The following is a 115,343-nucleotide window of genomic DNA, read 5'->3' as shown; positions in this document are numbered from 1 at the left end:
AAACGTCTGGATTCGTTAAATCTTGATTATAAAGTGATCAATGCCGGCGTCAGCGGCGAAACGACCTCGGGCGGCAACAGCCGCATCGACTGGCTTTTGAAACAGCCTTTGGACATTTTTGTGCTGGAATTGGGCGGAAACGACGGATTAAGGGGCATTCCGGTTTCTGAAACGAAGAAAAATCTGCAAGCGATTTTAGATAAAGTGCGCGCCAAATATCCCGACGCTAAACTCGTGCTCGCGGGAATGCAGATTCCACCGAACATGGGTCAAAAATATGCTGCTGATTTCAAGGCGGTTTATGGCGACATTGCCAAAACCAATGACCTTACGCTCATCCCATTCTTGCTTGAAGGCGTCGGCGGCGAAGCAAAGCTTAACCTGCCTGATGGCATTCACCCAACAGAAGAAGGACACAAGATCCTTGCAGAGAATGTCTGGGTAAAAATTAAAGATTTGTTATAACGACTTCATTATCAGTATGTGCACAAATTAAAAGCCCGGAACGATGTTAAAAACATCCATTCCGGGCCTTTGCTTATCTAATAGGTATTTTCCTTACACAACCCTGTCGCCACGAATCACACGAAGAATTATTGCAACAACTGCAATCACCAAAAGAATGTGAATGATGTTACCCATTCCAAAGCTAGCGAAGCCAAAATAACCGATCAGCCATATAATGACCAGAATGACAGCTATTGTATAAAGAAGATTTCCCATTGTCTTAATATTTTGAGTTAGAGTTAATGTGACAATGACATTATATCAATTAGAATGCCAGCAAACTCTTCTCAAAATAAGGCGTCAATATTCCCCGCATTCTACAATTTTGCAATTAAATGACTAACAGCATAGCTTCAAGTTGTAGAAAAATTTCTCAAACTTTATGAAAAGAAAAGCTCTCTTACTAATGTTCTTTTGCATTGGCCTGCGCCTGATGACCCATGCCGCAACCGTGGACACAATCCAGGTTTACAGCAATGCAATGAAGAAAAATCTCAAAGCCGTTATCATCCGCCCCGACCAATATGAGGCAGGTAAGGCCTTTCCGGTCGTTTATTTGTTGCACGGCCACAGCGGCAACCACGCCGACTGGATTTCCAAAGTCCCGGGTTTTCAAAAAGCTGCCGACTTGCATAATATGATCATTGTTTGCCCGGATGGCGGTTACAGCAGCTGGTATTGGGACAGTCCGATTGATGCCAAATCACAATTCGAAACTTATGTTTCCAAAGAGCTGGTCGCGCACATTGACAGCAAATACAAAACAATTAAAGACAAAAGCGGACGTGGCATTACCGGCCTCAGCATGGGCGGACATGGCGCTTTGTATCTGGCATTCAAACATCAGGATGTTTTTGGAGCAGCCGGAAGCATGAGCGGCGGTGTGGACATTCGCCCATTTCCCAATAACTGGGGCATGGCTGAGAACTTGGGTAAATACGCTGAGCAGCCCGAGCGCTGGGAGAAAAATACGGTTGTGAACATGCTGCATTTGCTGACGCCTAATGCATTGGCGCTCATTATCGATTGCGGCACGGACGATTTCTTTTTCAAAGTGAACGAAAACCTGCACGATCAGCTCGTTTACAGAAATATCCCACACGATTATCTTGTGCGTCCGGGTGCGCACAATTGGGCTTACTGGACCAATGCAGTCCAATATCAGCTTCTTTTTATGAGTAATTATTTCAATAAAAAGAATCCGAAAACAGCAGCGATTGACTGATCGATTGGAAACAGTTTTTAATTTTCTCTAATTTACATTTGCAACAATAGAACCTACCTTACATTTAATTTTACTATTCAGATAAATGAGCAACTATTCCTCGACTGTGGAACCCACAAAAGCCCGATTCACTGAAAACCGATATCTCATCACACTCATCTTCGTCACGTCTCTTTTCATGTTCTGGGGAATTGCCATTACGATGGGCGACGTTTTGAATAAACATTTTCAACACGTTTTAAGTCTTACCAAAACGCAATCCGCGTTCGTACAATTTGCCATTTTCGGCGCTTATGGCGTGATGGGCATTCCGGCCGGGCTTTTTATGAAGCGTTTTGGCTACAAAAACGGTGTCCTTTTCGGATTGTCGCTTTTTGCATTGGGCTCATTCCTGTTTGTGCCAGCGGCTGCCGCGGCTTCGTTTCCATTTTTTGGTGGCGCATTGTTTATCCTCGGGTGCGGAATTTCAACATTGGAAACCGTTGCACACCCGTTCGTCGCGTCACTGGGCGACCAGCGCACGAGTGATATGCGCATCAACTTTGCTCAGGCTTTCAATGCATTGGGAACAATCATTGGGCCCGCAGTTGGTTCCTATTTTTTGTTAAGAAATAATGTAGAAGGCAGCACGGATCTGACATCTGTGAAGACATTATATATTGTAATCGGAAGCGTGATCGCCACAATTGCGGTCCTGTTTTCATTTGTAAAAGTCCCGGAACTTACTGATCCGCACGTGGCTGCCAATCCAGATGCGGCTAACATTGACACGCATCCGGAGAAAGGACTTTTTGAGCACAGACATTTCAAATGGGCTGTTTTTACGCAGTTTTTCAATGTGGCTGCACAAGCCGGAACGTGGGCATTTTTTATCAATTATGGCCACGAAAAAATGGGTTTCACAGACGCAGTCGCAGGAAATTACATGATCCTGTTCTTTGTGCTGATGCTAACGGGCCGTTTTGTAGGAACATTCCTGATGCGTTTTATCGCGCCGCATTCGCTTCTAGCCGTTTTTGCAGCTTGTAATATTGTCATGTGTCTGATTGTTGCGCAAAGCTGGGGCTGGCCTTCATTCATTGCTTTAATGATGCTCAACTTCTTTTTCAGCATTATGTTCCCGACCATTTTTAGTTTGGGATTGAAAAATTTGGGAGCGCATACGCAACAGGCTTCCTCTTTTATTTCAATGGGGGTCGTGGGCGGCGCATTCTTTCCATTTGCGATGGGAGCCGTTGCGGAATCTGATGTGGCGCATGCTTATTATCTGCCAATCATTTGCTACGCGGTGATTTTCTTGTTTGGATATAAATATTACAAGGTGCGTTAAGCACTTTTTGTCCATCAAAATTTAACTATTTACCAATAAAACAGCAAGCTGAAAGCCAATGCCGACAGCCTTATCATTATGAAACTCTGGGGAATTGACTTAGGAGGAACAAAAATAGAATGTGCCGTTCTGGATCCGGACCGGAACCTGGAAGTGGTCGTGCGCATGCGCCTTCCGACCGAATCGGCAAAAGGATATGAGCATATCTTATCGCAAATCAAAAAGCTCATCGATCAGGTTGCCGAGCAAGTGGGGGAGAAGCCGACGCGCCTTGGTTTCGCTACGCCGGGCGTTTTGGAGCCTGATTCTCAGCTGATGAAAAACTCCAACACGATCTGTCTCAATGGCATGCCGTTGAAAGCTGATCTTGAAAAAATATTAGGCATTCCAGTTCAGCTGGCTAATGATGCCAATTGCTTTGCTCTAGCAGAAGCATTGATCGGAGCGGGAAAGGATTATCCCAAAGCTGAGGTCGTTTTTGGTGTCATTATGGGGACGGGCGTGGGCGGTGGATTGGTCGTTAACAATAAAATCATTGCTGGTCATCACGGAATCGGCGGCGAATGGGGCCATAACATTCTGGAAGAAAACGGCGAACCTTGTTATTGCGGAAAAGCCGGTTGCGTTGAACAAGTCATTTCCGGTCCCGCGTTGGAGCGTTTTTATGAGCAGGTTAGCGGGGAAAAATTGACGATGAAAGTGATTTTGGAGCGCTATCACGAAGGCAAGGATGAGTTCGCCAAAGCAACCATTGAACGGCTGCTCGAATTTTACGGCCGCGCAATCTCAACATTAATCAATGTGCTCGATCCGGGTTTGATTGTGATTGGCGGCGGCGTAGGCAATGTGGAGCTGCTTTATACGGCAGGTTTTGAAAAGATAAAAAAATACATTTTTAACAAAGGTGTCGTGACCACGCCCATCCTGAAACCAAAACTGGGCGATAGCGCAGGGGTTTTTGGGGCCGCACTTTTGTAAAACACGCGTAGCAAGGGGATTTCGAAATGTTATCAACAGTAAACCAGCGTTTTCCGAAGCTTCTTAGTGAATAAAATCACCTTTATCGGAAAACTTTGGTTGTATGCCAACTAACGGAATCTCCTTGCGCGTAAAGTCTATTGACACGGTCCGCGGGCTTATAATGGTCATCATGGCACTGGATCATGTTCGTGATTATTTCCACATCACGGCATTCACCGCCGACCCGCTCGATCCAGCAACGACCCACGGAGCGCTGTTTTTTACGAGATGGATTACGCATTTCTGTGCGCCGTCTTTCATGCTTCTTTCCGGCATTTCCGCCTATTTATCAGGGCAAAATAAAACAACTGCTGAGACATCTTCTTTCCTGTTAAAGCGCGGTTTGTGGCTCATTGTCGTGGAACTCACATTCATGACATTTGCTTTTTCATTTGATGTAACATTCAAAACCATTTTCCTGGCCGTGCTCTGGGCGCTGGGAACCAGCATGCTTGTTTTGGGCTTGTTTGTACGTTTCTTTTCACCAAAAACCATTTTAATCGCAGGCCTTGTCCTCATTTTCGGACATAATCTTTTCGATCTTGTTAAAGCGGCGCCAGGCTCAGGACTTGATATTTTTCTCGGCATTTTTATGAAAGGAGCAGGGCTTTTTGTGCCAAGAGGCGACGGCGGCAACATTGCTTTTCTTTATGTAATCCTGCCCTGGGCGGGCATTATGATGTCCGGATATGGACTGGGCGTAATTTACAACCGCGCTTTTCCTGAGCAGAAACGCAAAAAGCTGTTATTGCAATCGGGAGCTGCGGCAATTGTGATTTTCATCACATTACGCCTGATCAATGTTTACGGAGACCAGGCTCCGTGGAGTGTGCAAATCGAAGGATTCCGGACATTTTTCTCCTTCCTGAATGCCTCAAAATATCCGCCATCACTGCTTTTCTCGCTCATGACCCTTGGGCCAATCTTGATTTTGCTGGCATTAACCGAGCACACGAACACAAAACTGACACGTTTTTTTACCGTGTATGGAAAAGTGCCATTCTTTTATTTCATGCTGCACTTTTACCTGATCCACCTGCTGACCATGGTCGCCGTCTTGTCATCGGGTTACACCTGGACGCAGGCAACGGCGCCGGAGCTTTTCTTCAAATTTCGCCCCGTTGATTTTGGATATAGTTTGGGAATGGTCTACGTGATCTGGATTTCCATTTTCCTGGCACTTTACTATCCTTGCAAGTGGTTTGGGAATTACCGTGAACGAAACAAACAATGGTGGCTGAGCTATTTATAGCATTTATAAAACTCTTTACATTAAAACCTTCCTAACCAAAGTTCATTATGACGCACATTGCACGCACGCTCATTCTCATTTTTTGTATATCAATAAAAACACTTTTTGCGCAAGCGCCCGCTGAAAACTTTCCTGTCGATCCAGCCTCAGAAGAGCAGGCCGGCGTTCCCAAAGGCGAAGTTTTGAAATTTACATTTGACCAATCCAAAATTTTCCCCGGAACTTGGCGCGAATATTGGGTCTATGTGCCCGCTCAATACAAAGCCGACAAGCCAGCTTGTGTCTATGTCAATCAGGACGGAATTCAGTGGAAAGCGCCTGTTGTGTTTGATAACCTGATCCATAAAGGTGAAATGCCCGTTACGATCGGCGTTTTTGTTATGCATGGAAAAGTGAAAGCGGCCAATGGAAACGAGGCCAATGATCGTTTTAACAGAAGTTTTGAATATGACGGTTTGGGTGATGCCTATGCCAAATTTATTTTGGAAGAAATTCTACCCGAAGTGGAGAAGCAGAAAACGAGCGACGGACGACAAATTCGGCTTTCCAAAAATGGCAACGACCGTGCAATCGGCGGGTCGAGCAGCGGAGCGGTTTGCGCATTCACTGCGGCATGGGAACGCCCGGATGCATTTACCAGAGTTTACAGTGCAATCGGAACGTATGTAGGTCTGCGTGGGGCCGACCGTTATCCGACATTGGTCAGAAAATACGAGCCGAAACCCATCCGGATTTTCTTGCAGGACGGCGCAAATGATCTGAACATTTACGCGGGCGACTGGTGGATGGCCAATCAGACCATGCTTCGTGCGCTGACATTTGCAGGTTATGAGGTGAAACATCAATGGGGTGAAGGCGGCCACAATGGCAAGCACGGAACCGCATTATTTCCCGAAGCCATGCGTTTCTTATGGAAGGATTGGCCAAAACCTGTTAAATCAGGTCCATCACAGAATCAAATGTTAAGCGCCATGCTCATACCTGGCCAGGAATGGGAGCTTGTTGCAGAAGGTTATAAGTTTACGGAAGGCATCGCGGCAAACCAGTCCGGTGAAATTTTCTTTCAGGACATTCCCAATTCCAAAACATACAAAGTCGGGCTGGATGGCCAGGTCGTGACAGTTAATGAAGACTCGGAAAATGCAAGCGGCGCGGAGTTTGACAAAGACGGAAACCGCTATGAAGTGGCGAAGAAAAGCCTTTCAATTGTTCGTTATGATGCTAAAAATCAGAGGCATGAAATCGCCAAAGACATTGCGGGAAATGACGTGACCGTTGCGCATAACGGCAATGTTTACATTACGGCCCCGGATGGAAGGGAGAAGCCGAGCACCATTTTTTTGATCAGGCCAAACGGTGAAAAAGTGGTTGCTGACAAAGGCCTGCTCTTTGCAAATGGCGCTGCACTCTCACCGGATCAAACATTGCTTTACGCCACGGAATCTGCGACACACTGGGTGTGGTCATATCAGATCCAGCCAGACGGCACATTGGCTCACAAACAAAAATTCGGCTGGCTGCACGTTCGAGACAACGATGAAAACGCCTGGGCCGATGGCGTTACTTGCGATCGCGAAGGACGCATTTATGTGGCAACACGCGCTGGAATTCAGGTTTTGGATCAAACCGGCCGAGTTAATGCCATATTACCAACGCCAAATGGTATGGCCTCCAACGTGGCATTCGGAGGCAAAGATTTCGACACGATTTACGTTACTGCCAACGAAAAAGTTTACCGCCGCAAATTGAATGTGAAGGGAGCAAATGGTTGGGACGCGCCCAATAAACCGGACGCGCCGAAGTTATAAACAGGGTATCATGCACGGACGCATTGCTCTAAAATAATGGTCTTCGCCTGTATTCAGCCAAGAAATGGCCCGCCAGGGACTCCCCAGCCCCATTTGGGCATTGGTTCTGCGGGGTTCATTGTCAGGTCGTCGACATTGGAATTGAGGACGGCGATTCTCGTGCCCCATTCAATGTATGCGATGAATGCGGAGCGGAATTCTGGGTCGTCGGGGAGGTTGATTTCGTCGGCAGTTTCCAAAAGCAGTGTTACCCAGCGTTTTCTGTGGGCTTCGGTCAGGTGTTTGGATAAATGCTTTTGGATCATTTTGAAATGGCTGCCTTCTTGCGTGCTGTACATTTTAGGCCCGCCAAAAACCTCCGCAATAAAATGCGCAACATGCAGCTGATGCTCGGTCGACATATGTTTAAAAACCGGCTCCAAAAGCGAATCTGATAAGACTTTCTTATAAAAAAGTGCAGTCAATTTCTCAAAAACCGGCATTCCACCAGCCCATTCATATAACGTTGGGATTTGCTTGTGTTCCATAGCTTGTTCTGTGTGTCTGGATTATTCGTTTTATTCTTCAAAAACAATTCGCTCGTCATCACAAAATTTGCATTTCTTACCCTTGGGCAGAGTTGCGGGGTGTATGTTTGGGATAACCTTACTTCCTGAGTACACATGGTTTTTATCATACGAGCAACTTAATTGACCGGGTAGGACTTCAAAAGTTTGCGGATCAGATCCCAGCAAAGGTTGCGCTGCAAAGTACACTTGCTTACCATCCTTGGCATATAGCTCATTTATTTTTTCAAATGTGCTTACATCGGAACCAGCTATGACGTCATACATCCAATACGCTTGCTTTTTATCAATTGCGTGATCTCCGCCTAGCAACTTGAAACTTGCGGGATCGGCACCTTCAATGATCTTTAATTCCAGCACATCAAACACATAAACATGATTTTTATCCGAACTATATAACCTAGGCAACGGCTTGAATGTTGCTGCATCGACCCCTTTCATGCGCGTTCCATTGCTTGCAAAAACTCCTTTGCTGTCTGCCAGATAAGTCATAGAATTGGAGTCTGCACGAACATTAAATTTAAGATTATCAGGCTCATCGGAAATGATAACCGTGCTCCAATAAATATGTTTTGTGTCAGTGTATAAGTCTCCAATCAAATGCTTGTAATTATCCGGGTCATCTGAAAAGGCCCGTAACTTATCGTACATGTAGTTCTTATCTCTGCTTCTTTCCATATTGTAAGCCTTGAAGGATGCCGGATCTGCGCCAGGAATAAGCAGGCCTCTCCAATAAACATGCTTCTTATCTCGCGCATGGTCCGATCTGCTCACTTTTCCAGGAATATCATCGTCAAGGCGCACCACCTCAAAAGTCGAAGCGTCAACCTCAGCCAGTTCCTGAATAGAAGCATTCATTAGACCTCCGTAGTAATAAACCCTATGATCACGAACATGATATCCCGTTGTAGTAAGAAGGCCGGGCTTGAAAACACCTTTTTTAAATGAACAGCCAACAAACTTTGCACATATCCAAATTATCGTCAATATTAAAATACTCCATAAAATGTATTTCATTGCAAAGAAGTTTAGTCGTGTTTTAACTAAGCTTCATAGATCCAAATACAAATTCCACTTTAATTATCCTTCGGCAGATGTTAATTAGTCTAAGGCGGAATTATTAAGTAATGTCAACTCAAACGTTTAATACTCCATCACAACACCATCAAAAGCATCCAGCTTGCCAATTTCTAAGTTAATGAATGCATTGGAATGCGTGAACTTGATCGATTTTCCTGTGTTCAATGAAAACACTTTTGCCGGTTTTTTATCAGACCTGATTTTGAATTTGAGATTATAAACAGGCAATGGCTCGAAGTAAGTGTTGCCGCTGAACCCGGTTAAATTGACCAAATGCAGGATCAGACCGTCACTTTTAACCTGCTCTTTATTACTGACGTTGTTCTTGACAAATTCCTTTAAAATAATTTCAATTCTTTCGGGCGCATTGGTTTGAATGTCCTTGCTAGCCTCGGGTAAAACGTAATTGATTGCGTCCAGAAGCAGATTTTTGTGCTCTTGATAACCATGCATATAATAGATCCGGCCGAGGTTAATTGGAAAAATGAGTGCTTTGCTTTTCTCGTGATTTTTGATCCCTAACGCATAATAACTGGTCGGGTCGTGGCCGCCGATGATTTCCGGCGGGCCGGGCCTTCCTTTTGATAAAATGGGAAGCAGCTTCTGATCTGTGCCGGAAAGATCATAAAGTCCGAGGTTGAACTTCCAGAACAGCATTTTTTGTCCAGGGAAACTTTTAAAGATGTTCCTGTCGTCCGGCACTAAATAATTGCCGGCTCCATCATTGTCTTTCTTATCTATTTTCGCCCCAAATAATTGCAGTAAACTTTCGGGACTGTCGAACATTGTGCGATTTGTCGCGATGAGGTTTGTGCCTGCTTTGCTTGCGTCTTTCAGCACTTGAATCGCTTCGGGTTTCAAATAAGTGATTTCGGGCAGGATAATGAGTTTGTAGCTTTTCACTTTGTCAGACAAATTCCCGATTTGGCCGTCTTCAATGATGTCGAAAGGAATGTGCGCTTCGCGAAGCATGAGCTGGATCCCGCGATATTCCTGCATGGGCTCCCCGCTGGGCCAGGCTCCGGGTGCGACGATGGCAATTTTAGCAAGTGATTGATATCGCCCAAAATATTGCTCATGCTTTTTATGAAATGCATAAACCTTCCTGATCACGCCGTAATTCCGCTCGTCTTCATAGCCGCGCATATCGCCCATCATGCTGAGATCCAGCCCCGAACCATTGGCAATGTTTTCATAAAGGCGGATCTGAACTTCCTGAGGCTCAACGGCATTATAGCGCGATTGGAACGAAATCTGCTGAATGCTGGCGTTGCTGATAATGTGATCCGGGAAGGAATTGACCGCATTGCTGACATTGTCGGAAGCCGTATAAGGCCAGTAGGGCAGGGTGGTCATGCTCTGCGATTCATGACGAATGATGTCGACAAACTTGTCCGAATAAGTGCAAATGGCGATCTGCTCATTCTTCGATTTGACCAGTTTGTGCAGCCTTTCCGACCAGTTCTCGACCGTCGATTTCTTAAATTTAAGATATTTCTGATAGAGCGTGTCGGCGTTATTTTCCTCGGTTGGGAGCACTTTTCCGTTTGAATATTCGGCGAAAGCCTTTTTGTCAAAATCATTTTGGTCAATGCCGTGATATTTGCCTTCATATGGATTATTGACCTGGTAACCGGGCATGTTCAGAAAAATGCCATCGATCGGAAACATGTCAATCGCCTCTTCAATGATCTTGAACGCCTTTTCCTGCACATAAGGCGCGTTAATGGACACGACGTACATGTCGGTGTTAATGATCCGTTCCCCTTTTGGCGAAATGTAGCACCAGTCCGGATGCGCTTTGAAAATGCTCTCGTGAACGCGGCTGAAATCGAAACGGACAATAACCTTAATGTTGTTTTCATGGCACTTCCTGATCACATCGCCCAGCACATTTTCCTTCATATAAGGATTGATGTAATGAAAATCCAGTTTGGTAGGATAAAATGCCATGATGCCGCCTGCATTGATCAATAATGTGTTAGCCGAATAAGTGATCAGGTCCGCAACAATGGAATCTGCATGGATCGTCGCGGCTTCATACGACGGCAGATTCATTTGAATCACACGCAGATTGTTCCGCTTCCACCAGAGCTGGCCGGTCGGAGATTTTTGTGCAAAAAGGTGATTTGAAAAAAATAAGAGACAAAGGAAGAGCGCGAATTTTCTCATTAGAAGACGAGGTCGTTTCAATGGGAAAGCGGGCTTGTGCTGGCGATCTACTGAATTGGATTTGGCATTTTCCAAAGGCAAACAACATTGTTGGCGCAGTTTTTATATCTTTTGGTTTGTAAATGCTTTCTCATTAAAAGTTACAAAAATTGAAGAAGATCAAAGCTTGGTTGCTTGTCTCGGTGATGTCCCTTGTGGCTAATCACTGCGTGCAAGCGCAGGATGGCTGGTTCAAACGCTTTGTCCAAAAGACGATTTCCGACACCACGGCGCCCGGTGAGTCCAGTTTCCGGATTTACCCGACATTGGGTTATTCGCCCGAAACGAGTTTCGAATTCGGACTCTCTTCCCTGCTGATTTTTCAGGCCAAAAAAGACACATTGAACCGGTTAAGTGAAATTCAGGCTTTTACATTTCTGACATTGGAAGCGCAATATGGAATCTGGCTCGATAATGCGATTTATGGAGATAAAGACAAATGGTTTTTTCTCGGCCGAACGCGTTTCCAGCGGTTTCCATTGCTTTATTATGGCATAGGACCCGAAACGGTTGACAAAGATCCGGCGTTGATCGACGCGAATTATATTTTATTCAAACAGCGCGTTTTAAGAAAATTACGACCCAATCTGTTCCTAGGACCCGAGCTTGACTATCAGCAATTATACAATACGAGCTTCGAACAGCCTGATAATCACACTTATGACAAGCCACTGGGCAGTGACGGCACGCGTAACATTGGTTTGGGAGCAGCATTGGTTTACGACAACCGGCACAATGTCCTCAACGTCAGAAAGGGCTTTTTCGGGGAAATTTCTTTTTTAAATTACGGTTCCGGTCTGGGAAGCGATTACAATTTTCACGGGGTCAATGTTGATGTGCGTTCATCGCATCCGGTGAGTGCGCGTAATGTGCTGGCGTGGCAGGTTTTAGGTAATTTTTATTCCGGGAATGTGCCTTTTAATCAGCTCGCTTTAATGGGTGGGGAAATGATTATGCGTGGTTATTATTACGGCCGTTATCGGGACAAAAACATGATCGCGGGACAAGTTGAGCACCGTTGGCTCCCTTTCGGATTTAGCAAGCGATTCGGGGCGGTGGCTTTTGCCGGAATTGCGGTCGTGGCTCCGAAGATCAATGCATTTACGTTTAAGCATATCCGTCCCTCGGGTGGCGTGGGGTTGCGTTATTTGTTGTTTCCCAAAAAGGACATCTATCTGAGGCTCGACGTCGGTTTTACAAAGGATGGACCAGGCTTTTATCTGTTTACCGGAGAAGCTTTTTAATTATTTTACCAAAAATCAATCCCTGTGCTTGTAGGTGAAAGCGACAATAAACAAGAGAACTCCGACGAAGCCCAGAGCGATGGATAACGAAGTGAATTCTGCAATAAAGCCAATCAATGCGGGTCCTGCGAGCTGTCCGGCATAACCCAGTGTGGTCACCGCCGGCAAGGAAACTGAAGGCGGAATGTTGGGGAAACGCCCGGCCGCTGTAAAGAAAATGGGAACAACATTGGCAGCTCCTAACCCAACGAGCACGAAACCCAGCAATGCGGCCGGCGCCCAAGGCAAAATAACAGCGATTAAAAAGCCCATTCCTGCGAGAAGCGTTCCATACAAAACGACTTTTGACGGCCCCAACTTATGAATAATGCCATCGCCCGTCAAACGCATCGTGGCCATTGCAACAGAAAAAGCAGCGTAACCTACGCCGGAAAGTGAAGGATCAAACCCGCGAGAAAATTGCAGAAAAACCGCACTCCAATCGAGCAAGGAGCCTTCGGCGATAAAAAGAATAAAACACATTAATCCCAAAACGAGCACCGCGCCCTTTGGAATAACAAAGCTGGCGCTGTCGATTTTCGCTTCTTCCGAATGCGGAAGTAAATGTCTGAATTGCGTAGTCGTGATTAATATAAGCAAAGCCGATATGCTTACCGCCGCAACTGTTGGCGATAATCCCAACTTAATAAGAAAACCCAAACCAATTGACCCAAGCAAGCCACCTACGCTGAACATCCCGTGAAAGGATGACATAATGTGGCTTCCATGCTTTTCCTGAACCAAAACGGCCTGCGCATTCATCGCAACATCAACCGAACCAATGCCTGCTCCGAACACAAATAAGGCGGCCCCAAGCTCGTAAGGCGTTCTTGCGAGTAAGAGCAGCGGAAGAATAAAAGCGATAATGAGTGCGGAACAAAGCGAAATTTTCCGGCTGCCGTATTTATTGATTAATACGCTTGTGAAAGGCATTGTTAAAATTGCACCTGCTCCTAAGGACAAAAGCACGACGCCCAGATCGGCCTCACTCAATCCCAATGCAAGCTTTGCGAATGGCACCATCGGTGCCCAGCAGGACAAGCCAATTCCGCAGACAAGAAAAATGAGTAAAACGGCCTTACGTGCTGCGCTGATTTTTGCTGTTTCTTGCATAAAGTGAATTGGAAGAAGAATTGATATGCAATATTATGCAATAAATCGCGAATTATGAATGCTAATTCCGCAAAAATTTGCAGATACGGATATTGATGATTCTTTATCTAGCATAAAAAAACTATCCGGGTGTAGAACCTGGATAGTTTGCTATTAATAGGAAATGCTGTCATTTGAGCGAGACTTTCCAGGTTTTGGAAACCTGGAAAGTCTATACATTAAAATTAGATATTTTTCTTCTTGGATTCTTTCACAGCGAAATCAACTGCGCGGGCTGATAGTGCCATGTAAGTTAATGACGGGTTTACACAAGATGCGGAAGTCATTGCGGCTCCGTCTGTTACAAACACATTTTTAACGGAATGCAACTGGTTGTTACCATTCAAAACCGAAGTTTTCGGATCGCGGCCCATTCTTGCCGTTCCCATTTCGTGAATCGCCATGCCCAGATATGAACCATTGTCATGCGTTTTCACGTTTTTCAAACCTGATTTTTCCAGCATTTCGGCGGCATCATTCATCATATCCACGCGCATCTTTTTCTCGTTTTCACGAAGATCTGCATCGAAGACAACCAACGGCATGCCGAATTTATCTTTCTTTTCCTTGTTCAAATACATGTAATTTTCGTGGTAAGGCAATGTTTCGCCAAAGCCACCAAAACCCATTGTCCAGTTGCCCGGAGTGGTCAGTTCTTCTTTGAAATCCGCTCCAAAAGAAAGCTCGGCAACATTGCGCTGCCATCCTTGCCGGCCGCCGCCTCCCTGGTAACCAAATCCACGCAGATAATCGCGTTTGTCAGAACCAATGTTGCGGTAACGTGGAATGTATATTCCGTTTGCACGACGTCCGAAATAATATTTATCCAAATCACCTTCCCAAACGCCGCTAGCGCCGGTTCTGAAATGGTGATCCATCAAATTGTGGCCTAATTCACCTGAATCGTTGCCCATTCCGTTTGGAAAGCGCTCGGAAGTTGAGTTAAGAAGCAATGCTGTCGATGCCAATGCACTTGCGCAGACGAAGATCAGCCCTGCGAAATATTCTTTTTCCTGCAACGTCACTGAGTCAACAACACGAACGCCGGTTGCCTTGCCCACGCCGTTTGCGCCGGATTTTGCATCATAAATGATTTCACGAACCACCGAATCAGGACGAAGTGTCAGCAAACCCGTTTTAACTGCTGGGGGCAATGTGCTCGATTGCGTGCTGAAATATGCGCCGTATGGACATCCCAATGCGCATCTGTTGCGATACTGACACGGAGAGCGCCCTCCTTCGAGTTGAATTTTCGTAGGTTGCGAAAGGTTAGCCACACGTCCGATGGTCATGTTGCGGCCTGGAAACTGCTTTTCAAGTCTTTTTCTAACCTCTTTTTCAACGAAATACATGTCCATCGGCGGAATGAAGTCGCTGTCCGGCAATTGCGGCAGACCCAATTTCTCACCCGAAATTCCCACGTGTTTTTCAACATAAGAATACCAGGGCGCAATGTCTTTGTAACGGATAGGCCAGTCAACAGCCACACCATCTTTTAAATTTGCCTCAAAATCAATGTCGCTCAGCCTGTACGACTGCCGGCCCCACATGATTGACTTTCCGCCAACAATGTTCGGACGGAACCAGTCGAATCTCTTTTTCTCTTCATATGGAGCGTCCATGTCATTCATCCAGTATTTTTCCGTCATTTCATTATACGGATAATCGCGGGACAGGAATGGATGTGTTTCTTTCTGTTTTACCGTAAGGCGGCCGTTGTATTGCGTTTCCCAGGGTGCTTTCAGCGCGTAGTCGTAACCTGTAACGTGTTCCAGGTTTTTGCCTTTTTCCAACATCAAAACTTTCAGTCCTTTTTCTGTTAGTTCCTTTGCCGCCCAGCCGCCAGATACGCCGGAACCGATCACGATTGCGTCGTAGGTGATTTCTTTTAATGCGTCAATATTTAAATTCGCCATTTTAAGGGATCTTATTTAAGAGTTTGGTCAGGGATAGTCAATTAAAGTGCCCAGCTTTTTTGTCCTTTTGGCATTGGCCAGCTTCCGTCAAATCTTCCTGGAATCGGCAGATAATCAAGTGCTTGTGTTGCCCCAATTTCAGAAGTGAAATATCCGGTGATGGTTAAGCCCTTCATTTGCAGGAAAAATGGCTTGTCAGAAACCGTTGTGCGTTTTACAATGTCGTTTTTCTGTGTCGCGTCGAGGGCAGAAAACCCTTTTCCATAAACCTCTTTGCTTTGCGCATCAATTTTATCAAGTCCTGAATAGAATTTTTTCTGATCGGCTATTTCGTAGCAATCGCGCATGATGCGGGTGATGAACTTGTCGGCTCCTGCCGCCTTAGCTCCGGGCGTTCCGGTTGTCGGGATGATCACATCGGCAACGTCCGCCAAAAGCGCCTCCTGATCTGCAGAAAGTTCGAGTGATGGACCGAAATTCAATCTTTCCCCCATGATGCCCGCCATCAAAGGAGCTGAGAGCGTGCCTCCAAGGAGGAATGTTATTTTTTGAACAGCTTCTCTACGGTTCATTAGTTAAGGATTTAAGTCGGAATGAATTTAATTAAAATAAACCTTTAAATATAACAACTGACAAAGAATTATCGCCATATGAGGCCACAATTTTCCGTAAATTAACTGAGCCCTGCCGGTGAATCAACGGTTTTGGCTCAGCTGCTCCGAACATGCCATATTTGATTAATATTCTGAACCAAGGCTTAGGCAATTCGTCAGATCTCTCCGGTCTGGCGAGCGAGTTTAAAGGTTAAGTAATAGAGGAACGTTGAGTAAATAATGCAGATATCTTCCCTGATTTTCAGGGGAGATATTTTTTTAGAAAACGAAGAATTGAAATTGAAAACGGCCAAAAAATATCAAACTATAATACGTAACATAACAAACCTGACTAAATAGAATGAGTGACCAAGCGCAGCAAATGCGTATTTAACATCTTGATTGATAAGCTTTCATTGAAGTGTGTGTTGAGAAAAGGGGCTGGAATTTTTCCAGCTCCTTTTTATTTGGCAGGCGTGATCACAATGTTGCGATATTCCACCGGTCCGTGGTCACCCTGAATGTACAGTGGTCCCGGCTCGCCTTCGTTGCTGTCCAATGCGCCGCCCGTAATGCCCGGGATTTCCTGATTGGTGATCACCGTTTTTCCGTTGGTTACAAGTGTGAGCATGCGGCCCACAAGCGTAATGTCAAATGATTGCCATTCGCCCGGATCTTTTGCCATCATTTCGCTTGGAACGAGAAAGCCGTAAACTGCACCTAGCTGATCCAGAGACGGTTCCATGCCTTTGCTATCTGTAACCTGCACTTCATAACGGCCTCTCAGATAAACCCCGCTGTTGCTCCCTTTCGGAATGCGGAACTCAACGTGCAGTTTAAAATCATTGAATTTTTGATCAGTAATAAGGTTAGCACCCGATTTCGGACTGCGTAGAATGCCGTTTTCAGCGACCCACTGGTTTTCGCCAGCTGCATGCCATCCTTTAATCTGGTTGCCATCGGTCAGTTTAATAGGCGTTCCCCAAACCGGCGCAGCGGTTCTGCGCAACGAAGGCGCACGAACGCCTGTAAATGTGTAAGTTTTGCCATCCGGCGTGCTTACGGACCCGGCAAGTTTTTCGCCGGTTAATGTGCCTTCCAATGTGAAGTTCTTATCGCCTTTTTCCCATTGCGGCGGGATTTCAAAATTAAACTTGCCATCCTTGAAATGCACTTCCGAAATTGGTCTGGCGCTGCCGGAAACGCTGGTAAATTGTCCAATGAGCGTATGGTTTCCTGAATGGCGCACTTCCAGCCATGACGGGGCCATTTTGCCAGCCATATCAACCGTAATGTCCCAGCGTCCTTCAATAGGAGCGGCAGCAGGTTGGGCAGGATGTGAGTTAAAATTGTTTGAAAAAGCGGCAGGAAAGAATGCCAGAGAAAGTAAGCAGGTCTTAAAAAATCGTTTCATATATGGATAAAGTTTAAGGAGGGTCAATTTAAAAATAAATTACTGCGCACACATGCATTTTCACAACTTTGATACGATGAGCCAGATTGCAAAGAAAAAAGCGATGGTCACCGGCTGATTTATTGCCCGGAAAACGCACCGCTTTTTCTGTTATTTTACTAATTTAATGTCAGCGAAAATCTTGAAAACCAAGAATTCGATGGCTTAGCCACCGCCAACTTTAACCTGCTCAGGGGCCTCATTATAACCGCCGGAACGATCGCCCATTCCAGACGAATCACTTGTATTCTGCGCGCTTGTGTCGCTTGTCGAACTTCCGTTTTCCAAATGGTCATTCAAACTTTGAAGTCCTTTTTCCCAGCCATCCTGATGCGGGATAATTTCTTCCTGGTTCGAAAAACCTTCTTGCAAAACGTGCAAAGTGCTGCCATTTTCCTTGGCTTCAAATCTGATAGTCAGCACATATTCCGTTTTTTCTGTTGCCGGATCTTCCAGTTCCCAGTTCCACGAATACACCAGTTTTTCATTAGGCGACACTTCTTTGTAATTCCCGGTCACACGCAGGCCAGCCTCCTTAAAATGATATTCAACTGCACCGCCTTCCTGCAATTCATTGACGACATTTACGAGCGTGTTACCCGTCGGCCGCCACCATTGTTTCAGCTGCTCTTCTTCCGTCCAAGCCTTGTAAAGCGACTGGACATCGGCCGAAAAGTCATGACTGATTTCAATAGTTTGGTTTTTTTGTTCAGTTTCCATGAAGTGTAATTGTTTTAAAAGTAAAGGAGCAAGCTTATTTTAACCCGCGCCCGGTCTTATGCTGCAATTCGTCGATCCGTTTTGAAGCTTCTGCTTTGTTCAATGTGCTATCGAATTCAACGCCTGCCTCGTCCGACAATGTTTTCAGATATGACTCCTGGGCACCGGTCATTGGTTCTTCTCCCGTCGTCCATTCGTCCGGATCTTTTACTGCATTCGACCCTTTGATTTCCTGATTTTGGCCTGAGGTTTTTGCATTCTCGTCAAGCGCGTCTTGTTCTTTATTTGCCATTTTAGTTTGAGATTTTTATTTAATTAGATAAAAAAACTGCGCCAGCCGCTTGCCTTTAAGTGAACTGCTTTCGCTTCTGGAAGGTTTGACCAAAGTCATTTTAGCCACGCATTCAAAAAACGGCTTTCCAAACGTTGCCATGTGACCGGACAATCGTGTTCGCATTTGAACAGACATTTGCTCTTAATGTTCCTTTCTGGGATTTCAGGGCGTATTTTGAGAATGGTATAATTGTTTGCAAGATCAGCTTACAATCCAGAAAACGGCTTCTCATATGCTGCAGAATTACTTCAAAATTGCCTGGCGCAACTTGATCCGAAACAAAACTTACAGTTTCCTCATTCTCATCGGCCTCGCAACGGGCATGACCTGCGCAGTTGCGCTCGGGTTGTATGTGATGGACGAGTTGAGTTTCGACCGTTATCACAGCCATTCGGACGACATTTACAGGCTCAATCTGCACGTAAAATGGGCTGATAACGATTATAAAATGAGCCAGTCCTCAGCGCCATTCGGGCCGACCTTGCAGCGCGATTATGCGGAAGTTAAAGAAACCGTCCGCATCAAGCCGCGGGATCTGACTCTGAGAGCAGGTGAAAAGTCAATTTATGTCAAGCAAATCGTTTTTTCAGACCCGACAATCTTCGATTTTTTCCACTATAATTTTCTGGATGGCAATGGGAAAACAGCGTTAGCAAGTCAAAACAGCCTGGTGCTGACAGAAAAACTGGCGCTGAAATTATTTGGGAAAACTACGGGATTGATTGGGAAAGTCGTGACGGTGAAGGACAGTATTCCAATGATGATTTCGGCCGTTATCAGCAATGCGCCTGCTAATCATCATTTGAAGTTTGATGCGATTTTGCCTTACAGCAACCAGTCTGTAAATAATACGGATTTGCTAAAATGGGACAGTTTCAACTCCTGGACTTATGTAATGCTGAATCACCAGGCGAAAGTCGCTGATCTGGAAGCGAAAATGCCCGCTTTTTATAAAAAATACATTGCAAGTGCGATTGGCGATGAAACCGGCACGAAGGTCAATTTCAACATTGTTTTGCAGCCGCTTACGGACATTCATTTAAAATCGTCACATTTATCGGGAGAAGAAAATGGCAGCTCGATGGCTTATGTCTACACTTTTTCGACCATAGCGCTCTTCATTTTGTTGATCGCCATTGTGAATTATGTGAATCTCGCAACGGCCAGATCATTGGGTCGGGCGAAGGAAATCGGTGTTCGTAAAGCGGTGGGTTCGCAAAAGTCGCAACTGGTTAAGCAGTTTTTGACGGAATCAATGCTTATGTCGTTTCTTGCGGTGTTGCTAAGCGTCATTATGGTTATTTCGCTGCTTCCCGTGTTCAATTTTATTGCTGATAAAACGCTTCGCTTTGACATCTTCGATTTAAAAACAATCGGCTTTCTCACTGGATTCGCGCTGTTGACTGGCATTTTGAGTGGCGTTTATCCGGCTTTTATCTTATCAAAATTCAAACCTGCCCTTGTGCTAAAAGGAGCGTCGAACGCCAGTGGAGGCGGGCAATTTTTGCGCAAATCGCTGGTTGTGCTGCAATTCTCTATTTCGATAATCATGATTTTGGGCACCATTGTGGTTTACAGGCAATTGCGTTATATGCGCAGTTCTGAGCTGGGTTTTAACCAGGAACAGGTGATCACATTATCACTAAAAAGTCCGGCAGCGCAAATGTCAGCCGATGTTTTGAAAAATCGGCTGCTGGAAAGTCCTTTGATCAAGCACGTGAGTCTGTCCGATGGCGTAGTAGGAGAAGGGTTGAATAACAAAACGACATTTAGTTTTTATTCAAAAGGCGCCGAGCTGCCCATTGGAACAGAATATTTTCACGTGGACGCAGATTTTCTCGACGTGATGCAAATTAAATTGAAAGAAGGCGCCGGTTTTTCGGGAAGCATTGACGGTGACTCGACGTTTTCGGTGCTTGTAAATGAGGCCATGATCAAGCGCTTGGGCTGGAAGAGCATGGACGAGGGATTAATTGAAGTAGACACCAAAAGGGTTCCGATCGCAGGCGTGATGAGCGATTTTCACTTGCGTTCGCTGCATAACCGCATTGAACCGCTGGTGATGGTTTTGAAAAAGCGCAATGCCGGAAATTTATACATTCGCTTTTCCGGGCATGATACGCGCGCAGCATTGCACTATTTGCGCAGCAGTTTTGAAAAAGTCAATCCCGGACAACCATTTGATTATGCTTTTCTTGATCAAACATTTGCCCGTCAATACAGCGCCGACGAGCGTAAAGGCAGCATGTTCCTGGCGTTTTCCGGCATTGCAATTGTGATTGCGTGCCTAGGCTTATTTGGCCTTACGACTTTCACGGCTGAGAAACGCACCAAAGAAATTGGCGTCAGAAAAGTGCTGGGAGCTTCGGTTGCCAGCGTCATTGCATTGCTTTCCACGGATTTTCTCAAACTGGTGCTCATTTCCATTGTGATCGCCGTGCCGTTGGGCGCTTACATGATGCATTCGTGGCTGCAAAACTTTGCTTATAAAACCGAAATGGAGTGGTGGATTTTCGTGCTAGGCGGATCATTGTCCATTGTCGTTGCATTGGTCACAGTCAGCTTTCAGAGCATTAAAGCCGCTCTAAAAAATCCCGTTCAAAGTTTGCGTTCAGAATAGCTTTTGCTGGTTGTAATCTGGGTTGTAGCTTTGTGATATGAAAAATATTCTCATCACCGGCGGCGCAGGACACCTGGGCAAAACTGTCGTTCAAACATTAGCGGATCAGGACTACCATCTGCATCTTGCTGTAAGGAAAAACAGTGATTCCAACAATGTCAATGTGTTTAATTATGAAGCTGATCTCGCTGATAGTGAGCAGGCTGACGCATTTTTTCAAGATGTTTTGTCATCCAATGACCGCATTCATGCAGGCGTTTTTCTGGCAGGCGGATTTGCGGCGGGCGGTTTGGAAAAGGCAGCAATGCGTGATATTACTGACATGGTGAACCTCAATTTTGCAACCGCATTTACAACAGCCAAAAATCTTATTGCACATTACAGAGCTAATGGCGGCGGCAAGCTCATTTTTATTGGTTCAAAACTAGCTATGGAGCCGCAGACGGCAAACGACAATTTTGCATATTCGTTGTCCAAACAAATGCTGTATAATTTCCACGATCTCATCAATAAAAGCGGAAAGTCAGATGGCATTTCAGCGCACATTCTATTGCCCGAAATCATCGACACCGCGCTTAACCGCAGTTTTATGCCCGACGCAGATTTTTCAAAATGGACCAGCACCGAGGCCATTGCGCAAACTATTCTGGACATCATTGAGGACAGGGAACTGCGGACGGAAATTACATTTTAATGAATGAGGCAATGTGATCTGAATGCAATGTCTCGCCATCCAAACTAGCATTTTACCAGTTATGTAACCGCATGAAATCGAATAAGTAGTTTCGCATCGGTCTGAATTTTAGTTGATTAAGTAAAGCCGCCAGCATTTGCGACGGTTGATTGTAACCTAAAAACTAATGATCATGCTAAACCGCGCGTTGTCCCGTGATTTCTATTCGTTTACGATCCTGTTCCTGGTTTTACACATTATTTCTGTCTTAATCCAGGGCGTAGTCAGTTTGCAGCTTGGTTCGAGAATCCTGACTTTCGACTCTTTTTATCCCTGGCTTTTGCTCTTCGGTTTCATTTTCGCGGTTGCGTCCGTGGCAATGCTGCGTTATTTTCTAAACAAAGGTTATCGGATCGCATTTACTGCTGGTCTGATTCATACGATCGCGACCGTTGGGCAGATTGCGCTGGTCTACAATATTTTAATGTTTCGCAATCTGCAAAGCTTCTTTGTATCCGCAAGCGCGACGACATTGGTGGTTGGCATCTTGTTTGGTTTTGCATTGGCATTTTCAAATGTTAGGGAACGACCCTGGCTTATGTGGTCGGGAATTATGTCCATTATTTCTGGCGCCATTTTGCTGGTCACCATGCTCTGGTTTCATAACACTCAGGACATAGCATTGAGATTGCTCGTGGAAAAAATCCACCGATTAACCGCTGTCGCCAGCATTTGCGTTCCCATTATGTTCTTACTCAATATGTTGCGAGAGACAAAAGCGATGGCTGTGGCGGAAGCGAAAACCACCCCGATCGTCTGGCGCGAACTGCTTAAAGTTTTGGGCATATTGGGTATTTTGTTTTTCGGGATGAGTTTTGTTGGAGAAAGCATTCGTTCGAGGTCCAGCAAGCCGTTTGTGCCGACGCCTGAAATCAGCAAATTAGCCACAGCAGTTCCACCACGAAATTTCGTGAACGCAACAGGTGACACGCTGCGTTACCGCCTGATGTTCCCGGCGAGTTACGATTCCACAAAACAATATCCGATGGTGGTTTGCCTGCATCATGGCGGCGCGCACGGAAAAGACAACATGCGACAGCTCGCCGCCGACCCGGCTCCGTTTCTTTTCAATGAGGAAAATCGGAAGAAATATCCCGCATTCATTTTTATGCCGCATTGTCCGGAAGGTGAAGGTTTTGGAGGCATTCCCAATTATCCCAACATTGATACGCTGGTCATCGACGCTATTAATACATTGAAAACTGATTATCCTGTTGATGCAAAACGGCTTTACGTGATGGGCATTTCAAGCGGCGGTTATGGTTCGTGGCATTTTATCGGCACACATCCTGAAATGTTTGCCGCTGCCATTCCCATTTGCGGAGGAGGCGATCCCAAAATGGGTAAAGTCCTGACAAACATGCCTATATGGGCTTTCCATGGAGCAAAAGACCGCCTGGCTCCGGTCAGTGGCACACGAGATATTATCGACGCAATCGAGAAAGCGGGTGGGAAGCCTAAATACACCGAGTACAAACAATCCGGCCATGATATTTGGCGAAACGTCAAGGAAGAACCGCATTTAATGGACTGGCTCTTCGCCCAAAAGAAAGATTAACCGGTGCGCCGTTGGCGCGAAGGTTCACTGTCGTTGGCGCGAAGGTCCACCTTCGTGCCTAATATTGTAAGGCCTCCGGCCGGAAGCACAATGCTAAACCGGCCGGAGGCCTTACAATAAGAAGTCCAAAGGTGGGCCTTTGAACTAGCGCGGGTGGGAAGAGAGAATCTTAGTTATGTTGGTTTGGAACATTGATCATCCAGCCGATGCCAAATTGATCATGGAAGCTGCCATAATAATCGCCCCAGAACATATCTGCAAGCGGCATTTCAATTTCTCCTCCGACGGACAAACCTGCAAAAAGGCGATCCGCTTCTTCACGGCTCTCGGCAAAGACTGAAACATAAAAATTGTTTCCGATTGTTAGTTGGTGACCCATAGAAGGCACTGTGTCAGAAGCCATTAACACATCACCGTTTCCAATGGGAAGTGCAATGTGCATCAAACGGGTTCTTTCATTTTCGGCAAGCTGCTCCGCGCCGGGCATGTCAGACATTCTTTGAATTGAAGAAAACTCTCCGCCAAAAACGGATTTGTAAAAATTGAAAGCCTCTTCCGATTTTCCATCAAAGTTGAGGTAAGCGTTTAATTTAGGCATAGCGAAAAGACTAAGTTATAGGTTGATTTGTGGATTTGATAATACAAAATTAATAAGTGAAACGCTATTCTATCGCCCGTAAAAGGGACAACAGCAGGGGGCTTATGGGACATAAATGTTGCTGCATTTTCTTTCAACCAGGCAGGGAAAAAGTTTCCTTTTTGCGGGCACTCATTCTTGCATTCTGATAAACGATAAATATTTAATATTTTTGTATTTCAAGCTTTTACAGGAATATGGCAGAAGGACAGACAGTGCACCTCGCAGACGATGACGAAGACGACAGGATGCTGATTAAAGACGCATTAGAAGAAGCCAATCCTGATGTGACCGTCATTGAAGCTGAGGATGGTAAGGAGTTGATCGCTAATGTGAAAAATGCGGATGACTTGTCGGAAACAGTCGTATTGGTGGATATGAATATGCCAAAAATGAATGGCATTGAAGCCATTAAGGAGATCCGGTCCGAGCCGGAGCTTGCCGATTTGCCGGCCGTAATGATGTCCACATCCAGTAATCCAGAACTCAAAAAGCGAGCCCTCGATGCAGGGGCCGACGATTTTATTGTCAAGCCTAATAATTTCAAAGCGCTTCTCGACATTGCCAAAAGTATTCTCTCCCGGTTTTTTGGCGCTAACTAACTGCGATTTTATCCCCGTCCGTAATCCAAATCATAAAATACAACTCACATCCTTTGAAAATTAACTTTGTATTGCAAAGTACTTTTTATAAATTTATTGTTGTGAAAAGGAATATTCAATTGAAGCGTTAAGAAAATATGACTTGGTTTGTTAAAGAAGGTTCGATTGTGCGGGAAATCTGGGGAAAGGCGGATACAATCCTCTTTATTTTTGCTGGCGCTTCTGCCGAATTTGCTGTGAACAAATCGGTCGACTGGCTTTATTTTACAGGAAAACTGCCTGCTGATCCCCTCGGAAGGCTTTTCTCAACAGTTGCCTATGCACGTAAGATCGTTTTTTCAGAACAAGAGGCGGCCATGAAAGCGATTGACCAAATCACCGCCATTCATCAGGAAGTGGAAAATAGGCGCGGAGCGAAAATTCCCGATTGGGCATATCGCGATGTTCTTTTTATGCTCATCGACTATTCCATTCGATCATATGAATTATTGGAGAAAAAGCTCACGAAGCATGAAAAGGCGGAAGTCTTCGAAACTTTTTACCAGGTTGGGGCGCGGATGCGGATAGCGGGCTTACCCGAAAATTTTGTTGAATGGGAGGAAATGCGGCGTCAGCATTTGAATAATAACCTCGCAGAAAGCGCTTTTTCAATAGATCTTTACAAACAATATCAAAAGCATCTCGGCCTTGCTAGATATCTGTTGCTCAAAGAAGTGCAGGCTGAAATTGTTCCCGGAAAAGTGCATCAAATGCTGTCATTACGCAAGGTTTCAGCCTTGACCGCAATCCTGCCTGCATACAAATTCTTGCGCGTTTTTGGAATGCATCACACCATGCGCAATGTAATTTTGCCCGAAAAATACAAGGCAGAAATTGCCGCCCTCGACATCCGATAACAAAGTAGTTTTGTTAAAAATCTTTCGGGATAGTGGCATTGAGCAAATTAAGATCTTTGATTGCTTCACCCATTGTGTTGTTGAAATAGGCAAAAACAGTCTTCCCATCCGCGATCCAATCCTGCATTTGTTCGGCAAATTCATATAAAAACGCATCTTCATATTGCCCGCGGTAATCACCATTCGGGCCGTGAAAACGAACATACTTAAAGTCTCCTTCTGATTCCAGTAAGCCAGGTGCAGAGCCAGGTTTGTCATGGATCACAATCTCAAATCCAAAATGTTCGATTAATTCAAAAACTTCATCCTCATACCAGGAGTTATGCCGGAATTCCAAAGCAACTTTCCAAAGCTTTTCCGGGTCGGCAGCTGCGATTGTGTTTAAAAGTGTTTCAAGTTGCGGAAGCAAAATCGCTTTCAGACTGGGCGGAAACTGGACGAGCAAACAGCCTTTTTTTGAGCCTATCTCATTAATGACTTGCATAAATCGGCTCACATCATCGGGATTGAAAATTAAACCCTTGTTATGCGTAATGTCGCGCCATAATTTGAAGGTAAACACAAAACTATCAGGCACTTGCGTAGCCCAATTCCTCACCGTGGAAGCCAGTGGAACTTTGTAAAATGAGCTGTTGATCTCAATGCTGTTAAACAGGGAAGCATAATATGTCAACCGGCTTTTGTCTTTGTATTCTTCCGGGTAAAACTGCTTGTTAGGCACCGGCAGAACGAGTCCGCTGGTGCCTGAGTAAAATTTAGATTCGTTATTTTCCATTCGTGCACTAATGCGCTGCAAATGCAGAACGCTGCGTGGGGACGGCAAACATCGTGCTAGCGAATGAAACCTATCATTTGGTCGCGAGCTTTTTTGAGAAGAACGGCAGCATTTTTTGCTCAATTCTTTCGCCAATGCGGTTCAGGTGATCGCCTTCATATTCTTCGTAAGTGTGCTCAATTTTGTAATTATCAAGCAATTCATGCAAGGTTTTAATATTCGCCGCAATGGGTTGATCTTTATTTCCGGCATCAAATGCAATTCCCTTCATTTGTTTCAGATTGTTGATATACTGATCAATCGTCGCCATGCCCGCATTCGCCGCCCATTTCAGTTCGACTGTTTTTTGCAGCTGACCATTTTCCACAATTTGGTCTGTGTAAAACGGCGGTTTAGTGGGATTCGGCGACCACGCGGCAGCGGAAGCAATGGCGGCTTTTGTGCCAAAATCAGCCTTGGCAAATTCTGCGGGATCTTTAATAGCTTCAATTTTCGCAAGCGATTCCGGCGAACGATTGCCTCCCGGAGCCATGCAGCAAGGGCTGAGCGCATAAATGCTGGAAAATACATCGGGAAATTTCTCGCCAATCCGCATTGTTCCATAACCGCCCATCGAATGTCCAGCGAGTCCGCGACTTGTTGCCTTAGGAATGGTCCGGTAATGCTGATCAATGTAGGAAACCAATTCTTTTGCAACAAAATCTTCCCAATTGCCTGCTGTAATGGAATTGGAATAAAAGCTTCCGCCGCTGCGCGTATATGCATTTGGGGTAACGATGATCATTTCGTTGAGCTGACCTTCTGCAAAAACCTTATCAACTATCACGGGCATATTGATCCAATGCTTCACCAATCCATACCATTGTGCGTCGTTATCAGTAAAACCATGGAGCAGATAAATAACCGGATAGCGCCGTTTCGAGTCCTTTTTGTAGCTCGGCGGCAGATAAATCGATACATCGGGATCGGCCGTGTTGCCTTCCAGATTGCCTTCAAGAGATTTCCCATGGACCTTGATGCGTTCCGTAGAACCCAGCAATTTCGCCTGGGCCGACACGAAATTTGGCATAAAAAATGCGCAAGCCAGCGCAATGAGGAGGAGTTTTTTCTTCATATGATTCAGTTCAGATACTTTTTAGGAAAAGGAGATATTGCTTGAAAAATACCGAAAGCAGAATGATGCATCCAACGACCCGTAATTGTATTTATCACATTATTACAACAACTTGTCGGGCAAAATAGGGAGCTCTCGAATCCGCTTTCCAGTTGCGTTGAAAACAGCATTAGCCACCGCGGCCGCAACGCCCACAATCCCAACTTCTCCTATTCCTTTTATCCCTAACTTGTTAGACAGCGTATCTTCTTCCTTGATAAAAATTGCATCCAGCTCACCGATGTCCAGGTTAGATGGAACGTGATATTCCGCCAAAGATCGGGTCACGAAATGTCCGTAACGGGGATCGACAATGGATTCCTCAGTCAGCGCCATGCCAATTCCCCAAACATTGCCGCCAATGATCTGCGAGCGGGCCGTTTTTGGATTAAGAATTTTCCCTGCTCCGGTCACCGCCAGAAAGCGCTCGACACGCACCATTCCAGTGGACTGGTTGACCCAGACTTCTGCAAAATTAGCATTGAAACTATGGGATGAATATTGCTCAGCCGTTTCCAGCGGTTTGGAATCAGCCCTTGCCTGAATGTCGGCGATTTTCTCGGAAATCATCAATTGAGACGCAGTAGGGCGGACAAAATATTGTTTGCCAGAGCGAGCAATCAGCTCATCGGTCACCTTATTGCAAACGTCATTCACCACATTGGCATAACTCGTCGCGCCCACAGAACCCACCGAGCCAGCAGCAGGCGGCAAGTCCGAATCTCCGATTTTCACTGTAATTTTGTTTATCGGCAAATCCAATGCATCAGCGGCAGTCTGTGCAAGAATGGTGTAAGTTCCTGTCCCCAAGTCCGCCGCAGCAAGCTCGATCGTTGCAGTTACATTGTTTCCCTCACGTTTCAATTTTACAATTGCCGAAGAATCGCGCTGATGCGCCGGGTAAGTCCCGCAAGCCACGCCATAGCCAATCAAGTAATTGTCCTGAATAAGCTGTCGCGGCTCCATCTTACGTTTTTCCCAACCAAATGCTTTGGCACCGACATTTAAACATTCCACCACTTTTCGCGAAGACCACGGTTTTCCATTGGATGGATCTTTTTCCGGCTCATTTTTAAGCCGAAATGCAATCGGGTCCATCTTTAATTTATAGGCCAATTCGTCCATCGCCGATTCCAATGCAAAGCTGCCCGTAGACTTCCCCGGTCCGCGTGTGTATGTGGGCAGGATCAGGTTCATGGGCGTCACGCGATAGGAAATGAGCGAGTTAGGCGTGTCATACATAATTTTTGAGCAGTCGCCGCAAGGCTCCACAAACTCATCCTGAATAGCAGCGTGCGTGCTCGTTTCATGCGCCAATGCAGTCAGTTTTCCATCTTTGGTCGCAGCCAAACTGACCTTCTGATAATTCCGTTGCCGAAAACCGACGGAATTGAACATTTGTTGCCGTGTTAAAGCCAGCTTTACTGGCCGGTTCACCATTTTTGCGGCTATGGCGGCTAATATCAGGTTGCCCCACTGTCCACCTTTCGAGCCAAAACCTCCGCCAATGTAAGGCGAGACAATGTGGACATTTTCAGGTTTGAGATTCAGCGTCAATGCAGCCGCATTTTGAGCTCCGTTCACGATTTGCGAGCTGTTGTAAAGCGTCAGTTTGTCGCCTTGCCATTCTGCAATCGTCGCATGTGGTTCGAGCGGATGATGGTGATAAATTGGCGTCGCGTATGTTTCTTCTATTTTGACTTCTGCATTTTCCAATGCTGCTTTTGCATCTCCGCGCTTTTCGTCTTCCTTATCTTTTGGCTTTACGCCGTCCTTATATATTTTTTCAAAATCAATTCTTGCATCGCTCTGCTCGTATTCCACTTTGATCAGATCTGCCGCATGCCGTGCTTGTTCAAAAGTCTCCGCTACAACCACGCCAATGTGTTGTCCGTAAAATAGCACATCCGCATTTTGTAACAGTGCACCACCCCGAATGCCGCCTTTGGGATTGAGCTTAGGCGCATTGTTGTGTGTAATCACAGCCAAAACGCCAGCCGATTTTTCAGCAGCAATGCTGTCAATGCGCTTGATCTTTCCAGACGCAATTGTGCTCTTAAAAATGACAGCATAAGCGGGATTCTGCACAGGATGATCCGTCGAATAATCCGCTTTTCCTGTCACTTTCAGGATGCCGTCAATGCGGTTGACAGGTTTGCCGATGGTTGTATTTTTATCTTGCATGAAGTCAGGGATTAAGGTCAGGATTTGTCGCTATTGAAAGCCATTTGTAGTGCAAGCACAATGCTGCGATTGCCAAGTTCAACTTTAAATTTGTTGTGTTCCAATGGCTTAGCCTCCGCCATCTCCGCATCTGCGGCAAGTTTAAAATTGGCCTCTGTTGGCTCTTTTCCCACGAGCATTTGCTCTGCTTTCAATGCACGCCAAGGCTTGTGAGCCACACCGCCCATCGCAAGCCGGGCTTGTTTGATCACATTGCCATTCATTTCCAATGCGGCCGCCACAGACACGAGTGCAAAAGCATAGGAAGCCCTGTCGCGCACTTTGAGATAATAAGAATGTTCGGCAAAATTGTTCTTAGGAATCTCAATCGCTGTGATCAATTCCCCGTGGCCCAGGTTTGTGTCCTTTTCTGGTGTATCGCCAGGCAACCGGTGAAAGTCTGCGAATGGAATTGATTTTTCCTGCCCGCCTGGACTCTGGATTTTTACAACCGCATCCAGCGCCGCGAGTGCAATGGCCATGTCAGACGGAAATACGGCAACGCACGTTTCGGACCAGCCGAAGATCGCGTGCATTCGGTTGATGCCTTCCAAAGCGCCGCAGCCTGATCCGGGTTCGCGTTTGTTGCAAGGCATATTGACATCGTAAAAATATGGGCAGCGCGTCCTTTGCAGCAAATTTCCTCCATTGGTCGCCATATTGCGGATCTGTCCCGAGGCGCCTGCCAGAATCGCCTGTGTAAGCAGCGGATAATTTTGACGGATCATTGGATGATTGGCCGCATCCGTATTTTTTCCGAGCCCGCCAATGGAAACGCCAGCACTTGTCGCCTTGATTTGAGTCAAAGCAATGCGTGTAATGTCAATGACTTCGTCCGGCTGCTCCACATTTTCCTTCATCAAATCCAGTAAATTGGTTCCACCGGCCAGAAACCGCGCATTTGGATTTTCAGAAACAAGCTTGACCGCCGCAGGAGCGTCTTTCGCATTGATGTATTTAAATGGTTTCATATCAGCATCCAGTTTTGTTCGACCGCTTTCCCGCTATGCACTTCCTGAATCGCCGCAACAATGTTGGGATAGGCGCCGCACCGACAAATATTTCCAGACATCCGCTCCCGGATCTCCTCATTGGACAGCTTAACCGGCGCGACTTTTTTGCGGACATTTTTGGTCACATAACTCGCATCACCGCTTTTCGCTTCGTCCATTAATGCCACCGCCGAGCAAATTTGCCCTGGTGTGCAGAAGCCGCATTGGAAACCGTCGTGTTTAATGAATGCTTCCTGAATGGGGTGCAAAGCATTTCCTTGCGCAATGCCTTCGATTGTTTTCACCGATTTTCCTTCGCAGCTGACCGCCAATGTAAGACAGCTCAAAACCCGTCGCCCATCGACAATCACCGTGCAAGCACCGCATTGGCCATGATCGCAACCCTTTTTAGAGCCGGTTAAGTCCAGTTTTTCCCGCAATGTGTCCAGCAGCGTCATCCGCGAATCGACCACCACTTTTTTGGCCGCACCATTGATTTTGAAAGCCACATCCACGCCGTTTTCAATCGTCTCAGGCGCGAGCGTGTTTGGTTGTGGAGACGTAAGTGGCCGTGTGATAACTTGTTCCGCAACGGCCGACTGCCAGGCTAGCAAGCCGCCACCCGCCAAAGTCATTAATTTCATAAAATGCCGTCTGTTGACGCCGTTGTCCATGATTTCAGCTAAGTCTTCGGGCATGAGGTCTTCAAACAGCTTCCGTTCATCGTCGGTGAGCTGCGGAGATTGATCTTCTTCGTTCATGGGATATGGGCGAGATGGATTAAGATTTCGAGGTTCAAGAGTGAGGGTAAATTGTTGATTTCAAGCAAGAAATGCAAATGCCTTCACCGGCAGATTTGCTAATGAAGGCACTTCAATAATTATACCAAGATGCAGTTTAGCTCAGCTCACCGGCAAAGTGTTATTGAGTAAATAAAATGCCGAATCCTGAAAACTAATGAATGATTTTGCCTGTTCATTGTCAATCCAACCTTTTTCCAAATGGCTCGCATCCACCAGCGCTGCTGTCTGCATTTTGCCATAAACCTCGCACACATCCGCCAAAGTTTTTAACTCAATTTCGCTGAATTGGGATGGGTCGAAAGTGTTTTTCGTTGAAATCACTTCACCATAATTCCCATTGCCAACCTCAACCTGATCAATCGATAACTTGGCGTCGTCACAAAGTTTGACATACATTTTCTGATATTGCGAAGGCACCGGCCCGAACTGGATTGCCCGGTAAGAAATGCCTGAAATTGCATAACCTGTCCGCGCATACGAAGTGAAATCGGCGTAAAAAAGCAGCTTGTTCAATTTCGTTTTGTAAAGTCCTTTGATTTTAGAATCAAAAAAGGCGATCATATTCGAAATTTTCTCCATATCGGGCCTTTTAAATCCGTTGAATGTCGACGGAGCTTGATTTTCAAAAATTTGATCAAGAAACAAAAGATCCCAGGCGTGCTTTGCATTATCCGCAATGACCTGCTCTGCTTTTGACACCAGTTTTTTAACCTCTTTTTCTGTCAAAATATGCGAGCTCGCCTGAACTTGCCGAATGAATGTCGCCGGATCTTTGACTGACAAAATCAACCGCCCATTCGAAACCGATGGAATCTCACCCGATTCATATAACCGATAAGCATTGGTGCCCAATCCCAATATTTCAGACATTTTATTGGCCGAAACATCATACATCCGTCTTATTTCCCTAATCTCCTCCGGAAACGGAATCCGGTATTTTTCGCGATATTGATTGTAAACTTGCGAGATTCCAAGATCGTCCAACTCATCTGTTGTGAACTTCTCACCCGAGTCCTCGCAAAAGTAATAATGCCAGAAAAAATCAAACTTTTCTTTTCGGAAGGTTAAAGATGACGGTTCGCAATGCAAGATCGCGTCCTTACCTGTTATTGGACTTTTCATGGCTTCTATTTAAATGGATAAATCATGGGGTGTTCGGCAACATGAAAGGAAATGCATATCACATTTGAATTGGCATTGCCAAGGGAAATCTTGATATATATTTCCTGACTCTTATAGTGTTGACCGAAGATCCAAAGACTGGCAATTTTATAAAGTATATCGTCAATGGGTCCTGCTACATAATTCGCGACTTTCAGTGACTCGATAATTTGCCTCCGTTTAGAGGCGGTCAATTCAAGCTGAGCAAAAGTGTCGAGGTTCTTAGTATTGGTCCGCTCCATAAAACGAATGTCGAAAATCCTATACTTCACAAAGAACTCTCCAAGAAACTGCTCAACTTCTGATCGTGATGCCAAAGTTACCAAATAGTTTAAGTAATTATATAAAGATTTCATAAAATCAACTTTTTCGTTGAAATCGTGTGCAATCTAAACTTTGGCGATTCAATGTTTAGCATGTAGAAGTGTGCCATCTTGCGAACGGTGGACACGAGTTATTTAAAGGAAGGGGACGACCTTAAATGGCGTGGTCGTGGTGGCATCGGACCGGCAAATGTGATGTGATATTTTCGGGTCGTTTAAGGGTAAATCAGGAATTAACCGCATGTTAAATATTCGCACTGCATCCTAGGGCTAATGTTTTATAGTACAAATTCACGATATTGAGGGAAATATTAATGATATCGTAAATCAAAAAACTATTGACATGAAGAAGACATTGATTTTGAAGGGTTTTGCTATGATGTTAGCATTCGTTTTTACAGCAACCATGAGCCAGGCACAAGATGGAGCAAAGCCAAGTCCGGCAAAAACCGCCACTGGGAAAGCGGGTGGTGCTAACATTACCATTAATTATTCAGCCCCCTCTGTAAAAGGGCGCAAAATATTTGGCGACCTCGTTCCATTCGACAAAGTGTGGCGTGCTGGTGCCAATGAGGCAACCATTTTTGAAACCGATAAGGACATTACAATTGAAGGGAAAAAGCTTCCAGCTGGAAAATACAGTCTTTACGCACTTCCTGGTGCGAGCGAATGGTCATTCATTTTTAACTCGCAAACAGGCCAATGGGGCATCAAACGCGGCGGCGAAACTTCAAAAGATGCTTCCAAAGATGTGCTGACAGTTAAAGCAAAGCCCGCAAAAAGTGCTTCAATGACCGAGGTTATGGCTTACGAAATAACGCCAAAAGGTTTCGTGTTGCGTTGGGAAAACACAGAAGTGCCCGTTGCTATCAAGTAACATTGACCATTGCCGTTTGCCAGTTTCAATGATAAACTGCTGGCGGAAATTTGAACTTCAACACTGGCATTAGCGTCGAGTGTGGAAATTCCAGGGCACTTGAAATTTAAGAAGACATTGGCCTTTCCAGAGAGGCAGCTTGTAACCAGGCTGCCTCTTTTTTTATTTCTTTTACCTGAAATGATTTGGCTTTACAAGGATTTTTTGATCAAAAACAGAGAATGGCACAACATTTGGATGTAACCGTTAGGGTTCCGGCAATTGCCGTGGCTGCAAAGGCAGATCGCTCGACTCGTTCGATGCGGATTTGTAGATCATTTAAACTTAATGTCAATCATGAAAAAATTGTTATTTGTAGTCGCATTTTTTGTTGCTGTTCAGTCAGCTTCCGCTCAGTCTTTTAGCATCGGACCCAAAGCCGGTCTGAATTTTAGTAACTACACGGGCGGTGATATTGAATCAGATGCATTGGTGGGTTACCATCTTGGTGGTGTTATCAATTATGGATTTGGAAAAGTATTTTCGATCCAGCCTGAGGTTCTTTTCTCAACACAAGGTGCCAAGGTGAACAATGCCGGAAGTAAATCGGATTTCAAAATCAGCTATGTTACCATTCCGGTAATGTTCAAATTCAAAACGGCTGGCGGATTTTACGTTGAATTTGGCCCGCAAGCAGGGTTCAGGACTTCAACCAACATTCCTGATCAAACGATCAATAATTTTGCTAAAAACCTTGATCTTGCAGCAGCAGGTGGCATTGGTTACCAGTCACCAATCGGTTTGGGCGTAGGCGTGAGATATGTTGCCGGACTTTCGAAAGTTGGTAATTTCACAGGCCAGGACATTAATCCTGATTTCAAGAACAGCGTAATTCAAGCCAGCCTTTTCTGGGCTATCCCTTTGGTTAAATAATTTTTTCGACCAAAATTTGGTTACAAAAAAAGAGGATGAACAACGTTCATCCTCTTTTTTTGTGCCTGATAAAACGACTTATTTCGTAATCAGGATCGGCAATTGTTGCTCAAAAAGTGCTGTGAATTGCTCCACAGTGAGAATGTGCCCTTGCTTCTGTGCATTGTTGGCCAGGTTATAAGCCCATTCCGCCGCTGCCAGCCTTTGCGTAGGCGTGCCGTGGTGACCGTCACTGTTAAAAGAGCAATCACCAATGTTGAAAAACACACTCAAAAACTGCTTCACCCTTTTCCACTGCATTGAAGCGCCTCGCGCGTGAGACAAATAGTAAGCCGCATAAGCATCAGCCATCAGCTCAGTTCTGCGCGTGCCTTCTGGTGATTGCGCGTCCGGAAAAAGATTGAGCTGAAACTGGATATGGTGCCCAAACTCATGCGCAAGAATAGCCTGGGGCGCAACATCCCCATATCCAATGGCTGCAAACCCTTCCATAATGCCATCGCCCATGATAATTTTGTCAGGAATGACGCCATAAGGAGGGAAGTCGAATCCAGATTGCGCAAATGCATTGAAAGTGAAAATCGGATGATCTCCTTTTCTATATTGCGGCACTTGGTTAGCAAGCTCCACAACAATGTCAGCAAACACAGCTGCGGTTGCAGCATCTAGCCCGAATGCAGCAACATAAGTGCGAATAATTCTATCCCGGTTCAGCAACATGTTGCCATGCATCGCGGCAAGGACAATCCCGTCTGAATCAATATTCCAAAACCGTTTCAGGTCTTTGAAACCTTTGGTAAGCTTCTGCGTAAATTGTCCGCTTGTGCCAAAATACTGGTTTGATGAGCTATTTTCAAACACAAGGGCATCATAAGTCGGCAAATCGAGCATGGCAAAATCCAGCACATATCCGATTACTTCCGAATTCCAGTCGCTCAGTTGCTGATCCAGCCAGATGTTAATGGGTGTGTTTCCATCACATGGCGTCGGCTCAATCACATTCAGCGCTTTCAAAACGATATTGCGATATTCCGGGTGCATTTTCAGCGTCAGCTGCGAAGTTTGCCGCATATTCTTTTTGACATCAACAGGCAAAGAAGCGTGCGCTTTACTGATTTTTTCCCTTAAAGCCGCCAGAGACGATTCTTGCGGTCCAACGGCATTGCTTTTCTCCAAGTTATCCTGGCAACTTGTGGCAAGCACCAGTGAGAAAAGGAGCAGTGTAGTAAGTAGTTTAATCTGTTTCATAAATAGTTTGTTGGTTTGTTTAGGAAACAAGATAGAAATTTCTTCTACAATTCCAGAATGCTGGCTTTAATTTTAAAAATAATACTAGCAGCTGATTCTGAGAAGGTTTTCGGTAAATGCGCCGTCTTTTTAAAGACTCTAAATTAGCTTTTGATGTGGTTCAAATGAGTTCGTTCCGATATTTTTGATATTCCAAAAAGTTTTTCAGGATTACGCTCACTATGAAACCGATTCAATACATCGTGCACCGGGATACAGTTTGGTATAATCTCAACGATTATATCAACTTCCTGCTTGCAGCTCGCATTGTGCAGCCCATATTGCCGCAGCTTCGCAAAAATCACAAACCCAACAAGACGCCATTTCAAGTTGTTTTTGACAAACTCGAAAAGTTTGAATCGGCTTATCACATTCGCTATAATAACGAGCTTTACGTGGATTGGGTCGTGTTTGAGTATTTTTTCAGGCCATTGAAGCCGTTTCTTGTAAGCCAGTCCGACTGGAGGGAGGAGGAAAGCCTGTTCAGGCAGACGCAATTTTTTATCAATGAGTCAAAAATCACATCCAACAGAAAAACGGCTCCCGGCACGGCATCTTACTTTCATCAGGTAAGCCCGAAATGGCAGCTTTCAATCCCACATTAACCCAATATTCAATAGATAAAGTCCATCGTGTAGGAGTAAGGCGGAAAACTGGTGCTTTCCACGCGAACCGTAACTTTTTTGGGATAACCGTTGGGTAAATATTCGTAAGTGTAGTTTGTGTTTGAAATGACAACATTGTCCAACGAACGTGTCTCTTTCACAGGATTGTTCGGACTCAATGACCGGATCGAAATCTCGCCGTAAGCGTCCCTTCCCAGTTTGAAAAATGGATTTGGATGGTCGTCGTACAAATATTGCGTTTCGTCTTTTATTGTTGAAGTTTGCTTATTTGTGCTGCTTTTCAGCACATTATGCTGGTCATTTCTGGTGTAGGCGAATGTCGTTTTCTCCGTTTTATTTTCGTTCCACAACTCTTGCCTCGTAATATATCCCGTTTTGTCAAAAGCATAAATCCGGAGCGTTTTTGCGCCGGACTGCAAATCTTCACGCGTAACCTCACGAAGCGAATCGCTAATTACCGGCGCGTAATTAAGTGAGAAATATGGCTTTAATGTGTCAGCAGGGTTTTGCCCGGCCGGAGTAAGCGCCCGAAGTTTTACTTCATAATTTTGAAGCACACCATTGCTCCTTTTGAAAACGCCTGTTTGTGAAAACATGGGCGACGGCGCTGCAACGAAGCGCCTTTCTTCTGCCAGCAAGTTGCCGTCGTACAGATATTCAGCCTCCAATAAACCGTTAAAAAGCACTTTATTGATCTTGACATCCACTTCTCCGCCCTCAAACGGAGCCTGTTGTTTTACTTCCTCAGCTGGTTTTGGATCCGGTTCATCCGTCTTGTCACATGCAAAAACAACAAGCATTGTAACGAAGCATATCAATTTTTTCATAGCGTTAATCTGTATAGTGTCGTTTGAAGTAAATCAGAATGTTCTTAATACGGGTCGTAACTGGAATCGCCCGAATAACCTTTCTTGACGATGTTTTCTGCGCGGTTTTTGTAGATCGCCGGGTTGCTTGGCGCAGTGGTTGCCAGGCCATCGACATAGCGATTGAACATGCAGAATGCGGCCGCAATCAGCACCGTGTCATGAATGTCGCGATCATCCGCTCCTGCAAGCTTTGCAGCGGCAACTTGTGCCTCTGACACGTTCTTTCCACCTTTTTGAACGCTGCCGGCAATGCTGAGCAATGCCTTCATTTTTTCGGATAATGTGCTTTCCTGATAATTGGTTTTCACACTATTCATAAACGACCAGTCGTCATCATCATAATAAGCGCTGGCAACTGCGCCGTGGATGGTTTGGCAGAAAAAACAATCGTTTAATGAGGACACATATGCGCCGATCAGCTCGCGCTCGCCGCGTGTAAGACCTTCGTCGCTGAGTAAGAGTGCATTAGCAAGCGCATTCAATGGCTCAGCTGTTTTTGGACTAAATTTCATGGGTCCCAGAATGCCGGGAACTCCATCTTGCAGTTTTATATGTGGCATGGGTTCGTTCGAATGCCTAAACATACTGCAAAAAATTCTATTTCATATATGTTTAGTTATTGATTTTTCTTTCCAATAATCCATTGGCAGACAAAATCCGGTTGATCAATGAAAATATTAAACTATTAAGTTTGTAGACTAAATAGTTTAACTAAATTTGCGATACAACCACCACCATGAAGGGCAGCCGCCCTTTAAGATCCATTGTTTTGAACCAGTAATCTTGACATTCATTTTTCAGTTACTCACTGCGTCTTGCGCAATGCGGCATGGAGTTACGCTATCATAACCTTTTCAGAAATGACTTACGAACAAACTATTAAGCTTGCAATAAACCGGGAAGTGAAGATTCTCGTGACGGGCGAGCGTGCCAAAAACCGCAAAGTTGTCTCCATTGCGTTGGATTTCTTTGTAAAGGACAACCACGAAAAGGATTTCAGTCCGCTTATAGGCGTCAATCATCCGCAATACTGGAAGTTCAAAACTTACTCAGCCGAAAAATCGCAGTATTTACAACTGGAATACAGCGGTGTTTCGCGCGCGCAGCTTAACCGCGTGCTTGCCGGTTTTGAAGCAATGTTTCCGCAGGACACCACATTCGAATTCAGTGCGGACATTGGTAAAAGAATCAAATATCTCAAAGGCCTCCGGGTGACTGCACTCAGCGTCAGGCAATTGGCAGTAAGTTAGTTTATGCGAAGACTTTTATCGTTACTAGTCAATTGTTTACTCATTGGCTTCCCGGCTGTTTATGCACAAACGGCAAAGCAGGAGCCCAATATCATTATCATTCTGGCCGACGACCTCGGCTTTTCGGATCTTGGCGCTTTTGGTTCCGAGATTAAAACGCCTAATCTGGACCGCCTGGCCAAAGATGGCATCAAACTCACTTCTTTTTACAACAGCGGGCGCTGCTGTCCTTCGCGCGCCGCCTTGCTTACTGGATTATATCCGCATCAGGCTGGCATCGGCGATATGGTGCAGGATAAGGGTTCGCCAGCTTATCAGGGTTATTTGAGTGAAAACAGCGCCACCATTGCGCAGCTTTTGAAAACCAAAGGTTATAACACCATTGTGTCTGGCAAATGGCACGTTGGGCTGGTGCCCTCTGCGCTGGCCCATAATCGCGGGTTTGATAAATCGTTTACCATGCTCAATAATGGCAGCAGTTATTTCAATTCGGAGCCGATTTACAATGATGGACGCACGGTGACCTTTCTTTTAAATGGTCAAAAAATAGAGCGGCAGGACACCTCACAATATCTCACCCAAACGATTACTGATTTTGCAGTGAAATCTTTGGATGAGGTTAAAAACAGTGAAAAGCCATTTTTCCTTTATGTGACTTATACGGCACCGCATTGGCCCATCCAGGCGCTGCCCGAAGACATTGCAAAATACAAAGGCAAATATCTGAAAGGCTGGGACGAGCTGCGCAAGCAGCGTTTTGCACGTCAAAAAGAGCTCGGGATCATTGATAAGGACTGGCAATTATCACCCCCATACAGCGGTGCAAAAGATTGGGAAAAATTGACTGCCGCTGCACGCGAGAACTGGGATTTGCGCATGGCCATTTACGCAGCGATGATCGACCGCATGGATCAGGGCATTGGCGAGATTTTGACCAAACTTAAAGACATTAAGCAAGATAAAAACACGCTCGTCATTTTTGTTTCAGACAACGGCGGCAGCGGCGACACAGTCAAAGATTGGGACTATGTAACGCAGAAAAACGGCACGCCGGGCACCGTCGCTTCGATTGACAGTTATTATCCAGAATGGGGCAATGCGAGCAACACACCTTTTAGTTTATTCAAAAAAAACACCCACGAGGGCGGCATTGCGTCCCCTTTTATCGCCTGGTTTCCGGGGCAGATCAAGGGAGGAAGTTCCAGCAACGAGGTTGGACATTTGATCGATCTGCTGCCCACTTGCCTGGACTGGGCAGGCGTGCAATATCCGCAGGAACTGGCGGGTAAAAAACTGACCGCATTGCCGGGAAAAAGCCTTAAATCAACATTGACAGGCAGCCACAAACCGGATAACCGAACACTTTTCTGGGAACACGAAGGCAGCAGGGCCGTGCGCAGCGGTCATTGGAAGCTCGTTGCCGAAATCCACCAGCCGTGGGAGTTGTACGACCTTCACTCCGACCGGACGGAAACGAAAAACCTTGCCGCAAAATTTCCGGACAAGGTTAAGGAGCTCGAAAAGCAATATTTGAAATGGGCCAAGAAGGTGGGCGTTGTGGATTGGGACCTCATCAAATGATGTGTGAAGAAATGTTTTTAACAACAAAAATATGAGATCAATATTTTACAAAAAATGGGCAGGAGCAGCGCTATTATCTGCACTGGTTTTTGGGACAACCTTCGCACAGCATGATCCTGTGCAGCCTTTTAAAGGGAAAGTCGGGAAGACAATCGAGGAAACCGAACAATGGTGGCAGGAGCAGCCCAAGGCGCCAAAAGGAGCGCCTAATGTCGTTTGGATTCTGCTCGATGACGTCGGTTTTGGCGCCACATCTGCATTTGGTGGCCTGATCGGAACACCGAATTTTGAAAAGCTGGCCAACAACGGTCTGCGTTATACGAACTTTCATACGACCGGCATTTGCAGTCCAACGCGGGCCGCATTGCTTACCGGTCGTAATGCACACAGCGTCGCCATGGGGCACCATGCGGAGCTCGGCATTGGTGCGCCGGGTTATAACGGCAACATTCCCTTTGAAGCCGGAACCGTGGCTGAGATTTTCAAAGAGAATGGTTACAACACGTTTGCTTTGGGCAAATGGCACGGAAACCAGCCGAAAGATCTAACCATTGCCGGCCCTTACAACCGCTATCCAACCGGTCGCGGATTCGAACACTTTTACGGATTCCTAGGCGGGGCGACGGACCAGTGGCATCCGCATTTGGTGGAGGAAACTACACCCATCAACATTGAGCCCAATACGCGCCATTTGAACGAATTAATGGCAGATAAGGCAATTTCATACATTGCAAATCAGAAATCAGCTGACCCTGAAAAGCCCTTTTTTATGTATTTTGCCACAGGCGCAGCCCATGCGCCGCATCACGTCGCAACGCAATGGAGCGACAAATACAAAGGTAAATTCGACGGAGGCTGGGACAAATATCGCGAGGAAGTGCTCAAACGCCAGCTTGCAAGTGGACTGGTTCCCAAGGACACGAAACTGGCTCCTCGGCAAACGGGCATTAAAGCCTGGGAATCGCTTTCGGCCGATGAAAGGAAGTTATATGCAAGATTTATGGAAGTTTACGCAGGCTTCCTGACTTACACAGATTACGAGATTGGGCGCATAACCAAATATCTGGAAGAAATCGGGCAGTTGGATAACACGCTGATTTTCCTGGTCGTAGGAGACAATGGTGGGAGCAAAGAAGGGACTTACACCGGAACAGTTGGCACTGCCGAAAAGGCGTCTGGTGACAACATTGGCTTTTTGCTCTCGCAATATGACAAGATAGGAACGGAATACAGTTACCCAAATTACCCGCTAGGCTGGTCGCAGGCAACGAATACGCCCTTCCGATATTGGAAAAGCGACGTGAATGCAGAAGGAGCTTCGCACACGACCCTGATCGTGCATTATCCCAAAGGCATCAAGGAAAAAGGTGGTTTGCGTCCGCAATATTCGCACGTGATCGACATATTGCCTACCACTATTGAGCTGGCCGCATTGAAAGTGCCCGACGTGATCAACGGCTATCCGCAGCGTCCGTTCCATGGCACGTCACTCACTTACTCGCTGGCCGATGCCAAAGCGCCAACCCGTCACACACAGCAATATTATGAGCTTCACGGGGGCCGTTCTATTTACAAAGATGGCTGGAAAGCAAGCGTTTATCATCCCAGAAACACATTTGGAGAAAAAACCACCGACATTAATTTCATTGCCGATTTCAGTCGCGACAAGTGGGAGCTTTATAATTTGAATGAGGATTATAACGAGATCAATGACCTTGCCGCGAAAAACCCCGAGAAGCTGGAAACATTGAAAAAGCTCTTTGACGAAGAAGCCCGTAAATATGATGTGTATCCACTGAAAAACTTCCGTGCAGGACTCGCGCCGCCGCCCATCAGTGCAAAATCGATTATTTACGAAGGCGCGAGCATTAAAACGCGTGTTTACATTGGAAAAAGCGCTGTCAACATTACGGCAACGGTTGATATCAAAGACAAAAATGCGGAAGGCGTTATTTTCTCAAATGGCGGTCTGCTTGGCGGGACGAGCCTTTTTGTTAAGGACAACAAGCTTCAATATTTGATCAATGATGGTTTAAAAGAAGTTTTGTTAACCTCATCAAAATCGCTTTTGGTGGGAAAAAATACGATTAGGGTCGAGTTTGCCGAGGATAAGAAAGTGACCCTTTTTGTAAACAGTGAAAAAGTGGCCGAGCAAGCCATTGATAATCGCAACAAATATCTCAATTCAGCAGCAACTGACGGTTTCAGCATTGGAAAAGACCTGAACTCGCCCGTTACCAAATCTTATGAAGGCACATTTGCATTCACGGGTGCCGTGAAAACTTTGGTCATCGAGCAAAATGAAGGCGAAAAAACTTCGACGGGAAAGTAAGGTTATGGGAAGAATCGAATTGTTTTTTACAAAAATATTAACTGCATTCATACTGTCTGGCTTCTGCGTCACCGTTCATGCGCAAAGCCAAAAACCCAATGTCATTTACATTTATGCCGACGACCTGGGTTATGGTGATCTCGGATCTTATGGCGCAACGAAAATCAAGACGCCGAACGCCGACCGGCTGGCGCGCGAGGGGCTCCGTTTTACCAATGCGCACACGACCTCAGGCACTTGCACGCCATCGCGTTATGCGCTCATGACGGGCGAATATCCGTGGCGCAAAAAAGGAACCGGCGTGTTGCCCGGCGATGCGAACCTGATCATTCCGACAGACAAAGCAACGCTTCCGGCCGTTTTCCGAAAAGCTGGATATCGAACCGCTGTTGTCGGGAAATGGCATTTGGGACTTGGTGAGGATGGAGAAAAAATCAACTGGAACCAGCCTGTTAAAAAAGGGCCTGACGCCGTTGGGTTCGATTATTCCTACATTTTCCCAGCCACTGGCGACCGCGTGCCAACGGTTTTTCTAGAAAATCAGCAGGTGGTCGGTTTGGAAAAATCAGATCCGATTGAGGTGAATTACCAGCATAAAATTGGCAACGAACCCACGGGAAAAGAAAATCCCGAATTGCTGAAATTGAACGCTTCTCCCGATCACGGGCACAATAACACGATCGTTAATGGCATTGGCCGCATTGGTTTTATGACGGGTGGGAAAAAGGCGCGTTGGATTGACGAGGAGCTTGGTCACGTTTTTACAGACAAGGCACTTGCATTCATAGAAGACAATCGGCAAAAGCCATTTTTCCTGTATTTTTCACTCAATGACATTCACGTGCCCCGCATGCCGAGCACGGAGTTCAAAGGGAAAAGCGGTCTGGGGCTGCGCGGTGACGCCCTTTTGCAACTTGACTGGACAGTCGGGAGGGTTTTGGACAAATTGAAAGAACTTAATCTTGAAAAAAATACGATCGTCATTTTCACCAGTGACAATGGTCCCGTTTTGGACGACGGTTATGATGATGGCGCTGTTACAGAACTGAATGGTCACAATCCGCGCGGACCGTTGCGCGGCGGCAAAGGCAGCGCTTTTGAAGCCGGAACGCGTGTGCCCTTCATTGTTCGCTGGGAGGGCGTTGTAAAACCGGGGACCGTTACGGATGCATTGGTTTGCCAAATCGACTTGCTGGCGTCATTTGCAGGATATTTCAAACAAACTTTGCAGCCCGGCGATGCGCCAGACAGTGAAAATTTGTTTGCAGCATTTATAGGGAAATCGAAAACGGGCCGCAGTGTGCTGGTGGAGCAGGGTGGGGTTATTGCCATTGTGAAAGACAACTGGAAATACATTGAAACATCCGACGGCCCGAAAACGCAGAAGAATGGCAATGAAAACGGGCGCGATCCCAAGCCGCAGCTTTATAATCTTTCTGAGGATTTGGGAGAACAAAATAATGTCGCAGCAAAGCATCCCGAGACCGTGAAAGAGATTGCCGCATTGCTCGAAAAAATCAAAATAGAAGGCCGCAGCACTGCGCGTCGCTAACTTATAATGTTTGTCTGGAATGCCTCATAATCTTTATAAACGAGCCTTAATCGCCGTTTTCCTGCTGCTTTCACTGCCAGCTTTTCACTTTGATACGAATGCGCAATCGCGGCCAAATATTGTGCTCATCCTTGCCGACGACCAGGGTTGGGGCGACCTGAGCATTAACGGAAACAAGAATGTGCGAACGCCGAACATTGACAAGATCGGAAAGGAAGGTGCACGGTTTTCGCGGTTTTACGTGGCGCCATTGTGCGCGCCCACCCGGGCCGGATTGCTAACCGGGCGCTATCATTATCGCTCCGGGGTTTGGGGCGTTTCCAATTCAAGGGAGTTTATGAATCTGGACGAAGTGACATTGGCCGATTTGTTCAAGAAGGCTGGTTATGCGACGGGCGCTTTTGGGAAATGGCACAATGGGAGCCAATATCCATATCATCCCAACGGCCGCGGATTCGATGAGTTTTATGGTTTTCTGAGCGGTCATTATGCCAATTATTTCAACACCAGGCTTGACCACAATGGCGAACGCGTGCGGAGTAAAGGTTATATCACGGACGATTTGACGGATAAGGCCATTGATTTTATTGAAAAAAACAAGGCGCAGCCGTTTGTATGCTACATTCCTTACAATGCGCCGCATTCGCCATTTCAGGTCCCGGATGCCTATTATGATCGCGTGAAGGCAAGAGGGATTAGTCAATTTAGTCGTGATAAAAGTGCGGAAGAACTTGAAGTGACCATTTCCGCCCTCGCCATGTGTGAAAATATTGATGACAATGTTGGCCGCATTCTCAGCAAGCTCGACCAGCTTAAACTTGCAGAAAACACAATCGTCATTTACCTCACCGACAACGGACCGAACTCATGGCGCTGGAATGGTGATATGAAAGGCCGTAAAAGCATGGCTGATGAAGGCGGAGTGCGCGTTCCTTTCCTGATTCGCTGGCCCGGTAAAATTCAGCCAGGCAAAATCATTGAAGGAAACGCAGCGTATATCGACCTTCTACCAACATTGACCGATCTTGCAAATGTCCCGTCGAAGGGTACGAAACCATTAGACGGCATCAGCCTGAGACCAGTGTTGACTGGCAAAGTTGCGCAAGTTCCGGAAAGGTTGCTTTTCACATCAATCAATAAAAATAGTAGCGTCAGAAAAGGCTCTTACTTGTTTTCCGGCGGCTCGTTATATGATCTTTCCAAAGATTCGACGCAGCAAAAGGATCTCTCAACGCAGAATCCTCAACTAACCAAAACGCTGTCAGCTGCATTGGAAAAGTGGCAACAGGAAATGACAGCTAGCATTGACACCGTGCGGTGGCTGCCAGTTGGCTACAAAAAGTTTCCCAAAACCGTCCTTCCGTCACAGGATGCCGTGTTGCATGGTTCCAAAAACGGCAAATTATCTTACAGCGCCACGGCTCCCAATTCCTCCTGGATCACGAATTGGAACGACACTGCATCCTACGCCGCCTGGAATGTAGCTATAAACACAACCGGGAAATATCAGGTCAATGTTCGCTACACAAGCCCGGACGCAGGCGACACATTCGCGATCGCATTCAATGACAGCCAAATCACTGGCAAGATCACCGAAACATTCGACCCGCCGCTAATTTCAAGTCCCGACCGTGTAGACCGCAAAGGCGAATCCTACGAAAAAGAGTTCAAAACGCTGCAACTAGGCACATTGCAACTTCAAAAAGGCCAGGGCAAACTAACATTAACGCCAACCCATTTACAAGGCCAAACCTTCGCAGATATCCAGGCAGTTGAGTTGATTTTGATCGAGTAATGTAACTTCTGCAAGGCGGTTTTATCATTGCTGGAACTGACTGTCGGTTGCCGACACAAGCTTGCCACCCAACTGCTGATGCATTGAAAGAAAATCGTAGCTGTTCCAGGCTTGGGCGATTTGTCCGGATTCTACTTTGACCATGCAAAGGCCTGGGATAACGACATCCTTGCCTGTGGCGGCGTGCTTGGCCGTGATGACCGTCCTGGCGGCTTCCATTTCACCCTCAGAGATAACTTCTTCGACTTCAATGTGGATATTGTGAAATTGCGTTGTGAAATCCTGAAAAAACAGCTTGAATGCAGGGGCACCCTTTGTGCCGCTTTTAGTCTCGATGCCTTGAAAATCAGCATGATCAGTCATTAAAAGTCCGATCGCATTTTCGTCGTTCTTATTCCAAACCTGATCAAACCATCTGTACAGCAGCGTTGATTCTTTTGTTCCCATGACGCAAAAGTTTAGGTGAAGAAATTTTTTATAAAAAAGCGCAGGCAAGCAGTGATATACTTTCAGGAAAAGCAAGTAATTTGCTGATATACAGGCCGTGTTTTATTAAATTTATAACCGGTCTCATTCGACTAAACAGTAGAAATAATCTTGCCGTGCTGCTAATTGAACTTCTTCTTTTTATTGTTGCCGGAGCGCTTGCGTTCATCGGCAGCATGATTGTTGAATGGATAGAAATACATTTTCCCCGCAAAGAAAAATCACCACGTCCCAGGCGCCGCCGCGAGATCAAGGCTGATCTTGATATGCTTTACCATTCTTACAGACAAGGCTTGCTCGACGAGGCGCAGTATCTTGCTGAAACCGACGAACTGATCGATCAGCTGGCTGAGCTAACCTATAAAGATCCTGTTGCAGCAGATTAGCCGGCACGATTTCAAAGCATTTTCTTTTCTAAATTGCAGCCAACCATGGCACGTTGAAATGCTATGCCCAATATTTAACCCACAACCATGCACCTTAACAAGCAGATTATCAAAGACACGGAACGTATAAAACGTTTGAATATCATTAATTCGATAACAGGGATCAAACCTGCAAATTTGGTAGGCACAATCTCAGCAGACGGGAAGACTAATCTCGCAATTTTCAGTTCGGTTATCCACTTGGGCAGCAATCCTGCGCTCATCGGTTTTATCATAAGACCGGATCGCGAAGCGGGGCAGCACACCTATGACAACATTCTGGAAACAGGTTTTTACACCATTAATCACATTCACGATTCGTTTGTCGAACAGGCACATTACACGTCCGCGAAGTTTGAGAGAGCGGAATCCGAGTTTGAAAAATGTGCATTGACAGAAGATTACATCGATGATTTCTCAGCACCATTTGTAAAGGAAAGCACATTGAAACTCGGGATGAAACTCATTCAAACCATCCCCATCGAGCTCAATGGAACCGTTCTGATCATTGGGGAAGTCGAACATGCACTCATTCCGGATGATTCAATTGATGAAAACGGACAGATTGATCTGAGCGTTGCGAACGATGTCGGCATTTCCGGGCTCAACACATATTACAAGCTTGACAAGATCGCGCAGTTTCCCTACGCGCGTCCGAAAGATCTGCCTGATTTCAAGAAGCGCAATAGGTAGGTGACATTCAGCCTTCTTTCTGGTCATCACCAACGGTGCATTCAAATCAGCGCTATAACGCCATTTCTTCACGACTGGTCCTGAATTCGCAGACCTCATGAAATATACGTCTTGGCATGGTTTTGACTGATGAACGGGTTGCAGCAACAATTGCTGTTTTCGCTAACATTAACATCATCAAAAACTATGGCCGAATTAGATGTACAACCGAAAAAGAAAAATCCCTGGTGGATCTGGCTCATTATTGCCGCTGTAATTATCGCGCTGATTCTGTTGGTAAGAGGCTGTGATAAAGCAGCAGACGGATCTGAAAATTCCCGCGACAGCACCGAAACGGGAGATACAACTGCCTCAATAACAGGCGCCGCAACACTTTCCGACTGGGATAATGTCGATTTCAATGCATCCGAAACTTCATATGATGAAGTGACTGACAAATCCATTTCTGTACGGGGAAATGCCAATTATGCAATCTATGGTCTCGGCGAAAACATTCTTTTTTCAGTGGGAGACACGTCCATCCAGGCGAGCGCCGAAAGCCAGTTAAAGCAGATTTCGGCATCATTAAACAAGCGTTTCAAAGGCGCATCTTTGGCTGTGTATGGAAGCACAGACTCAACCGGGGGCGCCAAAATGAACAAGGAAATCGGTGAGAGCCGCGCTAATGCAGTCAAGCATTGGTTGGTGGAAAATGCGGGGATTGCAGAAAGTACAATATCGGTGCATTCGCGCGGACAATCGAGCCCGGTTGCAAGCAATGCAACGCCGGAAGGACGGCAGATGAACAGGAGAGTGGACATTGTAGCCAGGATCCAGAAATAGGTTTTAAAATTCAACTAAAACATTAATTAGCAATGGACATAAATGAAAGCAATGCCAACGACCGATTGGAAAAATTGGGAAGCAGCGATTTTGAAATAGCCGATGGCCAGCCTAACATTAAAGGCTGGGATGTGAAGGATACGAACGGTAACTATCTGGGAGAAGTTGAAGAGCTGATTTTTGACAAAGAATCACGAAAAGTGCGCTATTTGGTTGTGGACCTGGACGACAACGAATTGGACATTGAAGAAAAAGTTGTGTTGGTGCCCATTGGGCTCGCAACACTTCACGAAGCGGATGACGACGTCATTTTGGGCGACCTGACGGCAACCCGCCTGAACTTGCTTCCCGCCTACGAAAAGGAGGAGATTACGGTGCAATTTGAATCAAAAATACGAAACACCTTCACTGGCCTCGCCGCCGCATTGGCCGCAGGAGCCGACACTTACCAAAGCCATCCGGAAGGCTTCTACGACCACGAACATTTCAACGAAAAGCAGTTTTACGCCAATCGTAGGAAGTTGGATTAAGATTGTCGGTGCGGCAAATTTCGTTGGCATAATTTTATAACATTGCCATCAAATTTGTCTAATAATCCGCATCAACTTAAAACCATATTATGAAAAAGTCAGTGATATTTGCTTTTGCGATTCTTTGTGGAATAGCGACGGCGTCATATGCGCAGGTTCCGGCGGCATCGAGCACCAAAGATCAATCTGTTACCGCGGGAAAACAGGCGCAGGGGAGTCAGGCGGGCGGCAAGAAGAATCCAAACGGAACCGCGCAGTCTGGCAACAGCGGGCAACTCGATACCCGAAGCCAGCAGGCTCAGAAGAGCGCTGTGGATGATGGCAGCACGCGGCCGGGTGGAGCTTCCAAAAAGAATGCGAACGATGTTGGGCGCTATTCCGATGCAGATAACGAAAAGTCAATGCTCAATTCGAAAAAAGCTTTGGCGGCTCGCAAGAAAAATATGACGGAACCGGATACGACCGTGAAAAAAGGCAGCGGGTCAGCGGCAAGGAACACCAAAAACCGCACTGGCAAAACTGGTAATTACGAAAACCAGGAGAACAAACACAACCAAAAGACACAACTCCGCAAATAACGGGTTGTAGCATTAATGTAGAAAACCTGGCTCCACGAGTCAGGTTTTCTGCGTTTTTGGTCAGGTAAAATACCCAGTGTCTCGTTTAATTTTTACTGAAAAGCTTGTCTGGAAAAAACTGTATTTTAGTGGCATTTAAAGGCTGCAAACAGGACAATCCAGATCGCTATATTTTATCGATAGATTAATGGATTGAGGTTATTACGGATCCTTCAAGTGGTAAAGTGCTCGATTTATGAAATCACAGGGTCTAAATTGAAGTATGTTCACCATAAAATTGCCTGGCGACCAGCGTTTCGGCCAACGGCGTTCGGGAAACCGGCATATCAATCCCTAATCAAGAAAATAAACAAATGGCAAATCAGAATTTACAACAAACTGCGCTGGGCGATGTAGCAGCCAGGCAGCTGGCTATTGCAACGCGGACTGTGCCGCAGATGGTCTCCATCACACCGCGCTGGCTTACGCATTTACTCAACTGGATCCCGGTTGAATCTGGCGTGTATCGTCTCAACAAAGTGAAAGATGGCAGTGTGGCAGAAGTGGATTGTTCCAGAAGAGACGAGCGGGAATTGCCGCATACATTCATTGATTACGTTGAAAATCCACGCGAATACAACCTGACCGCAGTTAACACCGTGCTGGATGTGCACACGCGTGTTTCGGATTTGTACAGCAAGCCTTACAACCAGATCAGTGAACAGCTTCGCCTCACCATTGAAAGCATTAAGGAACGTCAGGAAAGCGAATTGATCAATAATCAGGAATACGGTCTGCTGCACAGCATTGCGCCATCACAACGCATTTCGACACGCACCGGCGCGCCTACGCCGGATGATTTGGACGAATTGATTTCCAAAGTGTGGAAAGAGCCTGGATTTTTCCTTTTGCACCCAAAAGCGATTGCCGCTTTCGGTCGCGAGTGCACACGCAAAGGCGTTCCACCTCCGACAGCCTCATTTTTTGGTTCTCAGTTCCTCACGTGGAGAGGCATTCCGCTTTTCCCTTCGGATAAATTGCCAATCGAAGACGGCAAAACAAAAATCTTGTTGCTGCGCACAGGTGAAAGTCGCCAGGGCGTGGTTGGGCTTTATCAGCCAGGCTTGCCGGGTGAGCAGTCTCCCGGTTTGTCTGTCCGTTTTATGGGGATTAATGATAAGGCGATCGCCTCTTATCTGGTTTCACTTTACTGCTCGCTCGCGGTGTTGGTAGACGATGCAATTGCAGTTCTGGATGATGTCGAAATCGGAAATTACCATGAGTACAGATATTAATCTTCCGCATTCCAATGCGGATCAGATTGCGGGCTTGCCCGATGTGCATGAGATTGAGAAGCTGGCAAACGAACTTTTTGCATTGCTTCCCAATGAAGTTCCAAGCGCCAATTTTTCACCCGACCTGGACGATCATCCCAGGTTGAAAAGCTCGCTTAACCTCGTTCATGACCGCATTCCTCAGGTTTTCAATAACAGTAACAGACAGGGATTTGACGTCAATGATCCGCAGACAAGTTTGCTGGACCCGCATTTTCCACGCCAAAGCGCGCCGATAATCGGTCAGCCAGCTCACGGGACAACTCCGGTGTCGCCAACTGCAAGTGGCGTTTCGCCTTCGGTGATCTTGAATGGACCCGGATATGCGTCGTCTTTTCCATTTTCAGCAGATACGGCTTTTGAACCGGACGTTAACAAGCTTTGGGCTTCATTAACAACATTCAAAAGCACGCCTCAGCTTCCCCAGGGTGGAGGCTTGGAAAGCGCAGGTTACTATTTCCTGTCAGGAGCCGGATTTCGCGGCAATGATCCGTTTGGAGAAAACGCGGTCAAGAGTTCGCAGTTTGCAGGCAGCACTTTCCCGCATTTTGATGGCAGGACATTAAGCCAATCATTTGATGTAAATCAGGTTCGGAAAGACTTCCCGATTTTGGGTGAAAAAGTGAATGGCAAACCGCTGATTTGGCTAGACAATGCGGCTACGACACAAAAGCCGCAGTCCGTTATTGACCGCATTGCATATTTTTACCAACACGAAAATTCAAACATTCACCGCGCTGCGCACGAGCTTGCTGCACGCGCCACGGATGCCTATGAAAGTGCGCGTGAAAAAGTTCGTGCATTCTTGAATGCTCGTTCCGTAAATGAAATCATTTTTGTTCGGGGCGCAACGGAAGCAATTAACCTGGTGGCCAAAAGCTGGGGAGATGAGAACCTTTTTGCAGGCGATGAGATCATTGTCAGTAACTTGGAACATCACGCCAACATTGTTCCCTGGCAGCAGCTTGCGGACAAGAAAGGCTTGAAAATTCGGGTTATTCCTGTCGATAATGACGGTCAGATTATCCTGCATGAATACGCAAAGCTGCTCAATTCCAGAACAAAGCTGGTTTCTTTCACGCAGGTTTCGAATGCATTGGGAACGGTTACGCCCGCCAAACAGATCGTGGAAATGGCCCATGCTGCCGGAGCGAAAGTGTTGGTGGATGGCGCGCAATCCGTCTCGCATTTGCGCTCGGATGTGCAAAGCCTGAATGCTGATTGGTTTGTTTTTTCAGGACACAAGGTTTTTGGACCAACGGGCATTGGCGTGCTTTATGGAAAAGAGGACTTGCTGAATCAGACTCAGACGTGGCAGGGCGGAGGAAACATGATCGAGGATGTGACTTTCGAGCATACGCGTTTTCACAATGCGCCCAACCGTTTTGAAGCGGGAACGGGAAACATTGCCGATGCCGTTGGCCTTGGCGCTGCCATTGATTATGTCAATAAAATTGGCATTGACGCCATTCACGATTACGAACATCATTTGCTGCAATACGCAACGGGTCTGCTCAAAAACATCCCCGGCCTTCGTTTAATTGGCACGGCGCCCGACAAAGCATCGGTCATGTCGTTTGTTTTTGAAGGTTATAAAACAGAGGAAGTCGGAGAAGTGTTAAACAAGGAAGGAATTGCAGTGCGCTCGGGGCACCATTGTGCGCAGCCGATTTTGCGCCGATTTGGTGTAGAAACGACCGTTCGTCCTTCGCTTGCTTTTTACAACACAACATCCGAAGTCGATGTGCTGGTGGAAACGTTATATAGATTGAGGAAAACAGGGAAATAGCATCAGGCTGGACGGAGAAAATGAGTAATTTACGGCTATTGGAATGTTCACATACCAATAGCCTATTTTTATAACCCAATGAAGAACCTCAATACGCGTTCCTTAATAAGCCTTTTGAAGAAAACCCACATTGTAGAGTGGGAGGCAACGCCTTCGTCGGTAGACGCAATTTCGTGGCTCGATGGCTTGCTGCAATTCCTGTTTCCGAGCAACCATTTGCCCAAAAGCACATCCTATGAAGGCATATTAAAGAAGAACCAGATCGATCTGGAAAATATATTGCTGAGTTATCTCGAACCGTCCGGCATCGACATTGAAGGCGTCGTTCATGATTTTTATTCTTCCCTCGAAGGCATTTATCAAAACCTGCGGCTGGATGCCAATAAGATCAATGAATATGATCCGGCCTCGCACAGTGTCAATGAAGTAATCGTTTCTTACCCAGGATTTTACGCCATCGCCGTTTACCGCATTGCCAATCATCTCAACAAGCTAGGCATTCCTGTTTTGCCAAGGATTCTATGTGAGTATGCACATGGAAAGACAGGTGTCGACATTCATCCCAATGCTGAAATCGGTGTGCCTTTTATGATTGATCACGGAACCGGGATCGTGATTGGCGCAACAAGCATCATTGGCAAAAACGTCAGCATTTACCAGGGCGTAACGCTCGGCGCATTGCAGGTTGCGAAAAGTCTGGCCGAGACAAAACGACACCCAACCGTTGAAGACAATGTGATTATTTACGCGCGCTCCACCATTTTGGGCGGCGACACGGTGATCGGCAAGAACAGTGTGATCGGCGGAAGTGTATTTTTGACTAAAAGCGTTGAACCGAATTCGCAGGTTTTCAACACGCACCAATTGCGCATTGTGGTAAAAGAAGACGCGCCAACACTCAAATAATCTTCACTTTTATTTTCCTCGAAATCAATCAGATTTGCGCTAGTTGTCCCATCATGAAAAAGCAGGATCTTCCCGAAAAAGTATGTATCGTCTGCGGCAGGCCCTTCACCTGGCGTAAAAAGTGGGAAAAGGTTTGGGACGAAGTCAAATATTGCAGCGACGGATGCCGGAAACACAAATCCGGACGTCAGCCGAATGCTGTCACCAGCTAGTTTGCAATCATTCGAAATTGAATTACCAAAGCTTTTTCTTCACCCGCGAAGCTTACCTTTGGCACACTTCCTTTGCACAAGGGATAATCATTAGAGATCAAAAATCTTCAAACCAACTCAAACTAATAATTCATGGAAACAACTGTCGTAAAAGCATTCGGAACCGAGGCAGCCGAAGCTCCTTTAAATCAAATGGATATCAACCGCCGGAAACCTACGCCGCATGATGTGGAGATTGATATCTTGTTCTGCGGGGTCTGCCATTCCGATTTACATACTGCAAAAAGTGAATGGGGACCATCCATGTATCCATGCGTTCCCGGGCACGAAATCGTCGGCAAAGTTGTGCGTGTAGGCGACCATGTGCAAAAATTCAAGGTTGGAGATGTAGTAGGCGTGGGTTGCATGGTTGACTCCTGTCAGGAATGCCAATATTGCAATGAAGGTTTGGAGCAATATTGCGAACCGGGCATGACAGGCACTTATAACTCGCCCGACAAACACATTCCGGGCTCGCCAACCTTTGGCGGCTATTCAGAAAGCATTGTCGTAAGTGAAAACTTTGTATTGCGCATTCCCGAAAATATGGATCTGGCAGCTGCGGCACCATTGCTGTGCGCTGGAATCACCACTTATTCACCCTTGCGTCACTGGAATGTAGGTCCGGGCCAGAAAGTTGGCGTTGTAGGAATTGGCGGTCTGGGACATATGGGCATTAAAATCGCCAAAGCAATGGGGGCTGAGGTGGTTGCTTTTACAACTTCTCAAACGAAATTTGCTGAGGCGAAACGCCTTGGAGCGGATGAAGTTGTTTTGTCCAAAGACGAAGCGCAAATGTCCGCTTACACTGGAAAGCTGCATTTTATTTTGGATGCGGTTTCTGCACAGCATGACATCAATGCTTACCTGAGATTGCTTCGTGTAGACGGTTCGCTGGCACTCGTAGGCGCTCCCGAGCATCCGCTGCCGGTGGCTGCTTTCAGCCTTATTCAGGGCCGTAAGAGTTTTTCAGGTTCAATGATCGGCGGCATCGCCGAAACACAGGAAATGCTGGACTTCTGTGGCGAACATGGCATCACAGCAGACATTGAAATGATTGACATTCAATCGATTAATGAAGCTTATGAGCGGTTATTGAATGGCGACGTAAAATATCGTTTTGTCATCGATATGGCTTCGCTGAAAGCCAATTAATTTCTTAAATTTTTAGCGGCTGAACATTTTTCAGCCGCTAAAAATTTAACTTTCTGCACTTACCAGGGACAATTGGCTGGTGCTGGAAAATATTCTTCACTAAAAAACTGACCGGTCGGTCCGTTGTTTCCAATCATTGCATACTTCGCAATGCGCTGTCTCGCTTCCTCGGGTGTGCTCGTCCCTTGATGCCCTGTAAAATCTGTTTTTGTATAACCCGGGCACACTGCATTGACTTTGAATGCCGTATCACGCAGCTCATAAGCAAGATTAATGGTGTACATATTCAGCGCAGACTTTGACGATTGATAGGCAACAAACCGCGTAGGGTAACTGCTGCTTGACAAATCCGCCGCCAGTGTTAGCGAAGCCATACTCGTGCTTACATTCACAATGCGCGGCGCAGATGATTTTTGCAACAGATCGAAAAAGGCCTGTGTAACGCTGATCGCACCGAACACATTGGTTTCATAAACCGTTTTAAATGTATCGATTTTCGTTTCCAGCGCTGATTGCTGAAACCCGCCGGAGATGCCCGCATTGTTTACAAGCACATCAAGAACTTCCGTTTTTTTACCAATTGTAGCGCGGGCTGCGTCAATGGATTCCTGATTGGTCACATCCAATGTAACGGCCTCAATGTTTGAAAATCCTTCCGCTTTTAGCTTTTCAGCTGCTGATAATCCGCTTTCCAAGCTCCGGCTGCCCAGGTAAACGAAGAATCCGTTTTTAGAAAGTTGTTTAACTACTTCATACCCAATGCCTTTATTGCCTCCTGTAACTAATGCTGATTTCATTTTATAAACTGATTTAAACTGACGGAACGAAAGTAGTCAGTTGGAAAGCAGCCGGAATGGACAAATCATGTTAGTTGCTGGACAAATCGCGCAAGTCCTCCAAAAACCTGCTTATGCTCTTGCCAGTGTTCTTTTTGAATGTTCGGGAAAAGTAATCGGGATCATTGAAACCGAGCTCGTAAGCCAGTTCTTTGACTGAGACGGGCGAGTAACGCAATTTCCGCTGGGCTTCCAGCATCAGCCGGTTTGTCATCCATTCTTTTGGCGAAAGGCCCGAATATTCTTTCACAATCCCATACAGCGTGCTCGTGGTCAGGGCCAGGCTTTCAGCAATCGTGTGCACATCCGGCTGCTCGGTGAGGTGCGATTCCACAGCCAGCCTGAATTCAACATATTTCGTCATTTTTGGGTCCGAAATTAGCTCCTGATTGGCTTCTGCAAAGTATGCGCTGTTAAATTCTGTCAGCAATGTGTTCAGATGCGCCAGGATAATCTCGGCGGGTTTTTGTTTCCCTTCGGCATGGAGCAGCTGAAATAAAATGGACATAACAGACTTGACACGCTGTTTTGCGACAGGGTCAAAAGTGATCGTGTTTGTGTTTAAAGGATTGAGCAGGAATGGGTAAGTGTGTGGAAGCAACGCCAAAGTGTTTTCATCAAAACCGATTTTGTAATTCTGGTTGCTTTCCTTTTTTATTGGATTGGTAAAAATCTGATTAGGCAAACCAAAAGCCACCTGGCCATCAGAAATGCTGATTTTTTGCAAATCGACCTGATAAGTTTCCGAACCCTCATCCATGAAAATAAAGCAATAATGCGCAAGCCGGTGCGGTTGAAGCAATTTTTGCAAGACGTCCGCAGGCAAGGCGATCGAACAGTTTTCATTCACAGTAAGCCCCAATTTCTCATGATGCGAAATCCGTTCAAGCACTCCTTTCGTTTCCTGCATTTTCTTTTTTTATCGAGACAACATCAAAACGGAACACGTTTGTTCGCTGATTATGGTTCGCGCAAAGCGTTATTAATGTCGGGCAGAAATTCAATCATTGACAAGCGAAGTTTCCTTTAAAAATAGCCACCAAAAAAAAATCCAATGAACGAGCGGTTAATTGCTCATTCATTGGATCGACTTTTAAATTCCGAAACGAGAACTTAAATATTTCCGGGAATTTGGTTCATGTTATACCAGGCTTCGGTGCTCCAAAGCGTGTTGCCAGCTTGGCTCACGATGGTTTTTCTGTTCAAATGAATGTAGACCACGTGCTTGCTTTTCATGCCTGCCAATTGCAATGTGACTTTTTTCCGGTCGGCAGAGATTTTGACAGCATTAACAGCAAGATTTTCGTTATCCATTTTCGGTCCGCCGTAATCTGCGGTTGGCTTAAACCACCATTGACGAATGTCATAATCGGATGGCAACTCTCCAACGCCCTCTTTCAAAGGCTCTGTGAATTCAATTTCCACACCATTGGATTTCGCTCTCACCGCCAGCATTTCAAATGCAACCTTTTCATTGAAAGTCAGCTTTTGCAAACCATAGCTGAGCTTGCCGCTGTGTCCCCAGTTGCCCGTTGAACCCACGCCGCCAATGTATAACGAGCCGTCCGGGCTCCATGCCAGGCGGTTAACACCCGCTTCCAAACCTTGGGTAAACCGGAATGCGGCTCCCTGGTAAGCGCCATTTACTTTTTCAGCAAAAACACGCTTGATCCCGCCATGCGTCACATCGCCATGGATCATTTGATTTTGATAAGGACCCACATTCAGCTTGGCTGGCTGACTGGGTGAGTTGCCGATTTCATCCTGGGTCAACCACACAACCGGCGGCGTTTCCACTTTGTTGGCTGTTCCTTCAAAATCCACAGAACGTGAGCCATACCAGGCACCTTCCTGCAAATGAATGATCTTGTTGGCCGGAAGCCAGTCGCCCTGGTTATCGGCGATAAAAATTTCACTATCCACACCCAAACCAATGCCATTCGGCGTGCGAAGGCCGGATGCCACAAATGTAAATGAGCCGTCTTTTTTAGAGATTTTCACGACTTTGCCACGGTCCGGGATCTGGGGCTTTGTGCTGGCGCCGCCCGGGTTAATGGCAGTTGCCAATGTTCCGTAGAAATAGCCGTCTTTGTAAACCAGCCCGAATGCGAATTCATGGAAATTGGCTGAAACTTTCCAGCCGTTGCAAATGGTCTGATATTCATCGATGATCTCATCTTTGTTCAGGTCAACCAGCTTGGTCAATTCCTGCTTTTGCATGATATAAATCTCATCGTCAACCACTTTCAAACCCAGCGGTTCGGCGAGGCCATATGCAATGCGTTTTACTTTGATATCACTTGGCGAAGCAGCTTTGCGTCCGTCCACAATGTAAACCGAACCCAAGGAATCCCACGTGCTTACAACCATTCTGCCATCTGCCAGAAAATCGATTCCGCCTACTTTTGGCTGAAAATTGTCCGGCCGTGCTTGCGACAATGTGAAACTTGGGTGCACGGCAACAAGCGGCGACTGATCTCCGGGAACGTCCGTTTTCTTAACGTCAACAGGCGTTTGACCGGTCTTTTTAATGTCGGCTCCTTTGTAAGTGAAAACGCTTGGCGGCACCACTGTGAATTCTTTGCTGCCATAAGGTCTCCATTGCAGCGAAAGTCCTTTGCCAAATGCGCCTTGATAATATTCCACAGTGAAAGGATGCTTGCCCGCTTTCAAGATCATTTCGCCGTCTGTCGGTTGCAATCCGTGGTTTACGCCGTTGTCAGCAACCAGTTTGTTGTCGATAAACAGCTTGCCGCCATCGTCACAAACCAATCTGAAAACAATGTTGGTGGCCTTTTTGATGTTGATATAACCACTTGCGAAAATGGCAAAGTTGTCTTTCAAGTCGCCAAAATCCTGATCATCCAAATGCAGCGCATTGATCGATCCCGATTTAACAGGCAACATTTCATCATTGATTTCAGGAACATTGCCAATGCCGCTGGCAAACTGATAAACATTCACTGCTATGCCCGGCTTTTCAGTGGCAGCTGCAACTTGTGCAGGGTTTACAGATTTCAATGCGATAGGGTAGGCTGGCTTAGGCATTAATTTGTTTGCCGCCTGCGCTCTTTCCTTCTCTGCATCCAGGTCCAGAATGTAGGACACCATGGTTTCAGCATCTTCTTTTTTCAAATCAGGGTGGGGCGACATGGCGATTTGTCCCCAGTTGCCCGCGCCGCCTTTGATCACTTTTGCAACCAATGCATTTTTGTTCTGATCATTGTTATCGTATCGCTCAGCAATTGCCTTATAAGCCGGGCCAACCGTTTTCACGTCCTGATTGTGACAAGTGTTGCAATCGCTTTTGGCAAAAAGTCCGGCCACCATTTCAGTTTTGCTGACTTGCTGCTGCGTCTGCGCCTGCTCGGGTTTTTTAGTCAGGTTAATGGAAAAGGTCGTTTTTCCGTTGCTGTTGAGCACCAGTTTTCCGTCAATCGCTTTGAAAGACTGACTTCCGGAATGCTCGTCACGTTGCTCGGTTACGGCGAATTTTCCATCGGTTTTATAATCCGTTGCAGCTGAAAGTGAATTCAAATGCATGTTCAGTGACAGCGCAACGCCATCAGGAACATTGGAAACTGTAAATGCGCGCTCAAAGCCAGCTTTGCCGTTTCCGGCATCAAAAAACTCAGGTTTCTCCTCAACCAGAATCTTCGTTCCCTGATAATCCAGCTCATATTTCAGTGTAACCTGATTGTTCAGAATTGTGTGGCCTTTGTAGCTGATATCAGGCGTAACCTGCTTTCCATCAGCTTCAATGCGCCAGGGATTTTCATCGGGCTCTTCCATGTAAGTCGTCCCGGATGAAACGGGCTGCGGACCATGTGAAGATGTGTAAACAGGGCCGCCAAAGTTGATTTTTCCCGTCCAGGCTTTGTATAATGCAGCCGTTTTGGTGTTATATGCCAGCCAGAGATTGTCGTGCAATGCAATGCTCAGGATTCTCGGATGGACATCCAGCACCGACCGCAAAACCCAGGCCTCGCGCGGACGCTTCACGTCAGGAAGCGATTTGTTATGATCAATAAAAGTAGCAGAGCCAAGAACCGCAACCAATGTTGCGGCACTTAGCCCGGCCAAAAACTTGTGAAATTTCATTTAAAATAATTTTAGTAACCTGGATTTTGCTTCAATTGCGGTGAAGAATTCAGCACATTCTGGCCGATTGGTAAAATGTCTGTATGGTTGTCACCGTCAGGCTTTTTGTCCCACCATGTGCCGGTGCTGAACACGCCCCAACGGACCAAATCCGTTCTTCTTCTGCCTTCTGCCAAAAACTCACGCATCCATTCGTCCAGCATTTCCTGATCGGTCAGCTCAGCGCCATTGGCTTTGTAAAGACTCGGCGAGCCAGCTGGATAGTTGCGTTTGCGAACTGCATTCAGCAATGTGGCAGCCGCCGCTTTGTTTCCTGCACGATATTTACATTCAGCCAAAGAATAATAGATTTCGGCAAGACGGATTTCTGCATAAGCCGAAGTGATTTTGTTCTGATCGTCGCTTGGGTAATAAGGATATTTCACAGGGTAAAGTCCTGAGTTGTTATCCCCATTGTTCATGTTCGAAACCTTGTCGGCAATCTTGGTTCCTGGCTTGGCATCCAGGAATTTACCAACCTGATCACGCAGGAAAAGGGCATAAGGGCCTTTGAAACCTCTCACTGTGTCCGCCTTGCCCGCAGGATTTGTGTAAGGCAGATAGCCATACAGGAACATTCCCTCACGCTTGCTGTTACCCAGGTTTTTGTATTTTTTCAAACGCAGATCATCCTTGTATTTCTGAAACTTGATGAATGGCTTGCCCAATGTAAAGTTGTACTCCACACTATCCACATCGCGGCCCGGCTGCATGGCATACTTGGGGTTTGCATTGCCAAAATCGGTGAATCCAAAATAGCTTGGCGCCAGGTTCGGAAGCATCCAGAAATACATTCCGCCATCATATTGCCAGTGCGTTTGCGCAAAGCTTCCCGGAAAACCAAAGATCGTTTCTTTGGAAGTCGGGTTGGTATAATCGAAGGGCGCATCCCAGCGTGTTTCAAGCGCATAATTGCCATATTTGCCGTCAATGATTTCCTGTGCAACCGTTTCGCAGTCTTTGAAACGATCCGTTCCCGTGTAAATCTTCGCATTTAAATACAAGCGCACCAGCAGGGAAGCGGCGCCGCCTTTTGTCCAGCGTCCCACCACATTGTTGCCCAATGTTGTGTTGGTCGAAAGCTTTGGAAGCGCATCTTTCAGCTCTTGCTCAATGAAAGCAAATGATTCCTGAGGAGTCGACTGCAAGCCGCCTTCCGTTTGTCCTTTTACTTTAGTAACAATGACAATGTTGCGGTAAAAATCCAGCAAACGAATGTTCAGCCACGCGCGGAGCACTTTCAGCTCTGCGATCATGCCATCCAGTTCTTCACGCGTCATCTCGAATTTGGTAGGATCAGTAATGCCTTCCAGATCTTCCAGTGAGTTGGTCGCCAATGTTACGCCGCCGTAAAGCGCGTTCCAGGGGTCGCTGGTAAAGTTGTCCTGAGGCGTCCAGGTGTGGTAATGCACGCGCTGGAACTGCCCGCCGTCAAACCAGTCGCCCTGGCGGTTGATGGTCATCATTTCATCAGAGCTGTTCTCTTGCAGCATGAATGTGCCGCCGCCTTGAATGCTCCAATAGCTGTGTTCGAATGCGCGCAAAAAGTCGCGCGTCACGTCGTCACGTGTTTGCAGAAAGTTTTCGGAGGTGATCCGATCGTAAAGTTCTTCGTCCAGGTTGGTGCAGCCCGCCGTCACCGAAAGCAGCGCGCAGGCAGCAAACCTGAGTATGTATTTTGAAATGTTATTCCTTTTCATTTTTGGAATTTATATCAGCTTATTAAAATGTAAGTTGTAAACCCAGCAAAAGCTGCGTAGTAGAAGGATAGTAATCCAGCGTACCATTGTTGTCGCCATTGGTCCGCACGCCGGGATAGAGTCCGTTTACCTGGATCAGATCCGGATCGCCGCCGGTGAATTTGGTGAATGTGGCCAGGTTCCGGGTTGTCGCATAAACGCGCACCGACTGCATGAATTTCGTTTTCAGCGGCTGCGTGTAGCTCAGCGTCACATTGTCCACCTTCAAAAATCCGCCTGGTTCCAGGAAGTAATCGGAAAGCGACGAGTAAGTAGAAGTGCTGGTCAGCTTCGAATATTTGCTTCCATCGTAAGCCGATGTCAGCACGTTTGCATTTTCCTGTGCAGCCGGTGTGCCCAAATAGAAAGCGTAAGTATTGAACAGCTTATAGCCAAATGCTCCGCGCAGGAACACACTCAGATCCCAGTTTTTGTATTTGAAAGAGTTGGACATACCCAATGTGAACTTCGGCAGACCGTTTCCTATAAATTGCTTGTCATCGTTGTTGGCTTCGTTCGCTGGCACTATCTCGCCATTTTTCTTGTACACGAGCAATGCGCCGTTTTCATTCACACCCGCAGATTTGAGTGCATAAAAGCTTCCTATGCGCGTGTCTTCCTGCAAGCGTTGCAGCGTTCCCGGGCTTCCTGGTGCGGGCATGCCCACCACGTCAATGTAGGGCTGGCCTCTGTACAGATTGTTGGAAAATGAAACAAACTTGTTGTCATTCCAGGCGCCGGTCAAGCCAAGATCATAGCTGAAATCGCCTTTTTTGACAACTGATGCACTCACCTGCAATTCCACACCCGTATTACGCATGGTTCCTACGTTAGCAAATGTTTGCCCCTGAATGTTTGGCGGGTTCGACACATTGTAATTCCCAAGCAAATCCTTGTTTGTACGCACATAATAGTTCACGCTACCTGAAACTTTGCTGCTGAAAAGCTCGAAGTCAACGCCCGCATTGAAGTTGGCTGCCTTTTCCCAACGCAAGTTGTAGTTTGTGTTTTGGTTTGGTCCCCACACTTGATAAGAATTACCGTTGAACGGATAGTAACCGTAGCCGCCATATGTATCCAAAGATTTATAGCTGTCAAAATCCTGGTTTCCCGTTTCGCCATAATCCGCACGCACTTTCAATTCATTCAGCCAGGAAATGTTTTTTGCAAAATTCTCCTGCGTCACGCGCCATGCCAATGAAGCCGCGGGGAAAAAGCCCCATTTGTTGTCATAACCAAATTTGGAAGAACCTTCCCTGCGCAAACTTGCAGACAGGTAATATTTTTGGTCAAAATCGTAGTTCACACGTCCGAAGAAGGCAATCAGCTTCGAGGTGTTTTTGTAAGAACTAACCCCATTAATGCCTTTTTCCAGGTTCCATAATCCGGTTCCAAGGCCGTTATAGGTGAGCACGTCGGAAGGGAATTTTTCGTTTGAAGCATCAAAACCGGAGTTCGTAAATAACTGGTAAGAATAACCACCCAGCAGCTTAATTGAATGTTTGTCAAGATCCAGGAAGTAATTTCCCAACCATTCCAAACTTTTCTGATCATTCTCGTTAAGCGCTTGATATGCCGTGTTGCGTCCGTTGCCATTTATGACTGTAGTAATGTTCGATGGCGTGAATCGCTGGGCGCGTGCCGACCGGGTTACCTCACCGAAAGTCACAGTCGTGTTCAGGTTTTCGAGAATGTTCCATTTGGCTGAACCATTCACATCCAGGAATTTGATCTCCTCACCACGGATCACGCTTTTGGCGTTTTCGACCGGGTTATTGGCAAAAAATCCGGAGTTAATGTAGGCATACTTGCCAGCAGAATCCCGCACAGATTGCGTCGGGTTCAACGTCAATGCATAATTGAAACCGCTGTAATCGGCCTCACTCGTTTTGGCATAACGTGGCGCTACGCTGAAAGTCAATGCAAAAAGATCGTTTGCGGTGGTGTGATTAATGTTCACCCGGCCGCCATATTCTTTCTTTGCGGCGCGAAGATCGATCCCGTTCGCATCGCGGAAATCCACTGAACTAAAATAATTTGTCTTGCCATTTCCACCCGAAAACTGCAAAGTATGTTTCTGCGTAAACGCTGGTGTACGGCTAACTTCCTTCATCCAGTTGGTGTTACCTCCGAAGTCCACTCCGCGCTTGTTGGCTAGGAACTGGTCTTTGGAAAGCACTTTCAATTCATTGGCTAAGAAATCGAATGAAGTATAACCATCGTAAAACAACCGTGATTCGGCCGAGCCTTTTTTGGTTGTGATCACGATCACCCCGTTACTTCCGCGCGTTCCGTAAATCGCCGAAGCCGCCCCGCCTTTCAACACGTCAATGGATTCGATCTCATTTTGGTTAATGTTGTCGATGTTACCACCCGGAATTCCATTGATTACATACAATGGTCCAAGACCCGCACTGCGCGAAGAAGCGCCGCGCAGCTGAATGTTGGGCGTTGAGTTAGGGTCACCGGCGGAAGTGTTCGTTACCGAAAGTCCGGCCACTTTACCTTGAATCGACATTAGCGGACTGTTACTTCCTATTTGAAGCAAATCCTTGCTGGATAAGTGGGTGATGGCGCTGGAAACCTCTCTTTTGTTCAAAGAGCCGTAACCGATCACGACCACTTCATTAAGTGTTTTCTGATCTTCCAGCAATGTGATGTCAATCGTCGATTTGTTGGTAACGTCAACATCCTGAGCCACGTAGCCCACACTTGAAACCGTAATTGTTTTGCCTTCTGCCGAAAGCTGTAATGTAAATTTTCCTTCTGCATCGGTCGTCGTGCCGTTGCTTGTGCCTTTTTCTAACACAGAAACGCCCGGCAAAGCGCCTTGTTTGTCAGAAACTTTACCTGAAAGTGAACTGCCCGTCTGAGCCTGAGCGACTCCGGACATGGCCACGAAGATACCCAAAAGCATTGCCAGCGCAGTCTTGGCAGACCAGCGCATTTGCATCGGCTTTTTAGCAGCTTGTGCCAGTTTGTACAAATTATTTTTCATTAAAATTGTTGTTTAAGCGGGTTTTGTGCTTATGAACTTGTTATTATATGATTAATTAATAGGACTTATTTTAACTTCTGCGAAGTTCATTCTTTGTTAATTAATGGAATGATCTGTGAGTCTCAATTTTAGATCAAACTGTCTCATCATTGCTAAATGTTGTTTACCAATGATTTTGCAGGGATATATTTATAATGTGAAAAATCTGCTCGCTACATTTTGCTGTCTGCTTTTATATCTGACCTGTCCGGGCCAGGACATTCCCTATTATTTCAAAAGCTACAAGGTTTCCAACGGTCTTTCGGGCAATGCGACGGGCGACATTTTGCAGGATAAAAAGGGCTTCATCTGGATTGCCAGCCGCAACGGACTCAACCGGTTTGACGGCAATTCTTTCAAGATTTTCAGAAGCAAACAGGGTGATTCGACCAGTCTTGGCAGCAATTCCGTTTTTTCAATTTTTGAAGACGTTGACGAGAAATTGTGGATCGGCACGCATAAGGGCGTTTACCGCTATAATCCAATTTCGGATCAGTTTTCACCTTTCAATCTGGTAAAGGCCGGAGAGGTGCGCGTGATCCGTGGAGACAAGCAGGGAAACATCTGGATCATTTCAGACAACCGCCTTTTTCGTTACAATTCCAAAACCCAGAAAGTCAGCACGTTTTCATGGGACGCAAATGTCATTTCCATTCATGTTTCGGGCGAGGGGATCGTGTGGATTGCGAGCAGCAACGGCATGGTCAGGCGCTTCAATGCTGTTACCAATGACTTTACTGAATTTGACATTGCCCGCCTCGTGGGCGTGAGCGACATTTTTGGCAACATCGTCGTGCATGCTGTGTCGGATTCGGCTTTGCTGGTGGGCAGTATGCACCGCGTGCAGCTGGTCAATTATAAAAACGGTAAAGTGGAAGACATTTCCGGGCTAACGGGCAAGCAGGAAGACATTCAGATCCACGCCATTTACAAGCATAGCGACGGCAAATTTTGGCTTGGCTCCGAGTCGGGCCTTTACATTCTAGACCTGAAAAGGAAGAAATTGAACCAGATTGTGAAAGAGAAATACAACGCTTACTCGATCACTGACAACATTGTGAACGCGATTTTCAAGGATAGGGAAGGCGGAATCTGGGTGAGCACACAGTTTGGTGGGGTCAATTATTATTCTTCCGAGTTCAACCGTTTTCATAAATATTTCCCGCAGCCCGGCAACAGCATCAGCGGAAATCTGGTCCATGAAATTACCAAGGATCAATATGGCAAGCTCTGGGTCGGCACGGAGGATGCAGGATTGAACCAGCTAGATTTGCAAACGGGAACATTCAAGTCCTTTCTGCCTGATGGAAAAAAGGGCAGCATTGCTTACCGGAACCTGCACGGACTGGTGGCCGACGGCGATCATTTGTGGATCGGCACTTACGAGCACGGGCTGGATGTGATGGATTTGAAAACCAACAAAGTCGTGCGACATTACAGCACCAGTATGCCCAACACTTTCGGCAGCAATTTCATAGTCACATTGTACAAAACGCGCAGCTTGGACATTCTCGTCGGGACGTGGTCGGGGCTGTTCAAGTACAACCGAAAAACGGACGATTTCTCACCCATGGAGTTTTTCAACTCGCAGGTCCAGAGCATTCATGAAGACAAACAGGGCACACTCTGGGTGGCGAGTTATGGAGGAGGGGTTTTTTATTTTAACCCAAAAACCAACAAAAAAGGAAGAATTCAGTATGTGGAAGGAAAAGCCGACGGGCTTCCTGATAACTACATTAACAGCCTTTATCAGAGCTCAAATGGGGATTTCTGGTTCTGCACAGAGCACGGTTTATCGCGTTACAATGATCTGACAAAGAAATTCAAAAATTACCGCATTGAAGACGGTCTGCCGGATAACCAGGTTTTCAGGGTTTTGGAAGACGAGCAGGGGAATTTCTGGATCTCGACCTCACGCGGATTATCCATGCTGGATTCCAAAACGGGGAAATTCACAAATTACAACGAGGCCAACGGGCTTCCAAGCGAGCAATTCAATTACAACTCTTCGTATAAAAATGACGACGGAACGCTGTTTTTCGGCACGGTTGCGGGGCTGATCAGCTTTAAGCCCGGCACATTTGTAAAGAATGCATATGTGCCGCCGGTGTACATTACAGGCATCCAGTCGAACAATCAGGAACTGCAAATTGGCGACAAAAACTCTCCCTTAACCGAGTCACCCATTTACGCCAAAGCAATCAGGCTGCCCTATGATCGCTCGAACCTGACTTTTGATGTCGCCGCATTAAGTTATGTGATCCCCCAGATGAACCGTTACATGTATCAAATGGAAGGTCTTGACGGGCAATGGCTTACGGTAAGCAACAACAGAAAAATCTATTTTTCAAAACTCCCGCCGGGGCATTATGTGTTACGGATTAAGGGGTCGAACAACGATCAGGTCTGGAATGGCCGCGAGACGAGGCTCAGCATTGAAATTCTGCCTCCGTGGTGGGCGACGATCTGGGCTTATCTACTCTACGCGGCAATTGCAGGCGCGATTGTTACAACCCTGCTCCGTTACTATCACTGGGCGGTTGCGGAGCGAAACAAGCGTGTGATCGAAACCATTGAAATCGGCAAGGAGCGCGAGATTTACAATGCGAAAATTGACTTTTTTACCAACGTTGCCCATGAAATCAGAACCCCGCTGACGCTCATCAAAATGCCGCTCGACAAGCTGCTGGCCGATGAAAACGCCAATGCGGAAACTTTTGAAAACCTGACTATGATCAATAAAAATGCCAACCGCCTCATTGACCTGACCAACCAGCTGCTGGATTTCCGGAAAGCCGAGGCGAATAATTTTAGTCTGAATTTTACCAAAACGGATATCAATGAGCTGCTTAGCGACGTGTTTGCCACATTCAGGCCGGCGGCGGAACAGAAGAATTTAACCTATAAAATTGAGCTTCCCCGCATTACATTACACGCTTACGTGGACATTGAAGCGTGCAAGAAGATCATTAGCAACCTTATCAACAATGCGATCAAATACGCGGATAACGCGGTTAAAATCAGACTCTTGCCATTCAGCAGCGACGATCTGCTTTTTTACATTGAATTTACCAATGACGGTTTGATCATCGGAGACGATGAAAAGGACAAGATCTTCGAACCGTTTTACCGCGTTGCCGCCAGTCAGAAACAGGAGGGAACCGGCATTGGTTTGCCGCTGGCGCGTTCGCTTGCCGAGCTGCACAAAGGAAAACTCGAACTGAAACGGCAGGACAATCAGCAAAATACATTTCTGCTTTCATTGCCCATTCACCAGGATTATGAAATGGATTTGAAAGGTGAAATTGAGGAAATTCCGGCTGATTTTATACTAAATAATGTGGCTAATGAAGCGGCAGATCCGGCCAAGCCCGTGATCCTGCTTGTGGAAGATAATGTGGACATTCTCAACTATCTAAGCCGCGAGCTGAGCGCTTCATATAATGTCATGCGCGCCCTGGACGGCCAGCAGGCTGTTGAGATCTTGCAGCATGAAAACGTTCATCTGGTGATCAGCGACATTATGATGCCCGTGATGGACGGGATTGAACTGACCCGAAAAATGAAACACGACGTGCAGTTCAGCCACATTCCGATCATTTTATTGACTGCCAAAAACTCTATCAACTCCCGGATCGAAGGGCTGGAAGTAGGCGCGGACGCTTACATTGAAAAGCCGTTTTCGCTCGATCATTTGGCCGCTCAAATCACGAATCTGATCAATAACCGCAACATTATAAAGGAATATTTCGCCCGCTCGCCGCTCACGCACATCAGAGGAATTGCATCTTCAACAGCGGATAAGCAGTTTTTGGAACAGCTCAACAACATCATCAGCAAGCGCATTGCCGACAGCAACCTCGACGTAGACCTGCTTTCATCCATGATGAACATGAGCCGTCCGACTTTATATCGCAAGATCAAAGGCATTTCGGACATGACGCCTAACGAGCTTATCAACTTGTCGCGCCTCAAAAAAGCCGCAGAACTCCTTGCTGAAAACAAATACAAGATCAACGAAGTGGCCGATATGGTCGGTTACAGCATTCCAACCAACTTTTCCAGAGATTTTCAAAAGCAGTTTGGAGTGAGTCCATCCGCTTATGTGATCCGGTTACAGAATGAAGCTTTGTAAGGTTTACCAGAAATAATTTTGTTTTATATAGATTAATTTATACTATTGTTTCCTTCAAGTGTCAATCTGACACATTAGTTTGCATGGAAACAAAGTATTTATGAGACGAATTTTCTGCCTTTTGTTCATGGCAGTTGCATTGGCTGGTTATGCGCAAACGCCGCGTGTGCAAAAGCTTTGGTATAACAAACCGTCGGGCAAAACCTGGGAAAATGCATTGCCGGTTGGGAATGGCAGACTCGGCGGAATGGTGTATGGCAATGTGGTGAGTGAAACCATCCAGCTCAATGAGCATACATTGTGGTCGGGCGGGCCCAATCGGAACGATAATCCGGATGCATTGGCCGCATTGCCTGAAATTCGACAACTAATTTTTGACGGAAAACAGAAAGAAGCCGAAAAGCTGGCCAATAAAGCCATCATTACAAAAAAGTCGCACGGGCAGTTGTTTCAGCCGCTTGGCGAACTGCACTTAACATTTGACGGGCACGAAAACTACTCGAACTATTATCGCGAGTTGGACATTGAACGCGCGGTTGCTAAAACCACCTACCAAGTCGACGGCGTAAATTACACTAGGGAAGTTTTGGCCTCATTTCCGGATCGCGTGATGGTCATTCGGTTAACTGCGGACAAACCGGGCAAGCTGGCTTTCAATGCGTCCTTCTCATCTCTGCACATTAACAAGCAAATCAAAACCACAACTTCGAAGGACCTCACCATTGCAGGAACGGCTGCCGACCATGAAGGCGTGAAGGGAATGGTGCGCTTCAAGGGAATCACAAGAATAAAAACCGAAGGAGGCTCGGTAACGGCCAGCGACACGGCATTAACTGTGACAGGTGCCAATGCGGCCACGATTTTCGTTTCGATTGCAACCAATTTTAAAAACTATCAGGATGTAAGCGGGGACGAAAACGCGCTTGCGGCTTCTTATCTCGACAAAGCCTCGACTAAATCCTTCACTGCGATTTTGAATCCGCACATTGCGGCATATCAGCATTATTTCAAACGTGTAAAATTCGACCTGGGCACCACGGAACAGGGCAATTTGCCAACGGATGAAAGGCTTCAAAACTTCCGGAATGTCAATGATCCTGAGCTGGTTACGCTTTACTATCAATACGGGCGTTACTTGTTGATTTCGAGTTCACAGCCGGGTGGGCAGCCTGCCAATTTGCAGGGAATCTGGAACAATAAGATGATGCCGCCCTGGGACAGCAAATACACGATCAACATCAATGCGCAAATGAATTACTGGCCCGCAGAGCGTGCAAACCTGAGCGAGCTGCACGAGCCTTTTTTGAAAATGGTCGAAGAATTATCTCAAACCGGACAGGAAACAGCAAAAACAATGTACGGCGCCAGAGGCTGGATGGCGCATCACAACACCGACATCTGGCGTGCGACCGGCGCCATCGACGGCGCATTCTGGGGCATGTGGATTGCGGGCGGCGGCTGGACGAGCCAGCATTTGTGGCAGCATTATCTTTATCATGGCGACAAAGCTTATCTGGCCAAAATTTACCCCGTTTTAAAAGGCGCAGCCACTTTTTATGCTGACTTTCTGATCGAACATCCCAAATATCACTGGCTCGTGGTTAACCCGGGAAGTTCTCCGGAAAATGCGCCCGCCGCGCACGACGGCTCATCGCTGGATGCCGGAACGACGATGGATAACCAAATTGCATTTGACGTTTTCAGCAGCACCATTCGCGCTGCCGAAATATTGAAAAAAGATGCAGCATTCTCGGACACCCTCAGGCAAATGAGAAAGCGGCTGCCTCCAATGCATGTGGGGCAGCACGGGCAATTGCAGGAATGGCTGGACGATGTGGACGACCCGAATGACCATCACCGGCACGTTTCCCACTTGTATGGTTTGTTTCCTTCTGATCAAATCTCAGCTTACCGCACGCCCGAACTCTTTTCGGCTGCGCGCACGACATTGCTGCACCGCGGCGACGTGTCCACCGGTTGGAGCATGGGTTGGAAAGTAAATTGGTGGGCGCGGTTGCAGGATGGGAATCATGCTTTTACATTGATCAAAAGTCAGCTCTCTCCTTTGGGAACGACAAAAGATGGAGGCGGCACTTATAATAACCTGTTCGATGCGCATCCTCCGTTTCAAATTGACGGCAACTTTGGCTGCACCTCGGGCATCACCGAAATGCTGATGCAGAGTGCAGATGGCGCCGTGCATTTACTTCCGGCACTTCCCGATGTCTGGCAGACCGGCAGCATTGGCGGATTGCTGGCGCAGGGAGGTTTTGAAATTGTGAATGTGCAGTGGAAGGATGGAAAGCTGACAAAAGTCGAAGTGAAATCCAAGTTAGGCGGAAACCTCCGGCTGCGTGTGCCCAATGCGCTGAAATCTGCCGACGGTCACGCGGTGAATGTTGCGTCGGGACAAAATTCCAATGCATTTTACCAAAGCGAAGCAGTGGCCAATGCTGTATTATCTTCCAAGGCAAACTTGTCGGCACCCGACATTCGGCAAACATTCCTTTACGATGTTCCTACGGTGGCTGGGAAGTCCTATGTCTTTGTCAATCAGTAATTTGTACGCATTTATTTTTGATCAGATTTGCAAATGACCAAGCATTTTATTTCTGCAATATTAATTGTTTTTACGTTTTTCGGGCAATGCGTTTCGGCTCAAACAATCACGTTGGTCAACCCGATATTGACTGGCTTTTATCCCGATCCAAGCGTGGTTCAGGTGGGTGAAGATTATTATCTGGTCAACTCCACATTCTCCTATTTTCCCGGCATTCCGGTTTTTCATAGCAAAGACCTGAAAAACTGGAAGCAGATCGGAAACGTCATTGACCGGCCATCGCAGATGGATTTCATGGGCGAACAATTGACAAGAGGACTTTTCGCGCCTGCCATTGGCTTTCATAATGGCACATTTTACGTCACTTGCACAGACATTGATCACGACGGAAACTTCGTGGTAACAGCCAAAAATCCGGCCGGTCCGTGGAGCGATCCGATCTTGGTTCCACAGGTGCGCGGCATTGATCCGTCGCTGTTTTTTGATGATGATAACAAGGCTTACATGGTTTATAACAGTGACGCGCCTGATCATAAGCCCTTGTATTCCGGTCACCGAACCATCCGGATTTACGAGATCGATCCTGTTACATTAAAAGTTATTGGAGCTGAGAAACAGCTGGTTAACGGCGGCGTGGACCTTAGCAAAAAGCCGGTTTGGATTGAAGCGCCGCACATTATGAAGCGAAATGGCTGGTATTATTTGTATGCAGCCGAAGGCGGGACGTCGGTTAATCACACAGAAGTTGTTTTCCGCAGCAAGTCCGTTTCGGGGCCATTTGTTCCTTATGAAAACAATCCCATTCTCACACAAAAAGGATTGCCCGACGATCGTAAAGATCCGATCACTTCGGCTGGTCACGCGCAGTTTGTGGATGGGCCCGATGGCAAAACTTACGCCATTTTCCTTGCCGTAAGGCCCTATGAAGGAAATTATTACAACACAGGCCGCGAAACCTTCATCGCACCAGTGGAATGGAAAGATGATTGGCCGATCATTAATCCGGGAAGTAAGGAAATCAAATACGCGTATGAAGCCAATTTCAAGGAAGTGAAGCAAAAGGATGCGCTTCCGCAATCCGGCAATTTTGAATATACATTGACATTTGAAAAGAAGCTGGACCCGGCGCTGCTGTTTATGCGGACCATTGACAGCAGCGCATTTTCCTTATCGCCGAAAAGCGGTTTGACCATGAAATTGAAGCCTGAAACGATTATGGAATTGGGCAATCCATCATTCATCGGCAAACGTCAGCAGCATCTTTTTTGCACAGCGGAAACTTCACTTGACTTTGCGCCAAAATCGGAAAAGGAAAAAGCAGGTTTGACCATTTTTCAGGACGAATCTCACTTTTATTTCATTGGCAAATCGATTGAAAAAGGCAAACCCTTTATACAACTTTATAAAAGCGGCGCTGATAAAAAGCGCATGGAATTACTCGCTCAAACGCCCGTTAATGATGCTTCCGGTCCGGTAAAATTGCGCATTGTGGCGGCAGGAGATGCTTACAGTTTTTATTTTTCCAAAGGCAATGCCTGGGAATTGCTTAAAGACAAGGTCGACGCCAGGTTCCTGAGCACGGAGGTTGCGGGCGGCTTTATCGGGTGTTTGTTTGGCATGTATGCGACTTCTTCCGGCGAGCAAACAGCCAACTCGGCTTCCTTTAAATATTTGAAATACAGCGGTAACGATTCAATATTCAAAAACAAGTAAATAACCTATGCAAAAGTCCATTTCTAGAAGTCTATTAACCTTTTCAGCGCTGCTTTTGTGCAGTCTGGTTCATGCGCAGTCAAATTTTACAAGTAAGACAATCGGAGTCGGCGTGGTCGTTGCCGACATGGAACGCTCCTTGAATTTTTATGTCAATGGAATTGGCATGGTCAAAACGGGGAACTTCACGATCAATGCGGAATTCGGAAAACGCGGTGGATTAACAGGCGGCGAGGCCGTCGAAGTCAACATTCTCAAACTTGAAAACAGCCCGGAAGCCAGCGATTGGAAACTGATGAGTTTTGGCAAAAAGGCAACGCACCCTACGCAAAAGTTCATTCAGGACGATAACGGCCCGCAATACATTACGATTCAAGTGAAATCATTGAAACCCATTATCGAAAGATTGAAAGCGCAGAAAGTGACTTTCCTGGGAAGCACGCCAACGCCGCTGAGCAAGGATGCGCATTTCGTATTGGTGCAGGATCCGGACGGGACTTTTGTAGAGCTGATCGGGCCGATGGAATAGTCGAACAATGCATTAAGGAGAATTTTCTTTATCTAAGCAAAATCAGTTTCCTCAACCTATGAAACAAATTTTATCAATTGTAATGTGCCTCATGCTCGCTGGTTCGGTGAGTTACGCGCAGGAGATTTTAAAAGAAATGCCGAAAGGTTATGACACCGTGCAGCCAGGCGTTGCGACGGGTAAAATCGATTCGATCCAATATGATTCGAAAACGGTGGGTAACAAGCGTAAAGCACTGGTTTACACGCCACCTGGTTTTAATAAAAAGAAAAAATATCCCGTTTTCTATCTTCTGCACGGCATTGGCGGAGACGAAAAGGAATGGCTGAAAGGAGGCAATCCGCAGTTGATTCTGGACCGTCTTTATGCAGAAAAGAAAATTGAACCTATGATTGTAGTAATGCCCAACGGCCGGGCCATGAAGGACGACCGCGCAACGGGAAATATCATGGCTCCCGACAAGGTTGCTGCATTTGCCACATTTGAACAGGATTTGCTAAAAGATCTCATTCCATTTATCGAAAGCAAATATCCGGTTTTGAAAGACCGCGAGCACCGTGCCATTGCAGGGCTGTCGATGGGCGGTGGCCAGTCGCTGAACTTTGGCTTGGGAAATCTGGATCAATTTGCATGGGTAGGCGGATTTTCATCCGCACCTAACACGAAGGTTCCTGCCGAGCTCATGCCCAATCCGGAGGAGGCAAAAAAGAAACTCAAACTGCTATTCATATCCTGCGGCGACAACGACCGTTTGATCTCATTCAGCAAGCGGACGCATGATTATCTGTTCGAGCACGATGTGCCGCATATCTATTACATTGAGCCTGGCATTCATGATTTTAAAGTTTGGAAAAATGGTTTGTACATGTTCTCCCAGTTTTTATTCAAGCCGGTTGACAATGCTTCTTTAACCAAATACACCATGCTCGGTTCGCGTGCCGCTACGAACATTCGTTCCGCGCAATATCCTCAGATCCTTCCTGATAACCGGGTTGTGTTTCGCGTGAAAGCGCCCGAGGCGCAGAAAGTGCAGATTGACCTGGGCAAAAAATACGAAATGGCAAAAGACACCGGTGGTTACTGGGCCGTCACGACTGATTCCATCGGCAAAGGGTTTCACTATTATTCGTTGATCGTGGACGGCGTTGCTGTCGTTGATCCGGCGAGCGAGGCTTTTTACGGCATGGGACGAATGGCGAGCGGCATTGAAATTCCTTATCGGAATGGTGGTTACTATGCATTGCGCGATGTGCCGCACGGTGAAATCCGCATCAAAAAATATTTGTCAAAAACAATGGGTTCGTGGCGGGAAATGTATGTTTACACGCCGCCAGGCTATGACAAATCCGCTGAAAAATATCCGGTGCTTTATTTGCTGCACGGAGGCGGCGAAGATCAAAGAGGATGGGCCACGCAAGGCAAAACAGATCTCATTTTGGACAATCTGATTGCAGAAGGAAAAGCCAAACCCATGATCATTGTAATGCTGGACGGCAATATGGGCGGTGCCAGCGGAATGGCGGGCTTCAATGAAAATGTCCTCAAACAATTTGAAAACGAATTGAAAGTCAGTGCCATTCCGTTTGTTGAAAGCAACTTCAAGGCAGAGACGGACGCGAAAAACCGGGCACTTGCGGGGTTGTCTCTGGGCGGATTGCAAACTTTGTATGCGGGCATTAAAAACACGGAAATGTTCTCATCGCTGGGCGTGTTCAGTTCGGGCTGGTTTGCAAACAATACGACGCTAACCGATCCGCAATATGCATTCATGAAAAGCAATGCTGAGAAGATCAATGGCAATCTCAAAAACTTTTGGATTTCAATGGGCGGGCAGGAGGATATTGCATTTAATAACTGCAAAATAATGCTGGCGAAATTCGACGAAATGGGAATCAAATACAGTTACAGCGAGTATCCCGGCGGTCATTCATGGCCGGTGTGGCGTCACGATCTGTTCCAGTTTTCACAGCTTTTATTCAAATAACAAACATTCATTTCATCAATATAAAATCATGGTAAGATCATCAGCCTTGCGGTTTTGGGTTCAATGTGTGGCCGTTTCGGCAGCATTGTTTTCTTCGGAAAACGTTTTGGCCCAAAAATCGCTCAAAGAAGCATACAAAGATTTTTTCCCGATTGGCGTCGCGGTTGCGCCGAGAAATTTGTCTGGTCCGGAATCAGATTTGATCAAAAAGCAATTCAACAGCATTACGCCCGAAAATGCGATGAAAATGGGGCCGATCCATCCGGAACAAAACCGTTACAACTGGAAAGATGCCGACGCGATTGTTGCATTCGGACAGCAAAACGGCATCAAGGTGAGAGGCCACACGCTTTGCTGGCATAACCAGACGCCGAAATGGTTTTTCACAGACTCACTTGGCAAACAGGTCTCGCGTGAAGAATTGCTCGCCAGATTGAAGCAGCATATCACCGATGTCATGACCCGTTATAAAGGCAAAATTTACGCCTGGGACGTTGTTAATGAGGCTGTTCCGGACACAAGCAACAGCATTTACAGAGCGTCGAAATTTTACCAGATCATTGGGCCGGATTACATTGAAAAAGCATTTGAATATGCACATGCCGTAGACCCTGAGGCTAAGCTTTTTTACAATGATTACAACACCGAAAGCGTCGCTAAAAGGGAGAAGATATATCAGTTGGTAAAAAAATTGAAGGACAAAAACGTGCCTATTCACGGCGTTGGATTGCAGGCGCATTGGTCCATTTATGAGCCAACGCAGGCAGAGCTGGAAAAGTCTATCACGCAGTTTGCGAGCCTGGGCCTGGCCGTTCAAATCACCGAACTGGATGTTTCCGTGTATCCAAAAGAGCATGAACGCAGGGAAAAGAAAACGAATGACACGAGCACATTCACTGCGGAAATGGAGCAAAAACAATCGGCGCATTACAAGATGCTTTTTGACACATTCAGAAAATACAAAGGCACGGTTACTGGCGTCACATTCTGGAATGTTTCCGACAAATCGACCTGGCTAGATAATTTTCCGGTTCCGAATCGCAAGGACTATCCATTGTTATTTGACCAAAATTATCAACCGAAAAAAGCCTTTGACGGAGTAGTCAATTTCTAGCAGCTTTTGTTTTCTTGCTCGTCTGGCACGTAATTTACGGTGCAAATGCATCAATGTGCTCCCGACAATGCTCAATATAAACATCCTAAGATCCCTGGTTACGCGCCTGCTGCCCGGATTTCTGCTCATATTATTTATTCAATTGAATGTCTTTGCCCAGCTGCCCATGATGCGGTCGGATACGGCAAAGCCTGAGCGGCCCGTGTATCCGCCCGATTCTTTGGGCCGCCGCACGCCACGCGGAACGATCGATGGATTCATTAAAGCGAGTTATCAAAACGATTACCGAAAAGCCGCGCTTTACATTCGCCGTGACCCGGCGTTGAAAAAGAAGCAGAACACCATTCGCCAGGCCAAAGCATTGCAGGCCATGCTGGAAGTCAACGGACGCATTTATCCATATTCCTGGATCAGCAACGAGCCCGAGGGGAAACTGGACGATAATCTGGGTCCAAATCTAGACCGGATTGGCGCTGTAACGATCGACAACGATTCCTATGACCTGATTCTTGAAAGTGTCCAGGATAAGGAAGGCAATCCGGTATGGCTGTTTTCGACGCAGACAATCGAGCGAATTCCGTTGAACGCTGACGACATTGAAACGAGCACATTTATCAGCGACGTTTCGCCGGCATTTTTGCAGAATAGCAAGTGGGGCGGAGTGCCCGTTTCACATTGGATCGCCACGATATTACTGCTGATCGGATCTTATCTTATCACGCTTGGGCTTGCCCGGCTTGTCATTTTTCTGATCCCAAAGATTTACAGAAAAGCAGGCGAGGAACCTTACATCGGGGTTATCAAGGCATTTGCACTTCCGGCCCAGCTTTATCTTGCCATTTGGTTTTTCATGTCTTTTAGCCGGGAAGCGGGCATTTCACTCGTTGTGCGTCAGCAATTCAGCAATGTCACCCTTATTGTGGGTGTGGTGGCTATCATGCTGCTGATCTGGCAGTTGCTTGATGTGATCGGCAGGGTTACCGAGCAGCGGATGAAGCGATATCGGAACCAATCGGCGGTGTCGGCGATCCTTTTTCTTCGCAGGGCACTGAAAATTGCGTTGATAATCATCGGAGTGATCATCATCCTGGACACACTTGGTTTTGATGTAACAACGGGCATCGCGGCATTGGGAATCGGTGGAATTGCCCTTGCATTGGGCACGCAAAAAACGGTTGAAAACTTCGTCGGCAGCGTCACGATTATCGCCGATCAGCCTGTGCGTGTAGGCGACTTTTGCAAGATTGGCGACATTACCGGAACCATAGAGCGTATCGGCATGCGGGCCACGCAAGTCAGGACCAATGACCGCACGATTGTGACCGTGCCTAATGGCGAACTTTCATCACTCAAAATCGAGAACTATGCATACCGGGAGCGTTTCTGGTTTCATCCCACATTTTCACTGCGCGTTGAAACGACGCCCGACCAAATCCGGCAGCTGATTCAGGACCTTCGGAATGTTTTGCTGGCTCACCCGCGCGTAAATCCGGACCCAGCGCGGGTCCGGTTTATTGAAGTAGGGTTGAGCGGCGTCAAAATTGAAGTTTTCGCTTACATTGATACGGCCGACATGAACGTTTTTCTCGAGATTCAGGAGGAGCTGCTCTTGAAAATGATGGACGTGATCACCGGCAGCGGCACGAGTTTCGTGATTTCGTCGCAGACCGTTTCCCTGGCCCAGTAGGGGCAGCATCGCTTTAATTACTCGCCCGGCTGCAAATGTGTGCTGATGGCAATGCGGTTCCAGGCGTTGATCGTCGCGATGGCCATGATCAACTGGGCCACGTATTCGCTGCCAAGCACATTTTCCGCTTCCTGATATAATTCGTCGCTAATGCCGCCTTTGTGAATGAGCGTAACTGCTTCGGTCACAGCCAGAACGACTCTTTCTTCCGCCGTGAACAATTTGGTTTCTCTCCACGCATCCAGCAATACAATGCGCTGAATGGTTTCTCCTTGTTGCAGCGCATCCTTTGTATGCATATCAATGCAGAATGCGCAGCCGTTGATCTGCGAGGCCCTTATTTTTACCAGCTCTTTATGTGTTTTTGACAATTGAGTGGTCTCTAAATAACGTTCCAAGGCATACATAGCCTTGTAAGCCTGAGGCTGAGTCGCATTGATGTTTACCCGATTTTTCATAACTGTTTTTGTTTAAATCTTATTGACAATACAAAAATCGGGGTTGCCGGAGTGGGAAAACTTAAACTGGTTTAAGAACGGATTTTGCTTAGTTTAAAAAACAAAGATTCTGTTTCAATCCTACGAAACACATTTATAAAGGACGAAGATCAAACCAACGAGGAAGATGGCAGTGAAGAAAATCAGTTGGAATTTGAAAACGGTTTTGTTGGGTTCTTTTTCGCCGCAATGCGGGCAGAATTCAGCTGTCTCTGACACAGGCTGATTGCAAACGCGGCATGCGATTAATTTTGACATAATTCAGACTCAATCACGACGGTTGCCATTGCTGTCAAACTTTCTTTTTAAGTTGTATTCTGTAATTGGAATTACCAAAATTGAAGTTAAAGCGAGCAGAAAACTGCAAAGATAGAATGACGTTAACCCACCTATAAAAATATAAGAGCCGGCGCTAAGCACGCAAAACGCTATCGCCATCCAAAGCTGAATGCCAGCACTCTGACGATTTGCTTCCGCCCAGGTGCCTTCATTTTTCACAGACAAAGCCGTCCGATATCCAACAAGCGGATTAATTTTATCAGCTTTTAAAAACCTCATAAAAATGGCGACCCCCAAGCTAACCGCCATGAATGCTAAGTGCCCTACGAGTATGATGTTCATGTTGGGAAGTTAATTAAAACTACTCAAAAACCCGCTTCGTAATATAACCACTCGCGTTCGTGGGGACGTGGAGAATGTCGAACATTAGGATTGCGAGTTTGGTTGAAAGTCAATCCGAGCTAAGTTAAGCCCTGACCTAATTGATAGTCAATGTTACTTCGATTTCTCCTAATGCTGAATCGGAGCGCGTTAAGGTCACTTCAACTTTACCCTTTCCTTTACTCCCGTAATAATCTCTTTGAAAACTAGCTTCAACGCGTCCACCAGGGATTTGAATAACTTCGGAGCTTGTAAGTTTGTCTCTTTTTGACTCACTATCATAATAGTAAGCGTCAATTTTGATTGTATAATTTTCGTTCGAAAGTCCATCTAATCCAACTGTCAGGAAGGCGTTGCTGTCTTTGTACGGGACAAATGTAAGTTTGCGTTTCCCGACAGGTTTCGTCACAATCATTTTCGAATAGTGCCCGCTTAATAAAAACAATTTCAGCAACAGCAATCCAGCCACGATTGAAATAACAATCAAAATGTTTTTTAATGTTTTTGATTTCATCATTGCTTCGAAACCGCTTTGGCTTGGGATTGCCTCGAATTCAGTTAATGAGAAGGCTGGTTCATATTTACTATCGCCTTACTTTATTCTTTCTGTTTTGGTAAAATCGAAATATTTATAATCGCCTAATGTGGACATTTCCAGATTGAGCTTGTAAGAGCCCCATGGATATTTGGCTTCGGTCTTAATCACTTGTTTTTTAGCTTTTTTATTGTCGCCCGGTTTGTTTTGCAGATATTCGGAGAGCACACGTCCGTCCATTTCCGAAGGGACTTTCAAGCCGTAAAGTGCAAGCACAGTGGGCGCGATGTCAACGTTGGAAGTGGGTAATTCGCTCGTGAATGCATCTTTGAAATCAGGGCCATCGGCGAAAAGCGCAATGTTGATTTCGTAGGGACTTGATCCGCCGTGACCGGCAACGCCTCCTGAAAAATCCGTTCCGGCAAAGCCTTTGTCATTTTTATCATCATTCCAATTCGGCGCAACCAGAATGTCACCGGAACGCGTCGGGTGATTGTAATGAATGGCGTCGAATGACAATGTGCCAGCGACCCAGCCCGTCATATCGCCTTTCTTTTTTGGTTTGGTAAAAACAGCCCCGATAAAATCCGTTTTGTGCAATGTGGCGACAATCTTTTTGATCAAATCTTCCTGATGATCTTTCACATAAATGGCACCTTCGGCAATCACGACATCGTCGGAATCTTTATCCTTTTTCAAACCTTCCGATATGAGCAATTCGCTCAGGTTTTGCTTGCCCGTGTGTGTCACAAATCCGTGATCTGTGGAGATGAGAATGTTGAATTTCTCTCTCAAACCGCTGCTAGAAAGTGAATCCAGAATACGCCCGAATTGTGCATCCACATATTTGATGGCCGAGACAGCCTGCTCAGAACCAATGCCATAGCGGTGCGCCGCGCCATCCGGATCGGAAAACCAGACTGCACTCACTAGCGGCCCGTCGTTTTTTATTCCATAATGCAGCAATGCATCAGCCACCCATTTATGCTTGATAAAAATGTCGCCGGTTCCTTTGGGCATCGGGCCAATGTCCGACATCACCTGGGCTTTAAACGATTCCGGCAGGATCAGCTCATGGTTAATGATCGCGCCGTTGCCAACCTTATGATTTTGCAAGAATGCCTGGCCGGTCGTTCCTGAGCTGAAAACCATCATTTTCTCCCCAGCCGAATCCAAAACCTCGCCGAGCGAAACCGCCGTCAGCAACTTTCCCCCTTCCGATTCCTGCACTTTCATCAGTTCTTCATAAGTGGTGCCGATTGCCTTATTAGGACTCACTTTTGGAAAATAAATGGAATTGCCAAGTAAACCGTGCGTGCCGGGATAAGAGCCGGTTGCATACGAAGACGAGTTCACCCGGGTAACCGTCGGAAACACGCTGTGATGCTGTTTTCCGTGTGAAGCTTTTTGTTTGAATTTGTACAAATTCGGCATTTGCTCCTGCGTAATGTAATCCGGGCGAAGGCCGTCGAAGAAGACGATCAGCGTTTTGTTTTTGTTGGCAACATTGCCGGATTGCGAAGATTTTTGTCCCAATTTTTTTGCAGCCGCGTAAGTCGGAGTGACCGGCTCAATGCCAAGCTTCTTTGCCTCCGGAGTGAAGTCCGCAACATTATTGACCAGCACAAAATCAACGCCCTCGTTATAAAGCTTACTTAGCTCGTCAGGCGTTTTGGCATAGAAATAACTGATTTTTACATCGTTTTTCTTCAAAGCCTGCATTTGTGCCGTCCTGTCCTCGCCCGGTTCGTGGCGGAGCAACTGGATGAAATCTGCTTTCATGTCAATCGTGGCTTGCACGTATTTCGGCGTGTTTTTCCGGTAACTGTTTTCGCCGTTGCAGATTTTGATATTTGGAACAACTTGGCGCGCCGCCTTCGCTGCTTTTTCCGAACAAGTCAAAAAAGCCTGGTGCAGTCGCCCGGATTTTGCCAGCAATTCAGCTGCTTTCGCGCCCACGGCTTCGTCGCCTTTCAAATGGCAGTTGAGCCACACATTGTTGGGCATCATCGCAAGCGTTTCTTCAAATGTCGGAACCTGCGTTCCTTTGAACTTCTCGGACTTCTTGATCCCTGCGTCGAGTGCCCGGACTTGTGCGAAAGTCAAATCGGCAACATTGCCCGTTCCATTCGTGGTGCGATCCACGCCGTCGTCGTGCATGATCACCATGGCGCTGTCTTTCGTCAGCTGAATGTCGAACTCGATCATTTGGGCGCCTAATCTCACCGCCTCTTTGAATGCAGGCAACGTGTTTTCCGGGTGCGTATCCATGCAGCCGCGGTGTGCACACAAGCCGCGTTCGGGCATTTTAATTTGCGTTTTTTGCGCCTGAGCGCTATTTGCCGCGAGGGCAGTCCATATAAACAGGACTGCCCAGGTGGCGATTTTATTTGTAAAAATCATGTTGAAAAATTGAAATCTGAATTGAATTTTAAGATCTATTTGTCCCACCAAACCTTGATGTCGCTGTCATCACCGCCCATTGATGCCACGGCTCCGGCCAGCGCTTCGGGGTTAAGCGACTGCAAGTAAGTAGGGTAGGGCACGCGGAAAGGGAATGTATTTTCAGCCGGAATGCCCGCACCGCGAGGCAACAGTGGATAACCCGTTCTGCGCTTTTCGAACCACGACTGGTAATCCACAAAAAAGAATGCATAATATTTTTGCAGCATAATCTGCTCCAATTGTTTTTCAGACGTGGCCGCCGCATTGAATGCGATGCCTGGCTGTTTCAAAAATCCTGCTGGCATTATCGTTCCCCATTGCGTCAATGATGCCGCAATGCCCGATTCGTAATGTTGCTCGGCAGTCGCGCCGGTTTTAAATCCTTTCAATGCAAGTTCTGCTTTGATGAATTCAACTTCCGAATAGGTCATCATCACGCCTAGTTGCGGCAATGTTTTCAATGCATCCGAATAACTGGAATTGCTTCCAACTGCGTATTCCAGGGTTGTGGGATAACCACTTTCAATGCCGCGGAACACGTTTTCCGTGCCGGCTTTCACTTGGGTTGCCCAGGCTGCACGACGCGGATCGCCGAGGTCATTCATGCGGTCCATGAAAAATTTCGTGTAGTAATTTCCGTCCCGCCAGTCAACCTGTCTTGCGTTATAAAATGGATTGAAAAAAGGAAATGTGCCAGGGTATCTGAAAATTGCTTCCTCTGCATTGGCTGTGAAAACGGGATTGGCAGCCGGGTCGGCGAGGATAGCGGTGATCTGCTCCTTTACATTTACTTCACCTTCTCTTTTGGAAATGCGTAGCAACAATCTCAATCTTAGCGAGTTGCAAAACTTCTTCCATTTGGCGATCCCCGGATTTTTTCCACCCGATAATGCATTGGCGTTGTAAAGCATGTCGCCACCGTAAGTCAGCGCCTTCGTGTCGTCCAGCAGACTGTTTGCCGTTTCAAGGTTTTTCAAAAGCTGAATGTAAATGTCCTTTTGTTTGTCAAAAGTCGGCTTGAAATTTCCTTCAATGGCCTTGGTCGCCTGCGAATAGGGCACGTCGCCATAAAGATCTGTTAGAATTGAGTAGGCCCAGGTTTTGTAAATCAGCGAAATGGCTTTGTAATTGTTTTCATTCAGCTTGTCGGCAATGATGTAAATGTCCTCGATATCATTGAGATACGAATAAAAATTACTCCAAACACCACTTCCCGGACTCACAATGTAACGGTGCAGCCCGCCGCCGCCCGCGCTGGCCCGTGGCGCATCCACCTGCATCAGCTCGTGTGTAAAATTGCGGCTTGCATTCACCGTGCTGTTCACGATCTGATATTGCAATTGTCCCAACATTACACCCGGCGTGATTTCTTTCGGGCGGTTAGGGTCTGTATTGAGCTCTTCGAAGTTGTTGGTGCAGGACACCAAAACGGTCAGCAGCAGTAAAATATATGCTTTTTTAAACATGATTTTTTTGGATTAAAATTTCAGGGTAAGGTTCATGCCCATGGTCCGCGTGGAAGGAAACTGCGCGAGCTCGACACCTGGCGTAAGCGTGCCGTTGTTCAGGTTTCCGCCTTCGGGATCAAAGCCCGGGAATTTGGTAAAATTGTAAAGGTCTCTCCCGAAAACGGCCAGGCTCGTCTGACGCACGCCGATCCTCGAAAGCAATGCTTGTGGCAAATTAAACTCTATGCGCACTTCGCGAATTTTCAGGAAGGAAGCATCGAAAATGTTTGTTTCGGCATTCGCGATCTGGTAATAGTTGTCATAATAGGAGCTGGCGGGCACTTTTACCGTGTTCGGCGTAAAGCTTCCGTCCGGCTGTTTCACCACACCTTGACCAATAATCCCATCATCGCGGCCAGGCAATGTTACTTTTGTTTTGCCCAATGTATTGTTCTTGTGAGACGTTTGCGAGAACATGTCGCCGCCTTTTTGTCCGTCAAGCAAGAGACTTACGCGCACATTTTTGATGGTAAATTCATTGGAAAAACTGGCTTTCCAATCCGCGAAAGCATTGCCCCATTTCTTGGCTGTCGGGTCCAATGCAGCAGGAAGTCCTACCGACGAATAAATGATCTGACCATCCGGCGCGCGCTGGAATCCGCGGCCATACATATCGCCCATCAATCCGCCTACGCGGGCTTCAATGCTCACATTTGTGTTGTGCGCGTAAATCACCTGGTTCGTAATTCCGGAAGCCAGCTCTTTCACATAACTCCGGTTTCTTGACCAAAGCAATGTGGTATTCCAGCTGAAATTTTTGTTGGTAACAGGCTTGCCCGTCAGCTTGATTTCGACCCCGCGGCTGTTGATCAGTCCTGCATTGATCAATGCATTGGAATAACCTGAAACCGGGTCCAACGGAATGGCCAGGATCTGGTTGCGGCTGTTATTGTTATAGTATGCAACGTCGAGGCCAACGAGGTTTTTGAGCAGGCGAACATCCAATCCAAATTCATAACTCGCTGTGATCTCTGGTTTCAGGTCGGCATTAAATAGGGTGGAAGAGTTGGTGAAACTGTTTCCGTAAATGCGGTCGTAGTAACGTGCTGTTTGATAAGGTCTTGTATCGTTTCCAACCTGCGCCCATGAAGCACGAAATTTGGCAAATGAAACTGCTTTCGGAAGCGTAAAAAGTTCATTTAACAAAAAGCTGGAACTGACGGAAGGATAGAAAAACGAATTGTTCCCGTAAGGCAATGTGCTCGACCAGTCATTCCGGCCGGTGATGTCCACGAATATTTTTTCATCCCAGGAGAACTGTGTTGCGGCGTAAATGCTATTAATCGCTTTTTTGGTTTTCAAAGGATCAGCAACGGCCTGGTCTAAACTGTTGGAAATCTGATAAATGCCTGGCTGCGCAAGCTGGTCGGCATACAAGCCCGCAAAATCGTAAGACTGACGCATTGCATTTCCTCCGGCAGAAGCCGTGACGTCGATCAGGTTCGCGATCTTGTCTTTATAGTTGAGCAAAAAGTCGGTGTTGGACTCGTAAGTGAATACATTCTGCTCGCGATACATGCCGCGCGGATAACGGGTCATGCTGAAAGGACGCTGCTGCGAACGGAATTCGAATGCCATATCCAAACCTGTCCGAACAAGCAAATCGAACTTTGGCGAGATCTCATAATTGGCCGAAAGATTTCCGATAAAACCGTGCTTGTTCATCTTGTTGAGCATTTCATACATGCCCAGATAAGGGTTGTCAGGCGTTGGGTTGAAGGGACTGCGCTGCTTCACATTCTCCAATCCCGGCTCCCAGTAAGGCTTAAACCATTCCGGCTTAATGTTCGGCGTTGTTCCCAAAATCAGGAAATACATGAGCGACTGGTTGTTGTAACCCGCCATAGGAAGGTTGTCGCTTTTCTTGTTGGTATAATTGGCCTTCCCATTGATTTTTAGTCTCCTGGAAACCTTTTGACTAACCGAAAGTGCCGCATTAAGACGTTCAAAACCTGTATTTGGAATGATCCATTTGTTTTTCATATGCGTCAGAGACAGGCGCGCAGAGCCATTTTCGCCGCCGCCTTCTATGGAAACGCTGTTTGAGAATGTCGTCCCTGTTTGGAAAAATCCGGAAATGTAATCCTTATTCGCAACCCACGGCGTGCGCACAGTCGGGCGGCCGTCTGGTGCGTCCGGATTAAACTGATAATACATTTGCCCATCAAACTTTGGTCCCCAGGCTCTTCCGGCAGCCACGGTTGTGGCAGTGTTTGGACCGTCTTCGCTGTCGAGATAGGAGAAATATGCGCCGCTTCTTCCTTCGCCATATTCAAACTGGTAATCAGGATAGCGGTTTACTTGTTCAAAACTGAAATTGGAATTGACCGTTATGCCAATGCCTTTGTCCTGGCGCACGCCAGATTTGGTGGTTATAATGATCGCTCCGCCCGCGGCCCTGCTTCCGTAAAGTGCAGTCGCGCCCGGACCTTTCAAAACCGTAACTTTCTCAATATCATCGGGATTAATGTCGGATAAGCTGGAACCGTAATCGACCGGACTGTCCGCAGAAAGGTGGGAATTGAAACCCGTTCCGGTAATGCGGCTGCTAACAGGAACGCCGTCAACCACGATCAGCGCCTGGTTATTGTCCAGGTTCAATGACGATTCTCCACGCAATGTTATGCGCGCCGAACCCATTGGACCTGCGCCTGCGCCCTGAATGTTCAGACCCGCCACTTTTCCGGAAAGTGTGTTCACCCAGTTGTTGGATTTGGCATCTTTTACCGCATTTTCATTGATCGTCTGCGCAGCGAAACCGAGGGATTTCTCTTCTCTTTTGATCCCTAATGCGGTCACAACCACTTCGTTGAGGATCTTCGTGTCTTCTTTTAATGTAAGGTCAATCACACTTCTGCTGCCAACAGGTTCCTCCTGAGAAAGAAAACCAATGGCAGAGAAAATCAGGACAGATTTGCTGGAAGGCGCGGCGAGCGCGTAAGCACCGTTTGCATCCGTCGTCGTGCCGGAACTTGTGCCTTTCACGAGAATGCTGACGCCCGGGAGTGCCTCGCCGGTGAGAGCGGTAACCTTACCGCTGATGGTCATGGATTGTGCGGACAGTTGCGGTGTAATGCAACAACCGACGAGCAATGCAAGAATGGCTCGTAATAGAATTTTCTTCATTGGTCTTAGGGGTTAAGTGATGAACCAAAACGTGAGCTGGCGCCTGCCGAACGGCGCCAGCTCGTTTTTTAAAACCCCAAAGGTATCTTGCTATCAGAAGACCAATGTTAAGCGCAGATTATTGAATTGTTACGTTAGAAATTGGCTTTATGAGCCAGCGAATCGATCACTTGCTGCGTATAAACCACCGTTGCAAACTCTCCATTCAGTTGAGCCAATGCGGTTTGATGCATCATCTCGCCGTCATAATGTTGACCATTTATGCCGGTTTTCCCAAAAGTTGCAGTCGCATCCGCCACGATAAATGTCTCATAACCAAGGTTGCCCGCCATGCGGGTTGTTGTTGATACGCAATGGTCGGTCGTCAGGCCTGCAATGACCAATGTCCGAATCCCCTTTGAGTCCAACTGTTCTTTCAGGTCGGTGCCGATGAAGGCGCTGTTGACAGATTTTTGAACGATCGTTTCTCCTGGCAGCGGCTGGAAAATATCCATGAACGCATGGCCTGGGCTGTTGGCTCCATGTTTTGCATCCGGGTTAACCGAAATATGCTGAATGTGATACAATGGCAAATGATTGGCTCGCCAATGTTCAAGCAAATGTTTTGCATTCGCTTCTGCATTCGGATTATTTCTGGACCCGCCCCAAAAAGCTTCATCTTCAAAAGCCTTTTGAAAATCAATCAGAATCAATGCTGGGGAATCTTTAAAAAGTCTGTTCATTGTAATGTGCTTCTTCTAAAATATTGATCAGTCGACCGTTATATCAAACGCTCCGCTGAAAGATTTGCTTTTCGGGTTACATTCATCTTGACTGTTGGCATCGAGCAATGCGCCGGTGAATGTGCCTTTGGCGTGTTTCTCGGGCGTGTATTCCGTGATTTTTATTTCTCCTACCGTTGAGAAATAGCCTGATTTGTCAGGACAGATTTTTACAAAATAATTGTTAAACACCGTTCCGCCCGTTTTATATTCAACCTGGCCAACTTGTTTGTATTCGTTGATATCCTGTTTATAAGGATAAGTGCCAGCCTTATTGCCGAATGCAGTCAGGGAAAGATAACCCGTTTCATTTGAGCCCGCCGTGATGCCAATGCTTACGATTGACCCAAGTTTTCCTTCGGATATGCTGGCGTCAGTGTAAGTTTTGGTCTTTCCGTCAAATGTTAGTGTTAATGTGCTTTTGTGCGAGGTGGTTGCAGGTTCGCTGCTTTCCTGACAGGCAAAAAGGTTCACGAGCAGGCCAAAGCCTGCGATTGTTGTAGTTAAATTCATGGCTGGATTTTATAATAAATAATGATTCCAAAAGTCGCATGCATGCAAACGGCGGCTCATGCGATTGCTTTTTGTTTCTGCAAAAGTGGCTTTTGAGCTCTTACGAAGGAATCGGAATGTATGTCAAATGAAGCGTTGGTTCGGTGAAATGTTATTCCGGCACAGTGAACTGGCGTTTTAGAGCATTTACATTGCTGAATATTTCTTTGGCTTCATGCCGATATATTGTTCAAAAACTCTTGAAAAATGGCTGAGATTGGTAAAGCCCAGCTGATAACCCACTTCTGAAACTGTTAACCGATTTTCCCGGAGCAACTGCGCTGCTTTCTGCATCCGACCCGATTGATAATATTCAAAAACGCCTTTTCCAAATGTCTGTTTGAACAGCTTTCGAAGTTTAGGCTCACTCATTCCCGCCTCTCTGGCCAGTGCTGCAATGTTGGGCGGTTTATCAAAATGTGCCTGTAAATAAGCCTTTACGGCATAAATGGCTTTAATATCCTTGATGTGCATCGCGCTGATGGGCACGGCTTCACGCTGCATTAAAGTTGTGAAAATGTAACAAAGCAGTTCCTCACATTTCAACTTATAATAATGCCTTTCAATGCTTTGCGGAACGGGTTGATCGAGCATATCTGCCGCAGCATTGATTATTTCGGGCGAAATGCCGGTTTCAAATACAAAATTATCTTTGGCCTCCAAAACACTTGCGACAACGGGATGATCTATTTGTCCGAACAACTGATGCAAATACTGCTTGGAAACTGCGATTGTCACACTGCCAAAAACCGTGTTTGAAGGCATGGCCATGATGGTTGAAACAGCATGCCGACAGATCAAAATGTTCGCTTGCTCTGCCAACAACTGTCCTGCCGGATCTGCGAGTGACGAGAAAATCCCGTTTAGTCGGAAAATGATGTCTTCCTGACCTTCGGCAAGCTCATTGGTCCGCTCTACAAAGACATCCTCTTTGAGATGATAATTGCGGATCATCATGCGTAAATCGCTTCCCCAGGAAAAGCCCGTGAGATAGCCCGCTCCCTTATTTTCCGGAATATTAATGAACCGTCCATCCACGGTCGCACCAATCGCCTTGCCAAATTCAAGCGCAATGCCTGAGCCTTTATCAGTGATCGAGATTTTCATTTGCGACTATTTTAATAACATTAAGGGTTATTTTATCCTCAAAGGTATATCGAATTTTGTGTTCAAGAAAAAGCAGTTTAAACAAAAAACGATATGTTATTAGCGAACAAACAAGTGGCAATCATTGGTGGCGGTCCCGGCGGCTTAACCCTTGCCAGACTTTTGCAACAACAAGGTGTAAATGTCAAAGTGTACGAACGGGATGCAGATCAGTATGTCCGTCAGCAAGGCGCAACGCTTGACCTGCATTACGAATCAGGACTGAGAGCACTGGCGGAAGCGGGGCTGATGGAGGAGTTTAGGGAAAATTTCCGACCTGGTGCCGAGCGAGTTGCCATCACAGACAACAATGCGGTTGTGCATTACACCGAGCACGACAATGCACCGATTGAGGATTTGGACAACATTCATGCGCGTCCGGAAATTGACCGCGGCCCGCTGCGCGACTTGCTCATCGCTTCACTCAATGACAAGACGGTTGTTTGGGATTCAAAATTTACCGAACTGAAAGCAAATGGTGAAGGCTGGGATTTGTGTTTTGCAAACGGAACTACGGCTTATGCAGATCTGGTGATTGCATCGGACGGGGCAAACACGAAAGTCAGGAAATACATTACAGACATTGAACGCATTTATTCGGGGGTGACCATTGTTGAGGGAAATGTTTACAATGCGGCGGTGAATGCTCCTGACATGTGGCAACTTACACATGGTGGAAAGATTTTTGCACATTGGAAGGGCAAAACAATTGTGTTGAGTGCCAAAGGCGAAGGTTCGCTTTCATTTTACACGATCACAGAGGAAGCCGACGATTTTGTCAAAAAGTCCGGCATTGATTTTACAGACAGAAAGCAAGTTTTAGCCTGGTTTAAAGAGCGCTTTTCCGACTGGAGTGATGATTGGTACGAAATATTTTCGAGTGACGAATCTTATTTTGTTGCACGTCCGCAATATCATTTTCCGCTCGATCAATCTTGGAAATCACTTCCAAATTTGACGATGATCGGCGATGCAGCACATCAAACGCCGCCTTCGGGGGATGGTGTAAATCAGGCAATGCTCGACGCAGTGGAATTGTATGAGGCCTTTTGCAAAGATCATTTCGACACCATACAAGAAGCAGTCACTGCATTTGAAAACAAGATGCTTGCCAGAGCCGTGATAGCAACGGAGGAAGCGTCGCAGCTGATGGAAGCAATGCTGTCTGAAAACAGTCTCCAATTTATGCTCGATTTCTTTAATGATTTAGAAATGCGGTGATTAAGGCAGCTTGCTGGTTGTCCCCATTCATGCAATCTATTTTAATGTGAGCGCGGCTTTTTGGGGGGCAGTTTGTTTTCTGAACATTTGACTTACTGCAGGGTAAATTTTTCGCTCAACAACATAGGAGAAAATGAGGCAGACCAGCGTATAAACGATCAGCTGTAACGGCCGGTTTGGAAGAACATTGGCCAGATAATTGGCATTGGAAATCAAAAAGAAATGTGAAATGTAAATGCCGAAAGAAATGGGTGCAATGTGTTTAAATACACCGAATATTGGATAAAATCCTATCCATTTCCACGCACGCCAGAGTAATGCAGCAGGAATTATAAGGAAGGCAAAAGCAAAATGTCTGAGCTCTAATATTGGACTTACGCCGGGGCCGCTGTCGTGCAGCAATGCGCTCATTTTGTCCGCATTGAAATAGGCATTGAGCCCAAGAATGATTGTTATTGCAGTAATGCTTGACAAAGGAATAGCGAGCGTTTTCAATGTAATTGCTTCGTTTCGGACGTACAACAATGCAATGTCGGCACCTGCCCACCAAATGGTTAAATACATCATTACCCTGCCTGCAAAGGTGGGGTAAAAAAAGTATGATATAGCAGCTATAATGCTGATTGCGTGTGCATAACGCCCCGAACGACTCCCAAAGCGAGAGTATAAGGCGAAGAAAATAAAGTAAAACCACCATTCATAGGACAGGGACCATAAAGGTGAATTTCCTAAAAATGGCGCAACGAGCGTGCCTGGCTTCACCTGGCTATAATCCTGCAACATCAATATATTTCCTGCCAACTCGGCCCAGCTTACCTGAGCCAACCCTTCTGAAAAATAAACTAGCAAATAATTGGTAAAAAAAACAAGAAGCAGCGGGACGTAAATTCTCAGAAATCGGCGCAAAAAGAAGGATTGAAAAGATTTGTTTTCTGATTTGACAAAAGAATATTGAATAACAATTCCACTTAGAATAAAAAACAGGATCACTGCCTCCTGACCGAACCTGAAAAGATAGGAAAAGTTAATGTTTGCGATCATCAACGAATTTTTGACAGTATGTCCGATGGCGACATAAACGGCCGCAAATCCCCGGATCATTTCCAACTTGATCAGCTTATCAGAATGGCTCTTCATTTCAATGTTCATTTATGACGCTCACTTTCAATTTAAGATAAATTATTGCACCGGATCGGATCGTAAAGACGATCTTATTTAACGGGGAATTTAGTAGTAGCACATAGGAGCGAATTGCGTAATAAGCCTAATAAATGTAGAATTAATTAATATATTTTTTCGATACCTAGTTTGTGGTCTGCTCATTTCGTTATATTTGATAGTTGACCACTATCCTTACTCATCTACTCTCTTACTTCGTTTCAAATGATTCACTTGAATTTTGCCGATTATGCTTGTTACCGAGCATTTAAGGTGCTTCGCCTTATTTTTTCATCGCCACCCGTTCTTCAGCTCGTTGCTGTTCCTGTTTCAATCTTTCCAAAAGGGGAGTTAATCAAGCCGAAGTGGATTTGAGCTATAAGAGAGGACATGTGCGTTCTCTCGATGGAATAAGAGGTGTGGCTATTCTGCTGGTGATGGGATTTCATTGCCTTGAATACTCGAAGGTTACCCTCGTTAAATCCATCTCCGCAATCGGATGGGTAGGAGTTGATCTGTTTTTTGTGTTGTCAGGCTTTTTAATCACAGGCATTCTGCTCGACACGAAAAAGCGCGACAATTACTTTACTGCGTTTATGGCGAAACGAGCATTACGGATTTTTCCGCTTTACTATTTGTGCCTGCTGGCGGTTTTTCTGGCTATCAGCATTCCAAGTGTGGTTTCCTTCAATCCGATATTCGACAAACGTCATTTCGAGAGTGTTGGTTATTATCTGACATTTACACAAAACCTGTATTTTTCGTACACGGGCTGGGGCGTGACTGACATTCTCAACCATTTTTGGTCTCTTGCCGTAGAAGAGCAGTTCTATTTATTCTGGCCGGTTGTAATTTACTATTTCAACAAATCTCAGGTTCTGCTCATTTGTGCCGGGCTTATTGCCACAAGCCTTATCGTTCGAAATCTACACGTTAACAGCGATTTCAGCTATGTATTCACATTCGCAAGAGTAGACGCACTTTCCATTGGCGCAATCACCGCAATTTTGGTTAGAGCGTATCAATCTGTGCTAAATAGAATAGCCGTTCCAATATTCCTGGCGAGCTTAGTGACATTGATTTTAATGTCAATTGATTCGGATAGTCTGCATTTTCGCAATGCTTACTTCGTCCGGGCTGGGTATACAATATTTGCGCTGATGTTCGGCGCCATTGTAACTTTTGTATTTGATCAGGGGAAGATAGGAAGTTTTACCAATCGCGTTTTATCGCTTAGTTTCCTTACTTTTTTTGGTAAATATTCCTACGGTTTATATGTGTATCATTGGCTACTTTACAAAGGGATTTATTTGCTTTTGAAGGCTAGATATGGCTTTTCGGAGCTCTGGATCATTCCGTTTTTTATGATCGTAGTGCTTGTCAGCGTAATCAGTTTCCATACGTTCGAAGCGTTTTTCTTGCGCTTCAAGTCCCGGCTCGAACCTTTGCCTAAACCTGTATTAGTAAGTCCGACGATGATGTAAATATTTGTCAAACCGACCCGCAAGGGAAACCTGCATAGCATTATTTACCAAACCGGACAGGGTTTCTATGGAAAGACCTAATTTTTGATGGCATTGCACATACTCGTCTGTCAGTGTTGTCGAGAAAAGTGCTGGGTCATCACTGTTTAAGGTGACCAAAAGACCTTGTTCTATGAGCTGAGGTAACGGATGTTTTTCAAAACTTTCTACAACTTTGAGACAAACATTGCTGGTTGGGCAAACTTCGAGGGGAATCTGATGCTCAATAAGATAGCGAACAAGTGCCGGGTCTTCGAGACAGCGAACGCCATGGCCAATGCGGAGGCTGTGTCCCGTTTCCAATGCTTCCCAAATACTGGCTGCCCCTTCGGTTTCACCAGCGTGTAAAATACAGGTGAGATTGGCCGAATGCGCCAGCTCAAAGCTGTCGCGGTAAACTTCCACCGGATTACCAACCTCATATCCACCAAGTCCTAATGCAGCCACTCCATAGCGCTCGGCTTCTACAACGTGTTTGGTCATCGTTAAAGCTTCTTCCGGCGTTGCAAAACCGCGTGGTATATCCACAATGACCAGGCTCGTAACACCGAAGTCGAGCTCAGCCCGTGAGCATCCCTGATGGACAGCTGCAAAGAGTTCGGGGTAGGGAATTTGTCTGTTTTTATGATGAATCCATGCCGTAAATGTGAATTCGGTGTGCACAATATTTTGCTGCGCTTGCCCCTGCAAGAATTCGTAGGTCAGCAGTTCAATGTCTTCGGGCGTCTGTATGCACTCGCAGATGGTCATGTATGATTTGGCAAAATGCGGAAAATCTTTAAACCTAAACCATTCCATTAATTGCATTTCCGTCCACTTGCCTATTGGGTGATTGTACTTGCGCGCCAGTTTTAACAAAGTTGCCGGTGGAAGCGCGCCCTCCAAATGCACGTGCAGCTCAACTTTCGGCATTTGTTGCAGATAGGCGATTTCGGGTGTAGCTTCTAATAATATAGTGTCTGAGATGCTCATGGCTGGATTGTATATTCAATGAGCGGTTGCTGCATACAAGGCAGGCAAAGCTATAACACTGCACCCCGGATTTCTGGCCGAAGCCGGTGCTTTTTTTAAAGCTGAGATCGGCGAAATTGAGGTTTCATTCGGTGCGAAAAGCCAAATGAAACCGCTGGCCTATCCCAATCCATTCCGGCAGGAAACGACCGTCGAGTTTACTATTCCAGTCGCGGCGCAGACTTCACTTGCGCTTACGGATGAGTATGGGAAAGTGCTCAGGGAGGAAACGAAACTTCGCGAAGCGGGTCGCCAGCAAATAATGATCAATGCGGAGAATCTGCCGGAAGGGATATATTATTATAAGATCAGGATCAACAACGAAATCAAGACCATTCGCCTGATGAAAACGAGATAATTTTGCACGCGCAATTAACTTTCCCGATGATGCAAGTAGATCATTCCCAAGAAGTTATTTCGGAGAGATTAACTTGACCTTTTCTTCATTACTTTCTTTCAAATAAAAAGCCACAAAGGTCAATTCCTCATTTTCTGATGCATTGTCAAAATGTAAGATCGTCGCATCTTTCGGTTCATAAAATGACTCACCTGCTTTGAGAATGACGGGCTCAGCACCCGCTATCTGAAAGCGGGCACTACCCGATTTAATGTAACCCACAACCGGGCAAGGGTGCAAATGTTCCGGTGCATGCTGGCCTGCGGGAAAAGTAATTTCCTGGATTTCTACCGTCTTGACTTTCTGCTCAATTAAAGCAGTTTGCAAGTCTTTTCTTGAAATTGTTTTCTGCTGTGCAAACGCAATTGACAAAACACAAAACAGAATTAATGTGAACGTAATTTTCATTGTTAAGCCTATTATGATTTGTTTAAATAAGTAAGTGAAAAGCTATTTGATTGGAGAGTTAAGATCTCTCATTACCGATTAATATAGTCATCGTCAACGTCCCAACCAGTCTTTAAACGCATTGACCCGCTCTCGGCTGACGAACACTTCTTTGTCCGAAGCCGGGGTCAAATGTAATTTCAGTTTCCCATTGAAGTGCGTGTGAATTGCGCCGACTGAATCGATGGATAGGATAAACTGGCGCGTTGCGCGGAAGAAAACCTTCGGATTGAGCATTGCTTCCAGTTCTTCTAACGTATAATCAACTACGTGTTTCATGCCTTCCCGCGTTAAGAATACAGTAAGTCCGTCCTCAGTGCAGAAATAGGCGATCCGCTCAACGTCAATGGGCAAGAGTCGCTGACCTTGTTTGACTAAAAATCGGGTGCGGTATTCCTGGGGCTGATTCTGACGTTGCAGTTCTCCCAGTAATTGACTCAAATTCATGGGAAATGCACCTTGACGGTTAAATCTTTCATATTTCGTTAAAGCCCTGGCCAAGTCGGCCGGTTTAATGGGTTTCAGCAAGTAATCCACGCTATTGACCTGAAATGCGCGAATGGCATATTCGTCATATGAAGTCGTGAAAATGACCGGACACGGCACATCCACCCGATTGAAAATCTCAAAACTTTGGCCGTCCGAAAGTTCAATGTCCATCAGAATCAAATCGGGCATTGCATGAGATTTGAGCCACTCGACGGATGATTCGATGCCGTCTGTTTGCCCGATGATTCGGATATGCGGGCCAATTTCTTCTAACAGTTTGGTGAGTTGCTGCACAGCCAGCACTTCGTCTTCAATCAATAGAACGTTCATGATGAATGCGGTCTTAGCGAACGAAAAGACGAATTGATTAAAATTCTGACAAATAGGAAAGGAACCGACCTACGAAATCGCAGAAAACATCGACAGAATCGCGAATCAGTGTGGCGAATTGTCTAACGTCCGATTAACAAGCCATGTTCGTACGATGGCTCAACGCATTTTATGCGGTTCGGGCCGGTCCGTAGGCGGCAGGTAAATCCCAAGGTTATTTTTCGGTGGTTGGAGATGGTTTTTCGCTGGTTAAGCCTCTTTCATACTGGCATTCAGCACGTAAGCTTTCAATTTTGAGCCGTTAAAAACAAAAAGAAAATTACCTGATGTTGAATGTTAACGCAAGAAACCAATGGCTTTTAAAAACAAATTCATACGCAACGAGCTAACCGGCCAATCCTATCGCTTTCTGCAAACGAGCGCGGACACGAATGGGCGACTGCTTGAAATTGAAACAACTTACGAGCCAAATGGCGCTGAACCGCCTGCCCATTATCATCCGCGCCAAGCCGAAGACTTTACCGTTTTGAGTGGAGAGCTGACCGTTCGTATCAATGCTGAGGTTAAGCTTTTCCGTAAAGGTGACCGGTTCCAGGTGCCTGCGGGCACTGTCCATTCAATGTGGAACGCATCCAAAAATGAAACGAAGGTTAATTGGAAAGTCGAACCTGCGCTGGACACGGAGTATCTTTTTGAAACGCTTACGGGACTAGCCAATGAAGGGAAGACCAAGTCAAATGGTGCACCGTCTTTATTGCAGGCCGTGCTGTTGGTGCATCGCTTTTCGGAGGTTTGGCGGCTCGCATCTCCGCCCTCCCTGGGCATAAGGCTCTTTTTTAAAATATTAAACCCCATTGCCCGCCTCGCCGGTTACCGAGCGACTTACGACAAATATTTGAATTAATTTAATCAAACATAACACCATGGAAATCCCAAAACACAATCCATTTGCCGATCAATGGCTCTCACCTTTCAAACCAGTCAGCATCGACCTCGAATTTAAAGAAGGGCCGGGCCGCTTACATGCATTTTCCACGGGTCAGATCGCCGTCAAAAAAAATTTCAGGCAAGCGATCGGTGGAAGCTTGCGTTCCAAATTAACTTTTATGTTCCAATCCGAATTCACCGACTTTCAGCCTATTTGGGTTTGGGTACTAGAGCATCCGGAAGGAGTTTTTGTGGTTGACACCGGAGAAAACGCAGCTGTCACAGAACCCGATTATTTCAGCGGAGAAAATGCGATGTCACGCTGGTTCTGCCAGACGCAATTCAGACTTGATGTGAAGCCGGCACAGGAAGTCGGGCCGCAGCTCCATACGTTAAGCATTGATCGTGAGCGGATTAAGGCAGTAATCCTCACCCATTTGCACTTCGACCACGTCGACGGACTGCGCTATTTTGAACACAACGATATATTTGTTAACCGACTGGAATGGGCGAAGCCAGCTTCTCCGCTGGAATCATTGTATCCGCGCTGGTTCAAGGACAAGGTTCATGTGTTTGAATATGAGCGGCAGGCTTCCGATCCATTTGAGGCGCACAAGCGTTTCACTAAATCGGGGGAAATCAAGGTTGTGCCGGCGCCCGGGCATACGCTGGGGCACAGCGCTGTGTTGCTTGAAACAAGGCATTTTCACGTTATACTTGGTGCTGATGCCACTCCCAATCAGGAATTTCTCGTGAAAAATATCATCGCGGGTATCAACCAGGATTTCCGGCAGTCGTATAAAACCATCGAACGCATTAAGCATTATTGCCGCAGGCAACCTACACTTTATCTGACAACGCACGACCAGCAAGGCTCTGAGCGGATGCGGACACTCGATTTCCTGCGTTTTTAAAAATTAAGGATTTTGATAAATTTGAATGACTCATGAGCTCCAACACTCGATTCTGATGAAGCGTCCCGACGACCTTTTGCTGCGTTTGGTTTTCATTCCGGCAGTAATCTTGCTTGCAAATCTGCTGTTTTTGGAAGAGGTTAACTACAACTGGACCAAATATTTGGCGTGGTCTGCCGTCGGCATTGGCTTTGCCCTTGGCATGTGGGAGGCAGCCATGCGCTGGATGCTGTATGTGCGCCTGAAATATGCGACGCTTGAACAGACGAGAAAGCGCATTATCATTTCGTTTCTGGGGTATTTTATAATTACGGCTATTTTGAACACTGTTTTTATCGGGTTTACCAATTGGCTGACGCATACGAATAGTGGCGTTGTGGGGATGGAAACCTACTTGAAGCGGGTTGGGGTTTGGCTTGTCGGGGTGGTTTTGATGGGGCTGATTTTTGAGCTCAAATATTATCTGAAAAAATACGGCGAGGCGATTCAAGAGGTTGAGGCAGCAAAAAATGCGGGCTTGCGCAGTCAGTATGACAGCCTTAAAAATCAGGTTAATCCGCATTTCTTGTTTAATAGTCTTAACTCACTGGTGTCGCTGATTGGTCAGGCGCCGCAACGAGCCGAAGTTTTTACCCGCGAACTCAGTTCGGTTTACCGCTATGTGCTGAATGCGAATGAACCTGATCTGGTTAGCTTGCATACTGAGCTGGCGTTCATCGAATCATATTATCATCTGCTCAGGACACGCTATGGAGAAGGATTGTTGCTGACGCTATCAATAGAAGAGGGTCTGAGTAACTATCAGCTGCCGCCGCTCACCTTGCAGTTGCTAATTGAAAATGCCGTAAAGCACAATGTCGTGTCCGCAAGCAAGCCACTCCACATTCGTGTAATGGCCCAAAACCGACCTGAGCAGCGGGCACAACTGACCATTTGCAATAATGTGCAACGCAAACAGACGAGGGTGCTGAACAATGGTCTGGGACTGGTCAATATCCTGTCCAAATATCGGCTCCTTGGGCAGGAAGATCCAGGCATTGAAGAAATTGGTGGGCACTTTGCCGTCACCCTGCCGCTGATTGAGCCGCGGTCGTTAAACAATGGTTTCGAAACGACCGGCTTGGAATGAATGCAACCGCGCAAAAACCATTGATACTTAACCGGTTTCTCACTTATATTTGCTGATATGTGGGAGCCGCTGATCCGTAACCTGAGCAAATATGTGCCGCTCACTTCCGATGAAGTGAAGGTTGTTGAGTCCCTGTTTACTTTTAAAAAATACCGGAAAAGGCAATACATTCTGCAAGAAGGCGATGTAACCCGCTATGAGACCTTCATTCTTAAAGGTGTTACGCGAACATATCAGGTCGACGACAAGGGTCAGGAGCACATTGTGCAATTTGGCTTGGAAGACTGGTGGATAGGGGACCTTTTCAGTTTTCTGACCGAAACGCCTACGACGTATAATATAGACTGTTTGGAAGAAACGGAGGTGGTTCAGATCACAAAAGCCGACCTCGAAACGCTTTATGAAAAAGTCCCGAAGATGGAGCGGCACTTTCGGCTGATCATTCAAAATGCATTCATTGCTTCCACGAGGCGGCTGTCGTCCAATTTATCCAAAAGTGCGCCGGAACGTTACGAAGATTTTATCAAAAAATATCCGCAGATCGATCAGCGGGTTGCCAATCACCAAATTGCTTCTTATCTGGGCATTACGCCCCAGACATTGAGCCGCATCCGTTCCCAGGCTGCGGAAAGACAATGAAGATTTTCTTGTAAAATATGAATCTAGGTTCATGAAATTTCTTGCTTCAGGCGATTGGCCGGGCAAGCGCTGACCAGCAAAATTTGCATAAAAGTTAGCCATGAAAACAGTTATCATTTCAATCGCTTACCCAGCTGATGGGAGCGCCATTCACAAACAAATTTTTAACAATTATTAAACATTAAAGCCATGTTATTTAAGTCATCAAGTGCCAATTCTGATTATGGATCGCTTTTTCTGAGATTGATTCTCGCGACAGTTCTTTTTCCGCACGGTGCACAAAAGTTGCTCGGTTGGTTCAACGGCTTCGGGTTTGAAGGGACCATGCAATATTTTACGGGCCAGGTCGGTTTGCCCTGGATCATCGGCTTCACGGTTATTATCATTGAATTTTTTGGCCCGCTGGCGCTGGTGCTGGGTTTAGGAGTGAGGATCTGGGCGGCCGGAATTACTGCGGTCATGACCGGGATCATCGTTACGACGTTTCATGACTATTTTTTCATGGATTGGTTTGGTTCTCAAAAGCTTGAAGGAATGGAGTTTTTCCTGCTGGCGATCGGCATTGCAGTATCGCTGGTCTTCACGGGCGGCGGACGTTATTCACTGGGCCACTTGTTGTTCCGTAAGCGACAGCCTGCATTATGAAAACGCATTTGCTTGTACTCTTGCAGCTAGTGATTTTTTTGATCCTTCGGCAGGCCGACAACGTTGGTTTCGAAATGGAAAATGCATTTCTTGAACGGTCATTCCCGAACATTGAATTTCATTTTGTCGACGATTCCGAGCATTCTGTCGACGGCCAGAACAAAAAGCCAATGAGCGGCATTATGCTCACAAGAGATCCAATTATCATAACAAAATGGCAAATTTGAAATCAATACGCAGCGATTGGTTCGCTGATGAACAGCTTATCGTTACGCAAATCAGCGGCGACATAGACAGGGAGGATGTTATCCGCTGGGAACAAACATTGCAAAATGCGCTGGATCAGGTGCCTGATTCGGGGGCATTTAAAATTTTCATAAATCTGCATGGTTTCAAAGCAGTTGACCTCGATGCGCACAAACAGTTTCGCAACATTATTCCGCTCACGCTCGCCAATTACGGCTGGAAGGTCGGCTATGTGGCCATGTTCCCCGAAGATGCTGACAAAATGTTGATCACGAAAAAGCGGAATGTGCAATGCGTTGCAGCGGCGCATTGCCATCAGGATGCATCCAAAATCGAGAAATACGAATCATTATACAGCAGCAATAACGAGCATTTTTTTACCAATGTCGAGGCCGCAAATGAATGGATACGGAAGTGGGGAATGCCCTTAAACTTTGTCCACTGAATGTTGCGTTACCATTGCTGAATCACAACTCCCAGCTGCGTGTCCATGACAGCAAATTCCTGGGCTCCCCAGGGACGTAAAGTGACTTTGTTAAGATTGGGATGCAGGAATTCAGGGTGGCTTGCAGCAATTTTATTGTATACAGATTGGATATCATCTGTTACGAGCCGAAATTCAGGATGATGCTCCTCTGCATATTTCCTGTCCTGAAATAAGTTAATGCGTAAACCATCTTTTTCAATCACGCAAAATGGCTTGTGCGTTTTCAATTCGTTATGCGTAATTGTAAATTCAAGACAGTCCAACCAAAATTTGAGGGCATCGTTGATATCGGCGTAAAATACGTTGGGGACAAGTTTGCTGAATTTCATATTGGTAAGGTCGTTTGCTGCCAGGAATTGTTACTGTGCAGTGAAACATCAGGACTATTACTTATTAAAGAATTCTCCAAAATGCCATAAAATGCCGGAAGGGTCGTGGACAAAGCATTCACGGCCCCAATGCTCAACTCGAATGGGCGTGAGCCGCACATCTTTGTATTTGGCCGGAAGATTGAGCGACACGAGTTCATCCCAAGTGTTTTGTACATTTTCTACTTCCATAAAGATCATTGTGTTGTCGATCCAATCCTGGACAAACGCATCTTGCAGGTAAAAACCAATGTTCTCTGTTCTGAAAAGGGACATGTCAGATGAGATTACGACTTCTTCAAAGCCCAAATCGCGATAGAAATTTCGGGATAATTCAAAATCCCGGCAACCAATAAATGGCCGGATAGATCGTGATGATTGTTTCATATTCCTGAGTTTTAAATCAAAAATATAGCTTTGGCCTGATTTGACCTATTGATTCAAATCAAGAAATGTCCGCTTTCGAGATCGATCTCCTGACCCTGCTAAGCGTTTCGGGAGTCAGCTTGAGATAGGATGCGATCATTTTTAAAGGAAATGCCTGTATCAGCCCTGGCCGGTTATTGAGAAGGAACACATATTTTTCGGCAGGAGTCATTGACTGATCAAAGAACTTCATTCTTTCCATTGCGCCTTCCAAAACCCTGTTCAGCTGCAAAAAAGCAATAGACCGTCCAGTTAAGTAATGAACGGTTTCAAGACTGAGTTCAAGGACGCGGCTGTCGGTGAAAGTTTGGATGTAAGTTTCAGAAGGGCGTTGAGAAATCAGGCTTTGATAATTGAAAAACCATTCATTTTGAATGCGCAAATCAATGATGTTTCGATCCAGCTCAGTTACACATTCATAGTGGCAAATGGATCCACTCAGCAAATAATTTAGGGATTTAGCAACCTGGCCTTTGGTTAGAATGAATTCATTTCGGGCAACCTGGCGCACGCTAGCCGCCTCTTCAAAGAGCCTTACCTCCTCATCCGTGTAGATGCCGGTTGCACGTAATATTTCTGAATACATAGGACCTAAGATTGTGAGGTGAAAGTACGACAATCATAGCGTTTCGTTTATGTTTACGTTTTCATTTTAGGTTTGTTACTAATATTCAAATTTTTGGATCAGCCGAGTTTTTTGCCATTCCTTCTTTATTTGAGCCTAAGGGCCTGGTAGTTAGTAAAGTTGTCCGGCTTTGCGGGTTTGTATATTGAATTGAGGATAATTTCTCCTACGTGGGGCCTGAAATGACTATCTTCATAAAAATTGGTCTTTGGTTCAGACAGCGGATTTTTCCCTGAGAAATCGTAAAGATTTTTCCCAAAAATACTTTTTAATATAGACAAATCCCCTGGGTTAAATTTTACCTGTTCATATAGCGGGCTTAACACAATTTTGTAGCGTGTTTGGTTTTTATCCAGAATCCGTTTAATCTCATGAAGAAGGTATAAATGTTTTGAAGTAATTCTTTGCACGGTATCGATTTTGTATCCGGTTCTTTTATAAAATACTGTTTCCAGATTACGGTAATACTTATTTGGATTCGCCATGATTTCCCGATCATTGCTTTCCAAAGTATATCCATTCGTTATCGGGTCTATGCGGATCATTTTTGTTTCGATGTAGCCGGACATGTACGACTCATATTTGTTGGTTGCTATGAATGTGTAAAAACTTCTGATAAACTTTAAATCCAAATAAGACCGTAGGAAAATCAAATGAAACCTAAGTGCACTTTCGCCAGTTACAATCGGATGTTTAACAAATAGGAATCCCTTGTGATTTGATGTGTAGTCGAATGATGCATCTCTGCATAACAATATCAAAGAATTATCCAGTTTGACATGCAGCGAATCGAGATATTTCAACTTCGTATATATTCCGTAAATGGATTCCCGCGAAGCGTCAAACATAAATGGATTGTCGTTTTTATTTAAAAATTTCTGCCATGATTCAGGCTTAAATGCCAATGTCCTGGAACTGCCGAAAATAAACGAGTTGTACTTTTGCTTTTTGTAGTTTGTGCTAAATGTGTGTGTAGAAACGTTATCCCGGTTGAACGCAACGATTGGATAAGAATAATTGCCATAGTTTCTTAAAACCTTGAATGGGTCAAAGTATAGATAGCCGGCTCCCAATAAAACAATTGCCGGAATGGCCCCCGACAATAAAAAGGTGATCAATTTAACTAGAAATTGTTTCATATTTAAAACTGGAAGTATATAAACTGTTGTTTGGAGCCGGTAAAATAGAGTACACTTAGAATGATTAAATGGTATGTTGCCCAGCGGGCAAATCTCGGCCATTTTGTACCCAGATTGGCAATGGGATGCTCTTGTTCACGGCCATACCATTCTATGCTCATAAATATTACTAAAAGGAGAAGGAGATTGTTGGCGTGTATATCTGGTTTGGAAAAAAATGACCCGGTAAAAATACCATTCACATATTTAATAGCGTGTGTAAGATTCTCCGCCCTGAAAAATATCCAGGCAAAAGCAATTAACATAAAGGTCAATCCAATACTTAAAAATTCCTTTATAGATGGAAGAAGTCTTCCCTTGGCTACGATCTCCAGATTGTGTCTATTCGTGCCAAGCACAATGGAAGGCATTATGTATAAGGCATTTAACAGGCCCCAAACTATGAATGTCCAATTTGCTCCATGCCACAAGCCACTTACGAGGAAAATAATAAATGTATTTCTCACCTTCATCCAGGTGCCACCTTTGCTGCCTCCAAGAGGAATGTATAGATAATCCCGGAACCAGCTTGAAAGGGATATATGCCACCTGCGCCAAAACTCTGCTATATCTCGCGAGAAGTACGGGTTAGCGAAATTTCTAAGCAATTTTATTCCAAATAGCTTTGCAGTTCCTAATGCAATATCGGAATAGCCCGAGAAATCTCCATAGATCTGAAATGTGAAAAACAAAGCACCCATTGCTAAGGTGCTGCCGGATGCACCTGCTGAATTATTAAAGATTTGATTCGCGTATTCCGCACATTGATCGGCAATGACTACTTTCTTAAACAATCCCCATAATATCTGCTTGAGACCATCAATCGCCTCTGAATAAGCGAACATCCTGGCCCTCTGAATTTGTGGTAATAGGTGGGTGGCACGCTCGATCGGTCCGGCTACAAGCAATGGAAAAAAGCTTACAAATAGCGCATAATCGATAAAATTCCTTTCAGCCGGAATGCGTTTTTTATAGATGTCAATCACGTACGATAGTCCGTGAAAGGTATAAAAAGATATTCCTACCGGAAGAATGATATTTAATGTCAAAGGATTTATTTTGAAACCCAATCCGGAATTAAGCTCCGTAAATGACGTGATAAAGAAGTTGTAATATTTGAATAGCCCGAGAAATCCAACATTAACAGATATGCTTAACCAGAACCAAAAGTCCCTCCGTGCAGCATTTTTGGCTTCCGACATTTTGATGCCAGTATAATAATCCAGTAGCGTAGAGAATATTAAAAGAAATAAAAAGCGCCAGTCCCAGCATGCATAAAAGAAATAGCTAGATATTAATAATAGCTTATTCTGTAATTTATAACTTCTACCGGCTACAAACCAATATAGAAGAAAGACGATCGGCAAGAATATTGCAAAGCTGGTAGAGTTAAAAAGCATCTTACTTATATGTTTTTTTTTGTTCGAATCGCGGCGACCGCCTGCAATTGACGTTGTACCGACCGCAAACTTTTAGGCGTAAAAACCATTATGGTATACGTCGAGGTTTACTGTCGCGAAATGTCTGCTTGTAGTTGTAATTTAGGTTAGCATAAAAATGCATAGACCATAGCCAAAAGAAAATAAATTGATTGCGAAAGGGACAAATGGGCGATTTGAACGGGCAATTCCGGGTGAATATCGATTCACCGCTTGTCTCCTTCCCGACGGGAAATAAGAATGAACTTACTCAATCTTCAAACTTTTAACAGGGTTCATTAGCGCAGCTTTGACGCTCTGAAAACTGATCGTTGCGAATGCTATCAGCGCGGAGAGGGCGGCTGCAAATGCAAAAACCCACCATTTGATATCCGTCTGGTAAGCAAAGTTTCTTAGCCAGAGATTCATTCCATACCAGGCAAGCGGAGAAGCTATGATAAACGCAAGAGCCACCACAGGTATAATAAACAAAAAACTATAGGCTGTCGACCGCAGAAACGTCATTCCTCGTTTCAGCGAAGAGAACATAAAGGCCAATCTGGTTTTAGTAGATGCACTTTCTGAGATTGCTCAACAAAAAGAGATTACGACCTCACAATTAGCACTAGCCTGGATATTAGCTCAAAAGCCTTGGATAGCACCGATACCAGGGACTACAAAATTACATCGTTTGGAGGAAAATATTGGCAGTACAAATATTGTGTTAACTACCGATGAAATTGCAAAAATCAACACAACAGTCAATGGAATAACACTTGTGGGTGACCGCTATCCCGAAGTTTTAGAAAAACAAATAGATAGATCATAAAGCTAAACCAAGTATGAGCAAGATTTCCTTCAAGCCTATATTCACAGGACATATAAAATACGGACAGGGCTATTACGACTTTGAAGAAGGCGGATTGGCATTTTTGAAGCCGAAACAAATTGTTTTTCCACCGGAAGACCTAGAAAGCTATGAAGGGACTGCCTTGTATTTTCATCCGGACTTTATCCGAAATTATTCATTGGGAAAAACAATCAATCAATATGGATTTTTCTCTTATGATGTTTCGGAAGCCTTATTTTTATCGTCAAAAGAAAAAGATGTTATAGCTAATTTATTTGCCACAATAGCCATTGAATTAGAAAACAATATTGACCATTTTAGTCAGGACGTTTTGGTGTCGCAAATAGAATTATTGTTGAATTACAGCAATCGTTTTTACAATAGGCAATTTATTACGAGGAAAGCAGTTAATCACGACATCATCACTTCTTTGGACAAACTTTTAAACAACTATTTTGAGGAAGAAAACAGTTTGAAAGACGGATTGCCGTCCGTAAAATATATTAGCACGGAATTAAAGCTATCGCAACGCTATTTGAGTGATATGTTGAGTTCATTGACAGGACTTAACACACAACAATATATTCAGAACGTAATTATAGAAAAAGCAAAGGAAAAATTATCAACGACCAATCTTTCCGTTTCGGAAATTGCTTATGAATTGGGCTTTGAACATTCACAATCGTTTAGCAAACTTTTCAAGACAAAGACCAACTTTTCACCTTTGGAATTCAGAAATTCTTTTAATTAAAAGACGGCAGAAAACGGACTATTGAGAGCCACTTACCGTTAACTTGGGTTTGGTGTCAGGTCATTGAATACATCTCTGGAGAAGCTGGTTTAGCTTAGCATAGCCTGGTTTTCGACACAGGTTGAAAGCAATTTATTAGGTTACTTTCCCACTGCATTTGTAAATATGATAAAGGTATTAAATGAACAAAGCCCCAATGGGGCTTTGAAATGCTAATTAAGCTAGTTTCGGACGATTCCGTAATTGATCGATAAAGTAATGCTGCTTGAAACTAACACCACTTTTGAAAGGGTAGTTATTTGTGCTTCTCTGTTTACTCATCGATTATTTTAGGAGATCATCTTCTCTACAAGGTGGAGATCGCATTCAATATCCTTCATCATTTCCTGGATTTCTCCATGCTCTGGTAAAAGCCTAAGAATTTCCCGTTGGTTGATTTCATCAAAACATTACTACACCACAACCATCCTTGGGGAAGCCCGGCCGTAACCGTCGCACTCGAACTGCTGACACTCATACTAAGCTATTATTTGAACAATTATGCTTCGGGAGTACGTATATAGGTAAAAGTGATGCAGGTCAACTTATATTACAAACAATGACCAGAACATTATCCCAGGACAGATATCAAAAAATAGCATTTTAAACAAGCGGCTACCTGAGAGACCTAACTGTTGCTAAAGATTTTACATTTTATTGCCTACCCACGGTAAGGTTTACCTAAGGATTATTTAAATACATTAAAAGTCTTCAATATCAACAATATACGTTTGGGTAATGTCATAATGAAAGTGGTTCTTTGTCAGATCTCTCAAATTCCACTTTTAGTACTACATGATTAAACGTTTATTTTCTTCAAAAGTAAAGTCTTCTCTATTTGCTTCTTCGCTTCGGGTATCGACTTTTTTAATTTTATTTTTATTCCTGTTTAGCGTATCGAATGCTGTTTTTGCTCAGGGAAATATCTGGTATGTGACCGAATTCGGAGGTTTTCCTCAAGATGATGGCTTTTCCTGGGAGGGCGCCAGTAGCGATTTGCAGGGTATTATTTACAACAGCTCGCCCGGCGACCAGATCTGGGTTGCGGGCGGAAACTACCCAATCTCCCAGTTCGCGCAAGGGTTAGAATTAAAAGAAGGTGTAAAAATCTATGGCGGCTTTGCAGGAACGGAGACAGCCCTGAGTGAACGGAATCTCAATTCAGGTGAAAACCCAAGTGTTATAACTGGTGGGGGAACGCACGACTACACCATTTATAATTACAAGGCTAATGCAGCAAGCGGACTGACAACATCCACTGTCCTGGATGGATTTAGCATAACCGGCGGCAGAAAAGCCGGTATCATTAATTTCCAGTCTTCGGCAAGCTTTACCAATCTGGTCGTCGTTTCAAATGGTGGTTCCGAAGGCGAAGGTGGTATTGTGAACACGAACAATTCCTCCGTATTCGTCAACGTGACAATTACAGGAAATACAGGTGATGCAGGTGTCAAAAATGATGGCGCTTCACCAACCTTCGTTAATTGTGCCATTGTCAATAACACAACAGAGTTTGGCGGTATTTTCAATTCAAACACTTCGCCCGCAATAATTAATTGCACGGTAGCAGGAACAAACCAGCCGGTCGGCATATACAATGAGCAGAATTCTTATCCAAAAATTTTCAACAGTATCATCAAGGCATCACAGCAAGGTGTAGACGACCGCTCCGGCACCAGTGATATCCAAAATAGCATCGTTGACCAGGCAGGCGCAGGCCAACCAGGATCAACACCTAATATCGATCCGCTTTTCACTGATCCCGAAAGAGGAGATTTTCGGTTGCAGCCCTGCAGCCCTGCGATCAATAGGGGAAATAACACTTACTATGCAGCTGGTCAAATGCCTGATATATCTGCTGTCACCCGGGATCTGGCCGGTCAGCCCCGTTTTTTTGCTGGAACCGTGGATCAGGGAGCTTTTGAGTATCAGTCTGAAAACAATAACAGTACAGCCGTGCCCGGCGTCTGGTTTGTACGCGCAGGCGGAACTGGTAGTGGAAAAGCCTGGGATTGTGCGTTTGGAGATTTGCAGAGCGCCATCAATAATGCTGCAAGCGGAGAGCAGGTTTGGGTTGCCGGGGGCACCTATCTTCCGCCTGCAAATGATTATTTCCGAATGAAAGGAGGCGTCAAAATCTATGGTGGCTTTGCTGGAACAGAAACAAGCCTCGCTGATCGGGATTTGTCTAATGCATCCAACAAAAGTATCCTTAACAATACCGGAACCTTTGTAGTCTATAATATCACGGAACTTAGGTCAACAGCTGTCCTTGACGGATTTACCGTATCGGGTGCTCAGATAGGTATCTACAATATTGGAAATTCTCCAATGCTCGTCAATCTGGTTATAACAGGTAATACCGCAGCTGGTGTAAGCAATGGTAATTCCTCACCAACCCTGATTAACTGCAGCATCGTAAAAAACATAGGCGATGGTTTCTATATGTCAGGTGTAAATAATTCGAGTTCTGCGAATTCGACGCTTATAAACTGCACAATTGCAGATAATTATTCGACCAATCGACAAGCTATTAGCACTGGGGTATACATTGGAAACAACGCTGGTTGCAGTATCCGTAACTGTATTGTCTACGGCAACAGAGGCGGAGTTGACGGTGAGGGAGGTAGCCCTGCTGTCATTGAAAACAGTATTATTGAGCCAAATCCAAATAATCAGCCGGGTGCACCACAAATTCCATCTGTTGACCCTCTTTTCGTAGACGCTGCCGCCGGTAACTATCGGTTGCAGCCTTGCAGCCCTGCCGTTAATACAGGCTTTAACTACTTTCAGAGCGGTCAGACCCCCAATCTCACCGCCATCATGACTGATCAAGATGGCAAACCAAGATTACGGGAACACATTGTAGATATGGGGGCTTACGAATTTGGTGGCGAGATGCGCCAGCTTGCAGCTGACCTTGACGAAGCTTCCGTGACGATTACCAAGGAGGCTGTACTTACGTCTTTTAATACAGACTGCCGGTTAGTAGCATACATATCCCCGAATGGCGCAGCGCCGGTATCCGGACCAGTCAGTGCCAAGGCGTGGGTAGCAAGCACGCAGTCGCCAGAGTTCGTGAAGCGACATTATCAAATTACGCCTGGTGAAAACACATCGAATGCAACTGCAAGGGTTACCTTATATTTCACTCAACAAGAGTTTACGGACTATAACCAGGTCAATGCAGTGAAGCTGCCTGAAAATTCAGCAGATGCAGAAAACTTTAAAGCCAACTTGCGCATTGAGAAACGGGCGGGTTTAAGTACAACAGGTTCCGGTCTGCCCAATTCTTATATTGGAAGCATCTCCACTTTTAAGCCTTCTGAGGCCAACGGAAAGGTAGAATGGAATGCTGACGGCCAGTATTGGGAAGTGACTTTTGACGTAACTGGTTTCAGTGGTTTTTTTGTAAAAACAAAAGATACTGCGCTGCCACTCAACCTGATCAGTTTTGCGGCAACCAAAGAAAGTGGAAGCAACTTGTTGCAATGGAATACGGCGAGCGAGGTCAATACGGATAATTTCGAGATTCAGCGCAGTAGCAATGCCAAAAGCTTTAAAACAATCGCAACTGTGCATGCAAACGGAAGTGGAAATCACCAATACAGCTACATTGATCAGTCCGGAGATAACCTCATGACTTATTACCGACTGAGAATGAATGATCTTGATAGCACTTACAGTTACAGCAAGATTATCTCAGTGGACGTCGGAGCAAACACTGCAGCTATTTATCCAAATCCTGCAAATTCCGAAGTGACTTTCCTGGCAAGTAATGCAATGCTCAAAACGAGCGCTACGCTCCACGATATTTCAGGCCGAAAATTGCAAACAATAATGATCAGCAGCAACAAACAAAGGCTCAATATCAGCTCGCTACCGGGCGGTGTGTACATATTGAAATTTGCAGACGGCACTGCTGAGACATTTGTTAAACAATGACGGATGGGTTAGTAATAAGGATACTTTGGTAAAGAAAGGCGGATGCCCTAAAATACGAACCGTTAAGAAATACTTGACGGTTCGCTTTTTAATAGATCATAGGCATCGAAACGACGACTTTTGCTTCAATTGAGCCCTCAGTTGTCTCGTATGTAATAAATGTTCTAAATTAGTGCAGAAGATTTCTGAGTTAAATATGGCTGGCATTATTTTGAGCGCATTGCATCTTCGGAATATAAGGATCAGCATCGCCGCAGCATTGGCCATGACACTTGCCATGATGCAGGATTTCATCCGCTATCATTTTTATGGTCAAAGTGCTTTTCATATTTCAGAATCCTTTCTTTTTGAGTCATTCTGGATCTTGTTTGCTCCAATGTTTGCCGGGATTTATTACTGCATAAATGCATTCCGTGTAAAGTTTGCGATCCCAAAATTCCTTGTATTGATCTGTGTAACATTAGCGGCTTCGGCTTTACACTTCCTCCTATTTGCCTTTGGTGTTTATGCAATTTCGTCGCTGTCGCAAGGTCACGTTTTCCAGTTCAAAGATGTACTGCACCATGGCCTGGCCGAGTATCTTTACATTTGCCTGTTGATTTACCTAGCGGGATGTATATACATGCTTCGGTTTACAATTCCAGCCGCGCTGCCTAAAACAACATTACCGGAAAGTAAGGCTGGCTTAGCCAGGATTAACATTACAATTGGGACAAATAATATCATGGTTGAAACGAGTGAAATTATTCTTATAACCGCTTCCAGTCCATATAGCTGCATTCATACTGCGAAAGGGAAATATTTATATCCTCAAACATTAAAATTGCTCGAACAAAATCTAGACCCTGCCAGCTTCTTACGGGTTCACAAATCCTCGATAGTAAACATCAAAAGGGTTTTGTCTTACAAATCGCGGCTGAATGGAGATTACGATTTGATTTTGGAAAACGGGCAGATTGTAAGGATGAGCCGAAATTATAAACTGGAATTCCGCAACCTGTTTTCCTAGTCATCGCCTTACATTTAAAATCCATCAGCTTACTCTAGTACTTCATGACGCTATTTTTGAGCAGTCTATTTTTGGGCGAAAACCAAAATGAACATGAAGTACTCTGTCTATATTGCCTTGCTGGCCCTATCATATGCTACAGTGCCCAGCTGCGAGGGACAAGCGCTACGGGACCCATCAAGTAAGCCCGGCCATTTACACAATAAAGCCTGGTGCATATCCCAACGAGTTCATTCCAGCCCATATTCATACGTCAATAAAAGAGCCAGGCATTGCCAATGAATATTATATTGATGAATTTGTTTTTGACGATGATCCGTTACTGACCACTGCCGAGAGAAAGAAATTGGAAAGGCGAGGGGGTAGTGGCATATTACGATTGCAAGAGCAGTCCGGCATTCAGGTTGCCGAGCACGACATTGTTTTAGGATTAAATGTTCCTAATTATCCATCAAACCTTGGGGAGCGAAACGAATCCGGCCTTCCTATTGGAGAGGAAAGCCCTTCATTTACCCCTTTCCACGCCTGGGGCCCGGACAAGGGGAGCACTGCTTGCCCGGTGTGTAAGTATGGTAAAAATTACGGTATACTATATTTCGTTGGCAATAGCCCTGACTGGCCTGAAATTAAAAAATGGCTAAAATTTCTTGAACATGAAAGTGGTCGGTTGGCTGAAAACCTGAAAGTCTACTTTGTTTACGGTAATGCGCAACACTACTCCGCAGCCAACCGCAATCAGGAACTAGATGCCCTTGGAAGAAGTCAGGGCATCAGGCACCTGGCAATCACTTTCGTGCCCTCACTAGGTGATCAGGAAAGTGAAGTGCATTTAAACCAAATTAACCCTAAAATCACTAATACTTTCGTAATCTACAAGAACAGGATAATAATTGATAGATACACAGACCTGAGACCAACAGAGCAAAATCTTAAACGACTTTTCACGAAGATTAGATAGTCGGATCACAGCGGCCGTCACAGTAAATTGGAAATTTTCTGTGACAGTATCATATTCAATTTAGTTCGAGAAGCTGCTTGAGGTTCTTGCCAAGAAGATTATCCCATCCTAATTCAAACCGCTCTCTTCGGAAGTATGGATGATTTGGAAAGCTTTCCAAATCTGTTTGGGTAATCTTTAACCTGGTTGTGATATTATCCGTAGTCACATCAAAAATAATCTCTGAGCTTCCTGAATAGCCTTTATAAGCCCAGCTATGAGCCAGTGTTTTACCTTCAACCACTTTGGTCACAACCCATTCTTTTTGGTATCCAGCATCGTCATCATCAAACTCAAATTTAAATCCCATCACAGGTTCAAACCCTCGCAGTTGTGGGAAATACCATTTCTTCATCTTATCCATACTTGTTAAAGCCTGCCAAACTTCATCAATCGGTACATTATATGTAAACTCTTTAACCAATGGATTGCTCATACTTATCTCCACATTTTAAACTGTAAAATAATTTTGATAGTGGAGCTATCAAAACGAGGGTGAATCAATTTCGAAGCTTTCTCTAAGGCTCGCGGGTAAGTTTTCCCAGCAGCATAAGTTCTTGCCGAAATGGATTCTCTGCCAACAAACCAATCATAACATATAGTTATAGGAACCAAGAGAAAAATTATTCGGTGGTTAAAGTGAAATATGCTGGATCCCGTATTTTGTGAGGAAGCAGCCGCCAGGGCATCAATATAGTACAGTTAATCTCTTGTAGTATACGTTAGACTGGCAATGTTAAGCCTAGGTAGATTTTGTGATGGTGGATTCAAAACACATGGGGGTCAGCTATCCGATTATATGTAATATCTAGATTATCCACTAAGTGAATATTGAAGAAAGTGATTTAAATTTTAGGAAATTACATGACCTTAGACTCTCAAACCAATTACTTCTTGCTATGATTTTCGAATTTACCACGGCTCCGGGTTTTGATTTTATAACATTTTTTGGAAAACAAATAAATGCTCCTGTCAGAGATAATTTTCTGGAAATTCCAAAGACGATGGGAGAAGGTTATGTACGCAAAGTGAGGTTTGGAGATGATTTCAAATTAACGATCCATCGGTATACGCTAAAAGAAGATTTAATTGTTAAGCGAAATCCTACACCGGAGTCCGGTAGCGTACGTACAATTTTCTTTTATAATCATTGGGAAGATCTCGAAGTGAAATACAATAGGGAAGAGAACATCCCGTTTGCACATAAAGGTGAATCTGCTATACTCTTATCTACCAATGATTTGCGTACTGAAATCCGGTTTCCAGCCGACAGCATTATTCATTATGTAGTAGTTGCGATAGGTGCCGACAGGCTGCGCTCAATTCTATCAAGTGAAAAGCCCAACAGTACAATAAAAACCATCATAGGCGAAAACGCATCCTTTCTCTTTTTCGAAAGTTTGGATCCTGAAATGCAACTGCTGCTTAACAATATTGTATCCGTCGATATGAACAACTCCCTGAATAATTTCTATGTACAAATCAAAGTGCAGGAATTGATGTACTTGCTTTTTAGCAAGCTGTCGCTCAGGGAAAATACCACTTTCAAAAATATCAATAGTAACGATGCGGAAAAGCTCCTGGTCATTCGAAATGAAATATTGAGCGATCTTAGCAGTCCGCCTGTTTTAAGCGAATTGGCAATGATCGCTTCAATGAGCGAAACAAAACTTAAACAGCTCTTTAAGCAAACTTTTGGAGATTCAGTCTATAACTATTACCAGAAGGCCAGAATGGAAGAAGCTGCATTTCTGTTAAAACAAGCTAAACATTCCGTTTCTGAGGTCGGCTACGAGCTGGGATTCTCAAACCTAAGCCACTTTAGCAGATTGTTCGAAAAACAATATGGCATCACACCCAAAAAATTCTCTTATACTTCATAAGTTTTCATTGCGTTCTCAATTTAAGACACCGCTTGCCGGATAGGACTATTATTGTGTCTTTTCTGGGTATTTTACCCATTTGGTAACTTCTACATTTGTTCTGTAACTAAGCAGGAGCTAAATGAAGAAGTTATTCACGCCTTATGAGAAAGGCTTCTTGAAGTTGAAAAATCATCTGGTGATGGCACCAATTACCCGGAGCAGGGCCATCGGCAACCTGCCTAATGCGCTGATGGCAAAGTATTATGCGCAGCGTGCTGGCGCAGGATTGTGCATAAAACATATACCTACTTGGCCAGTGAACTGGACAAATTAGGGATCGCCTATATTCATCTTTCAACCAACCCGCAAATTCCTGAAAAGACGTATAAGGCAATTCGTTCGATATTTAAACAATACAATTATATTCTGTAATGGCTTAACCCGGCAAACGGCGGAGACAACGCTACAAGGGGGACTGGCGAACCTAGTTGCTTTTTGGCGCGGATTCCTTGCTAATCCTGATTTTGTTGACCGTATCCAAAAAAGCGAACGCCTTAATGCTGTTGAATTCTGCACATCGTATTCGCAGCAATGCTACACTGATTATCCACTTAATACTTTAAAATAATGAAAGCAATCCAATACAGAAC

General features: G+C 45.6%; 103 protein-coding genes and 1 pseudogene (2 of these 104 running past the window's edge). 57 read left to right on the top strand and 47 right to left on the bottom strand.

Annotation, left to right across the window (positions count from 1 at the left end; genetic code table 11):
• Positions 1 to 465, top strand: partial view of an arylesterase gene (locus LZG73_RS01535; RefSeq protein WP_233845731.1) — the 3' portion only. 180 nt of this gene lie to the left of the window's left edge; the window shows 465 of its 645 coding nt (coding positions 181–645); its start codon lies off the left edge, out of view; the stop codon is at positions 463 to 465.
• A gap of 93 nt (positions 466 to 558) precedes the next feature.
• Here LZG73_RS01535 and LZG73_RS01530 read toward each other — a convergent pair whose 3' ends face one another.
• Entirely contained in the window at positions 559 to 723 is a 165-nt protein-coding gene (locus LZG73_RS01530) for a lmo0937 family membrane protein (protein ID WP_215235380.1), read from the bottom strand.
• 166 nt (positions 724 to 889) lie between these two features.
• Here LZG73_RS01530 and LZG73_RS01525 point away from each other — a divergent pair, with 166 nt between their 5' ends.
• The 5 genes from LZG73_RS01525 to LZG73_RS01505 all read left to right on the top strand — a co-directional run bounded on the left by LZG73_RS01525 (position 890) and on the right by LZG73_RS01505 (position 7,142).
• Positions 890 to 1,732 (top strand): alpha/beta hydrolase family protein, encoded by an 843-nt coding sequence (locus LZG73_RS01525; protein ID WP_233845730.1) that lies wholly within the window; start codon positions 890 to 892, stop codon positions 1,730 to 1,732.
• Between the two features lie 85 nt (positions 1,733 to 1,817).
• Positions 1,818 to 3,062, top strand: coding sequence for an L-fucose:H+ symporter permease (gene fucP, locus LZG73_RS01520; protein ID WP_233845729.1), 1,245 nt, complete (start codon positions 1,818 to 1,820; stop codon positions 3,060 to 3,062).
• Between the two features lie 78 nt (positions 3,063 to 3,140).
• Complete coding sequence (locus tag LZG73_RS01515; protein ID WP_255696995.1) at positions 3,141 to 4,040, top strand: ROK family protein; 900 nt, start codon at positions 3,141 to 3,143, stop codon at positions 4,038 to 4,040.
• A gap of 103 nt (positions 4,041 to 4,143) precedes the next feature.
• Positions 4,144 to 5,334, top strand: coding sequence for a DUF1624 domain-containing protein (locus tag LZG73_RS01510; RefSeq protein ID WP_233845728.1), 1,191 nt, complete (start codon positions 4,144 to 4,146; stop codon positions 5,332 to 5,334).
• Between the two features lie 47 nt (positions 5,335 to 5,381).
• Positions 5,382 to 7,142, top strand: coding sequence for an SMP-30/gluconolactonase/LRE family protein (locus LZG73_RS01505; protein ID WP_233845727.1), 1,761 nt, complete (start codon positions 5,382 to 5,384; stop codon positions 7,140 to 7,142).
• A gap of 53 nt (positions 7,143 to 7,195) precedes the next feature.
• Here LZG73_RS01505 and LZG73_RS01500 read toward each other — a convergent pair whose 3' ends face one another.
• The 3 genes from LZG73_RS01500 to LZG73_RS01490 all read right to left on the bottom strand — a co-directional run bounded on the left by LZG73_RS01500 (position 7,196) and on the right by LZG73_RS01490 (position 10,960).
• Positions 7,196 to 7,669 carry a group II truncated hemoglobin gene (locus LZG73_RS01500; protein ID WP_233845726.1) on the bottom strand — a complete coding sequence of 158 codons (474 nt, stop codon included), beginning with the start codon at positions 7,667 to 7,669 and terminating at the stop codon, positions 7,196 to 7,198.
• A 30-nt stretch (positions 7,670 to 7,699) separates the two neighbouring features.
• Complete coding sequence (locus tag LZG73_RS01495) at positions 7,700 to 8,725, bottom strand: DKNYY domain-containing protein (protein WP_233845725.1); 1,026 nt, start codon at positions 8,723 to 8,725, stop codon at positions 7,700 to 7,702.
• 126 nt (positions 8,726 to 8,851) lie between these two features.
• Complete coding sequence (locus LZG73_RS01490; RefSeq protein WP_233845724.1) at positions 8,852 to 10,960, bottom strand: alpha-amylase family protein; 2,109 nt, start codon at positions 10,958 to 10,960, stop codon at positions 8,852 to 8,854.
• A gap of 149 nt (positions 10,961 to 11,109) precedes the next feature.
• Here LZG73_RS01490 and LZG73_RS01485 point away from each other — a divergent pair, with 149 nt between their 5' ends.
• Positions 11,110 to 12,243 (top strand): BamA/TamA family outer membrane protein, encoded by a 1,134-nt coding sequence (locus LZG73_RS01485; protein ID WP_233845723.1) that lies wholly within the window; start codon positions 11,110 to 11,112, stop codon positions 12,241 to 12,243.
• Between the two features lie 15 nt (positions 12,244 to 12,258).
• Here LZG73_RS01485 and LZG73_RS01480 read toward each other — a convergent pair whose 3' ends face one another.
• The 6 genes from LZG73_RS01480 to LZG73_RS01455 all read right to left on the bottom strand — a co-directional run bounded on the left by LZG73_RS01480 (position 12,259) and on the right by LZG73_RS01455 (position 18,408).
• Complete coding sequence (locus LZG73_RS01480; RefSeq protein WP_233845722.1) at positions 12,259 to 13,395, bottom strand: MFS transporter; 1,137 nt, start codon at positions 13,393 to 13,395, stop codon at positions 12,259 to 12,261.
• A gap of 224 nt (positions 13,396 to 13,619) precedes the next feature.
• Positions 13,620 to 15,350, bottom strand: a complete 1,731-nt coding sequence (locus tag LZG73_RS01475; protein WP_233845721.1) for a GMC oxidoreductase — start codon at positions 15,348 to 15,350, stop codon at positions 13,620 to 13,622.
• Between the two features lie 41 nt (positions 15,351 to 15,391).
• On the bottom strand, positions 15,392 to 15,922 hold the full coding sequence (locus tag LZG73_RS01470) for a gluconate 2-dehydrogenase subunit 3 family protein (protein ID WP_233845720.1): 531 nt from the start codon (positions 15,920 to 15,922) through the stop codon (positions 15,392 to 15,394).
• 484 nt (positions 15,923 to 16,406) lie between these two features.
• The gene (locus LZG73_RS01465) at positions 16,407 to 17,357 is read right to left on the bottom strand and encodes a DUF1080 domain-containing protein (protein ID WP_233845719.1); all 951 of its coding nucleotides are present in this window, start codon (positions 17,355 to 17,357) and stop codon (positions 16,407 to 16,409) included.
• Between the two features lie 204 nt (positions 17,358 to 17,561).
• Positions 17,562 to 18,116, bottom strand: coding sequence for an SRPBCC domain-containing protein (locus LZG73_RS01460; protein ID WP_233845718.1), 555 nt, complete (start codon positions 18,114 to 18,116; stop codon positions 17,562 to 17,564).
• A 34-nt stretch (positions 18,117 to 18,150) separates the two neighbouring features.
• Positions 18,151 to 18,408: a DUF3072 domain-containing protein gene (locus tag LZG73_RS01455; protein WP_233845717.1), complete on the bottom strand. Its 258-nt coding sequence runs from the start codon at positions 18,406 to 18,408 to the stop codon at positions 18,151 to 18,153.
• A gap of 274 nt (positions 18,409 to 18,682) precedes the next feature.
• Between LZG73_RS01455 and LZG73_RS01450 the strand changes: the two genes are divergently transcribed.
• From LZG73_RS01450 to LZG73_RS01440, 3 genes are all read left to right on the top strand, one after another.
• Positions 18,683 to 21,070 carry an ABC transporter permease gene (locus LZG73_RS01450; RefSeq protein ID WP_233845716.1) on the top strand — a complete coding sequence of 796 codons (2,388 nt, stop codon included), beginning with the start codon at positions 18,683 to 18,685 and terminating at the stop codon, positions 21,068 to 21,070.
• 37 nt (positions 21,071 to 21,107) lie between these two features.
• Positions 21,108 to 21,764: an SDR family NAD(P)-dependent oxidoreductase gene (locus tag LZG73_RS01445; RefSeq protein WP_233845715.1), complete on the top strand. Its 657-nt coding sequence runs from the start codon at positions 21,108 to 21,110 to the stop codon at positions 21,762 to 21,764.
• A 172-nt stretch (positions 21,765 to 21,936) separates the two neighbouring features.
• Complete coding sequence (locus LZG73_RS01440; RefSeq protein ID WP_233845714.1) at positions 21,937 to 23,361, top strand: prolyl oligopeptidase family serine peptidase; 1,425 nt, start codon at positions 21,937 to 21,939, stop codon at positions 23,359 to 23,361.
• Between the two features lie 169 nt (positions 23,362 to 23,530).
• On the opposite strand, the gene LZG73_RS01435 is transcribed toward LZG73_RS01440, so the two are convergent.
• Positions 23,531 to 23,959 carry a VOC family protein gene (locus LZG73_RS01435; protein WP_233845713.1) on the bottom strand — a complete coding sequence of 143 codons (429 nt, stop codon included), beginning with the start codon at positions 23,957 to 23,959 and terminating at the stop codon, positions 23,531 to 23,533.
• A gap of 236 nt (positions 23,960 to 24,195) precedes the next feature.
• Between LZG73_RS01435 and LZG73_RS01430 the strand changes: the two genes are divergently transcribed.
• Positions 24,196 to 24,600: a response regulator gene (locus LZG73_RS01430; protein WP_233845712.1), complete on the top strand. Its 405-nt coding sequence runs from the start codon at positions 24,196 to 24,198 to the stop codon at positions 24,598 to 24,600.
• A gap of 137 nt (positions 24,601 to 24,737) precedes the next feature.
• Complete coding sequence (locus LZG73_RS01425) at positions 24,738 to 25,496, top strand: oxygenase MpaB family protein (protein WP_233845711.1); 759 nt, start codon at positions 24,738 to 24,740, stop codon at positions 25,494 to 25,496.
• Positions 25,497 to 25,509: 13 nt separating this feature from the next.
• Here LZG73_RS01425 and LZG73_RS01420 read toward each other — a convergent pair whose 3' ends face one another.
• The 7 genes from LZG73_RS01420 to LZG73_RS01390 all read right to left on the bottom strand — a co-directional run bounded on the left by LZG73_RS01420 (position 25,510) and on the right by LZG73_RS01390 (position 32,959).
• The gene (locus LZG73_RS01420; protein ID WP_233845710.1) at positions 25,510 to 26,271 is read right to left on the bottom strand and encodes a DUF72 domain-containing protein; all 762 of its coding nucleotides are present in this window, start codon (positions 26,269 to 26,271) and stop codon (positions 25,510 to 25,512) included.
• 73 nt (positions 26,272 to 26,344) lie between these two features.
• Positions 26,345 to 27,385 carry an alpha/beta hydrolase gene (locus LZG73_RS01415; RefSeq protein ID WP_409014298.1) on the bottom strand — a complete coding sequence of 347 codons (1,041 nt, stop codon included), beginning with the start codon at positions 27,383 to 27,385 and terminating at the stop codon, positions 26,345 to 26,347.
• A 102-nt stretch (positions 27,386 to 27,487) separates the two neighbouring features.
• Positions 27,488 to 29,608 carry a xanthine dehydrogenase family protein molybdopterin-binding subunit gene (locus LZG73_RS01410; protein ID WP_233845709.1) on the bottom strand — a complete coding sequence of 707 codons (2,121 nt, stop codon included), beginning with the start codon at positions 29,606 to 29,608 and terminating at the stop codon, positions 27,488 to 27,490.
• Between the two features lie 17 nt (positions 29,609 to 29,625).
• On the bottom strand, positions 29,626 to 30,618 hold the full coding sequence (locus tag LZG73_RS01405) for a xanthine dehydrogenase family protein subunit M (protein ID WP_233845708.1): 993 nt from the start codon (positions 30,616 to 30,618) through the stop codon (positions 29,626 to 29,628).
• Positions 30,615 to 31,400, bottom strand: coding sequence for a 2Fe-2S iron-sulfur cluster-binding protein (locus LZG73_RS01400; RefSeq protein ID WP_233845707.1), 786 nt, complete (start codon positions 31,398 to 31,400; stop codon positions 30,615 to 30,617). Before LZG73_RS01400 ends, LZG73_RS01405 begins: the two co-directional genes overlap by 4 nt.
• Positions 31,401 to 31,541: 141 nt before the next feature.
• The gene (locus tag LZG73_RS01395) at positions 31,542 to 32,564 is read right to left on the bottom strand and encodes a type II toxin-antitoxin system antitoxin SocA domain-containing protein (RefSeq protein ID WP_233845706.1); all 1,023 of its coding nucleotides are present in this window, start codon (positions 32,562 to 32,564) and stop codon (positions 31,542 to 31,544) included.
• 5 nt (positions 32,565 to 32,569) lie between these two features.
• Positions 32,570 to 32,959 carry a hypothetical protein gene (locus tag LZG73_RS01390; protein ID WP_233845705.1) on the bottom strand — a complete coding sequence of 130 codons (390 nt, stop codon included), beginning with the start codon at positions 32,957 to 32,959 and terminating at the stop codon, positions 32,570 to 32,572.
• Between the two features lie 310 nt (positions 32,960 to 33,269).
• Here LZG73_RS01390 and LZG73_RS01385 point away from each other — a divergent pair, with 310 nt between their 5' ends.
• Together LZG73_RS01385 and LZG73_RS01380 are read left to right on the top strand one after the other, a co-directional pair.
• Positions 33,270 to 33,803 (top strand): DUF2911 domain-containing protein, encoded by a 534-nt coding sequence (locus tag LZG73_RS01385; protein ID WP_233845704.1) that lies wholly within the window; start codon positions 33,270 to 33,272, stop codon positions 33,801 to 33,803.
• A gap of 336 nt (positions 33,804 to 34,139) precedes the next feature.
• The gene (locus LZG73_RS01380) at positions 34,140 to 34,715 is read left to right on the top strand and encodes a porin family protein (protein ID WP_233845703.1); all 576 of its coding nucleotides are present in this window, start codon (positions 34,140 to 34,142) and stop codon (positions 34,713 to 34,715) included.
• Between the two features lie 78 nt (positions 34,716 to 34,793).
• On the opposite strand, the gene LZG73_RS01375 is transcribed toward LZG73_RS01380, so the two are convergent.
• Positions 34,794 to 35,963: a neutral zinc metallopeptidase gene (locus tag LZG73_RS01375; RefSeq protein ID WP_233845702.1), complete on the bottom strand. Its 1,170-nt coding sequence runs from the start codon at positions 35,961 to 35,963 to the stop codon at positions 34,794 to 34,796.
• A 221-nt stretch (positions 35,964 to 36,184) separates the two neighbouring features.
• On the opposite strand from LZG73_RS01375, the gene LZG73_RS01370 reads away from it, so the two are divergent.
• Complete coding sequence (locus LZG73_RS01370) at positions 36,185 to 36,607, top strand: hypothetical protein (protein WP_233845701.1); 423 nt, start codon at positions 36,185 to 36,187, stop codon at positions 36,605 to 36,607.
• Positions 36,608 to 36,615: 8 nt separating this feature from the next.
• Here the strand turns inward: LZG73_RS01370 and LZG73_RS01365 are convergent, their stop codons facing one another.
• Positions 36,616 to 37,455 (bottom strand): hypothetical protein, encoded by an 840-nt coding sequence (locus tag LZG73_RS01365; protein ID WP_233845700.1) that lies wholly within the window; start codon positions 37,453 to 37,455, stop codon positions 36,616 to 36,618.
• A gap of 44 nt (positions 37,456 to 37,499) precedes the next feature.
• The gene (locus LZG73_RS01360) at positions 37,500 to 38,057 is read right to left on the bottom strand and encodes a carboxymuconolactone decarboxylase family protein (protein WP_233845699.1); all 558 of its coding nucleotides are present in this window, start codon (positions 38,055 to 38,057) and stop codon (positions 37,500 to 37,502) included.
• Positions 38,058 to 38,357: 300 nt separating this feature from the next.
• On the opposite strand from LZG73_RS01360, the gene LZG73_RS01355 reads away from it, so the two are divergent.
• The 5 genes from LZG73_RS01355 to LZG73_RS01335 are packed head-to-tail and all read left to right on the top strand — an operon-like array spanning position 38,358 to position 46,007.
• The gene (locus tag LZG73_RS01355; protein ID WP_233845698.1) at positions 38,358 to 38,747 is read left to right on the top strand and encodes a hypothetical protein; all 390 of its coding nucleotides are present in this window, start codon (positions 38,358 to 38,360) and stop codon (positions 38,745 to 38,747) included.
• 3 nt (positions 38,748 to 38,750) lie between these two features.
• On the top strand, positions 38,751 to 40,328 hold the full coding sequence (locus tag LZG73_RS01350) for an arylsulfatase (RefSeq protein WP_233845697.1): 1,578 nt from the start codon (positions 38,751 to 38,753) through the stop codon (positions 40,326 to 40,328).
• A gap of 31 nt (positions 40,329 to 40,359) precedes the next feature.
• Positions 40,360 to 42,660 carry an arylsulfatase gene (locus tag LZG73_RS01345; RefSeq protein ID WP_233845696.1) on the top strand — a complete coding sequence of 767 codons (2,301 nt, stop codon included), beginning with the start codon at positions 40,360 to 40,362 and terminating at the stop codon, positions 42,658 to 42,660.
• A 4-nt stretch (positions 42,661 to 42,664) separates the two neighbouring features.
• Positions 42,665 to 44,212, top strand: a complete 1,548-nt coding sequence (locus LZG73_RS01340) for an arylsulfatase (RefSeq protein ID WP_233845695.1) — start codon at positions 42,665 to 42,667, stop codon at positions 44,210 to 44,212.
• Positions 44,213 to 44,231: 19 nt separating this feature from the next.
• The gene (locus tag LZG73_RS01335; protein ID WP_233845694.1) at positions 44,232 to 46,007 is read left to right on the top strand and encodes a sulfatase-like hydrolase/transferase; all 1,776 of its coding nucleotides are present in this window, start codon (positions 44,232 to 44,234) and stop codon (positions 46,005 to 46,007) included.
• A gap of 24 nt (positions 46,008 to 46,031) precedes the next feature.
• On the opposite strand, the gene LZG73_RS01330 is transcribed toward LZG73_RS01335, so the two are convergent.
• Positions 46,032 to 46,454 carry an ester cyclase gene (locus LZG73_RS01330; protein ID WP_233845693.1) on the bottom strand — a complete coding sequence of 141 codons (423 nt, stop codon included), beginning with the start codon at positions 46,452 to 46,454 and terminating at the stop codon, positions 46,032 to 46,034.
• Between the two features lie 155 nt (positions 46,455 to 46,609).
• Between LZG73_RS01330 and LZG73_RS01325 the strand changes: the two genes are divergently transcribed.
• The 10 genes from LZG73_RS01325 (at position 46,610) to LZG73_RS01280 (ending at position 54,955) form a co-directional block, all read left to right on the top strand.
• A complete protein-coding gene (locus tag LZG73_RS01325) occupies positions 46,610 to 46,879 on the top strand; it encodes a hypothetical protein (RefSeq protein ID WP_233845692.1) in 270 nt (89 codons plus the stop codon).
• Positions 46,880 to 46,966: 87 nt separating this feature from the next.
• A complete protein-coding gene (locus LZG73_RS01320) occupies positions 46,967 to 47,611 on the top strand; it encodes a flavin reductase family protein (protein ID WP_233845691.1) in 645 nt (214 codons plus the stop codon).
• A gap of 186 nt (positions 47,612 to 47,797) precedes the next feature.
• Positions 47,798 to 48,433, top strand: coding sequence for an OmpA family protein (locus LZG73_RS01315; protein ID WP_233845690.1), 636 nt, complete (start codon positions 47,798 to 47,800; stop codon positions 48,431 to 48,433).
• A gap of 32 nt (positions 48,434 to 48,465) precedes the next feature.
• A complete protein-coding gene (locus tag LZG73_RS01310) occupies positions 48,466 to 48,963 on the top strand; it encodes a PRC-barrel domain-containing protein (protein WP_233845689.1) in 498 nt (165 codons plus the stop codon).
• Positions 48,964 to 49,052: 89 nt separating this feature from the next.
• On the top strand, positions 49,053 to 49,541 hold the full coding sequence (locus tag LZG73_RS01305) for a hypothetical protein (protein WP_233845688.1): 489 nt from the start codon (positions 49,053 to 49,055) through the stop codon (positions 49,539 to 49,541).
• Between the two features lie 353 nt (positions 49,542 to 49,894).
• Entirely contained in the window at positions 49,895 to 50,815 is a 921-nt protein-coding gene (locus LZG73_RS01300) for a family 2A encapsulin nanocompartment shell protein (protein WP_233845687.1), read from the top strand.
• Positions 50,799 to 52,643 (top strand): family 2A encapsulin nanocompartment cargo protein cysteine desulfurase, encoded by a 1,845-nt coding sequence (locus LZG73_RS25455; protein WP_255696994.1) that lies wholly within the window; start codon positions 50,799 to 50,801, stop codon positions 52,641 to 52,643. Before LZG73_RS01300 ends, LZG73_RS25455 begins: the two co-directional genes overlap by 17 nt.
• 78 nt (positions 52,644 to 52,721) lie before the next feature.
• A complete protein-coding gene (locus LZG73_RS01290) occupies positions 52,722 to 53,549 on the top strand; it encodes a serine O-acetyltransferase (protein WP_233845686.1) in 828 nt (275 codons plus the stop codon).
• Between the two features lie 53 nt (positions 53,550 to 53,602).
• Positions 53,603 to 53,761: a DUF2256 domain-containing protein gene (locus LZG73_RS01285; protein WP_233845685.1), complete on the top strand. Its 159-nt coding sequence runs from the start codon at positions 53,603 to 53,605 to the stop codon at positions 53,759 to 53,761.
• A gap of 132 nt (positions 53,762 to 53,893) precedes the next feature.
• Positions 53,894 to 54,955, top strand: a complete 1,062-nt coding sequence (locus LZG73_RS01280) for an NAD(P)-dependent alcohol dehydrogenase (RefSeq protein ID WP_304488734.1) — start codon at positions 53,894 to 53,896, stop codon at positions 54,953 to 54,955.
• A gap of 59 nt (positions 54,956 to 55,014) precedes the next feature.
• Here the strand turns inward: LZG73_RS01280 and LZG73_RS01275 are convergent, their stop codons facing one another.
• The 5 genes from LZG73_RS01275 to LZG73_RS01255 all read right to left on the bottom strand — a co-directional run bounded on the left by LZG73_RS01275 (position 55,015) and on the right by LZG73_RS01255 (position 64,668).
• The gene (locus LZG73_RS01275; RefSeq protein ID WP_233845684.1) at positions 55,015 to 55,752 is read right to left on the bottom strand and encodes an SDR family oxidoreductase; all 738 of its coding nucleotides are present in this window, start codon (positions 55,750 to 55,752) and stop codon (positions 55,015 to 55,017) included.
• Between the two features lie 70 nt (positions 55,753 to 55,822).
• Positions 55,823 to 56,701, bottom strand: coding sequence for an AraC family transcriptional regulator (locus LZG73_RS01270; protein ID WP_233845683.1), 879 nt, complete (start codon positions 56,699 to 56,701; stop codon positions 55,823 to 55,825).
• 203 nt (positions 56,702 to 56,904) lie between these two features.
• Positions 56,905 to 59,892, bottom strand: coding sequence for a PA14 domain-containing protein (locus LZG73_RS01265; RefSeq protein WP_233845682.1), 2,988 nt, complete (start codon positions 59,890 to 59,892; stop codon positions 56,905 to 56,907).
• Between the two features lie 11 nt (positions 59,893 to 59,903).
• Positions 59,904 to 61,631, bottom strand: a complete 1,728-nt coding sequence (locus LZG73_RS01260) for a RagB/SusD family nutrient uptake outer membrane protein (RefSeq protein WP_233845681.1) — start codon at positions 61,629 to 61,631, stop codon at positions 59,904 to 59,906.
• A 22-nt stretch (positions 61,632 to 61,653) separates the two neighbouring features.
• The gene (locus LZG73_RS01255; RefSeq protein ID WP_233845680.1) at positions 61,654 to 64,668 is read right to left on the bottom strand and encodes a SusC/RagA family TonB-linked outer membrane protein; all 3,015 of its coding nucleotides are present in this window, start codon (positions 64,666 to 64,668) and stop codon (positions 61,654 to 61,656) included.
• Between the two features lie 169 nt (positions 64,669 to 64,837).
• Here LZG73_RS01255 and LZG73_RS01250 point away from each other — a divergent pair, with 169 nt between their 5' ends.
• The 7 genes from LZG73_RS01250 (at position 64,838) to LZG73_RS01220 (ending at position 78,429) form a co-directional block, all read left to right on the top strand.
• Entirely contained in the window at positions 64,838 to 68,842 is a 4,005-nt protein-coding gene (locus LZG73_RS01250; protein ID WP_233845679.1) for a hybrid sensor histidine kinase/response regulator transcription factor, read from the top strand.
• Between the two features lie 100 nt (positions 68,843 to 68,942).
• The gene (locus tag LZG73_RS01245) at positions 68,943 to 71,402 is read left to right on the top strand and encodes a glycosyl hydrolase family 95 catalytic domain-containing protein (RefSeq protein ID WP_233845678.1); all 2,460 of its coding nucleotides are present in this window, start codon (positions 68,943 to 68,945) and stop codon (positions 71,400 to 71,402) included.
• Between the two features lie 33 nt (positions 71,403 to 71,435).
• A complete protein-coding gene (locus tag LZG73_RS01240) occupies positions 71,436 to 73,115 on the top strand; it encodes a glycoside hydrolase family 43 protein (RefSeq protein ID WP_233845677.1) in 1,680 nt (559 codons plus the stop codon).
• Positions 73,116 to 73,122: 7 nt separating this feature from the next.
• Positions 73,123 to 73,644, top strand: coding sequence for a VOC family protein (locus LZG73_RS01235; protein WP_233845676.1), 522 nt, complete (start codon positions 73,123 to 73,125; stop codon positions 73,642 to 73,644).
• Between the two features lie 58 nt (positions 73,645 to 73,702).
• On the top strand, positions 73,703 to 75,628 hold the full coding sequence (locus LZG73_RS01230; RefSeq protein WP_233845675.1) for an alpha/beta hydrolase-fold protein: 1,926 nt from the start codon (positions 73,703 to 73,705) through the stop codon (positions 75,626 to 75,628).
• Between the two features lie 28 nt (positions 75,629 to 75,656).
• On the top strand, positions 75,657 to 76,742 hold the full coding sequence (locus LZG73_RS01225) for an endo-1,4-beta-xylanase (protein ID WP_233845674.1): 1,086 nt from the start codon (positions 75,657 to 75,659) through the stop codon (positions 76,740 to 76,742).
• Positions 76,743 to 76,809: 67 nt separating this feature from the next.
• Complete coding sequence (locus LZG73_RS01220; RefSeq protein WP_233845673.1) at positions 76,810 to 78,429, top strand: mechanosensitive ion channel family protein; 1,620 nt, start codon at positions 76,810 to 76,812, stop codon at positions 78,427 to 78,429.
• A gap of 17 nt (positions 78,430 to 78,446) precedes the next feature.
• Here LZG73_RS01220 and LZG73_RS01215 read toward each other — a convergent pair whose 3' ends face one another.
• Positions 78,447 to 78,887, bottom strand: coding sequence for a carboxymuconolactone decarboxylase family protein (locus LZG73_RS01215; RefSeq protein WP_233845672.1), 441 nt, complete (start codon positions 78,885 to 78,887; stop codon positions 78,447 to 78,449).
• An 84-nt stretch (positions 78,888 to 78,971) separates the two neighbouring features.
• Here LZG73_RS01215 and LZG73_RS01210 point away from each other — a divergent pair, with 84 nt between their 5' ends.
• The gene (locus LZG73_RS01210) at positions 78,972 to 79,142 is read left to right on the top strand and encodes a hypothetical protein (RefSeq protein WP_233845671.1); all 171 of its coding nucleotides are present in this window, start codon (positions 78,972 to 78,974) and stop codon (positions 79,140 to 79,142) included.
• A gap of 51 nt (positions 79,143 to 79,193) precedes the next feature.
• Here LZG73_RS01210 and LZG73_RS01205 read toward each other — a convergent pair whose 3' ends face one another.
• The 8 genes from LZG73_RS01205 to LZG73_RS01170 form a co-directional block, all read right to left on the bottom strand.
• The gene (locus tag LZG73_RS01205) at positions 79,194 to 79,547 is read right to left on the bottom strand and encodes an SdpI family protein (RefSeq protein ID WP_233845670.1); all 354 of its coding nucleotides are present in this window, start codon (positions 79,545 to 79,547) and stop codon (positions 79,194 to 79,196) included.
• A 136-nt stretch (positions 79,548 to 79,683) separates the two neighbouring features.
• Positions 79,684 to 80,103: a hypothetical protein gene (locus tag LZG73_RS01200; RefSeq protein ID WP_233845669.1), complete on the bottom strand. Its 420-nt coding sequence runs from the start codon at positions 80,101 to 80,103 to the stop codon at positions 79,684 to 79,686.
• Between the two features lie 75 nt (positions 80,104 to 80,178).
• Positions 80,179 to 82,524: an alkaline phosphatase family protein gene (locus tag LZG73_RS01195; protein WP_233845668.1), complete on the bottom strand. Its 2,346-nt coding sequence runs from the start codon at positions 82,522 to 82,524 to the stop codon at positions 80,179 to 80,181.
• Positions 82,525 to 82,559: 35 nt separating this feature from the next.
• Complete coding sequence (locus LZG73_RS01190) at positions 82,560 to 84,032, bottom strand: SusD/RagB family nutrient-binding outer membrane lipoprotein (RefSeq protein ID WP_233845667.1); 1,473 nt, start codon at positions 84,030 to 84,032, stop codon at positions 82,560 to 82,562.
• 12 nt (positions 84,033 to 84,044) lie between these two features.
• Positions 84,045 to 87,200 (bottom strand): SusC/RagA family TonB-linked outer membrane protein, encoded by a 3,156-nt coding sequence (locus LZG73_RS01185; RefSeq protein ID WP_233845666.1) that lies wholly within the window; start codon positions 87,198 to 87,200, stop codon positions 84,045 to 84,047.
• 134 nt (positions 87,201 to 87,334) lie between these two features.
• A complete protein-coding gene (locus LZG73_RS01180) occupies positions 87,335 to 87,922 on the bottom strand; it encodes a cysteine hydrolase family protein (protein ID WP_233845665.1) in 588 nt (195 codons plus the stop codon).
• Positions 87,923 to 87,949: 27 nt separating this feature from the next.
• Positions 87,950 to 88,474 carry a hypothetical protein gene (locus LZG73_RS01175; protein ID WP_233845664.1) on the bottom strand — a complete coding sequence of 175 codons (525 nt, stop codon included), beginning with the start codon at positions 88,472 to 88,474 and terminating at the stop codon, positions 87,950 to 87,952.
• Positions 88,475 to 88,660: 186 nt separating this feature from the next.
• Entirely contained in the window at positions 88,661 to 89,620 is a 960-nt protein-coding gene (locus LZG73_RS01170; RefSeq protein ID WP_233845663.1) for an AraC family transcriptional regulator, read from the bottom strand.
• 93 nt (positions 89,621 to 89,713) lie between these two features.
• Between LZG73_RS01170 and LZG73_RS01165 the strand changes: the two genes are divergently transcribed.
• On the top strand, positions 89,714 to 90,880 hold the full coding sequence (locus LZG73_RS01165) for an NAD(P)/FAD-dependent oxidoreductase (protein WP_233845662.1): 1,167 nt from the start codon (positions 89,714 to 89,716) through the stop codon (positions 90,878 to 90,880).
• Positions 90,881 to 90,916: 36 nt separating this feature from the next.
• Here the strand turns inward: LZG73_RS01165 and LZG73_RS01160 are convergent, their stop codons facing one another.
• Positions 90,917 to 92,017, bottom strand: coding sequence for an acyltransferase (locus LZG73_RS01160; RefSeq protein ID WP_233845661.1), 1,101 nt, complete (start codon positions 92,015 to 92,017; stop codon positions 90,917 to 90,919).
• Positions 92,018 to 92,409: 392 nt separating this feature from the next.
• On the opposite strand from LZG73_RS01160, the gene LZG73_RS01155 reads away from it, so the two are divergent.
• Positions 92,410 to 93,522: an acyltransferase gene (locus tag LZG73_RS01155; RefSeq protein WP_233845660.1), complete on the top strand. Its 1,113-nt coding sequence runs from the start codon at positions 92,410 to 92,412 to the stop codon at positions 93,520 to 93,522.
• On the opposite strand, the gene add is transcribed toward LZG73_RS01155, so the two are convergent.
• Entirely contained in the window at positions 93,499 to 94,533 is a 1,035-nt protein-coding gene (add, locus tag LZG73_RS01150; RefSeq protein ID WP_233845659.1) for an adenosine deaminase, read from the bottom strand. The genes LZG73_RS01155 and add overlap by 24 nt on opposite strands.
• 40 nt (positions 94,534 to 94,573) lie before the next feature.
• On the opposite strand from add, the pseudogene LZG73_RS25610 reads away from it, so the two are divergent.
• Positions 94,574 to 94,633 (top strand): annotated as a pseudogene (locus tag LZG73_RS25610) (3-coathanger stack domain-containing protein); the annotation flags it as partial.
• 45 nt (positions 94,634 to 94,678) lie between these two features.
• The gene (locus LZG73_RS01145) at positions 94,679 to 94,930 is read left to right on the top strand and encodes a T9SS type A sorting domain-containing protein (RefSeq protein ID WP_233845658.1); all 252 of its coding nucleotides are present in this window, start codon (positions 94,679 to 94,681) and stop codon (positions 94,928 to 94,930) included.
• Positions 94,931 to 94,984: 54 nt separating this feature from the next.
• Here the strand turns inward: LZG73_RS01145 and LZG73_RS01140 are convergent, their stop codons facing one another.
• Positions 94,985 to 95,377 (bottom strand): cupin domain-containing protein, encoded by a 393-nt coding sequence (locus LZG73_RS01140; RefSeq protein WP_233845657.1) that lies wholly within the window; start codon positions 95,375 to 95,377, stop codon positions 94,985 to 94,987.
• Positions 95,378 to 95,470: 93 nt separating this feature from the next.
• Entirely contained in the window at positions 95,471 to 96,235 is a 765-nt protein-coding gene (locus LZG73_RS01135; RefSeq protein ID WP_233845656.1) for a LytTR family DNA-binding domain-containing protein, read from the bottom strand.
• Positions 96,236 to 96,587: 352 nt separating this feature from the next.
• Here LZG73_RS01135 and LZG73_RS01130 point away from each other — a divergent pair, with 352 nt between their 5' ends.
• From LZG73_RS01130 to LZG73_RS01100, 7 genes are all read left to right on the top strand, one after another.
• Complete coding sequence (locus LZG73_RS01130; protein ID WP_233845655.1) at positions 96,588 to 97,139, top strand: cupin domain-containing protein; 552 nt, start codon at positions 96,588 to 96,590, stop codon at positions 97,137 to 97,139.
• Positions 97,140 to 97,158: 19 nt separating this feature from the next.
• Positions 97,159 to 98,076, top strand: a complete 918-nt coding sequence (locus tag LZG73_RS01125) for an N-acyl homoserine lactonase family protein (protein WP_233845654.1) — start codon at positions 97,159 to 97,161, stop codon at positions 98,074 to 98,076.
• Between the two features lie 55 nt (positions 98,077 to 98,131).
• A complete protein-coding gene (locus LZG73_RS01120) occupies positions 98,132 to 99,205 on the top strand; it encodes a sensor histidine kinase (protein ID WP_233845653.1) in 1,074 nt (357 codons plus the stop codon).
• Positions 99,206 to 99,262: 57 nt separating this feature from the next.
• Entirely contained in the window at positions 99,263 to 99,844 is a 582-nt protein-coding gene (locus LZG73_RS01115; RefSeq protein WP_233845652.1) for a Crp/Fnr family transcriptional regulator, read from the top strand.
• Positions 99,845 to 100,033: 189 nt separating this feature from the next.
• A complete protein-coding gene (locus LZG73_RS01110; RefSeq protein WP_233845651.1) occupies positions 100,034 to 100,489 on the top strand; it encodes a DoxX family protein in 456 nt (151 codons plus the stop codon).
• On the top strand, positions 100,486 to 100,716 hold the full coding sequence (locus LZG73_RS01105) for a hypothetical protein (protein WP_233845650.1): 231 nt from the start codon (positions 100,486 to 100,488) through the stop codon (positions 100,714 to 100,716). The genes LZG73_RS01110 and LZG73_RS01105 overlap by 4 nt, the downstream gene beginning before the upstream one ends.
• A complete protein-coding gene (locus LZG73_RS01100) occupies positions 100,704 to 101,180 on the top strand; it encodes a hypothetical protein (RefSeq protein ID WP_233845649.1) in 477 nt (158 codons plus the stop codon). The genes LZG73_RS01105 and LZG73_RS01100 overlap by 13 nt, the downstream gene beginning before the upstream one ends.
• Positions 101,181 to 101,188: 8 nt before the next feature.
• On the opposite strand, the gene LZG73_RS01095 is transcribed toward LZG73_RS01100, so the two are convergent.
• The 6 genes from LZG73_RS01095 to LZG73_RS01070 all read right to left on the bottom strand — a co-directional run bounded on the left by LZG73_RS01095 (position 101,189) and on the right by LZG73_RS01070 (position 105,729).
• Positions 101,189 to 101,551, bottom strand: coding sequence for a hypothetical protein (locus tag LZG73_RS01095; RefSeq protein WP_233845648.1), 363 nt, complete (start codon positions 101,549 to 101,551; stop codon positions 101,189 to 101,191).
• 57 nt (positions 101,552 to 101,608) lie between these two features.
• A complete protein-coding gene (locus tag LZG73_RS01090; protein ID WP_233845647.1) occupies positions 101,609 to 101,977 on the bottom strand; it encodes a glyoxalase in 369 nt (122 codons plus the stop codon).
• A 58-nt stretch (positions 101,978 to 102,035) separates the two neighbouring features.
• Positions 102,036 to 102,602 carry a Crp/Fnr family transcriptional regulator gene (locus LZG73_RS01085; RefSeq protein WP_233845646.1) on the bottom strand — a complete coding sequence of 189 codons (567 nt, stop codon included), beginning with the start codon at positions 102,600 to 102,602 and terminating at the stop codon, positions 102,036 to 102,038.
• A gap of 125 nt (positions 102,603 to 102,727) precedes the next feature.
• Positions 102,728 to 103,780 carry a hypothetical protein gene (locus LZG73_RS01080; RefSeq protein WP_233845645.1) on the bottom strand — a complete coding sequence of 351 codons (1,053 nt, stop codon included), beginning with the start codon at positions 103,778 to 103,780 and terminating at the stop codon, positions 102,728 to 102,730.
• Between the two features lie 2 nt (positions 103,781 to 103,782).
• Entirely contained in the window at positions 103,783 to 105,219 is a 1,437-nt protein-coding gene (locus LZG73_RS01075; RefSeq protein ID WP_233845644.1) for an MBOAT family protein, read from the bottom strand.
• 285 nt (positions 105,220 to 105,504) lie between these two features.
• Positions 105,505 to 105,729: a hypothetical protein gene (locus tag LZG73_RS01070; RefSeq protein ID WP_310588340.1), complete on the bottom strand. Its 225-nt coding sequence runs from the start codon at positions 105,727 to 105,729 to the stop codon at positions 105,505 to 105,507.
• A gap of 31 nt (positions 105,730 to 105,760) precedes the next feature.
• Between LZG73_RS01070 and LZG73_RS01065 the strand changes: the two genes are divergently transcribed.
• From LZG73_RS01065 to LZG73_RS01045, 5 genes are all read left to right on the top strand, one after another.
• Entirely contained in the window at positions 105,761 to 106,066 is a 306-nt protein-coding gene (locus LZG73_RS01065; protein WP_310588364.1) for an aldo/keto reductase, read from the top strand.
• Positions 106,067 to 106,079: 13 nt separating this feature from the next.
• Positions 106,080 to 106,838 carry an AraC family transcriptional regulator gene (locus LZG73_RS01060; protein ID WP_233845643.1) on the top strand — a complete coding sequence of 253 codons (759 nt, stop codon included), beginning with the start codon at positions 106,080 to 106,082 and terminating at the stop codon, positions 106,836 to 106,838.
• 834 nt (positions 106,839 to 107,672) lie between these two features.
• The gene (locus LZG73_RS01055; RefSeq protein WP_233845642.1) at positions 107,673 to 110,822 is read left to right on the top strand and encodes a choice-of-anchor Q domain-containing protein; all 3,150 of its coding nucleotides are present in this window, start codon (positions 107,673 to 107,675) and stop codon (positions 110,820 to 110,822) included.
• A gap of 172 nt (positions 110,823 to 110,994) precedes the next feature.
• On the top strand, positions 110,995 to 111,831 hold the full coding sequence (locus tag LZG73_RS25565) for a LytTR family DNA-binding domain-containing protein (RefSeq protein ID WP_233845641.1): 837 nt from the start codon (positions 110,995 to 110,997) through the stop codon (positions 111,829 to 111,831).
• Positions 111,832 to 111,964: 133 nt separating this feature from the next.
• Positions 111,965 to 112,789: a hypothetical protein gene (locus LZG73_RS01045; protein ID WP_233845640.1), complete on the top strand. Its 825-nt coding sequence runs from the start codon at positions 111,965 to 111,967 to the stop codon at positions 112,787 to 112,789.
• 55 nt (positions 112,790 to 112,844) lie between these two features.
• Here LZG73_RS01045 and LZG73_RS01040 read toward each other — a convergent pair whose 3' ends face one another.
• On the bottom strand, positions 112,845 to 113,264 hold the full coding sequence (locus LZG73_RS01040; RefSeq protein WP_233845639.1) for an SRPBCC domain-containing protein: 420 nt from the start codon (positions 113,262 to 113,264) through the stop codon (positions 112,845 to 112,847).
• 388 nt (positions 113,265 to 113,652) lie between these two features.
• On the opposite strand from LZG73_RS01040, the gene LZG73_RS01035 reads away from it, so the two are divergent.
• The 3 genes from LZG73_RS01035 to LZG73_RS01025 form a co-directional block, all read left to right on the top strand.
• A complete protein-coding gene (locus LZG73_RS01035; RefSeq protein ID WP_233845638.1) occupies positions 113,653 to 114,711 on the top strand; it encodes a helix-turn-helix transcriptional regulator in 1,059 nt (352 codons plus the stop codon).
• 121 nt (positions 114,712 to 114,832) lie between these two features.
• Positions 114,833 to 115,027 carry a hypothetical protein gene (locus LZG73_RS01030; protein ID WP_233845637.1) on the top strand — a complete coding sequence of 65 codons (195 nt, stop codon included), beginning with the start codon at positions 114,833 to 114,835 and terminating at the stop codon, positions 115,025 to 115,027.
• Positions 115,028 to 115,320: 293 nt separating this feature from the next.
• On the top strand, positions 115,321 to 115,343 hold the start of the coding sequence (locus LZG73_RS01025) for an NADP-dependent oxidoreductase (protein ID WP_233845636.1). The gene runs 901 nt beyond the window's last position; 23 of the gene's 924 nt are visible here — the first part of the coding sequence; it begins with the start codon at positions 115,321 to 115,323; its stop codon lies off the right edge, out of view.

Origin of the sequence: Dyadobacter sp. CY326, assembly GCF_021390515.1 — a bacterium.
Taxonomy (GTDB): domain Bacteria; phylum Bacteroidota; class Bacteroidia; order Cytophagales; family Spirosomataceae; genus Dyadobacter.
Note: the sequence above shows the minus strand (reverse complement) of the source record. Positions and strands in the feature narration are given on the sequence as shown.

Excerpts from the sequence above, each read along its gene's own strand:
- LZG73_RS01530 (WP_215235380.1), bottom strand. The coding sequence starts at position 723 with ATGGGAAATCTTCTTTATACAATAGCTGTCATTCTGGTCATTATATGG.
- LZG73_RS01525 (WP_233845730.1), top strand. The coding sequence starts at position 890 with ATGAAAAGAAAAGCTCTCTTACTAATGTTCTTTTGCATTGGCCTGCGC.
- fucP (WP_233845729.1), top strand. The coding sequence starts at position 1,818 with ATGAGCAACTATTCCTCGACTGTGGAACCCACAAAAGCCCGATTCACT.
- LZG73_RS01515 (WP_255696995.1), top strand. The coding sequence starts at position 3,141 with ATGAAACTCTGGGGAATTGACTTAGGAGGAACAAAAATAGAATGTGCC.
- LZG73_RS01510 (WP_233845728.1), top strand. The coding sequence starts at position 4,144 with ATGCCAACTAACGGAATCTCCTTGCGCGTAAAGTCTATTGACACGGTC.
- LZG73_RS01505 (WP_233845727.1), top strand. The coding sequence starts at position 5,382 with ATGACGCACATTGCACGCACGCTCATTCTCATTTTTTGTATATCAATA.
- LZG73_RS01500 (WP_233845726.1), bottom strand. The coding sequence starts at position 7,669 with ATGGAACACAAGCAAATCCCAACGTTATATGAATGGGCTGGTGGAATG.
- LZG73_RS01495 (WP_233845725.1), bottom strand. The coding sequence starts at position 8,725 with ATGAAATACATTTTATGGAGTATTTTAATATTGACGATAATTTGGATA.
- LZG73_RS01490 (WP_233845724.1), bottom strand. The coding sequence starts at position 10,960 with ATGAGAAAATTCGCGCTCTTCCTTTGTCTCTTATTTTTTTCAAATCAC.
- LZG73_RS01480 (WP_233845722.1), bottom strand. The coding sequence starts at position 13,395 with ATGCAAGAAACAGCAAAAATCAGCGCAGCACGTAAGGCCGTTTTACTC.
- LZG73_RS01475 (WP_233845721.1), bottom strand. The coding sequence starts at position 15,350 with ATGGCGAATTTAAATATTGACGCATTAAAAGAAATCACCTACGACGCA.
- LZG73_RS01470 (WP_233845720.1), bottom strand. The coding sequence starts at position 15,922 with ATGAACCGTAGAGAAGCTGTTCAAAAAATAACATTCCTCCTTGGAGGC.
- LZG73_RS01465 (WP_233845719.1), bottom strand. The coding sequence starts at position 17,357 with ATGAAACGATTTTTTAAGACCTGCTTACTTTCTCTGGCATTCTTTCCT.
- LZG73_RS01460 (WP_233845718.1), bottom strand. The coding sequence starts at position 18,116 with ATGGAAACTGAACAAAAAAACCAAACTATTGAAATCAGTCATGACTTT.
- LZG73_RS01455 (WP_233845717.1), bottom strand. The coding sequence starts at position 18,408 with ATGGCAAATAAAGAACAAGACGCGCTTGACGAGAATGCAAAAACCTCA.
- LZG73_RS01450 (WP_233845716.1), top strand. The coding sequence starts at position 18,683 with ATGCTGCAGAATTACTTCAAAATTGCCTGGCGCAACTTGATCCGAAAC.
- LZG73_RS01445 (WP_233845715.1), top strand. The coding sequence starts at position 21,108 with ATGAAAAATATTCTCATCACCGGCGGCGCAGGACACCTGGGCAAAACT.
- LZG73_RS01440 (WP_233845714.1), top strand. The coding sequence starts at position 21,937 with ATGCTAAACCGCGCGTTGTCCCGTGATTTCTATTCGTTTACGATCCTG.
- LZG73_RS01435 (WP_233845713.1), bottom strand. The coding sequence starts at position 23,959 with ATGCCTAAATTAAACGCTTACCTCAACTTTGATGGAAAATCGGAAGAG.
- LZG73_RS01430 (WP_233845712.1), top strand. The coding sequence starts at position 24,196 with ATGGCAGAAGGACAGACAGTGCACCTCGCAGACGATGACGAAGACGAC.
- LZG73_RS01425 (WP_233845711.1), top strand. The coding sequence starts at position 24,738 with ATGACTTGGTTTGTTAAAGAAGGTTCGATTGTGCGGGAAATCTGGGGA.
- LZG73_RS01420 (WP_233845710.1), bottom strand. The coding sequence starts at position 26,271 with ATGGAAAATAACGAATCTAAATTTTACTCAGGCACCAGCGGACTCGTT.
- LZG73_RS01415 (WP_409014298.1), bottom strand. The coding sequence starts at position 27,385 with ATGAAGAAAAAACTCCTCCTCATTGCGCTGGCTTGCGCATTTTTTATG.
- LZG73_RS01410 (WP_233845709.1), bottom strand. The coding sequence starts at position 29,608 with ATGCAAGATAAAAATACAACCATCGGCAAACCTGTCAACCGCATTGAC.
- LZG73_RS01405 (WP_233845708.1), bottom strand. The coding sequence starts at position 30,618 with ATGAAACCATTTAAATACATCAATGCGAAAGACGCTCCTGCGGCGGTC.
- LZG73_RS01400 (WP_233845707.1), bottom strand. The coding sequence starts at position 31,400 with ATGAACGAAGAAGATCAATCTCCGCAGCTCACCGACGATGAACGGAAG.
- LZG73_RS01395 (WP_233845706.1), bottom strand. The coding sequence starts at position 32,564 with ATGAAAAGTCCAATAACAGGTAAGGACGCGATCTTGCATTGCGAACCG.
- LZG73_RS01390 (WP_233845705.1), bottom strand. The coding sequence starts at position 32,959 with ATGAAATCTTTATATAATTACTTAAACTATTTGGTAACTTTGGCATCA.
- LZG73_RS01385 (WP_233845704.1), top strand. The coding sequence starts at position 33,270 with ATGAAGAAGACATTGATTTTGAAGGGTTTTGCTATGATGTTAGCATTC.
- LZG73_RS01380 (WP_233845703.1), top strand. The coding sequence starts at position 34,140 with ATGAAAAAATTGTTATTTGTAGTCGCATTTTTTGTTGCTGTTCAGTCA.
- LZG73_RS01375 (WP_233845702.1), bottom strand. The coding sequence starts at position 35,963 with ATGAAACAGATTAAACTACTTACTACACTGCTCCTTTTCTCACTGGTG.
- LZG73_RS01370 (WP_233845701.1), top strand. The coding sequence starts at position 36,185 with ATGAAACCGATTCAATACATCGTGCACCGGGATACAGTTTGGTATAAT.
- LZG73_RS01365 (WP_233845700.1), bottom strand. The coding sequence starts at position 37,455 with ATGAAAAAATTGATATGCTTCGTTACAATGCTTGTTGTTTTTGCATGT.
- LZG73_RS01360 (WP_233845699.1), bottom strand. The coding sequence starts at position 38,057 with ATGCCACATATAAAACTGCAAGATGGAGTTCCCGGCATTCTGGGACCC.
- LZG73_RS01355 (WP_233845698.1), top strand. The coding sequence starts at position 38,358 with ATGACTTACGAACAAACTATTAAGCTTGCAATAAACCGGGAAGTGAAG.
- LZG73_RS01350 (WP_233845697.1), top strand. The coding sequence starts at position 38,751 with ATGCGAAGACTTTTATCGTTACTAGTCAATTGTTTACTCATTGGCTTC.
- LZG73_RS01345 (WP_233845696.1), top strand. The coding sequence starts at position 40,360 with ATGAGATCAATATTTTACAAAAAATGGGCAGGAGCAGCGCTATTATCT.
- LZG73_RS01340 (WP_233845695.1), top strand. The coding sequence starts at position 42,665 with ATGGGAAGAATCGAATTGTTTTTTACAAAAATATTAACTGCATTCATA.
- LZG73_RS01335 (WP_233845694.1), top strand. The coding sequence starts at position 44,232 with ATGCCTCATAATCTTTATAAACGAGCCTTAATCGCCGTTTTCCTGCTG.
- LZG73_RS01330 (WP_233845693.1), bottom strand. The coding sequence starts at position 46,454 with ATGGGAACAAAAGAATCAACGCTGCTGTACAGATGGTTTGATCAGGTT.
- LZG73_RS01320 (WP_233845691.1), top strand. The coding sequence starts at position 46,967 with ATGCACCTTAACAAGCAGATTATCAAAGACACGGAACGTATAAAACGT.
- LZG73_RS01315 (WP_233845690.1), top strand. The coding sequence starts at position 47,798 with ATGGCCGAATTAGATGTACAACCGAAAAAGAAAAATCCCTGGTGGATC.
- LZG73_RS01310 (WP_233845689.1), top strand. The coding sequence starts at position 48,466 with ATGGACATAAATGAAAGCAATGCCAACGACCGATTGGAAAAATTGGGA.
- LZG73_RS01305 (WP_233845688.1), top strand. The coding sequence starts at position 49,053 with ATGAAAAAGTCAGTGATATTTGCTTTTGCGATTCTTTGTGGAATAGCG.
- LZG73_RS01300 (WP_233845687.1), top strand. The coding sequence starts at position 49,895 with ATGGCAAATCAGAATTTACAACAAACTGCGCTGGGCGATGTAGCAGCC.
- LZG73_RS25455 (WP_255696994.1), top strand. The coding sequence starts at position 50,799 with ATGAGTACAGATATTAATCTTCCGCATTCCAATGCGGATCAGATTGCG.
- LZG73_RS01290 (WP_233845686.1), top strand. The coding sequence starts at position 52,722 with ATGAAGAACCTCAATACGCGTTCCTTAATAAGCCTTTTGAAGAAAACC.
- LZG73_RS01285 (WP_233845685.1), top strand. The coding sequence starts at position 53,603 with ATGAAAAAGCAGGATCTTCCCGAAAAAGTATGTATCGTCTGCGGCAGG.
- LZG73_RS01280 (WP_304488734.1), top strand. The coding sequence starts at position 53,894 with ATGGAAACAACTGTCGTAAAAGCATTCGGAACCGAGGCAGCCGAAGCT.
- LZG73_RS01275 (WP_233845684.1), bottom strand. The coding sequence starts at position 55,752 with ATGAAATCAGCATTAGTTACAGGAGGCAATAAAGGCATTGGGTATGAA.
- LZG73_RS01270 (WP_233845683.1), bottom strand. The coding sequence starts at position 56,701 with ATGCAGGAAACGAAAGGAGTGCTTGAACGGATTTCGCATCATGAGAAA.
- LZG73_RS01265 (WP_233845682.1), bottom strand. The coding sequence starts at position 59,892 with ATGAAATTTCACAAGTTTTTGGCCGGGCTAAGTGCCGCAACATTGGTT.
- LZG73_RS01260 (WP_233845681.1), bottom strand. The coding sequence starts at position 61,631 with ATGAAAAGGAATAACATTTCAAAATACATACTCAGGTTTGCTGCCTGC.
- LZG73_RS01255 (WP_233845680.1), bottom strand. The coding sequence starts at position 64,668 with ATGAAAAATAATTTGTACAAACTGGCACAAGCTGCTAAAAAGCCGATG.
- LZG73_RS01250 (WP_233845679.1), top strand. The coding sequence starts at position 64,838 with ATGATTTTGCAGGGATATATTTATAATGTGAAAAATCTGCTCGCTACA.
- LZG73_RS01245 (WP_233845678.1), top strand. The coding sequence starts at position 68,943 with ATGAGACGAATTTTCTGCCTTTTGTTCATGGCAGTTGCATTGGCTGGT.
- LZG73_RS01240 (WP_233845677.1), top strand. The coding sequence starts at position 71,436 with ATGACCAAGCATTTTATTTCTGCAATATTAATTGTTTTTACGTTTTTC.
- LZG73_RS01235 (WP_233845676.1), top strand. The coding sequence starts at position 73,123 with ATGCAAAAGTCCATTTCTAGAAGTCTATTAACCTTTTCAGCGCTGCTT.
- LZG73_RS01230 (WP_233845675.1), top strand. The coding sequence starts at position 73,703 with ATGAAACAAATTTTATCAATTGTAATGTGCCTCATGCTCGCTGGTTCG.
- LZG73_RS01225 (WP_233845674.1), top strand. The coding sequence starts at position 75,657 with ATGGTAAGATCATCAGCCTTGCGGTTTTGGGTTCAATGTGTGGCCGTT.
- LZG73_RS01220 (WP_233845673.1), top strand. The coding sequence starts at position 76,810 with ATGCTCAATATAAACATCCTAAGATCCCTGGTTACGCGCCTGCTGCCC.
- LZG73_RS01215 (WP_233845672.1), bottom strand. The coding sequence starts at position 78,887 with ATGAAAAATCGGGTAAACATCAATGCGACTCAGCCTCAGGCTTACAAG.
- LZG73_RS01205 (WP_233845670.1), bottom strand. The coding sequence starts at position 79,547 with ATGAACATCATACTCGTAGGGCACTTAGCATTCATGGCGGTTAGCTTG.
- LZG73_RS01200 (WP_233845669.1), bottom strand. The coding sequence starts at position 80,103 with ATGATGAAATCAAAAACATTAAAAAACATTTTGATTGTTATTTCAATC.
- LZG73_RS01195 (WP_233845668.1), bottom strand. The coding sequence starts at position 82,524 with ATGATTTTTACAAATAAAATCGCCACCTGGGCAGTCCTGTTTATATGG.
- LZG73_RS01190 (WP_233845667.1), bottom strand. The coding sequence starts at position 84,032 with ATGTTTAAAAAAGCATATATTTTACTGCTGCTGACCGTTTTGGTGTCC.
- LZG73_RS01185 (WP_233845666.1), bottom strand. The coding sequence starts at position 87,200 with ATGAAGAAAATTCTATTACGAGCCATTCTTGCATTGCTCGTCGGTTGT.
- LZG73_RS01180 (WP_233845665.1), bottom strand. The coding sequence starts at position 87,922 with ATGAACAGACTTTTTAAAGATTCCCCAGCATTGATTCTGATTGATTTT.
- LZG73_RS01175 (WP_233845664.1), bottom strand. The coding sequence starts at position 88,474 with ATGAATTTAACTACAACAATCGCAGGCTTTGGCCTGCTCGTGAACCTT.
- LZG73_RS01170 (WP_233845663.1), bottom strand. The coding sequence starts at position 89,620 with ATGAAAATCTCGATCACTGATAAAGGCTCAGGCATTGCGCTTGAATTT.
- LZG73_RS01165 (WP_233845662.1), top strand. The coding sequence starts at position 89,714 with ATGTTATTAGCGAACAAACAAGTGGCAATCATTGGTGGCGGTCCCGGC.
- LZG73_RS01160 (WP_233845661.1), bottom strand. The coding sequence starts at position 92,017 with ATGAAGAGCCATTCTGATAAGCTGATCAAGTTGGAAATGATCCGGGGA.
- add (WP_233845659.1), bottom strand. The coding sequence starts at position 94,533 with ATGAGCATCTCAGACACTATATTATTAGAAGCTACACCCGAAATCGCC.
- LZG73_RS01145 (WP_233845658.1), top strand. The coding sequence starts at position 94,679 with ATGAAACCGCTGGCCTATCCCAATCCATTCCGGCAGGAAACGACCGTC.
- LZG73_RS01140 (WP_233845657.1), bottom strand. The coding sequence starts at position 95,377 with ATGAAAATTACGTTCACATTAATTCTGTTTTGTGTTTTGTCAATTGCG.
- LZG73_RS01135 (WP_233845656.1), bottom strand. The coding sequence starts at position 96,235 with ATGAACGTTCTATTGATTGAAGACGAAGTGCTGGCTGTGCAGCAACTC.
- LZG73_RS01130 (WP_233845655.1), top strand. The coding sequence starts at position 96,588 with ATGGCTTTTAAAAACAAATTCATACGCAACGAGCTAACCGGCCAATCC.
- LZG73_RS01125 (WP_233845654.1), top strand. The coding sequence starts at position 97,159 with ATGGAAATCCCAAAACACAATCCATTTGCCGATCAATGGCTCTCACCT.
- LZG73_RS01120 (WP_233845653.1), top strand. The coding sequence starts at position 98,132 with ATGAAGCGTCCCGACGACCTTTTGCTGCGTTTGGTTTTCATTCCGGCA.
- LZG73_RS01115 (WP_233845652.1), top strand. The coding sequence starts at position 99,263 with ATGTGGGAGCCGCTGATCCGTAACCTGAGCAAATATGTGCCGCTCACT.
- LZG73_RS01110 (WP_233845651.1), top strand. The coding sequence starts at position 100,034 with ATGTTATTTAAGTCATCAAGTGCCAATTCTGATTATGGATCGCTTTTT.
- LZG73_RS01105 (WP_233845650.1), top strand. The coding sequence starts at position 100,486 with ATGAAAACGCATTTGCTTGTACTCTTGCAGCTAGTGATTTTTTTGATC.
- LZG73_RS01100 (WP_233845649.1), top strand. The coding sequence starts at position 100,704 with ATGGCAAATTTGAAATCAATACGCAGCGATTGGTTCGCTGATGAACAG.
- LZG73_RS01095 (WP_233845648.1), bottom strand. The coding sequence starts at position 101,551 with ATGAAATTCAGCAAACTTGTCCCCAACGTATTTTACGCCGATATCAAC.
- LZG73_RS01090 (WP_233845647.1), bottom strand. The coding sequence starts at position 101,977 with ATGAAACAATCATCACGATCTATCCGGCCATTTATTGGTTGCCGGGAT.
- LZG73_RS01085 (WP_233845646.1), bottom strand. The coding sequence starts at position 102,602 with ATGTATTCAGAAATATTACGTGCAACCGGCATCTACACGGATGAGGAG.
- LZG73_RS01080 (WP_233845645.1), bottom strand. The coding sequence starts at position 103,780 with ATGAAACAATTTCTAGTTAAATTGATCACCTTTTTATTGTCGGGGGCC.
- LZG73_RS01075 (WP_233845644.1), bottom strand. The coding sequence starts at position 105,219 with ATGCTTTTTAACTCTACCAGCTTTGCAATATTCTTGCCGATCGTCTTT.
- LZG73_RS01060 (WP_233845643.1), top strand. The coding sequence starts at position 106,080 with ATGAGCAAGATTTCCTTCAAGCCTATATTCACAGGACATATAAAATAC.
- LZG73_RS01055 (WP_233845642.1), top strand. The coding sequence starts at position 107,673 with ATGATTAAACGTTTATTTTCTTCAAAAGTAAAGTCTTCTCTATTTGCT.
- LZG73_RS01045 (WP_233845640.1), top strand. The coding sequence starts at position 111,965 with ATGCTACAGTGCCCAGCTGCGAGGGACAAGCGCTACGGGACCCATCAA.
- LZG73_RS01040 (WP_233845639.1), bottom strand. The coding sequence starts at position 113,264 with ATGAGCAATCCATTGGTTAAAGAGTTTACATATAATGTACCGATTGAT.
- LZG73_RS01030 (WP_233845637.1), top strand. The coding sequence starts at position 114,833 with ATGAAGAAGTTATTCACGCCTTATGAGAAAGGCTTCTTGAAGTTGAAA.